Source organism: Rhodococcus opacus, assembly GCF_012396235.1.
GTDB lineage: Bacteria > Actinomycetota > Actinomycetes > Mycobacteriales > Mycobacteriaceae > Rhodococcus_F > Rhodococcus_F opacus.
In genome coordinates, this window is the sequence record NZ_JAAXPA010000028.1 from 1 (window position 1) to 110741 (window position 110741).

Annotated in this window: 109 protein-coding genes, 1 rRNA gene, 2 pseudogenes and 2 riboswitches; of the genes and pseudogenes, 42 read left to right on the plus strand and 70 right to left on the minus strand. The window is 67.0% G+C overall.

Going from position 1 to position 110741, the window contains the following annotated elements; all coding sequences use genetic code 11:
- Both HGB39_RS29050 and HGB39_RS29055 read left to right on the plus strand, forming a co-directional pair.
- Positions 1-236 (plus strand): annotated as a pseudogene (locus tag HGB39_RS29050) (alanine dehydrogenase); the annotation flags it as partial.
- Between the two features lie 57 nt (positions 237-293).
- Positions 294-1175 (plus strand): 5-oxoprolinase subunit C family protein, encoded by an 882-nt coding sequence (locus HGB39_RS29055; protein ID WP_043794105.1) that lies wholly within the window; start codon positions 294-296, stop codon positions 1173-1175.
- 4 nt (positions 1176-1179) lie between these two features.
- Here HGB39_RS29055 and HGB39_RS29060 read toward each other — a convergent pair whose 3' ends face one another.
- The 6 genes from HGB39_RS29060 to carD form a co-directional block, all read right to left on the minus strand.
- Positions 1180-2376 (minus strand): fatty acid desaturase family protein, encoded by a 1197-nt coding sequence (locus HGB39_RS29060; protein WP_005262238.1) that lies wholly within the window; start codon positions 2374-2376, stop codon positions 1180-1182.
- 172 nt (positions 2377-2548) lie between these two features.
- The gene (gene rlmB, locus HGB39_RS29065; protein WP_005262235.1) at positions 2549-3517 is read right to left on the minus strand and encodes a 23S rRNA (guanosine(2251)-2'-O)-methyltransferase RlmB; all 969 of its coding nucleotides are present in this window, start codon (positions 3515-3517) and stop codon (positions 2549-2551) included.
- A gap of 2 nt (positions 3518-3519) precedes the next feature.
- Complete coding sequence (gene cysS, locus HGB39_RS29070) at positions 3520-4914, minus strand: cysteine--tRNA ligase (protein ID WP_005262233.1); 1395 nt, start codon at positions 4912-4914, stop codon at positions 3520-3522.
- A gap of 11 nt (positions 4915-4925) precedes the next feature.
- Positions 4926-5402, minus strand: coding sequence for a 2-C-methyl-D-erythritol 2,4-cyclodiphosphate synthase (gene ispF, locus HGB39_RS29075; protein ID WP_005244898.1), 477 nt, complete (start codon positions 5400-5402; stop codon positions 4926-4928).
- Positions 5402-6082, minus strand: coding sequence for a 2-C-methyl-D-erythritol 4-phosphate cytidylyltransferase (ispD, locus tag HGB39_RS29080; RefSeq protein ID WP_037206070.1), 681 nt, complete (start codon positions 6080-6082; stop codon positions 5402-5404). Before ispD ends, ispF begins: the two co-directional genes overlap by 1 nt.
- A gap of 18 nt (positions 6083-6100) precedes the next feature.
- Entirely contained in the window at positions 6101-6589 is a 489-nt protein-coding gene (gene carD / locus HGB39_RS29085) for an RNA polymerase-binding transcription factor CarD (protein WP_005262216.1), read from the minus strand.
- 263 nt (positions 6590-6852) lie between these two features.
- Between carD and HGB39_RS29090 the strand changes: the two genes are divergently transcribed.
- Together HGB39_RS29090 and radA are read left to right on the plus strand one after the other, a co-directional pair.
- On the plus strand, positions 6853-7485 hold the full coding sequence (locus tag HGB39_RS29090) for a copper chaperone PCu(A)C domain-containing protein (RefSeq protein ID WP_043794101.1): 633 nt from the start codon (positions 6853-6855) through the stop codon (positions 7483-7485).
- 46 nt (positions 7486-7531) lie between these two features.
- Positions 7532-8914: a DNA repair protein RadA gene (radA, locus tag HGB39_RS29095; protein ID WP_054248270.1), complete on the plus strand. Its 1383-nt coding sequence runs from the start codon at positions 7532-7534 to the stop codon at positions 8912-8914.
- A gap of 20 nt (positions 8915-8934) precedes the next feature.
- On the opposite strand, the gene HGB39_RS29100 is transcribed toward radA, so the two are convergent.
- Entirely contained in the window at positions 8935-9498 is a 564-nt protein-coding gene (locus HGB39_RS29100) for a PaaI family thioesterase (RefSeq protein ID WP_037179973.1), read from the minus strand.
- A gap of 85 nt (positions 9499-9583) precedes the next feature.
- Here HGB39_RS29100 and disA point away from each other — a divergent pair, with 85 nt between their 5' ends.
- Entirely contained in the window at positions 9584-10669 is a 1086-nt protein-coding gene (gene disA / locus HGB39_RS29105) for a DNA integrity scanning diadenylate cyclase DisA (protein ID WP_005572507.1), read from the plus strand.
- Positions 10670-10686: 17 nt separating this feature from the next.
- Here the strand turns inward: disA and HGB39_RS29110 are convergent, their stop codons facing one another.
- Complete coding sequence (locus HGB39_RS29110; protein ID WP_005572509.1) at positions 10687-11472, minus strand: HpcH/HpaI aldolase/citrate lyase family protein; 786 nt, start codon at positions 11470-11472, stop codon at positions 10687-10689.
- A 56-nt stretch (positions 11473-11528) separates the two neighbouring features.
- Entirely contained in the window at positions 11529-12248 is a 720-nt protein-coding gene (locus HGB39_RS29115; protein ID WP_005262204.1) for a FadR/GntR family transcriptional regulator, read from the minus strand.
- A 221-nt stretch (positions 12249-12469) separates the two neighbouring features.
- On the opposite strand from HGB39_RS29115, the gene HGB39_RS29120 reads away from it, so the two are divergent.
- From HGB39_RS29120 to HGB39_RS29130, 3 genes are read left to right on the plus strand one after another with little or no spacing between them, the layout of a single operon-like run.
- Positions 12470-13918 carry an aspartate ammonia-lyase gene (locus tag HGB39_RS29120; RefSeq protein ID WP_005572510.1) on the plus strand — a complete coding sequence of 483 codons (1449 nt, stop codon included), beginning with the start codon at positions 12470-12472 and terminating at the stop codon, positions 13916-13918.
- A complete protein-coding gene (locus tag HGB39_RS29125) occupies positions 13915-15360 on the plus strand; it encodes an amino acid permease (RefSeq protein ID WP_005572512.1) in 1446 nt (481 codons plus the stop codon). Before HGB39_RS29120 ends, HGB39_RS29125 begins: the two co-directional genes overlap by 4 nt.
- A gap of 15 nt (positions 15361-15375) precedes the next feature.
- Positions 15376-16338: an asparaginase gene (locus HGB39_RS29130; protein ID WP_005572514.1), complete on the plus strand. Its 963-nt coding sequence runs from the start codon at positions 15376-15378 to the stop codon at positions 16336-16338.
- Here the strand turns inward: HGB39_RS29130 and HGB39_RS29135 are convergent.
- Both HGB39_RS29135 and HGB39_RS29140 read right to left on the minus strand, forming a co-directional pair.
- The gene (locus HGB39_RS29135) at positions 16331-17095 is read right to left on the minus strand and encodes a hypothetical protein (RefSeq protein ID WP_043793243.1); all 765 of its coding nucleotides are present in this window, start codon (positions 17093-17095) and stop codon (positions 16331-16333) included. The two genes, HGB39_RS29130 and HGB39_RS29135, sit on opposite strands and share 8 nt — an antisense overlap.
- Before the next feature lie 59 nt (positions 17096-17154).
- Positions 17155-17781 carry a carbonic anhydrase gene (locus HGB39_RS29140; protein WP_005262194.1) on the minus strand — a complete coding sequence of 209 codons (627 nt, stop codon included), beginning with the start codon at positions 17779-17781 and terminating at the stop codon, positions 17155-17157.
- A 100-nt stretch (positions 17782-17881) separates the two neighbouring features.
- Here HGB39_RS29140 and HGB39_RS29145 point away from each other — a divergent pair, with 100 nt between their 5' ends.
- Entirely contained in the window at positions 17882-18760 is an 879-nt protein-coding gene (locus tag HGB39_RS29145) for an HhH-GPD family protein (RefSeq protein ID WP_005572517.1), read from the plus strand.
- 1 nt (position 18761) lies between these two features.
- On the opposite strand, the gene HGB39_RS29150 is transcribed toward HGB39_RS29145, so the two are convergent.
- The gene (locus HGB39_RS29150) at positions 18762-19757 is read right to left on the minus strand and encodes a methyltransferase (protein WP_037206059.1); all 996 of its coding nucleotides are present in this window, start codon (positions 19755-19757) and stop codon (positions 18762-18764) included.
- 2 nt (positions 19758-19759) lie between these two features.
- Positions 19760-21016 (minus strand): tryptophan 2,3-dioxygenase, encoded by a 1257-nt coding sequence (locus tag HGB39_RS29155; protein ID WP_043793246.1) that lies wholly within the window; start codon positions 21014-21016, stop codon positions 19760-19762.
- A gap of 217 nt (positions 21017-21233) precedes the next feature.
- On the opposite strand from HGB39_RS29155, the gene HGB39_RS29160 reads away from it, so the two are divergent.
- From HGB39_RS29160 to HGB39_RS29185, 6 genes and pseudogenes are all read left to right on the plus strand, one after another.
- Entirely contained in the window at positions 21234-22286 is a 1053-nt protein-coding gene (locus HGB39_RS29160; RefSeq protein ID WP_005572524.1) for a cupin domain-containing protein, read from the plus strand.
- Complete coding sequence (locus HGB39_RS29165; protein ID WP_005572526.1) at positions 22280-25723, plus strand: ATP-binding cassette domain-containing protein; 3444 nt, start codon at positions 22280-22282, stop codon at positions 25721-25723. Before HGB39_RS29160 ends, HGB39_RS29165 begins: the two co-directional genes overlap by 7 nt.
- Complete coding sequence (locus tag HGB39_RS29170) at positions 25689-26615, plus strand: hypothetical protein (RefSeq protein ID WP_005572528.1); 927 nt, start codon at positions 25689-25691, stop codon at positions 26613-26615. Before HGB39_RS29165 ends, HGB39_RS29170 begins: the two co-directional genes overlap by 35 nt.
- Positions 26616-26652: 37 nt before the next feature.
- Positions 26653-27471, plus strand: a complete 819-nt coding sequence (locus HGB39_RS29175; RefSeq protein WP_005262186.1) for an aminotransferase class IV — start codon at positions 26653-26655, stop codon at positions 27469-27471.
- Positions 27472-27596: 125 nt separating this feature from the next.
- On the plus strand, positions 27597-28856 hold the full coding sequence (locus HGB39_RS29180) for an ATP-grasp domain-containing protein (RefSeq protein ID WP_005572530.1): 1260 nt from the start codon (positions 27597-27599) through the stop codon (positions 28854-28856).
- A gap of 97 nt (positions 28857-28953) precedes the next feature.
- Positions 28954-30131, plus strand: a pseudogene (locus tag HGB39_RS29185) (zinc ribbon domain-containing protein); the annotation flags it as partial.
- Here the strand turns inward: HGB39_RS29185 and HGB39_RS29190 are convergent.
- The 3 genes from HGB39_RS29190 to HGB39_RS29200 form a co-directional block, all read right to left on the minus strand.
- Positions 30086-31312, minus strand: coding sequence for an ATP-grasp domain-containing protein (locus HGB39_RS29190; protein ID WP_005573483.1), 1227 nt, complete (start codon positions 31310-31312; stop codon positions 30086-30088). The pseudogene HGB39_RS29185 and the gene HGB39_RS29190 sit on opposite strands and share 46 nt — an antisense overlap.
- Positions 31313-31370: 58 nt before the next feature.
- Complete coding sequence (locus HGB39_RS29195) at positions 31371-32390, minus strand: methyltransferase (protein WP_005262179.1); 1020 nt, start codon at positions 32388-32390, stop codon at positions 31371-31373.
- A 143-nt stretch (positions 32391-32533) separates the two neighbouring features.
- Positions 32534-32791, minus strand: coding sequence for a hypothetical protein (locus HGB39_RS29200; protein WP_120659835.1), 258 nt, complete (start codon positions 32789-32791; stop codon positions 32534-32536).
- 213 nt (positions 32792-33004) lie between these two features.
- On the opposite strand from HGB39_RS29200, the gene HGB39_RS29205 reads away from it, so the two are divergent.
- A complete protein-coding gene (locus HGB39_RS29205) occupies positions 33005-33172 on the plus strand; it encodes a hypothetical protein (protein WP_155755962.1) in 168 nt (55 codons plus the stop codon).
- Position 33173: 1 nt separating this feature from the next.
- Here HGB39_RS29205 and HGB39_RS29210 read toward each other — a convergent pair whose 3' ends face one another.
- Both HGB39_RS29210 and HGB39_RS29215 read right to left on the minus strand, forming a co-directional pair.
- Positions 33174-33632: a helix-turn-helix domain-containing protein gene (locus tag HGB39_RS29210; protein ID WP_005573485.1), complete on the minus strand. Its 459-nt coding sequence runs from the start codon at positions 33630-33632 to the stop codon at positions 33174-33176.
- Between the two features lie 60 nt (positions 33633-33692).
- The gene (locus tag HGB39_RS29215) at positions 33693-34448 is read right to left on the minus strand and encodes an alpha/beta fold hydrolase (RefSeq protein WP_005573486.1); all 756 of its coding nucleotides are present in this window, start codon (positions 34446-34448) and stop codon (positions 33693-33695) included.
- A gap of 32 nt (positions 34449-34480) precedes the next feature.
- Between HGB39_RS29215 and HGB39_RS29220 the strand changes: the two genes are divergently transcribed.
- The 3 genes from HGB39_RS29220 (at position 34481) to HGB39_RS29230 (ending at position 35982) form a co-directional block, all read left to right on the plus strand.
- Positions 34481-34795 (plus strand): antibiotic biosynthesis monooxygenase family protein, encoded by a 315-nt coding sequence (locus tag HGB39_RS29220; protein WP_005573487.1) that lies wholly within the window; start codon positions 34481-34483, stop codon positions 34793-34795.
- A 51-nt stretch (positions 34796-34846) separates the two neighbouring features.
- A riboswitch (cobalamin riboswitch) is annotated at positions 34847-34979 on the plus strand.
- 23 nt (positions 34980-35002) lie between these two features.
- On the plus strand, positions 35003-35197 hold the full coding sequence (locus HGB39_RS29225) for a CbtB domain-containing protein (RefSeq protein WP_005244930.1): 195 nt from the start codon (positions 35003-35005) through the stop codon (positions 35195-35197).
- Positions 35188-35982, plus strand: a complete 795-nt coding sequence (locus HGB39_RS29230) for a CbtA family protein (protein WP_005262174.1) — start codon at positions 35188-35190, stop codon at positions 35980-35982. The genes HGB39_RS29225 and HGB39_RS29230 overlap by 10 nt, the downstream gene beginning before the upstream one ends.
- 16 nt (positions 35983-35998) lie before the next feature.
- Here the strand turns inward: HGB39_RS29230 and HGB39_RS29235 are convergent, their stop codons facing one another.
- On the minus strand, positions 35999-36940 hold the full coding sequence (locus tag HGB39_RS29235) for a DUF5996 family protein (RefSeq protein WP_043793480.1): 942 nt from the start codon (positions 36938-36940) through the stop codon (positions 35999-36001).
- A 142-nt stretch (positions 36941-37082) separates the two neighbouring features.
- Between HGB39_RS29235 and HGB39_RS29240 the strand changes: the two genes are divergently transcribed.
- Complete coding sequence (locus tag HGB39_RS29240; protein WP_005573489.1) at positions 37083-37538, plus strand: hypothetical protein; 456 nt, start codon at positions 37083-37085, stop codon at positions 37536-37538.
- Here HGB39_RS29240 and HGB39_RS29245 read toward each other — a convergent pair.
- Positions 37535-38200 (minus strand): DsbA family oxidoreductase, encoded by a 666-nt coding sequence (locus HGB39_RS29245; protein WP_005573490.1) that lies wholly within the window; start codon positions 38198-38200, stop codon positions 37535-37537. The two genes, HGB39_RS29240 and HGB39_RS29245, sit on opposite strands and share 4 nt — an antisense overlap.
- A 236-nt stretch (positions 38201-38436) precedes the next feature.
- On the opposite strand from HGB39_RS29245, the gene HGB39_RS29250 reads away from it, so the two are divergent.
- The 5 genes from HGB39_RS29250 to HGB39_RS29270 are packed head-to-tail and all read left to right on the plus strand — an operon-like array spanning position 38437 to position 40412.
- Entirely contained in the window at positions 38437-38631 is a 195-nt protein-coding gene (locus HGB39_RS29250; RefSeq protein ID WP_005573491.1) for a CbtB domain-containing protein, read from the plus strand.
- Positions 38632-38654: 23 nt separating this feature from the next.
- A complete protein-coding gene (locus HGB39_RS39670; protein WP_005573492.1) occupies positions 38655-39098 on the plus strand; it encodes an SH3-like domain-containing protein in 444 nt (147 codons plus the stop codon).
- Positions 39095-39394 (plus strand): SH3-like domain-containing protein, encoded by a 300-nt coding sequence (locus HGB39_RS39675; RefSeq protein WP_005262167.1) that lies wholly within the window; start codon positions 39095-39097, stop codon positions 39392-39394. The genes HGB39_RS39670 and HGB39_RS39675 overlap by 4 nt, the downstream gene beginning before the upstream one ends.
- Positions 39391-40080 (plus strand): thiocyanate hydrolase subunit gamma, encoded by a 690-nt coding sequence (gene scnC / locus HGB39_RS29265; RefSeq protein ID WP_005244945.1) that lies wholly within the window; start codon positions 39391-39393, stop codon positions 40078-40080. The genes HGB39_RS39675 and scnC overlap by 4 nt, the downstream gene beginning before the upstream one ends.
- Positions 40077-40412, plus strand: a complete 336-nt coding sequence (locus HGB39_RS29270; RefSeq protein WP_043793481.1) for an SH3-like domain-containing protein — start codon at positions 40077-40079, stop codon at positions 40410-40412. The genes scnC and HGB39_RS29270 overlap by 4 nt, the downstream gene beginning before the upstream one ends.
- Positions 40413-40422: 10 nt before the next feature.
- On the opposite strand, the gene HGB39_RS29275 is transcribed toward HGB39_RS29270, so the two are convergent.
- Positions 40423-40860: an OsmC family protein gene (locus HGB39_RS29275; protein ID WP_005244949.1), complete on the minus strand. Its 438-nt coding sequence runs from the start codon at positions 40858-40860 to the stop codon at positions 40423-40425.
- Between the two features lie 39 nt (positions 40861-40899).
- Complete coding sequence (locus tag HGB39_RS29280) at positions 40900-41850, minus strand: helix-turn-helix transcriptional regulator (protein WP_005573494.1); 951 nt, start codon at positions 41848-41850, stop codon at positions 40900-40902.
- A 61-nt stretch (positions 41851-41911) separates the two neighbouring features.
- On the opposite strand from HGB39_RS29280, the gene HGB39_RS29285 reads away from it, so the two are divergent.
- Positions 41912-42493, plus strand: a complete 582-nt coding sequence (locus tag HGB39_RS29285; RefSeq protein ID WP_064079914.1) for a TIGR03086 family metal-binding protein — start codon at positions 41912-41914, stop codon at positions 42491-42493.
- A gap of 69 nt (positions 42494-42562) precedes the next feature.
- On the opposite strand, the gene HGB39_RS29290 is transcribed toward HGB39_RS29285, so the two are convergent.
- The 18 genes from HGB39_RS29290 to HGB39_RS29375 all read right to left on the minus strand — a co-directional run bounded on the left by HGB39_RS29290 (position 42563) and on the right by HGB39_RS29375 (position 60913).
- Positions 42563-45100, minus strand: a complete 2538-nt coding sequence (locus HGB39_RS29290; RefSeq protein WP_005244954.1) for an ATP-dependent Clp protease ATP-binding subunit — start codon at positions 45098-45100, stop codon at positions 42563-42565.
- Between the two features lie 605 nt (positions 45101-45705).
- Positions 45706-46641 carry an esterase/lipase family protein gene (locus tag HGB39_RS29295; protein WP_043794042.1) on the minus strand — a complete coding sequence of 312 codons (936 nt, stop codon included), beginning with the start codon at positions 46639-46641 and terminating at the stop codon, positions 45706-45708.
- A gap of 100 nt (positions 46642-46741) precedes the next feature.
- Positions 46742-47092, minus strand: a complete 351-nt coding sequence (locus tag HGB39_RS29300) for a histone-like nucleoid-structuring protein Lsr2 (protein ID WP_005262159.1) — start codon at positions 47090-47092, stop codon at positions 46742-46744.
- Positions 47093-47230: 138 nt separating this feature from the next.
- Positions 47231-48742: a lysine--tRNA ligase gene (gene lysS / locus HGB39_RS29305; protein ID WP_005262157.1), complete on the minus strand. Its 1512-nt coding sequence runs from the start codon at positions 48740-48742 to the stop codon at positions 47231-47233.
- Between the two features lie 61 nt (positions 48743-48803).
- Positions 48804-49226, minus strand: a complete 423-nt coding sequence (locus HGB39_RS29310) for a rhodanese-like domain-containing protein (protein ID WP_005244960.1) — start codon at positions 49224-49226, stop codon at positions 48804-48806.
- Complete coding sequence (locus HGB39_RS29315) at positions 49223-49756, minus strand: cupin domain-containing protein (protein ID WP_005574778.1); 534 nt, start codon at positions 49754-49756, stop codon at positions 49223-49225. Before HGB39_RS29315 ends, HGB39_RS29310 begins: the two co-directional genes overlap by 4 nt.
- A gap of 122 nt (positions 49757-49878) precedes the next feature.
- Positions 49879-50694, minus strand: a complete 816-nt coding sequence (locus tag HGB39_RS29320; RefSeq protein WP_005574776.1) for a type III pantothenate kinase — start codon at positions 50692-50694, stop codon at positions 49879-49881.
- 3 nt (positions 50695-50697) lie between these two features.
- Positions 50698-51144, minus strand: a complete 447-nt coding sequence (gene panD, locus HGB39_RS29325; RefSeq protein ID WP_005262154.1) for an aspartate 1-decarboxylase — start codon at positions 51142-51144, stop codon at positions 50698-50700.
- A gap of 18 nt (positions 51145-51162) precedes the next feature.
- Positions 51163-52095: a pantoate--beta-alanine ligase gene (panC, locus tag HGB39_RS29330; RefSeq protein WP_043794050.1), complete on the minus strand. Its 933-nt coding sequence runs from the start codon at positions 52093-52095 to the stop codon at positions 51163-51165.
- Between the two features lie 5 nt (positions 52096-52100).
- On the minus strand, positions 52101-53027 hold the full coding sequence (locus tag HGB39_RS29335) for a Rossmann-like and DUF2520 domain-containing protein (protein WP_037242324.1): 927 nt from the start codon (positions 53025-53027) through the stop codon (positions 52101-52103).
- Between the two features lie 147 nt (positions 53028-53174).
- Positions 53175-54131, minus strand: a complete 957-nt coding sequence (locus HGB39_RS29340) for a DUF6779 domain-containing protein (RefSeq protein ID WP_182623544.1) — start codon at positions 54129-54131, stop codon at positions 53175-53177.
- Between the two features lie 70 nt (positions 54132-54201).
- Complete coding sequence (locus HGB39_RS29345) at positions 54202-54669, minus strand: DUF3180 domain-containing protein (RefSeq protein WP_182624050.1); 468 nt, start codon at positions 54667-54669, stop codon at positions 54202-54204.
- A gap of 20 nt (positions 54670-54689) precedes the next feature.
- A complete protein-coding gene (folK, locus tag HGB39_RS29350) occupies positions 54690-55202 on the minus strand; it encodes a 2-amino-4-hydroxy-6-hydroxymethyldihydropteridine diphosphokinase (protein ID WP_005574769.1) in 513 nt (170 codons plus the stop codon).
- The gene (gene folB / locus HGB39_RS29355) at positions 55199-55561 is read right to left on the minus strand and encodes a dihydroneopterin aldolase (protein WP_005262144.1); all 363 of its coding nucleotides are present in this window, start codon (positions 55559-55561) and stop codon (positions 55199-55201) included. Before folB ends, folK begins: the two co-directional genes overlap by 4 nt.
- On the minus strand, positions 55554-56411 hold the full coding sequence (gene folP, locus HGB39_RS29360; protein WP_005262143.1) for a dihydropteroate synthase: 858 nt from the start codon (positions 56409-56411) through the stop codon (positions 55554-55556). The genes folB and folP overlap by 8 nt, the downstream gene beginning before the upstream one ends.
- On the minus strand, positions 56408-57025 hold the full coding sequence (folE, locus tag HGB39_RS29365; protein WP_025431746.1) for a GTP cyclohydrolase I FolE: 618 nt from the start codon (positions 57023-57025) through the stop codon (positions 56408-56410). Before folE ends, folP begins: the two co-directional genes overlap by 4 nt.
- Before the next feature lie 60 nt (positions 57026-57085).
- Positions 57086-59356, minus strand: a complete 2271-nt coding sequence (gene ftsH, locus HGB39_RS29370) for an ATP-dependent zinc metalloprotease FtsH (protein ID WP_005574768.1) — start codon at positions 59354-59356, stop codon at positions 57086-57088.
- Positions 59357-59566: 210 nt separating this feature from the next.
- On the minus strand, positions 59567-60913 hold the full coding sequence (locus HGB39_RS29375; protein WP_005574765.1) for an amidase: 1347 nt from the start codon (positions 60911-60913) through the stop codon (positions 59567-59569).
- Between the two features lie 164 nt (positions 60914-61077).
- Here HGB39_RS29375 and HGB39_RS29380 point away from each other — a divergent pair, with 164 nt between their 5' ends.
- Positions 61078-63198, plus strand: coding sequence for a serine/threonine-protein kinase (locus tag HGB39_RS29380; protein ID WP_005574764.1), 2121 nt, complete (start codon positions 61078-61080; stop codon positions 63196-63198).
- A 15-nt stretch (positions 63199-63213) separates the two neighbouring features.
- Here the strand turns inward: HGB39_RS29380 and hpt are convergent, their stop codons facing one another.
- The 4 genes from hpt to dacB are packed head-to-tail and all read right to left on the minus strand — an operon-like array spanning position 63214 to position 67204.
- Positions 63214-63768 carry a hypoxanthine phosphoribosyltransferase gene (gene hpt, locus HGB39_RS29385; protein WP_005244976.1) on the minus strand — a complete coding sequence of 185 codons (555 nt, stop codon included), beginning with the start codon at positions 63766-63768 and terminating at the stop codon, positions 63214-63216.
- Between the two features lie 4 nt (positions 63769-63772).
- The gene (gene tilS / locus HGB39_RS29390; protein ID WP_064079915.1) at positions 63773-64753 is read right to left on the minus strand and encodes a tRNA lysidine(34) synthetase TilS; all 981 of its coding nucleotides are present in this window, start codon (positions 64751-64753) and stop codon (positions 63773-63775) included.
- Positions 64754-64772: 19 nt separating this feature from the next.
- On the minus strand, positions 64773-65819 hold the full coding sequence (locus HGB39_RS29395) for an Rv3626c family coenzyme F420 biosynthesis-associated protein (RefSeq protein ID WP_005560664.1): 1047 nt from the start codon (positions 65817-65819) through the stop codon (positions 64773-64775).
- Positions 65819-67204, minus strand: coding sequence for a D-alanyl-D-alanine carboxypeptidase/D-alanyl-D-alanine endopeptidase (dacB, locus tag HGB39_RS29400; protein ID WP_043786905.1), 1386 nt, complete (start codon positions 67202-67204; stop codon positions 65819-65821). Before dacB ends, HGB39_RS29395 begins: the two co-directional genes overlap by 1 nt.
- 131 nt (positions 67205-67335) lie before the next feature.
- On the opposite strand from dacB, the gene HGB39_RS29405 reads away from it, so the two are divergent.
- Positions 67336-67827 (plus strand): inorganic diphosphatase, encoded by a 492-nt coding sequence (locus HGB39_RS29405; protein ID WP_005244982.1) that lies wholly within the window; start codon positions 67336-67338, stop codon positions 67825-67827.
- Positions 67828-67941: 114 nt separating this feature from the next.
- On the opposite strand, the gene HGB39_RS29410 is transcribed toward HGB39_RS29405, so the two are convergent.
- Together HGB39_RS29410 and HGB39_RS29415 are read right to left on the minus strand one after the other, a co-directional pair.
- Complete coding sequence (locus tag HGB39_RS29410) at positions 67942-69600, minus strand: MDR family MFS transporter (RefSeq protein WP_064079916.1); 1659 nt, start codon at positions 69598-69600, stop codon at positions 67942-67944.
- 111 nt (positions 69601-69711) lie between these two features.
- A complete protein-coding gene (locus tag HGB39_RS29415; RefSeq protein WP_005262125.1) occupies positions 69712-70542 on the minus strand; it encodes a crotonase/enoyl-CoA hydratase family protein in 831 nt (276 codons plus the stop codon).
- A gap of 82 nt (positions 70543-70624) precedes the next feature.
- Between HGB39_RS29415 and HGB39_RS29420 the strand changes: the two genes are divergently transcribed.
- Entirely contained in the window at positions 70625-71944 is a 1320-nt protein-coding gene (locus HGB39_RS29420) for a hypothetical protein (protein WP_005570977.1), read from the plus strand.
- A 75-nt stretch (positions 71945-72019) separates the two neighbouring features.
- Complete coding sequence (locus HGB39_RS29425; RefSeq protein ID WP_005570976.1) at positions 72020-73087, plus strand: alpha/beta fold hydrolase; 1068 nt, start codon at positions 72020-72022, stop codon at positions 73085-73087.
- Positions 73088-73089: 2 nt separating this feature from the next.
- Here HGB39_RS29425 and HGB39_RS29430 read toward each other — a convergent pair whose 3' ends face one another.
- Positions 73090-73800, minus strand: coding sequence for a TetR/AcrR family transcriptional regulator (locus tag HGB39_RS29430; protein WP_206032034.1), 711 nt, complete (start codon positions 73798-73800; stop codon positions 73090-73092).
- On the opposite strand from HGB39_RS29430, the gene HGB39_RS29435 reads away from it, so the two are divergent.
- The 3 genes from HGB39_RS29435 (at position 73793) to HGB39_RS29445 (ending at position 76066) form a co-directional block, all read left to right on the plus strand.
- On the plus strand, positions 73793-74884 hold the full coding sequence (locus HGB39_RS29435; RefSeq protein ID WP_005570974.1) for an ABC-2 transporter permease: 1092 nt from the start codon (positions 73793-73795) through the stop codon (positions 74882-74884). The genes HGB39_RS29430 and HGB39_RS29435 overlap by 8 nt on opposite strands.
- 34 nt (positions 74885-74918) lie before the next feature.
- On the plus strand, positions 74919-75392 hold the full coding sequence (locus HGB39_RS29440; RefSeq protein ID WP_005570973.1) for a YbaK/EbsC family protein: 474 nt from the start codon (positions 74919-74921) through the stop codon (positions 75390-75392).
- A gap of 164 nt (positions 75393-75556) precedes the next feature.
- Positions 75557-76066, plus strand: coding sequence for a flavin reductase family protein (locus tag HGB39_RS29445; protein WP_337460066.1), 510 nt, complete (start codon positions 75557-75559; stop codon positions 76064-76066).
- Between the two features lie 5 nt (positions 76067-76071).
- Here the strand turns inward: HGB39_RS29445 and HGB39_RS29450 are convergent, their stop codons facing one another.
- From HGB39_RS29450 to HGB39_RS29460, 4 genes are all read right to left on the minus strand, one after another.
- Positions 76072-76698: an LLM class oxidoreductase gene (locus HGB39_RS29450; protein ID WP_005570970.1), complete on the minus strand. Its 627-nt coding sequence runs from the start codon at positions 76696-76698 to the stop codon at positions 76072-76074.
- Between the two features lie 49 nt (positions 76699-76747).
- The gene (locus HGB39_RS40340; protein WP_368680942.1) at positions 76748-76840 is read right to left on the minus strand and encodes a putative leader peptide; all 93 of its coding nucleotides are present in this window, start codon (positions 76838-76840) and stop codon (positions 76748-76750) included.
- A gap of 4 nt (positions 76841-76844) precedes the next feature.
- The gene (locus tag HGB39_RS29455) at positions 76845-78140 is read right to left on the minus strand and encodes an aminotransferase class V-fold PLP-dependent enzyme (RefSeq protein ID WP_043792216.1); all 1296 of its coding nucleotides are present in this window, start codon (positions 78138-78140) and stop codon (positions 76845-76847) included.
- A gap of 51 nt (positions 78141-78191) precedes the next feature.
- Positions 78192-78306: riboswitch (SAM riboswitch) on the minus strand.
- A gap of 80 nt (positions 78307-78386) precedes the next feature.
- Positions 78387-79634, minus strand: a complete 1248-nt coding sequence (locus tag HGB39_RS29460; protein ID WP_005570966.1) for an MCE family protein — start codon at positions 79632-79634, stop codon at positions 78387-78389.
- 296 nt (positions 79635-79930) lie between these two features.
- Between HGB39_RS29460 and HGB39_RS29465 the strand changes: the two genes are divergently transcribed.
- Genes HGB39_RS29465 through HGB39_RS29480 form a run of 4 tightly spaced genes read left to right on the plus strand, consistent with a single transcriptional unit; the run spans position 79931 to position 84084 of the window.
- Complete coding sequence (locus tag HGB39_RS29465) at positions 79931-81412, plus strand: purine-cytosine permease family protein (protein WP_005570965.1); 1482 nt, start codon at positions 79931-79933, stop codon at positions 81410-81412.
- Between the two features lie 28 nt (positions 81413-81440).
- Positions 81441-82061, plus strand: coding sequence for a TetR/AcrR family transcriptional regulator (locus HGB39_RS29470; RefSeq protein ID WP_005570964.1), 621 nt, complete (start codon positions 81441-81443; stop codon positions 82059-82061).
- Between the two features lie 2 nt (positions 82062-82063).
- Positions 82064-83062: a nitrilase-related carbon-nitrogen hydrolase gene (locus HGB39_RS29475; RefSeq protein WP_005570963.1), complete on the plus strand. Its 999-nt coding sequence runs from the start codon at positions 82064-82066 to the stop codon at positions 83060-83062.
- Entirely contained in the window at positions 83059-84084 is a 1026-nt protein-coding gene (locus tag HGB39_RS29480; RefSeq protein ID WP_005570962.1) for an agmatine deiminase family protein, read from the plus strand. Before HGB39_RS29475 ends, HGB39_RS29480 begins: the two co-directional genes overlap by 4 nt.
- Here HGB39_RS29480 and HGB39_RS29485 read toward each other — a convergent pair.
- A complete protein-coding gene (locus tag HGB39_RS29485) occupies positions 84081-85316 on the minus strand; it encodes an RNA polymerase sigma factor (RefSeq protein WP_005570961.1) in 1236 nt (411 codons plus the stop codon). The two genes, HGB39_RS29480 and HGB39_RS29485, sit on opposite strands and share 4 nt — an antisense overlap.
- Positions 85316-86017, minus strand: coding sequence for a YciI family protein (locus tag HGB39_RS29490; RefSeq protein WP_005570960.1), 702 nt, complete (start codon positions 86015-86017; stop codon positions 85316-85318). The genes HGB39_RS29485 and HGB39_RS29490 overlap by 1 nt, the downstream gene beginning before the upstream one ends.
- 218 nt (positions 86018-86235) lie before the next feature.
- On the opposite strand from HGB39_RS29490, the gene HGB39_RS29495 reads away from it, so the two are divergent.
- The gene (locus tag HGB39_RS29495) at positions 86236-90126 is read left to right on the plus strand and encodes a Pls/PosA family non-ribosomal peptide synthetase (protein WP_005570958.1); all 3891 of its coding nucleotides are present in this window, start codon (positions 86236-86238) and stop codon (positions 90124-90126) included.
- The gene (locus HGB39_RS29500) at positions 90123-91439 is read left to right on the plus strand and encodes a M1 family metallopeptidase (RefSeq protein ID WP_169695416.1); all 1317 of its coding nucleotides are present in this window, start codon (positions 90123-90125) and stop codon (positions 91437-91439) included. Before HGB39_RS29495 ends, HGB39_RS29500 begins: the two co-directional genes overlap by 4 nt.
- 7 nt (positions 91440-91446) lie before the next feature.
- Here HGB39_RS29500 and HGB39_RS29505 read toward each other — a convergent pair whose 3' ends face one another.
- The 10 genes from HGB39_RS29505 to HGB39_RS29550 all read right to left on the minus strand — a co-directional run bounded on the left by HGB39_RS29505 (position 91447) and on the right by HGB39_RS29550 (position 100239).
- Positions 91447-92703 (minus strand): MFS transporter, encoded by a 1257-nt coding sequence (locus tag HGB39_RS29505; protein WP_005570956.1) that lies wholly within the window; start codon positions 92701-92703, stop codon positions 91447-91449.
- Positions 92700-93347, minus strand: a complete 648-nt coding sequence (locus HGB39_RS29510; protein ID WP_005262092.1) for a GntR family transcriptional regulator — start codon at positions 93345-93347, stop codon at positions 92700-92702. The genes HGB39_RS29505 and HGB39_RS29510 overlap by 4 nt, the downstream gene beginning before the upstream one ends.
- Positions 93348-93387: 40 nt before the next feature.
- The gene (locus tag HGB39_RS29515; protein ID WP_005262091.1) at positions 93388-93828 is read right to left on the minus strand and encodes a RidA family protein; all 441 of its coding nucleotides are present in this window, start codon (positions 93826-93828) and stop codon (positions 93388-93390) included.
- Positions 93821-95413 (minus strand): gamma-glutamyltransferase family protein, encoded by a 1593-nt coding sequence (locus tag HGB39_RS29520; protein WP_043792211.1) that lies wholly within the window; start codon positions 95411-95413, stop codon positions 93821-93823. The genes HGB39_RS29515 and HGB39_RS29520 overlap by 8 nt, the downstream gene beginning before the upstream one ends.
- Positions 95410-95772: a Rieske (2Fe-2S) protein gene (locus HGB39_RS29525; protein WP_005262088.1), complete on the minus strand. Its 363-nt coding sequence runs from the start codon at positions 95770-95772 to the stop codon at positions 95410-95412. Before HGB39_RS29525 ends, HGB39_RS29520 begins: the two co-directional genes overlap by 4 nt.
- A gap of 29 nt (positions 95773-95801) precedes the next feature.
- On the minus strand, positions 95802-97244 hold the full coding sequence (locus HGB39_RS29530) for an aldehyde dehydrogenase family protein (protein ID WP_005570951.1): 1443 nt from the start codon (positions 97242-97244) through the stop codon (positions 95802-95804).
- On the minus strand, positions 97241-98479 hold the full coding sequence (locus HGB39_RS29535; protein WP_005570949.1) for an NAD(P)/FAD-dependent oxidoreductase: 1239 nt from the start codon (positions 98477-98479) through the stop codon (positions 97241-97243). The genes HGB39_RS29530 and HGB39_RS29535 overlap by 4 nt, the downstream gene beginning before the upstream one ends.
- A 16-nt stretch (positions 98480-98495) precedes the next feature.
- Positions 98496-98852 (minus strand): Rieske (2Fe-2S) protein, encoded by a 357-nt coding sequence (locus HGB39_RS29540; RefSeq protein ID WP_005245022.1) that lies wholly within the window; start codon positions 98850-98852, stop codon positions 98496-98498.
- 68 nt (positions 98853-98920) lie between these two features.
- A complete protein-coding gene (locus HGB39_RS29545) occupies positions 98921-99640 on the minus strand; it encodes an iron-containing redox enzyme family protein (protein WP_005245024.1) in 720 nt (239 codons plus the stop codon).
- Between the two features lie 152 nt (positions 99641-99792).
- Positions 99793-100239, minus strand: coding sequence for a GlcG/HbpS family heme-binding protein (locus HGB39_RS29550; RefSeq protein WP_005262083.1), 447 nt, complete (start codon positions 100237-100239; stop codon positions 99793-99795).
- A gap of 180 nt (positions 100240-100419) precedes the next feature.
- On the opposite strand from HGB39_RS29550, the gene HGB39_RS29555 reads away from it, so the two are divergent.
- Positions 100420-102111: a PucR family transcriptional regulator gene (locus HGB39_RS29555; RefSeq protein WP_005573675.1), complete on the plus strand. Its 1692-nt coding sequence runs from the start codon at positions 100420-100422 to the stop codon at positions 102109-102111.
- 3 nt (positions 102112-102114) lie between these two features.
- Here the strand turns inward: HGB39_RS29555 and HGB39_RS29560 are convergent, their stop codons facing one another.
- Positions 102115-103497: an MFS transporter gene (locus tag HGB39_RS29560; RefSeq protein WP_064079917.1), complete on the minus strand. Its 1383-nt coding sequence runs from the start codon at positions 103495-103497 to the stop codon at positions 102115-102117.
- A 315-nt stretch (positions 103498-103812) separates the two neighbouring features.
- Between HGB39_RS29560 and HGB39_RS29565 the strand changes: the two genes are divergently transcribed.
- A complete protein-coding gene (locus tag HGB39_RS29565) occupies positions 103813-105384 on the plus strand; it encodes a hypothetical protein (RefSeq protein WP_005569250.1) in 1572 nt (523 codons plus the stop codon).
- A 39-nt stretch (positions 105385-105423) separates the two neighbouring features.
- On the opposite strand, the gene HGB39_RS29570 is transcribed toward HGB39_RS29565, so the two are convergent.
- Positions 105424-106284, minus strand: coding sequence for a LysR family transcriptional regulator (locus tag HGB39_RS29570; RefSeq protein WP_005569252.1), 861 nt, complete (start codon positions 106282-106284; stop codon positions 105424-105426).
- An 83-nt stretch (positions 106285-106367) separates the two neighbouring features.
- On the opposite strand from HGB39_RS29570, the gene HGB39_RS29575 reads away from it, so the two are divergent.
- Positions 106368-107372 carry a bile acid:sodium symporter family protein gene (locus tag HGB39_RS29575; protein WP_005569253.1) on the plus strand — a complete coding sequence of 335 codons (1005 nt, stop codon included), beginning with the start codon at positions 106368-106370 and terminating at the stop codon, positions 107370-107372.
- A gap of 7 nt (positions 107373-107379) precedes the next feature.
- Here HGB39_RS29575 and ehuA read toward each other — a convergent pair whose 3' ends face one another.
- From ehuA to rrf, 5 genes are all read right to left on the minus strand, one after another.
- Positions 107380-108141, minus strand: a complete 762-nt coding sequence (gene ehuA, locus HGB39_RS29580; RefSeq protein ID WP_005569254.1) for an ectoine/hydroxyectoine ABC transporter ATP-binding protein EhuA — start codon at positions 108139-108141, stop codon at positions 107380-107382.
- Positions 108142-108160: 19 nt separating this feature from the next.
- The gene (gene ehuD / locus HGB39_RS29585; protein ID WP_005262076.1) at positions 108161-108805 is read right to left on the minus strand and encodes an ectoine/hydroxyectoine ABC transporter permease subunit EhuD; all 645 of its coding nucleotides are present in this window, start codon (positions 108803-108805) and stop codon (positions 108161-108163) included.
- Positions 108802-109533, minus strand: coding sequence for an ectoine/hydroxyectoine ABC transporter permease subunit EhuC (ehuC, locus tag HGB39_RS29590; protein WP_005569255.1), 732 nt, complete (start codon positions 109531-109533; stop codon positions 108802-108804). The genes ehuD and ehuC overlap by 4 nt, the downstream gene beginning before the upstream one ends.
- A gap of 22 nt (positions 109534-109555) precedes the next feature.
- Positions 109556-110440 (minus strand): ectoine/hydroxyectoine ABC transporter substrate-binding protein EhuB, encoded by an 885-nt coding sequence (ehuB, locus tag HGB39_RS29595; RefSeq protein ID WP_037206073.1) that lies wholly within the window; start codon positions 110438-110440, stop codon positions 109556-109558.
- A 226-nt stretch (positions 110441-110666) separates the two neighbouring features.
- A 5S ribosomal RNA gene (gene rrf / locus HGB39_RS40540) occupies positions 110667-110741 on the minus strand; the annotation flags it as partial.

The following is a 110741-nucleotide window of genomic DNA, read 5'->3' on the forward strand; positions in this document are numbered from 1 at the left end:
ACCAGGTCCACGACTCCGTCTTCTACTGCGTCGCCAACATGCCCGGCGCCGTCCCCCGCACCTCCACCTACGCCCTCACCAACGCCACCCTCCCCTACGTCGCCGCCCTCGCCGACAAGGGCTGGAAGGAAGCCACCGCGACCGTCCCCGGACTCGCCGCAGGACTGTCCACCCACGACGGACAGCTGCTGTCCACCGAAGTCGCTGCCGCGCACGGCTACACCGCAGTCTCCTGAGCGACTGATCCGACGAGAGCGTATCCAGCAGACCTGCGAATGCGGGACAATCGAACGATGGCTTGGCTCGAGGTCGTGCGCACCGGACCCTTCACCACCGTGCAGGATCGGGGCCGACCCGGTTACGCGTCGATTGGGGTCGGCGAGTCGGGTGCCGCCGACCGAGACGCACACGACAGCGCAAACAGGTTGGTGGGCAACCATTCCGGCGCAGCCACGCTGGAGGTCACACTGGGCGGGCTCGCGGTACGTGCGGCCGGGACCGTCTCTGTCGCCGTCACGGGCGCCCGGAACCCCGTCACCGTCAATTCCGAACCCCGGCCCACCTACACGATGCTGCACCTGAACACCGGCGACCTGCTGGAGATCGCGTTCACATCGGAAGGACTCCGCAGCTATGTCGCGGTGCGCGGAGGTTTCGACGTGCCCGCGGTGATGGGGAGCCGGTCCACCGACACTCTGTCGGGGATCGGCCCCGATCCCGTCGCCGAGGGTGATCGGCTGCTGGTCGGTGCGGATGCCGGCGACTGGCCTGCGGACGAGATCATCCCCCCACCGGCCGCCCCCGAGGATCCGCTGATGATGCGCGTCCGGCTCGGACCGCGGGACGACTGGTTCACCCCCGCGTCCGTCGAAGCCCTTCTCCGCGAGACGTGGACGGTCAGCTCCGACACCAATCGTGTGGGGGCGCGACTCGCGGGTCCGGGACCGTTGCACCGCGCGGTGACGGAGGAGATGCCGAGCGAGGCCATGGTGGCGGGGGCGCTGCAGGTGCCGCCCAACGGTCAGCCCATCCTGTTCCTGGCCGATCATCCGGTGACCGGCGGCTATCCGGTGATCGCCGTGGTCGCCGAGGCCGATTTGCCGGTGGCTGCGCAGTTGCGGCCCGGGCACCGAGTCCGCTTCCACCGGATGGTGGCGCCGACCATTCCGCGGTGACGCCCTACCTCGCTGCCAGCGCTGTTCGGAGCCCGCGAAGCCGTCCGGTCACGGGATCGGCCCCGACCGCCGCCCGCCCACGGAACTTCACTTCCGAGGCCGTCTCCGGCGCGTCGTCCGACGTCGCCCGGAGGAATCGGTTGGGCAGCGCCAGTTTGTGAATGGTGCGCAGCGTCAGAAGGTATTGCCGCGCAAGCGAACCGGTGGTGTACGGCAGGTCGTACTTCTCGCACAGGCCGCGCACCGCGGTCGAGATCTCGGCGTACCGATTGCTGGGAATGTCAGGGAAGAGATGGTGCTCGATCTGATAGCACAGGTTGCCGCTCATGAAGGCCATGACGGCGCCGGCCCGGAAGTTCGCGGTGCCGAGCATCTGGCGGAGATACCACTCGGCCCGGCTTTCGTCCTCGAGTTCCGCAAGCGTGAACTTTTCGGCTCCGTCGGGGAAGTGCCCGCAGAAGATCACGACGTACGACCACACGTTCCGCAGCAGGTTGGCAACGAGATTCGCCTTCAACGTTCGTCGCCACCGCCGCCCGCTGAGAACGGGGAACAACACGTAGTCCTTGCCCATCTGCCGCGCGATCTTGCCGAGCAGATCTCGCACCGGTGGACGCAGACGCCGGCTCGCTTTGTCTTCGGCACTCGGCGGAAGCAGATCGTGGAGCGCGATGCCCCATTCGAACGACGCCGCGAGCAGAAGATTCTGAATCGGCTGTAGCAGGTGGATCGGACGCCATTCCTGATCACGAGTGACGCGCATGACGCCGAACCCGACGTCATCGTCCATCCCGAGCACGTTGGTGTACTTGTGGTGACGGAAGTTGTGCGCATACTTCCACTGCGACGACGGACCCACCTGATCCCACTCCCAGGTGCTCGAGTGGATCTCGGGATCGTTCATCCAGTCCCACTGCCCGTGCGAGACGTTGTGGCCGATCTCCATGTTCTCGACGCTCTTGGCCACACCCAGTGCCGTCGTCCCGAGGACCACGCCCGTGGACGACCGGCTGCCGTGGATCATCAGTCGGGCGAGTCCGTCGAGCACGCGCTGGAACGCGATGGTGCGGCGGATGTACGTCGCGTCCTTCGCCCCGAGGGACTCCGCGACGTCGCGGCGTAGTGCGTCGAGTTCGAATCCGAGCGCCTCGACGTCCTGCTGGGTGAGGTGCGCGTATTCCTTGATATCGGTGATTGCCATGACCGGCCTCCAACCTCGCGGTCACTGATGACCTCAGTGAACGCCGCTGGTAGCAGCCTGTCAACACTGTAGGTCTACGGTAGGTGTCGACAGTGTTGAAGCGGCACCCTCAGCCCGCTACCGACCGTGCGGGCTTGCCCGACGACGACCTGCTGTTCGCGGGTCGGGGAGCCTAGCCGCGGCGACGACGGGCGATGTCGGCGAGCACGACACCCGCGGCGACGGACGCGTTGAGCGATTCGACGGGGCCCGCCATCGGAATGCTGAGGATGGCGTCGCAGTTCTCGCGGACCAGGCGCGACAGTCCCTTGCCCTCCGAGCCGACCACGACCACCACGGGGCCGCTGCCGTCGAACTCGTCGAGGGTGGTATCGCCACCCGCATCGAGACCAACCACCTGGACGCCCTTGGACGCCCAATCCTTCAGTGTGCGAGTGAGATTGGTGGCGCGGGCGATCGGCAGGCGGGCTGCCGCGCCGGCGCTCGTCCGCCACGCGACCGCGGTGACCGACGCACTGCGGCGCTCCGGGATCACCACACCGTGACCACCGAACGCGGCCACCGAACGCACGACGGCACCGAGGTTGCGGGGATCGGTGATGTTGTCGAGGGCCACGAGCAGCGGCGCCTCCTGATGCTTGCGGGCTTCCGCGATCAGGTCGTCGGGGTGCGCGTAACGGTACGGGGGCACCTGCAACGCGATGCCCTGGTGCATGCCGTTGGCGCTGAGCCGGTCGAGATCGGTCCGGGGAACCTCGAGGATGGAGATGCCCGCGTCGGCAGCCCGCTGAACGGATTCCTTCAGGCGATCGTCGCTCTCGGTCCCGACCGCGACGTACAGCGCGGTCGCGGGGACGCCGGCGCGCAGGCACTCGACGACGGGGTTGCGGCCCAGCACGTTCTCGGGGCCGTCGAGCACCTTGCGTCCGGCGGTCTGACGACCGCGGCCGGGCTGCTTGTCGGCTTCCCTGGCCGCGCGGGCGGCGCGCTTGGCGGCGGGGTGCTTGGTGCGGGATTCCGCGGGCGGGGTGGCGCCGCGGCCTTCCAGTCCCTTGCGGCGCTGGCCACCGGAACCGGCGACCTGCCCCTTCTTGGTACCGGCCTTGCGGATGGCTCCGCGCCTACTCGAATTTCCAGCCATTACTACTGTCCTGCCTTGAGAGACCACTCGGGCCCGTTGGGGGTATCGGTGACCTCGATGCCCGCCCGGATGAGACGGTCACGCACCTCGTCGGCCACAGCCCAGTTCTTCTCGGCGCGGGCACTCTGCCTGCGCTCGAGTTCGGCCCGGACCAGAACGTCCAGGGCATCGGTTGCCGCGGACGCATCCGCGGTCTCCTGAGTCCAGTGCTCGTCCAGCGGGTCGACGCCGAGGATTCCGAGCATGGCCCGGACCTGCGACGCGATCTCGCGCGCACCCTCGAGATCTCCGCCGTCGAGGGCGATGTTGCCCTCGCGGACCTTGCCGTGCACCTCGGCGAGCGCGGCGGGGACGGCGAGGTCGTCGTCGAGCGCGCGAGCGAATGCCTCCGTCCACCGACCGACCGGCACCTCACCGGCACGCTCCTGCGTGCGCATGACGAACGACTCGATCCGGCGGAACGCCGCGGCCCCCTCGTCGAGCGCGGTGTCGGAGTACTCGAGCATCGACCGGTAGTGGGCACTGCCCAGATAGTAGCGAAGCTCTTGCGGCCGAACCTTTTTCAACACGTTCGGCACCGAGAGAACGTTGCCGAGCGACTTCGACATCTTCTCGCCACCCATGGTGACCCAGCCGTTGTGCAGCCAGTACTGCGCGAAGTCGTCGCCGGAGCACTTGGCCTGCGCGATCTCGTTCTCGTGGTGCGGGAACACCAGGTCGAGGCCACCGCAGTGGATGTCGAACGCCGCCCCGAGATAGAACTCGGCCATCGCCGAGCACTCGAGGTGCCAGCCAGGCCGGCCCCGGCCCCACGGCGTCGGCCACGACGGCTCGCCCGGCTTCTCCGCCTTCCACAGCGTGAAGTCGCGGGGATCACGCTTGCATTCGCCGGCGCTCTCGCCCTGGTGCACGTCGTCGAGCTTGTGCCCGGACAGGCTGCCGTACCGGGGGTAGCTGCGGACGTCGAAGTAGACGTCCCCGCCCGCGGCGTACGCGTGGCCGTTGTCGATGAGGCGCTGCATCATCTCGACCATCTGCGTGATGTGACCGGTGGCTCGCGGCTCGACGGACGGCGGCAGCACACCCAGCTGCTGATAGGCCCACGTGAAGGACCGCTCGAACGTGGCGGCCCACTCCCACCACGGCCTGCCCGCCTCCGCGGCCTTGTTCAGGATCTTGTCTTCGATGTCCGTGACGTTGCGGACGAACGCCACGTCGTAGTCGTGGGCGAGCAGCCAGCGTCGCAGCACGTCGAATGCGACGCCGCTGCGTACGTGGCCGATATGGGGGTCGCCCTGCACCGTGGCGCCACACAGGTACACCGATGCGTGTCCAGGGGCCAGCGGAACGAAGTCACGCATGGCCCGCGTCTCGGTGTCGAATAGGCGCAGGGTCACGACCAGCGATCCTACCTGGCGCTTCGATCGGGAATGACCAACGCGGTGGCCATGGCGGCGATCCCCTCGCCGCGCCCGGTGAGGCCGAGCCCGTCCGTGGTGGTCGCGGACACCGAAACCGGCGCGCCCAAAATGTCGCTGAGCACCTTCTGCGCCTCGTTTCGGCGCGGGCCGATCTTCGGCCGGTTCCCGATTACCTGGACCGCGGCGTTGGCGACACCGAAGTCGTCTTCTTCGAGGAGGCGGCGTACCTCGGCGAGCATCGCGGCACCGCTCACCCCGGACCATTCGGGCCTGCCGGTTCCGAAGACGGAGCCGAGATCGCCGAGTCCGGCGGCGGAGAGGAGGGCGTCGCAGAGTGCGTGAACGGCCACGTCGCCGTCGGAATGGCCCGCGCAGCCGTTCTCGTCCTCGAAGAGCAGGCCGGCCATCCAGCACGGCCGTCCCTGCTCGATCGGGTGGACGTCCGTCCCGATTCCGACTCGCACTAGTGCGCTCCCTCTTCCACCAGCGCGCGGGCCAGCACGAGGTCCAGCGGCGTGGTGATCTTGAATGCTGTGGGTTCTCCGACGATGCTGCGGACCCGTTCCCCGAGGCGCTCCACCAGTCCGGCGTCGTCCGTGGCGATGCCGTCGGCGGCGTCGTAGGCGCGCCGGAGCAGTTCCGCGGTGAAACCCTGCGGCGTCTGCACGGCCCGCAGTTCGGACCGCTCGGGGGTGCCGGTGACCGCACCGAGAACGTCTACGGTCTTGATGGTGTCCGCCACCGGGAGGACTGGGATGACGGCGCTGCGGCCGCAGCGCAGCTCCGCGACCACCCGCGCGATGAGCGACGGTGGTGTGAGCGCTCGGGCGGCGTCGTGCACTAGCACGTATTCGGCGTCGTCCGCGACGGCGAGTCCGGCGCGAACCGAATCGGTCCGCTCGCTTCCGCCGGCCACGACGGTGACTTCACCGGGGAGGAGGGTTCGCGTCGACTCGACGAGCTCCTCCGGAACGATCACGACGACGCGGTCGACAGCCCCCGACTGCAGGAGCCCGTCGACCGCGCGTGTAAGCATGGTCGTCCCACCCAGATCAACGAATGCCTTGGGCTTGTTCTCGCCCAAACGCACTCCCTGACCTGCGGCGGGAACCAGTGCGACTACAGGACCTTTTCCCTCGGCCACTGTGGGTATCGCGACTGTCTAGGACGCGGCCGCGAGGACCTCGTCGAGGATGGTCTCGGCCTTGTCGCTGTCGGTGCCTTCGGCCAGTGCGAGTTCGCCGACAAGAATCTGCCGCGCCTTCGCGAGCATGCGCTTCTCTCCTGCGGACAGGCCGCGATCCTGCTCGCGACGCCACAGGTCCCGAACGACCTCGGCGACCTTGTTGACGTCACCTGACGCGAGCTTTTCGAGATTCGCCTTGTAACGGCGCGACCAGTTGGTGGGTTCTTCGGTGTGCGGTGCCCGCAGTACCTGGAAGACCTTGTCGAGACCTTCCTGGCCGACGACGTCGCGTACGCCCACGTACTCTGCGTTGTCTGCGGGAACCCGTACGGTGAGATCGCCCTGAGCAACCTTGAGAACGAGATATTCCTTCTGCTCACCCTTGATGGTGCGGGTTTCAATAGCTTCGATCAGCGCCGCACCGTGATGGGGGTATACGACGGTGTCTCCGACCTTAAAAATCATCTGTCCCGTGCCCCTTTCGATCATTCGAGTTTAACACGTGTCCGGAACCTGGTCTCATCAACGGTGCAGGTCAGGGGCATCATGGCCTGACCGTAGGGGTTGACAGGGTCCCCGATACGTGCATTCCGGACACCCCGATCGGGCGGTTCTCCAGCGCCGAAACCGCACGCAGACAACCATTGTGAGTACCCAGCGAGCAGGCCACGCGGACGAACTACTACTCTGCCTAGTTGAAGTGCGAACCTGACACCGGAGGACAACTCGTGACTGCTCTCGACAAGTCGACTCGCCGAGTCGCTACCGCCGTCGCTCTCGCTGCCGGCGCAGCACTCGTGCTGTCCGCCTGCAGCGCGGGCCAGATCACTCAGACGTCGAGTCAGGTCGCCGCGGTCAACGGCAACAGCGCGGACGTCGGGTCGATCGCCCTGCGCAACGTGCACGTGGTCTACCCCAACTCCGCCGAGTACAGCCTCGAGCCGGGCGGCACCGCCGTCCTCGCGTTCACCGCGATCAACAACAACGAGGACACCCCGGACAAGCTGACCCGGATCAGCACCGACTTCGCGCAGTCCGTCACCCTCGGCGACAAGGCGGGCGGCCTCGAGATCGCGCCGCAGACCGCGCTCGTCGCCGGACTTCCGGGCGAGGAAGCCGCTGAGGGCGCGGAGGCCGCGGGCCAGAAGGACGCCAGTGCCGACGCACCGGCCGACGTCGTCCTCGTCACCCTGGACGGCCTGAAGGAAGGCGTCCGCCCGGGCCTCACCTTCCCCGTCACGTTCGCGTTCGAGAAGGCCGGCGACGTCACCGTGTCCGTTCCCGTCGACGCGGGCCACGAGACCGAGCGCCACGTCTCCGACACGTCCCCCGGAGCCGAAGCCGAGGGCGGCGGACACTAGCAGCCGGACCGGGTCCGCTGTCGGACCCGATACCTAGGCTGGCCCGGTGGCCAAACTCAAAACCAGCTTCCGCTGCTCGTCGTGCCAGTGCACCGTTCCCAAATGGGTCGGCCGGTGCCCCGAGTGCGGTAGCTGGGGATCGATGGACGAGGCCCCGATCGTTGCGTCCGTCGCCAGCCGCCCCGGCGCCTCGCTCGCAAAAGCCGGGGCCGGAGCGGTACTTCCGTCCACCCCGGCCACTCCGATCACGCGGATCGACAGCACCTCCACCCGTGCCAAGCCCACGGGCATCGACGAACTGGACCGTGTCCTCGGCGGCGGGGTGGTGCCCGGTTCCGTCGTTCTCCTCGCCGGCGAACCCGGCGTCGGCAAGTCGACCCTGCTCCTCGAGGTGGTCCACCAGTGGGCCCGCCGCGGCCCGGACGACCGCTCCCTCTACGTCACCGGTGAGGAATCCGCCGGACAGGTGCGGCTGCGGGCCGACCGCACGGGTGCCGTCCACGAGCGGGTCTATCTCGCCGCCGAATCCGACCTCGCGACCATCCTCGGCCACGTGGAGCAGGTGCGTCCCACCCTGCTGATCGTCGACTCCGTGCAGACCATGCTGGCCGCGGACGTCGACGGCGTGGTCGGCGGAGTCACCCAGGTGAAGGCCGTCACCAGCGCCCTCACCTCCCTCGCGAAGGCCAGCGGTGTGCCGGTGCTCCTCATCGGCCACGTCACCAAGGACGGTGCGGTCGCCGGACCGCGGTCGCTCGAGCATCTCGTCGACGTGGTGCTGCACTTCGAGGGCGACAAACACTCCACGCTGCGGATGGTGCGCGGCGTCAAGAACCGTTTCGGCGCCGCCGACGAGGTCGGTTGCTTCGAACTGCGGGAAGACGGCATCGCCGGCATCAGCGACCCGTCCGGACTGTTCCTCCATCACCGTGCCGAGGCCGTTCCCGGAACCGCCGTCACCGTCATGATGGACGGCAAACGGCCCCTCCTCGGTGAGGTGCAGGCCCTCGTGGCCGCCACGTCCATGCCCGCACCCCGGCGTGCCGTGAGCGGACTCGACAGCGCCCGCGTGGCCATGGTGCTGGCCGTGCTCGACCGCCGGTGCGGGGTGCCGATCGCGAAGAACGACGTCTACGCGGCCACCGTCGGCGGAATGCGGATGACCGAGCCCTCCGCCGATCTCGCGTTGGCGCTCGCCGTCGCGTCCGCCGTGAAGGACAAGCCCGTTCCCGACGGACTGGTGATCCTCGGCGAAGTGGGACTGGCCGGCGAGGTTCGCCGGGTACCCGGCGTCGGGCGCAGGCTCGCCGAGGCCAACCGCCTCGGATTCACCCGCGCGATCGTTCCCCTCGACTCCGGGGCGGCCCCGAAGGGCATGAAGGTCACCGAGGTCGGAAACCTGGGGGCAGCCATCGCGTCACTGCGGTGACGCTCGGATCGCGGTGACGCTCAGATCGACGACGTGCCGAACGGGCGCTCCGGCACACCGTCGACGAAGTCCTTGGTCTTCTCGAAGTGCTCGGCCGTCACGGTGAGGAACAGCCCCCGCGACGTCGCCACGACCACGTCGGGATCGGCCGTCGGCCCCTCGACGATGCGCGCCTCGGCGCTCGCGTACACCTTGCGGCGGATCGACCCGTCGATGCGCGCGTGGAATTCGAGGACGGAACCCAGCGGGATGGGCTTGGCGAAGTCGATCTCCAGATGACCCGTCACCACCGGTCCGTCGACGATCGATCGGCACACCATGCCCAGCGCCTCATCGAACGCGGTCGAGAGGATGCCGCCGTGGATCACTCCCGGACCGCCCTGGTAGCGAGGAGCCACCTCGAGCCGGCCCCACACGTCGAGCCCTTCCCCGGCCGTGAAGCTCATCGACATCCCGGCAGGCGACTGGTCGCCGCACCCGAAGCACCGTGACCAGTGCTGCGGCACGGGCTGACCTGCAGCGGGGAAGCTGCCGACCGGTGCGGGCAGGGTCAGGTCGTCGGGCAAAGTCCAGGTACTACTCATGGATAGGTAATCTAAACGCGGGTCCGGACGTGTTTCCGCGGCGGGCCCCGACAAGTGACGTCTACCTCAGCGGGAGTATTGCGCGATGAACGATGCCGAGTCGTCGTCTGCGCTGCGCGAAACGATAGCCCGGCTGGCTCCCGGAACGGCACTCCGCGACGGCCTGGAGCGCATTCTGCGCGGACGCACGGGCGCCCTGATCGTCCTCGGCTACGACGAGCAGATGGAAGAGATCTGCGACGGCGGCTTCGAGCTCGACGTGGAGTTCGCGCCGACCCGCCTGCGTGAGCTGTCGAAGATGGACGGCGCCGTGGTTCTGTCCACCGACGGGTCCCGCATCGTGCGCGCCAACGTCCAGCTGGTCCCCGACCACAAGATCCCGACCGTCGAGTCCGGCACGCGTCACCGCGCCGCCGAGCGGACGGCCATGCAGACCGGGTACCCCGTGGTGTCGGTCAGCCAGTCGATGAGCATCGTCAGCGTGTACGTCGGCGGCATCCGGCACGTCATCGACGGGTCCGCCACGATCCTGTCGCGTGCCAATCAGGCGGTGGCCACCCTCGAGCGGTACAAGGCGCGGCTCGACGAGGTGACCCGCCAGCTGTCGGTGGTCGAGATCGAGGATTTCGTCACGCTCCGCGACGCCCTGACCGTGGTGCAGCGACTGGAGATGGTGCGGCGCGTGTCCGTCGAGATCGAGCAGGACGTGCTCGAGCTCGGCACGGACGGACGTCAGCTCGCACTGCAACTCGAGGAACTCGTCGGCGACAACGACGTGGCGAGGGAACTCATCGTGCGCGACTATCTGGCCGGCACCGGCCCGGCGCCCGCGGAGGACGTCGAGAAGTCGCTCGCCGCGCTCGACAGGATCACGGACGCAGACCTCCTCGACCTCACGACGTTGGCCCGGGCATTCGGGTACCCGGGCACCATCGAAGCGCTCGAGGCGCCGATGAGTCCTCGCGGCTACCGCGTCCTCACCCGCGTTCCCCGACTGCAGTTCAACCAGATTCACCGGCTCGTCGGCTCGTTCGGGACGCTGCAGTCACTGCTGGCCGCGACGGCCGCCGATCTGCAGTCGGTGGAGGGGATCGGCGGGCTGTGGGCCCGGCACATCCGCGAGGGCCTGTCCCGGCTCGCCGAGACATCGATCTCGGGCCCGTACGACTAGATCTCCGGTCCGGACGACTAGTAGGACAGCCGCAGCGCGTCCAGGCGGGTGCGGATGGTCAGTGCACGCGCGAGTTGCGGGCGGTCGCTGCCACTCCGGACACCCGAACCGTCGACGCCGAGACGGTCGATCACCTCGGCCGCCCAGGCCGCGTCCGCGGCGGAGGGGCTCAGCTCGCGGTTGACGTCGCCCGTGTGCGCGGCCTTCATGCACAGTTTTCCGGACATTCCCATCGACCGCGTGACGCCCAGATCCGCGATCCGGGTGCGCTGGTCGTCGACCAGAGTCGGTCCGTCGACGGGTGCCGCGATACCGGCGGCGCCGCTCGCGACGACTAGGCGTCCCCGGGCGTAGGCAAGCGCGTCCGGCTCTGCGCTCGCGCCGGTGTCCCGCCGGAAATCGCCACTGCCGAACGCCAATCGCAGTGTTGCCGGCTCGCAGGCGATCTCGAACGCGAACTCGATTCCCCGCGCGGACTCGACGAGGGCGAGCACCGGAACCGCACCGCCGAGCCGGGCAGCGGTGTCCCGGACCTGTTGCCCCGATTCACTTTTCGCCAGCATGACACCCTGCAACCCGGGGAGGCCGCGGAGCGCGTCCACGTCGGCCCACCAGTCTTCGGTGGTCGCGGCGTTGATCCGGACCCAGGCGGCGCCGCCACCGGACAGCCACGCGGCGACCGACCGCCGGGCATCGGAGCGTTCCGCGGTGACCACACCGTCCTCCAGATCGAGGATGACGGCGTCGGCGCCGCTGCGTTCGGCGAGGTCGAAATCCTCGGTCCGCGAGGCAGATACCAGCAACCATGACCTCGCGTGCCGAGCGTCGAGGGGAGTCGTTGTGAGAATGGTTCTCGTCCTTACTGTCGGTGGTCCGGGCCGGCTTCTCCGACCACGGTTTCCAGTGCGATCCGGACGGCATCCAGGTGTTCGGCCATGGCGCGGGCGGCCTTGTCGTAACTCTTGGAGGCGATGCCCTCCACGATCCGGTCGTGCTCGTCGTTCGACTTCTGCTGCCGCCCCGCAACGAGATTCAGCGTCTCGGACTGCCGGGTGAGGGCCTCGCGAATATCGACGATCACGGATTCGAACACGCGGTTGCGGCTCGTCCTGGCGATGAACGCGTGGAACTGCGCATCCAGGGACACCCACACGAGGGGATCGTCCTCGTCCCGCATCTGGTCCACGAGGCCGCGCAGGGCGGCCAGGTCTTCGGCGGTGTGCCGCTGCGCCGCCCATCCGGCGGCGGGAATCTCCACGTGCGGACGCGCCTCCACGAGCTCGTTGGCCGCGTAGTTCCCGAAGTCGAGGTCGCGAGCGATCGAATCGCTGACGACGAACGTTCCGAGGCCCGACTTCGTCTCCGTGAGCCCGAGCGCATGGCAGGACCGCAGGGCCTCCCGGATCACCGACCGGCTGACCCCGTGCCGCGCGGCGAGGGACGCTTCGGAGGGAAGTCGTTCGCCGACCGTCAGCTCACCCGACGTGATCGCGGCACGAAGGTCCGCGAGGACCGCCTCCGCGGCGCTGACCCGCGCCGTGACCGGGCGCCTGGCTGCCCAGCTGTCTGACAGGTTCATGTGGATATTCTGCTCACGCACCGGCGACAACGTCAATACGAGGCACTGCCGGGGGTTGACGCCTGCGAGTGAGCGCGGTAACAATTGCACCTGTCTGACAGCCTGGCAGGTGGATAGCCGGGTGGCTCGACCGAGAAATCTACCCTCTTCGAGCAGCAGACTCCATCCGCCGCATCCGTGCAGAGCAACGGCTCGCGCGAATCCCCGTGAGGAATGATCAAGTGCTCGAAACGCGAACAGAACACGATCTGCTCGGCGACCGCCAAGTGCCCGCGGATTCCTACTGGGGAATCCACACGCTGCGGGCCGTGGAGAACTTCCCCATTACCGGCCGGCCGATCTCCACCAACCCGTATCTGATTCGCGGGCTCGCCTACGTCAAATGGGCCGCGGCAACCGCCAACGAGAAACTCGGGATCCTCGATCACCGCCGGGCCGACGCTATCGGGCAGGCGTGCCGGGAGATCGTCGACGGCCGCTGGCACGAGCAGTTCGTCGTCGATGTCATCCAGGGCGGCGCCGGGACGTCGACCAACATGAACGCCAACGAGGTGATCGCCAACCGGGCACTCGAGATCCTCGGACACGGGCGCGGGGAGTACGCGGAGCTCCACCCCAACGAGCACGTGAACCTCAGCCAGTCGACCAACGACGTCTACCCCAGCGCGGTCAACATCGCGACGATCTTCGCGATCGACGACCTGCTGGACGCGATGCGCGTCCTGCAGGAGGCCTTCGCGACGAAGGCGGTCGAGTTCGCCGACACCGTGAAGATGGGGCGCACCCAACTCCAGGACGCGGTACCGATGACGCTCGGCCAGGAATTCGCCACGTACTCCGTGATGATCGACGAGGACCGCACCCGCCTCGACGAGGCCGCTCTCCTCGTCCACGAGATCAATCTCGGCGCCACCGCGATCGGCACGGGCCTGAACGCACCCGCCGGCTACGCCGAGGCAGCGTGCGACACGCTGCGGGAACTCACCGGATTCCCCCTCGTCCTGGCCACGGACCTGGTCGAGGCAACACAGGACGTCGGTCAGTTCGTCCACCTCTCGGGCGTGCTCAAGCGGATCGCGGTCAAGTTGTCGAAGGTGTGCAACGACCTCCGCCTGCTGTCGTCGGGACCGCGCGCGGGCCTGAACGAGATCAATCTCCCACCGGTACAAGCTGGTTCGTCGATCATGCCCGGCAAGGTCAATCCGGTGATCCCGGAAGTCCTCAACCAGGTGGCCTACGAGGTCATCGGCAACGACGTCACCATCACGATGGCCGCCGAATCCGGCCAGCTCCAGCTCAATGCGTTCGAACCGATCATCGTGCACTCCCTGTCCGAGGGGATGCGCCACCTCGGCGCCGCCTGCCGGATCCTGGCCGACCGCTGCGTACTCGGCATCACGGCCAACACCGATCTGCTGCGTGCCCGGGTCGAGGACTCCATCGGACTCGTCACCGCGCTCAACCCGTACATCGGTTACACCGCCTCGACCCGGATCGCGCAGGAAGCGCTGGTCTCCGGCCGCCGGGTCGCCGACCTCGTGATCGAGGCCGGTCTGCTCGACCGTGAAGAACTCGACCGCCTCCTCAGCCCCGAGCATCTCGCCAACTTGAGAGCGTCCGGTTCGCCACGGCAGACACCCGTCGCCGCTGCCGCGGAGGTGGTCTCGTGACGATCGAGAAGGACGACACCTCCGGCGTCGACATCTTCGTCGAGGAAGACCTCGGCTACCGGAAAGCGCTCGGCCCCAGACAGATCCAGATGATTGCGATCGGCGGAGCGATCGGCACCGGCCTGTTCATGGGCGCGGGCGGACGCCTCCACCAAGCAGGCCCCGCACTCGTCCTCGTCTACGCTCTCTGCGGGTTCTTCGCCTTCCTGATCCTGCGGGCCCTGGGCGAACTCGTGATGCACCGACCCACCTCCGGGTCGTTCGTGTCGTACTCGCGGGAATTCTTCGGCGAGAAGATGGCCTTCGCCGCGGGCTGGCTGTACTGGATGAACTGGGCGATGACCGCCGTCGTCGACGTCACCGCAGTCGCGCTGTACATGAACTTCTTCAAGAAGTACTGGGCACCGCTCGGGAACGTCGACCAATGGGTCTTCGCCCTCGCCGCGGTCGTACTGGTCCTCGGCCTGAATCTCGTCTCCGTCAAGGTGTTCGGTGAACTGGAGTTCTGGTTCGCCCTCATCAAGGTCGTCGCCCTCGCCGCGTTCCTCGGCTTCGGCATCTACTTCGTGCTGTTCGGAACGCCGATCGAAGGACATTCGTCGGGCTTCAGCATGATCACCGACAACGGCGGACTCTTCCCCAACGGAATCCTGCCCGCCGTCGTGGTGATCCAGGGCGTCGTCTTCGCCTACGCCTCGATCGAACTCGTGGGAACCACTGCGGGCGAGACGAAGAACCCACAGAAGGTCATCCCCAAGGCGATCAACACTGTCATCATCCGGATCCTCGTCTTCTACGTCGGATCCGTCCTGCTGCTGTCGCTGCTGCTCCCCTACACCGAGTACCACGCCGGCGAGAGCCCGTTCGTCACGTTCTTCGGCTCCATCAATGTGCAGGGCGCCGACGCGATCATGAACCTCGTGGTGCTCACGGCCGCGCTGTCCTCACTCAACGCGGGCCTGTACTCCACCGGCCGAATACTGCACTCGATGGCCATGGCCGGATCGGCGCCCTCGTTCGCCGCCCGGATGAACAAGGCAGGAGTGCCCTACGGCGGCATCGCCCTCACCGGATTCGTCATCCTGCTCGGCGTCGGACTCAACGCCGTCGTTCCCGCGCAAGCGTTCGAGATCGTCCTGAACCTCGCTGCGCTCGGGATCATCAGCGCCTGGGCCGTGATCGTGCTGTGCCAGCTGAAACTGTGGAAATTCGCCAAGGAAGGGAAACTCGCCCGGCCCGGTTTCCGGATGTTCGGCGCCCCCTACACCGGGCTCCTGACCCTGGTCTTCCTCGCGTGCGTCGTCATATTGATGGCGTTCGATCACCCCGTGGGAACCTGGACCGTCGGGTCCATCGCGATCATCGCCCCGCTGTTGGTGATCGGCTGGTTCGCCGCGCGGAACCGCATCCGCACCCTGGCCTCGGACCGCCCGACCGTTTAGCGAGAAAGGACAACAGTGCCGAAAGTCGCCGTCGTCACCACCGGAGGCACCATCGCCAGCAGGCGGGACGGGCAGGGTGTCAGCAGACCGGTGGTCGCAGGCCCGGATCTACTGGGCAGTGCGTGGACCGGGACGGAACTCCGTGTCGTCGACGTGATGTCGAAGGACAGTTCGAGCATGACGTTCGCCGATATGGACCGGGTCCGCGACGCCGTCACCGCGGAACTGCGCGATCCCGATCTCGACGCGGTGGTCGTGCTCCACGGAACCGACACCATGGAGGAGACCGCGTACCTGGTCGACCTCCACCACGCCGACCCGCGGCCGGTGGTGTTCACGGGTGCGCAGCGCACGTTCGACCACCCGGAATCCGATGCCCAGGCCAATCTGGCCGACGCGGTCGCCGCGGGATCGGACCCCGCTCTGCGCGGAGCGGGTGTCCTCATCGCGTTCGGAGGCGCCCTGCACCGGGCGGCAGGAACGCGGAAGGTCGACACGACGTCGCTCGCCGCGTTCCGATCCGTCCACCCCGCCGGTGTCACCCCGCGGCGAAGTCTCGATCCGCTGCCGTGGCATCCGATCTCCGGAACCCGCGTCGACATCGTCGCCGCCTATCCGGGGGCCGACCGCGTCCAGATCGACGCGTGCCGGGCCGCCGGGGCCCAGGGACTGGTGCTCGACGGGCTCGGATCCGGGAACGCGAACCCGGCGATCGTCGAGTCGGTCCGGGACTGCGCGACCGCCGGGATCCCGGTCGTGGTCACCACCCGGGTGCCGCAGGGCCCCACCTCCGCCACGTACGGCGGTGGGGGCGGCGGGCACGACCTCGTTTCGGCGGGTGCACTGTTCTCCACCGACCTCAGAGCAGGTCAGGCCCGCATCCTCCTCGCGGCGCTGCTCGCCGACCCCGAGCACACCGACCTCGACAAGGAATTCGATCGGCGCTCGCGCCTCGACCCCGCACCGAGGATCAGCTGAGGTTGAACGGCTCCGGCGCGCTGCGGAGCTGACCGAGCTGGCCGACCACGGTGTACGCACCGGGCCCCACCGGATCACGCTGGGGTTCCGGTTGCGTCAGGCAGTCGGGGGCGGACGTCTTGGCCGACCACTTCACGGTGAACTGAGCCTGCTCGCCGGGCGCGAGGGTGCGGACGTCGGCCGCGGACTGCGGGAAGCAGTCGATGTTGGACCACAGCCGCACGGCACCGTCGATCGTGTAGACGAGCACCTGCTGGAGGCTGCTGCCCAGATCACGTTCGCACGGTGTGGTGCCGATGTTGGTGACGACCGTCGTGAAGCTCGGCTCCTCACCCGCCAGGTACGTCGGCTTGTCGGCGGCCACCTTGATGGCCAGCGACTGGTCCGGGCACTGTCCCGCGGCGACCGGCTGGCCGCTGGGAGCCGCGCTGCTCGAGGTACCGCTGCTCGACGCCCCGGACGAACCGGACGCGCCCGAGGAGGCCTCGCCGCCGGCGGCAGCGGCGCCACCGCCGCCGCCACCGGAACCGCCCGAACTGCCGCTGGACGTGGACGAACCCGAGGCTGTCGGGGAAATCGACACAGGAGTGGTCAACGAGGAACTCGCTGCCGCCGGATCCGTCTCGGAGTCACCGCCACCACGTAGCGAGTTGATCAACCACACCACGAGCAGCAACACGACGATGGCGCCGCCGATCGCCAGCGCCCTGCGGCGCCAGTAAATCTCGGGGGGCAACGGTCCATTCGGTTCCAGCACGACGTCAACGGTAGTTCGGCGTCGCGCGGCAGCGGCTCAGCGGGTGCGGCGTGTCGCGGTCAGTCCGTGAGCTCACCGATGTCCCCGACGGCGCCCTGCAGGTGAGTCCGGCCGTCGGACAGCTTGTACGTGACACCCGCGATGGCGCACGCGCCGCTCTCCACCTTCTCCGCGATGATGCGCGACCGCTGCATGAGCAGCGCCCCGGTCTCCACCACGTGGCGGCCCTCGAGTTCGTCGACGGTAGTGAGGCCCTCGCGGCGTCCCATGAGGATCGACGGCGCGACACGTTCCACGATGCTGCGGATGAATCCGGGCGGCACGTTGCCGTCGTCGAGAGCGTCGAGCGTCGCCTTGACGGCACCGCAGCTGTCGTGTCCGAGCACGACGATGAGCGGCACGTTCAACACGCCGACGGCGTACTCGATGGACCCGAGCACGGCGTCGTCGATCACGTGACCGGCGGTGCGGACGACGAACATGTCGCCCAGACCCTGGTCGAAGATGATCTCGGCGGCGACGCGGGAGTCTCCGCATCCGAACAGGACGGCCGTGGGGTGCTGGCCGCCGACGAGCTTCGCGCGATCGGCGATGCCCTGGCTGGGATGGAGCGAGGTACCGCTCACGAATCTGTCGTTACCCTGACGCAGGGCTTTCCACGCGGACACGGGGTTGGAATTAGGCATGGGACCATTGTGCACCGGGCGTGTCGCACCGTCGCGACGGGAATGTGACAACCGCGGAAAATCCGTTTCCCCCGTGAACGAAGGGACTTGTGAGGACGAAGTGGCCGTTGACTCCTCCGCGCTGATCAACTGGTACGACGTACAGGCCCGGGATCTGCCGTGGCGCCGCGACGGCGTCACCGCCTGGCACATCCTGATGAGCGAGATCATGCTGCAGCAGACGCCCGTCGTCCGGGTGGCCCCGATCTGGGAGGAATGGGTGCAGCGCTGGCCCGTCCCCTCCCGCATGGCCGCGTCGAGTCAGGCCGACGTACTGCGCGCGTGGGGCAAGCTCGGCTACCCGCGCCGCGCGCTGCGACTCCACGAGTGCGCCGCAGTACTGGCCGCCGAGCACGGCGACGTGGTTCCGAGCGACGTCGACACCCTCCTCGGCCTGCCCGGCATCGGTGCCTACACCGCGCGGGCCGTCGCCTGCTTCGCCTACGGACAGCGCGTCCCCGTCGTCGACACGAACGTCCGGCGGGTGGTCGCCAGGGCCGTGCACGGACGCGCCGAGCCGGGAAATCCCTCGACCACGCGTGACCTCGCCGACGTGTCCGCGCTGCTCCCCCGCACCCGGGCGCGGGCCGCCACGTTCTCCGCGGCCATCATGGAACTGGGGGCCACCGTGTGCACCGCCCGCTCCCCCGAATGCGCTGACTGCCCGCTGCCCAGCTGCGCCTGGGTGGATGCCGGACGTCCCGCGCACACCGGTGAGCGCCGGAAGGTCCAGAAGTTCGCCGGCACCGACCGTCAGGTGCGCGGCAAGCTTATGGCCGTACTCCGTGAAAGCTCCGCCCCGGTCGAACGCGTGCGGCTCGACCAGGTGTGGCCTGGCGATCCGGGCCAACGCGACCGCGCCCTCCACTCCCTGCTGATCGACGGCCTCGTCGAACAGACCGACGACGGACTCTTCGCCCTCGCGGGCGAGGGCAGCTAGCTCACACCGGAACCGCTTCGATGACGGATGACCGGGGACCTTGCGTGATCGAATCCAGCGTGAATCCGTGGTCGGTCAACAGTCGGCGCCATTCGGTGATCGTGCGCTCGCGACCTCCCAGGAGAACCAGCATGTGGAGATCCAGCAGAGCCATGGGGTGGGTTGTCGCCGATTCCGGCAGGACCTGCTCGACAATCATCAATCGTCCACCTGGCGGGATCGCTTGCCGGCAACTGCTGAGGATCTTGCCGGCGGACGCGTCATCCCAGTCGTGGAGAATCTGAGACAGCACGTACACGTCACCATTGCCTGGGACGTCGTCGAAGAAGCTTCCGCCCACGACTGTCGTTCGTTCACCGATGCCCGCCGAACCAAACGTCGACGGCGCTTCCGCGACCACATGAGGCAGATCGAACAAAATTCCGCGTAGATGCGCGTGCCGATCGAGCAACCGGGTGATCAGCGCGCCGGTCCCGCCACCGACGTCGACGACCGTTCCCACGTCAGACCAGTCGTGGTCGAGCAAAGGCAGCAAACGCAACTCGACCAGCCCTGCTTGGCCCCGTGCGAACTCATCGGCTGCCGACGGATTCTCGGACAACCATTCGAAGTACGGCTTTCCGAACGCCGCTGAAAACGATTCCTTCCCCGTCCGGATCGAATGCGCTGCGTGCCCCCACACGAGGTAGGCCTCGTTCGACATCAAGCCGACCAAGTGACGAAGCGAGCCCGGAGCGTCTGCCCGCAGAAGCTCACCGGCCTCCGTCAACGCAAATCGCCCTCCACCGACTTCCGCAAACAAGCCTTCCGCGACGAGGACCCGCAGGAATCGACCGAGTGCGTCGGCGTCGGCGCCCACGCTCGCCGCGAGATCGCCGAGCAAGCACGCACCGTCCGCCAATCGGTCGGGCACACCCAGTTCGCAGACAGCTGAAATAGATTGGGACACGATGTATCCCATGATCTGTTTTCTCACTCGGTGGTTGACATCGCTCATGTTCACGCCACCTCGGACAGCCGCGGGAAGAGTGACATCATCGCAGCATTCTTCAAATACGACGCGCCTGCCGTACCGCCGGTGCCAGGTACCGTTCCGATGACTTTCAGGGTGATGCCCCAGTGGCCGCGCTTCATCGCAACCCACGCACGGTCCAGGCGCCGCATCGCCTCCTCGAGAACGTGTGCATCCGGATGCGTCTTCCGCATCGAGAGATACACGTCCTGCAACGTAGTGTCCCCGACATCGATCTTCCCACTATGCTCGAAGTCACGGGGATCGAGTGGAGCGCAGGCGAACTCGACTTCACGAAACGCGCGCGACTGCACCGCGCTCCGCCCATGGGTGAAGCCGCGAATAATCGAGAAGGCGTCAACCGGCATCGTCGTGAGAACCCGGAAGAGCGCAGGCACCGCTTCGAGGCGGATCGATGCCCGGTCGAGGCGACTCTTTGCCGCTGCGGCCAGACCGTGGCGCAGGTCACGGATCGCCATCGAAATCGCTGTCGCGACTTGCCGATACAGACCTTCGAAGATCTGGATGCAGCGGATGAACATCTGCTCGTCGTGCAGGCGCGTCGTCGGCAACAACGTCAGCCGAACTGCACTTCCGATCTCTTCGGGGACGCCGTTCAGCGCCGGCGCGGCGTGTGAAGCAAACGAACTGTAGTCGGCGCCCGGCTGAGCCAGCGCCGCAAGACCGGCCGCAGCGACGGAAGGATCGAGCGAGAAATCGGGTGCGAGCCTGTCGAGTTGGGTCACGACCCGTGTCACTGCACGCGTCCGGACCACCTGGGGGGCGTGTGCCGACCTCCCGAGTGCTCGCGCCTCCAGCAACGCGAGGTCCATGGCCGCGGCAGCAACGAATGCGTCCACGCGCTGCGCGTCATCGGACCGGACGACCTGGTCGAAATAGTCGAGCCCGACATATGACAGATAGTCGCCATCCTGAGCATCGAACGTCATCGGTAGCCAGGCACCGAGAACATGATGCGCACGGTTGTTGTTATGGAAGTTTTGCAGCATGGCGACCAGGTGGGGCCGGACCCCGTTACGCCCGACCGTCTGATAATGGGCCGCGACAGCCGCATGGGGAAACTCCGCGTGTCCCGCCTCCCATTGTCGGAGCGCATTCTCGATATTGCGTCCAGACAATTCATCGGTCGTCGCTTCAGCAGCCTGAAGGCACGTGCCTCCGACGCCGATCACGCCGGAACGAACAAATTTCTGCTCGGCTTCGAGCAGTGTTTCGGAAATCAATGCGAAACTCGCCTCTCATCCGTACTGCGGTGTTCAGCTATCTTCGACGACGCGCGGCGAATGCGGATAGACACCCTAGGGAGACTTCTCGACACCCTTTCCGCTGGGGGGGTGACGTTTTCAACCCTGGGGTGCCTGTTCCGCCCGTAGGCACGTGCCCAGGATTGGGAGCGATACAGAACTCGAGGCAGGTCGATCCCACAGAAGGAAGAAATCTATGCACATAATCGCCAGAAGCGCACTCGAGACGATCAACGAAGCCGTTGTCGGCGCGAGCGCCCACAACCTGGGTGTCGTCAAGATATTCAGCCAACACCCTCAGTTGGCGCAATTCATTCCTGCTTCCAGCAATTTGGCGATCAGCTGGGTCAGGTTGGAGTGCGGTGAGGTGCTGGCGGTGCACAAGCACCCGGAGCCCAGTCTGATCCTGATCTGCGAGGGTTCCGGACGAACGATGGGCGGTGCGGAGCAGGAGGTCGCTGCCGGAGACATGATCCTCGTCCCCGGCGACTCCTGGCACGGCTTCGAAGGAACCCGGGACGGTTTCTGGGCGCTCTCGATCCAGTTCAACGGCAAGGCACTCTACGAGGACGCCGAGAAGCCCAACGCGGTGTTTGCAGGCGAGGTACCGAATCGGGCGGCTGTGCTCCTGGCGGACAACGAGAAGTACCTGCAGCAATTTGGTACCAGCAGCCTGTTGCAGCTGATCGATGCCCCCTCGTTCGACGACCCCCACGTTCGGGAACGGCTGCTCGACTGCCAGCAGACCTGGTCGGACGTGTTTCAGGACCTGCTGCACCTGCGTGTCGCGATGACTACCGATACGGCGCACAAGCAGGTGGCGCTCGACCATCTGGTCGAGGAACTGGGCCATAACGACAACCTGCGCAACCAACGGGGATCAGCGCACGCGCCGGTCACCGATGAGACGTTCGTATCGACAATGGAGTGGTTCAGGCATCAAATGCTGTACCGGAGCGACATGGTGCGCACTCTGCTGATGCATGTGGTGCTTGAAGGTAGTGGCGAAATCTGGCACCGGGAAGCGGCGCGAGCGTTTCCGGCAATTCCGCACTTCCAAGAACACGGAGAAGACGACGGCCAGCACGTGAGTATGGGGATCGATCTGCTCGATCGCGCAACGCCGGCCGAGATTCGAGAACTCCGCGAAGCACTCGCCGAGGGATGGAAGATGATCACGCAATTGTGCGACAGAATCGCGTCGCTCGCCCTGGCCGACACGGCGGTCCCCACGTACTCCACATGCTGAGCGTCCTCAGGAAAGTCGTCTGGTTCGAGGTTCCCAAACCCCGAACTCGACTCGACCCTGTGCCCAACGCCTCGCACCTTGCCAGATGGCAGCGGTGGTGTGACGCGGCGCAGCGGGACAGCGTGAACGCGCTCCGAGGCGAGCGACTGAGCAGATCCGTCTTCGGCGGACTTCGTCGTGACATCATGCTCGGGCTCGTGGCCATCGCGGTCAATGCAGGATGCGCCTTTGGTGCTGCGATCACGCTGAAATCGCTGATCCAGCACCTCGTCACCGGCGATCCAGCACTCACGACGAACCTCACGCTTGGTATCACCTGCATCGTGCTGACCTACTTGGCGTGGCTTGCATTGAATCACACCTTCATGCAAGCCGACGTGGTAGGCATCGGAGCCCGGACATACATCGAACAAAGGCTGCTGCACAAGAAACGCAGCATTGCCCCTTCCGACCAACCGGCCGACCTGGTCACGCTCCTGGACCGGGAGGCAGCACGCGTCGAAAATGCTTGGTCGGGACTCATTTTCATCATTCTGGCACTCGCAACTATCACCTTTACCTCCGCGTACTTCTTCGTGGCGTTGGGACTGAGCGCTCTGGCGGCACTGTCGGTGATTCTCGTCAGTTCCGCGGTGATCTACTGGAACGCCAAACAATTGAATGCCGCGCACGCTGCACTGTCGGTGACGGCGGCAGATCGCATCGAAGTCGGCCTGTTTTCGCTGAACAATCGCCTGCTCGCGTGGCTCAAGAACTGGAACGACGAACTATTTCGGCGCTATGCCGAGAAGCGAGATGGCGAGGAGCGCGCGCTCCTGAAAGCGGCGCGTCTCATCGCGCGGATCAACCTCATATCGACACTCACTCCGATCGTTGCCATGCTTGCCGCGGTGTTTACCCAGCTGGCCCACGTTGGTTACGTCGATCCAGCAGGCCTGTTGTCCACAATGGCGCTGGTCGGAGGCTTGAAATCCGTCGCCAACAATATCCCCTTCATTGTTCAGAGTCTGTCCCAGGGCATTGTCGGGCACTCCAACGTTGCGAAGTATCTATCCAGTCCGCACTCGCTGGACACCGATGCGACCGCAACGCGCCTACCGGCAACAACGGCGAAGCACATCGCCGTCGTCGGCGCCGCAGGCAGTGGCAAGACATCCGTTCTGAAAATCGGTGCACGCCACAGCAGCCAGGTGAACAGCAAAACGTTCTTCGTACCGGATGAACCGTGGATATTCCCTGGCGGGCTCTACGAGAATTTGTGTCTCTATCGAAGCGAATTTACCGACGACGAGGCCCGTCGAGCCTTGACACTGTCCCGACTTCCCGGAACCTTCTACGGCGATTACCTCTCGAGCAAGTCACGCGACCGGACCGGGGGCTGGAACGTGTCCCGCGGGCAGGGGAAGCGGCTGGAACTGGCACGGGCAATATTGGCCGAACCGAAGTTCGTTTACCTGGATCAGCCCACAGCAGGGCTGGACGACGACCTGGCGAATGGGCTGTTGGCCTCCCTTCTGCGCGGGCCGTGGCACGACACCACGGTCATATATGCAACGGACAAGCCCGATGAAAAAGATGCTGCAGACGAGATATGGGTAATGGCCGGAGGCGAAGTCGTGGAGGTGATGCGAAACCTCACACCACGTGCGGCGAATCCTGCTCGAGAACGCAAAAGGCATCTCGCTCGAGAGGATCGGTCGGTCGCTCGCTGTCCCCAGGGCCTGGACCGAGCGGAATTCTCGACTTCGTCACGCCGCAGTCTGATGAGCCTGGGCGTCGCGAAGGTCGCGGTTGTCGCATGCGTCCTGTTTGCGTGCCGCGACGTTCTGACGATTGTCGGTGACTACACGGCTGCCAGCGGCATTTCGACCACGAATGCGCGGACAGCAGCGACAACCCTCATCGCCGCACTGTCCGCCGGGGCCCTCCTGTCGATTTTCACCTCCCTGTTCATAGTCAAACGCAGCATCGTGGCGGCATCCCGAAAATGTCGGAATTACTTCTCGACCGTCATGAGTCCAAAGCCCTCCAGGCCGGCCTTCGACGAGGTCGATCAGGACTATCAGAGCAAACTGACTTGGGATCAACGACGTATCGACGAACTTCTGCCAGAAGTACTTCTGAATACGCTGGGTGCGGTTACATTGCTGCTCACGACCGCCGCGTTCGTATTGAGCAAGAACATTTTCGTCCTGCTGCCCCTTGTCGGGATGTGCTTCGCCTACTGGCACAGTTCGAAGCGGTCGGGAAGGCGACTGCAGGACTTCAACGATAGAGAGATCGGTACGACGTCGACCGTGTTGGAGCGGGTCGAGGCCATTACCTGGAGCTCAGCGAGATTCGACTTGGCACGCGACAACTCGGCCCTCGTCAATTGGCTGAACAAGAGTTTGATGAATCGCGCCTTCGCTTCGATGGACAATGCGGGCGCACGCCGCTGGTTCAACTACAAGCTCGATTTGATGGGTGTGCTCTTCCTGTCGATCGTCGTCGGTTCAACCGTGCTTGTCCAGGCCGGCGGCGGACCCGGCCTCAGCGGTGTTCTCGCGCTCAGTCTCTCGTACAGCCTCATCGCTGTTTTCGCCCGAGTGGGCCGTTGTCTGGTGGACCTCAGACAGGTTCTCGACAGCGCGGATCGTCTCCTCACGCCTCCGACCGGCCCGGCGCCGCGCTGGACCGGCTCAGCAGTTGAAGACGCAGCGCTCGTATCCTTTTCGGAGGTAACGTACGTCGCGCCGCAGACCGGGGCGGTGCTGCTGGAAGAGCTTTCCGAGTCCTTTGCCAGCCGAGACGTCGTGGTCATCATGGGCCCGAGCGGGGTGGGTAAGTCGACATTTGCGAAGCTGGTTGTGGGCAGTCTGCAGCCGACAACAGGCGTCCTCTCGACATTGGGCCGGACGACGGGATACGTCTCGAATTCCCACGCCGAAGACATCCTCCTCCTGACGTCGAGTCCGATCTTCAAGCCAGGCAGATTGATCGAACACTTCAACAGCCCGTTACCGCTCGAATTGGCTCGCGTCGTCGACTATCTCGACGTGGCAGACGTCGTCGGGCGACTACCGTCCGGATTCGACGAGCCCGTCCCTGCCACGGGTCAGTTGAATCTGAGCAAGACGGAACTGCAGCGGCTGGCGCTCCTCGACCTGTTGATCAATCGCCCGGCGGTCGCAATTCTCGACGAAGCGACTTCCGAGTTGAGTACAACAGCAGAGCTCTCGATATTGCAGGCCGTGATCTCTGCCTTGCCGGACACGCTCTTCTTCATCATCACGCACAATCCCGGGCTGACCGAACTTGCCAACCGAGTCTTCCACTTCAACGGCGAGCGACGCCTCCTCGAGAATTCTGGCCAGTCGCACACGACAGCCGATCGGAACTGGAATGGAAAGGAGGAAGACCATGGAATGGCTGCCCCAACGCGATGCGTTCTGTAACAGTCACAACGTTCCACGGCCACAACTTCCGCTGAGGAACATCGCGCACTGGAACGCGGTACTCCAGGGCAGCGTGAGCAGCAATGACGCCCTGCATCACGAGCGAGCGTACGTCGCACCCGGATACTTCTACATGCCCGTGTGCGACGAGCCCGACGATCGGACATTGGCGGAGTTGTCGAGCCTGGCGTCAACCGCCGACTGGTTGTTGGTCCCTTCCCTTCGCAGATCCGATCGCCGTCGGCGCGCCGACGTCATTGCAGTTCCATTCATGAAGGCGGCATTCTTCCGGTCTTCGCGAAGTGTGGACCTCGCCTTGCGAACCGCGGTAGGACCCAGCCAATACAAATCAATCGTCAGGCTCACGAGGAAGGCCGAAGCGGCGTGCACAACCGAGATACACCGTCTCTCGGACGTGGCAGAAGACAATCGGGTCCTGCGCGATTTCGCCTGCCTTCAGGCCTTGAATGTGGCCAAGTACGGACACGCCAAGAACCTCTATACGAGCGATGTGCTGCGTATGCTGGCACGCTCGTCCGAAGGTGAGAAATATTTCGTGAAGCTGGACTACGACAAGTATTCGAATACTCCGTTGGCCGGATCACTGAGCTACGCCGACGATCACCGTGGCGTGTTTACGAAACTCGTTCGGGGACTGGACCACGACCGAATTCCGCGTGGGTTGAATCTGTATATCGCCGACTACTACCAAATGTATCATTTCGCGGATCGGCTGGGTTTCGCGGACGTCTGCCTCGGCCGAGGCGCCATCGACGCGAAGGTCCGGGTGGGCGCAATTCACATTGTCAACCTGGACAACTGGCTGATTCCGGTCAACACACAGCGTACACAGGCGATGCAGGACTACGCGAGATCGCGACATGGAGACTGAGATGATCAGCGAAATAGCCTGGGCAGATGGAAGATGCGTGCGATTCGACGAGGTGATCCTGTCACCTGCCACCCATGGGTTGTCGTATGCCACGTCGGTGTTCGACGGTATCCGCACGTACGGCGGCAGCATCTTCAAATGCGACGACCACATAGCGAGGTTGCGGCGGTCCGCCGAGTTGTTCGGGCACACCGTGCACTATTCGAATGCGGACTTGGCCGACGCTTGCCACGAATTGGTGAGGGCCAACGATCTGGCCGATGCGTACATCAAGTGCTTGGTCTTCTATGACGACACCGATGTGAGTTTCAAGGCGCAGGGCTCTTCCAGCAAGGTGGTCCTGTTTGCCCTGCCCTTTCCTTCGAATTCGGCCGCGGAGCAATATCGGCTGTCGACGGCAACGTGGCGGCGTGCACCCGCCTCCTGTCACCCGTATCAGGCGAAGACGTCGTCTACCTACGCGTTGAGCTACTTGAGCCACCGCGGGCGGGCCGACGGCTACGATGACGTGCTCTTCCTCTCGACAGCCGACGCTGTGTGCGAGTCGAGCGGCTCGAACGTGTTCTTCGTCAAGGGGAACGCATTGTTCACGCCGACTGCCGAATTGGCCCTCGACGGGATTACCCGAAGGGTGATAATCGATGAGCTGTGTCCGCGACTGAAGCTCTCGGTAACGGAACGCGACATCGCCTACGGCGAGATCGGATCGTTCGACGCCGCATTTCTGTGCGGGACTGCGATCGAAATCATGGAGGTTTCCGGCATCGACGAGATCCGGTATGCGAAGTCCGCAGTGGTCGATGCGATTGCAACCGAGTATCGACACTTGACCAACGGCCGGTCCGCGATCCGATGACAAACAAGCAAGGTGGGTAAACCTTCCCCCCAGGGTTCCTAGCTTCACGGCCGTCGGACCGGGATAGTACTGGAAGGTGAAAGTCCATTTCGCCGAACGATATTCCATCCAGCGGGGTCTTCTGAATGAAACTGCTCATTCTCCATCGCGTTCCGTATTCCTTCATCGAATACCATCGTGTAATCGATCATGGAATTCACGATGTCGTCTACGTGGGCTCGAGCGCGCAACTTGCGACCGTGCCGCCCGACCTTCCTTGCACGAGGGTTGAACGCCCGGGTCGAGCAGGTCTGGCCGAGGAAGTTCGCACCCTGTTCTCCCCCGACGATGCCTTCGACCGAGTCATCAGCGTCTCCCAATACGAGATGATGGAGGCAGCGCAGATAAGACGGAGCCTCGGAATAGAAGGAGTATCACCGGAGCAGGTCCACATCGTGAACGACAAGATAGCGATGAAAGCCGCAGTCGCAGGATGCGGACTTCGCGTGCCCAGATTTGTTCGCTGCGATGAGGCGCTCACCGCTTCGTCCGCCGATGTCACTCCGTGGGCTGGGAAGACGGTGCTCAAACCACTCGATGGAACCGCCAGCAAGGATGTTGTCGTCTTCGCCACCTACGCTGACGCCGGCAGTGCGATCCTCAACCACCCTACGGGTCTGGAGGACTGGGATCCGGAACGCTTCCAGCTCGAAGAATATGTGGAGGGGCCGATCTTCCACTTCGATGGCGTGATGCTTGCCGGTGCGCCGGTGGCGATCATCGCCAGCAGATATCTGGGCACTTGCCTCGAGTTTGCCCAGGGAGTTCCGCAGGGATCGATTCAAGTCGACGACGACGGTGGGCGTTGCAAGGTAGCGGTCGAGTACCTTCGGGCCGTGGGTATCGACAATGGCCCATTCCATCTCGAAATGATCGAGGCCGCAGATGGAATGGTTTTCCTGGAGGTCGGCGCCCGCCCTGGCGGCGGACATATCAAGGAGACATTCCGGCTTGCCACAGGCATCGACTTGGTCGCGGCCGGTTTGGCCTGCAACCTCGATTGGTCACCTCTCGAAATCAATCCACTGAAACGGTGGTTCGAAAGTACGGCGAGCAGTACGGTCTACGGGGATTTCATGTTCCCGGGTCACCTGCTTCCGTCGCGGTACTGCGCGATATCGGGTGGAGAACGGTTTCAGGCCCACCCAGACGTTGTTCGATGGAAGGAGCTGGATGCGGGCGCTTCTCTTCCGGAGACCGTGAGCTATTTCGATTTCGAATTGCCCGTCAGCGGTATCGTCGCCGGCCGGTCGAGCTCTGAAGTGACCTCACTCATTCGCGAAATCCTGACGACCGTGCAAGTCGTACCGATTGAGCAACCCACGCAATGCCCCACACCTGGCTGACCGGACAGAACGTAAATCTGCTCGGTAAATACGTGGGTTGTCGGTCATTGGGGTGCGCAAGGTCGCCGCCGGAAGGCCGGTTGCCTTCTCTGCGTATCGGTTGGTGTTGACGGTTAAGCTGCCGACCTGCTCGGCCCCGGCGGGGGCGGGCGCAGTGGCGGCGGGTCCGGCTGACCGCCGCCATCCCCGCACACCTGCACGGCCGGGCGATCACCGACTGGCATCTGCCGACCCTCGTCCTCGACCGCCGGGGTCTGTTGTTGCGGTGCGCCGCGACCGAACTCGTCCCCGCCGCCGATCTGATGGCCAGCACGGTCGCGGTCGGGGTCGACTGGTCCCCGTCCACACTCGGCGCCGCCGCCATCACCGCTGACGGCCCGGCCGGGTTGTCGTCGGATTACCGGGGCTGGACGTACGACGACCGCGGCCTCGGAATCACACTGGCCCGCCTACAGACCGAAGGCCAGATGCTGCACCGCAAGGCGGCCCGGTTGACGCGGCTGGCCGTCGCCGAACCCGAGGTCCGCGCCCAACTCGAGGGGAAGATCGCCGTCCTCAACGTGCATCGGACTGCGGTGGGCGTCAAACGGGGCAAGATCAACCGGGAACTGGGATTCCACTTCGCCCGCCAGGTCACCGACTACGCCGCCACCGCGGGTGCGCAGGTGATCGCGGTCGAGGACCTCACCACCCTCGAGACCCGCGGACACGGACGAGTCAACAACAACCGGGCCCGCGCAGTCCGCCCGCCGTAATGCGACCGCCGCCCTCACGCACACCGCCGCGGGTGTGGGTGTCGCGGTGGTCACGGTGCCCGCCCGCGGATCCTCGGCACAGTGTCCGGGGTGCGACGAACCGCTCACCCGCCCCGGCGGCTGTCACACCGCATGGTGTCCCCGCTGCCTGGTCGGCGGCAACCGCGACCAGATTGCCGGGGTGAACCTGGCCACACGCGCGCTGCTCGGTAAGAACAAAGTGACCCGGCGGCGGGGGCAGCTGCCCGCGGTCCGGGTCGCCGAGCACGCGCCGGTCCGAAAGTTCCGGGACAAGACCAGTCCGACACCGCGTCGGCCGCGGCATCGCCGGGTTCGCCGCAGCCTCCGCACCGTCACACCGCGGGCGGGGGTGACTCCGAAACAGCATGTTCCTGCACCCGAAGCGTCGGTGTGGGACACGGTCCAACCCACACCACCACACGGTGATGCGGGTAGCCGTGACACACGTACATCTCAACCATCAGCCACACCAGTGGCAGATAGTACGAGATCTACGTAGACGCTCGTCTCCACCCGAATCCGAGCCTGCGCCTCAGCCAACCGGCGCTCGGCGTCCACGAGATCAGTGCCGACCGCGACTATGACACCTTGACGATCCGCAGAGGACCGGAGCGGACCGAGGTGTTGCCCTGGTTCGAGAGAACACTGCAACCGGATGACCCCCTCGGCCTGACGCGCGGCTTCGATGCCCTGCACGCGTTCGATCACCACATTCTCGTAACCAAAGAATGCGACGCAGCCTGCACCGCGCCCGGGTGCTCGCGATTGCGGCGGCAGCCCGGCAAGATGACAGATCGACTCCCGGACCAGATCGCGACCCATCGCACGGTGCACCAGCTCCCAAATGAAATCGCCTCCAGGACGGGTATTGCCCTCGATGATCCGTGGCCCGGCCGAACCGATACGCACTTCGGTATGGGCCGGCCCAAAGGAATGACCGATCGAACTGAGGAAATCGGTGACGAGACCGCGGAGCTCGGCAAGGGCCGATGCCGCGAGCACGGCCGGCATCAGATGACCGGTTTCGATATACCGTGGCGGGCCGGTGGTGGTTTTTGCGGTCACCGCGATGATGTCGTGCCGGCCATCCGTGGTGAAGGATTCGACGCTGTATTCGGGGCCGTCGATGAACTCTTCGACGAGGGTCGGCCCGGGGTACTCGCCGCGAGAGCAGGCGAATGCGGATTCGACCTGGTCAAGGCTGGAGACGCGAAGAACACCGGAGCTGCCGGCGCCTTCAGCCGGCTTGACGATGATCGGGCCGCCCACTGACTGAAGAAAGCTCCGTACCTCGGAGGCCGAATCGCAGCTTCGGGTCAGCACAGCTCCGAGATCACGGCCGGCCAGGTGCTCGCGCATGGCGATCTTGTCGCGGGTCAACCGGACGGCTTTCCGCGCATTGCCCTTGATGCCCAATGCCTCTTTGATCACGGCGGCCGGCATGAGGCCATGCTCGGTGAATGACACGACGGCATCGACGGGTTTAACCTCGTGCAGCTCCTGCGCCATGCTGAGCGCCTCTGCCTGGTTGCGGTAGTCGAATACGCACAGCCGGTGGGCGCGTCTGGCCTGCCGCGCGGTGACCGATTCGGAATTCTGAAACACAGACAGCTCGACCGGTAGATCTTCGATCATTCGGAAAGTCTCGTCATGTCCGCCGACGATCAAAATGTGAGCCATGCCGACCCACCTCCTCGAGGTCCGCTGATTCCCGGAGGTCGCGCTCGTCCGGCCGGTCTCACTTCCGGCCCTCGATTGCGCTGAAGCCGCAGGGCAGGAGCGTACTGCCGGTGAGTTCGAGGCCTGCGCGCTCGTATAGGCGCGCGTAGTCCTGAATCGTTCGCTCCCGGCCGCCCGTCATGACCAGCATGGCGACGTCCACCACATTTCCCCAGACGTATCCGCCATCCTCGCTGATCACCCGCTCCAGGACCAGGATCCTGCCGCCGGGCGCGAGTGCGTTCGCGCAATTGATGAGGACGCGTACCGAGTCGTCGTCGTTCATCGTGTGGAGAACGCTCTTGAGCAGGTGGACGTCGCCCCCGCCAGGCACCTCTGTGAAACCGTCGCCGGGCACAATGCCACACCGCTCATCGACGCCATATTCCCGCAAGGTGTGACCGGCCCTGGCCAGCGAGAACTCCAGGTCGTAAATCGTGCCCCGCAGATGATCGTATTTGCGCAACAGCTGGGCGGTCACGATGCCGTAGCCACCGCCGACATCGACGACGTGCCGATTGTCCGTAAAATCGATCGCTTCCGCGGTCTCGAGACCGGCGCGGATCGAGATCTCGTGCCAGCCCAGATGGAAGCGCTGGGCGGAGTCGGGGTGCTCGGCCAGGTAGTCGAAGAGGGATTTGCCGAAGAACTGGCCGAATCCTGTCTGTCCCGTACGTGCGCATTGGAGCAGCTCGCTCCAGGCCAGGTACGTTTCTGCGCCGGCAAAGAGCTCCACCTCGCTTGCGATCGATTCCGGATTATCCCTGCGCAAGAATTCGGCTCGCGGCGTGAGTGCGCATCTGTCATGCTCGTCCACGGAGAAGATCCCCGCGCTCATGAGTAGGCGGAGGATCCGCTTCAGCGCATCGGGATCAGTGCCGCTTCGTTGGGCGAGGTCGGCAAGCGCCATTGGGCCCCCCGCCAGCAGATCGGCGAGCTCCAGCTCGACGGCTACGAACAAGCAGCTGGATATGTTGTAGCCATGAACCATTTCTTTGACACAGAGACGGTCGGGCTTGTCACGGAAGTCGAAATACATGTGCGCCTTCGAAAGGTCGTGGAGTACAGCAATACGTGGAACTCCCGGACTCCCGGGCGTTCAACCAGCGTGAGGTTTCAGCGCGTCGCGCGATAGATACCCAGGGGCTGGCAACCATCCACCCCCGCCCGCACCACGTAGGTTCAGGTGGTAATCGCAGGGTCCGATTCCGACCCCAGATTTCGCACCAGCCAACGCCCGTCGACGAGATGCATGAGGACCGGGCACACGTACCGGGGATCGTTCGGCTGCCACAGACCGCCCTCCAGCGCCGAGGCGTCGAGTACGTAGAGCGCCTCGACCCCCGGGGCGACCATCCTGGTGGCTGAACCGATTCCCCACGTCGCCGGATCTGGCAGCATCGCCCCGAACGACCGCACATGCACGCGCTCGAAATGCACCCACAGCGGATGATCCGGCGGCCCGGCAAGGGCCGCCTCAACCGCCTCACCATCCCACCGTCAACAGTCATCTGATAGTGGTTGCACACACCCACTTCTGCGCCAGTACCGCCCGGAAGTCGGGATCCACGTTCGGCCATATCGACCGGTTGAGTTCGCCCCGTCCACACACACCGGCATCAGGAATGCCCACGCCGCATTCACCAGATCTGTATGCCCGAGAAACCGCACCAGTTCGGCCGGATCCACCGCACGAAGCTGCCGGTACGTCTGCCGCACCTCGAGCGGCAACGAGTCGATCTGCTCGTCGGTCAGCTGAAGAAGCCGGACGCACGCGTCGAGAACTACCCGACAGGCAGCCACCGGTTGCCCTGCCCCTAGATCAACGGGTCGAGACGAAGCCGTCAGCGGCGTCGCCGGGGTCTGGGGTTTCCTCGTGCGCCATCTCCTCGAACACTTGACCGCGTCGCGCGCGCTCGTGTTGTCGAAAGGCCCGCACGTCCGCCAACTCCACCCGCCGGTGCCTGCCCGGCGACGAGTACGGAATCTTCCCGGCCTCCAGCAACCGCACCAACGTCGGCCGGGAAATGCCCAGCAGTTCCGCGGCCTCCTGCGTCGTCAACACCGTCCGATGCGGCTCCACCGTCACCGCCTGCCCCCGATCCAGAGTCGTGACCGCGTCGACGAGCAGCCTCCGGACACTGTCCGGCAACGGCGCCGAACCCTCCGGAGTCGAGATCGTCACATCATCCTGACCAGCGATAACATACTTCAACGCGGTGAGAAGGTCCCGATCGTCGGCGCCCGGCGGCAACACCGTGTGGTTCATCAGAGCGGCCATACCTCAACCATAAAGCGAAAAAAACGAACACAATCTCCTGCGCAGAGGACGAGGTAGCTCTCAGCCCAGCCCGTCGAGGAATGCCTCGACCACTTTCCGGTACTGCTCCGGTTGGTCGTCGTGGACGAGGTGCCCGGCCCGCTCGATGCGGACGTACTCGGCGCCGGGATGCCGCTCCGCCATGGTCCGCATCTGACCGTCGGGGGTGATCGTGAACTCCCCCTCGATCAGCAGGGCCGGAATCGTGATCGACGCCCACTGGTCCCAGAAGTGCCTGCCGCCCCACTCCTCGGAGATGTCGCGGAACGTGTCGACGTCCCCGTGCAGGTACCAGCCGTCGGCGCGCTTCTCGAAAGAATCCAGGAAGTACTGTCCGGCAACCGGACCGAAGAACTCGAACAGGTCTTCCCGGGTCGCGAACGGCTGCGGCCAGTTCGAGATCATCGCCGCCCAGTCCGCGGCGGTCCGGCCCCGGAAGTCGGGGGCCATGTCTTCGAGCACGAGCGCCGACACCTTCTCGGGGTGTTCGGCCGCCAGGCACCACGCGTGCAGGGCGCCCATCGAATGACCGATCACCACCCACGGCTCGGCGAAAGGCGCGAGTACGGCGGCCAGATCTTCCACGAACGCTTCCGTCGTCAACCGCGACGGTGCGGGCCTGCCGTGACCTGCGGCGTCGAACGTGAAGACGTGGCCGTGCTCGCGCAACCACGGCACGTGCCGACCCCAGGTCCGCGCGCTGCCCATCAGCCCGTGCAACAGCAGAATCGGCTGCCCCGTCCCACCCTCGTCGTGCAACGCACTCTCACCTGCCACCCCTCCGACGCTAGCGGAGTAATCTCGCCCGCATGGCAGTGGTGAAGATCAACGCAATCGAAATCCCCGAGGGCGCAGGCCCCGAACTCGAGAAGCGCTTCGCAGCGCGCGCGCACGCCGTGGAGAACTCCCCCGGCTTCCTCGGATTCCAGCTTCTGCGCCCCGTCAAGGGCGAGAACCGCTACTTCGTCGTCACCCAGTGGGAGAGCGAAGAGGCATTCGCGGCGTGGCGCGACGGTCCGGCCCGGGAAGCACACGCGGGTGAGCAGAAGAAGCCGGTGGCGTCCGGAGCTTCGCTGCTCGAGTTCGAGGTCGTTCTCGACGTCGCGGCAGCGACCAAGGGCTGAGAGACGGGGCCGAGCGGGAGGATTGACACGACGGCCCGCCGGGTGCAAAAGTTCGCAGGACAAAGCGATGGTTCGGCAGGAATCCGGTGCAATCCCGGAGCGGTCGCGCCACTGTAAATCGGAGTAGTCCTTCACGGGAGCCACCTCGACAGCCAGATACTGCGGCCATCGCCTGGACCTAGGGGACGCGAAATCCCAGGAGGAACTATGGCACTCGCCTACGCACCCGGCTCGTCGGTCGACACGACCCGTCTCGCCGTCATCTCTTTCGCGATCGTTCTGTTCGCGATGCTCGCTCTCTACCTCGTTGGCTTCGACCAGGGCGCGATTTCGCGCAGTGGCATGTACATGCATGAACTGATGCACGACGGCCGCCACCTCCTGGGTCTGCCATGCCACTGACCGATTCCTTCGCGAAACTCCTCATCCGCGGCCTGCTGGCCGGCCTGATCGCAGGCATCCTGGCCGGTGGCGTCGCGTTCGTCCTCGGTGAGTCGCACATCGATGCGGCCATCGCGATCGAAGAGTCGAACAGCGCCGCCGAAGCCGAAGTCCACTCGCACGATGCCACTCAGGCGGCCGAGCCGGCCGGGCACTCGCACGACGAGGAAGAGGCACTGGTCAGCCGTGACGGACAGCGCTTCGGGCTGTTCCTCGCCACGTCCCTCGCGGGCCTGGCTCTGGGAGCGATCTTCGCCGTCGTCGCGAATTACGCACGTCGAGTGACGACGCTGTCGGGACCATTGCTCGGTCTGACATTGGCCACATTGGGCTGGTTGGCAATCGAGGCTGTGCCGTTCTTCAAGTACCCCGCCAACCCACCGGCTGTCGGAGACCCCGAAACGATCACTCAGCGCACCTGGCTGTGGCTCGCCGCAGTCGTGCTGGGTCTGCTCGCGGTGGTGGCCTCCGTCTTCGCGGCGAAGGCCGTCGCAGCGCAGGAATTCCTGTCGCTGCGAATCGCGGCGCCGGTTCTCGCCTTCCTCGTGGTGGTGACCATCGGCTACCTCGTGCTGCCCACCGTCAATGAAGTGGGCGACGACTTCCCCGCAGAGCTGCTGTGGCAGTTCCGCCTGTCGTCACTCGCGACGCAGGCCACGTTGTGGCTGGTTCTCGGACTGGCATTCGCGTTCCTCACGGAGCGTGCCACCCGGGCCACGACGCCCGCGTCGGCGAACGTCGCCTGACCCACCTGTCAGGGCGTCAGCGGGACTCGTCCCATCGGGCCGGGTCCGCCTCCAGGGCGGCCCGGTCCCAGCCACCCCGCTCGGCCGCCGCGTCGTACGTGCTGTGCAGGAACTTCAGCAGTGCGGCATCGGGATCGTCTGCGGTTCGGACGGTCTCGTACGGCAGCAGGAACTGTCCGTTCTCCTTGCTGTAGAAGGCTCCGTCGGGCCCGACCGGGTAGTCGGCGAAACCGTCCGGTTCCGGGTAGGCGTACGCGTAGAACGCGCCTTCGACGCCACCACCGGGCCAGAAACCGCAGCTGCTCAGCTCGTGCGAGTAGCCCTCGACCATCACCCAGTCTCCGCAGTTCGGTGCTCCCCCAGGATGAGTCGGTGCGGTTCGCCCGGAGAACCGGGTGCAGGCCAGGTCGAGCGCACCCCAGAAGAAGTGCACGGGACTGACCTTCCCGATGAAATGGGAACGGAACTCGTGCAGGACGCGGTCCGCCTGCACGAGCTGCCGCCAGAACTGGTGCACCGACTCACCGTCGTACGAACAGTGCTGGTTGTCCTCCGCGAACGGGACGGCGGGGTCCACCTCGTTGGGCCGGGCCAGAATCGTCGTCGCCACACCCAGTTCGGCCAGCGTGGCCATCGTCTCCGCATAGAAATCGGCCACCGACTTCGGTTCGAGGGCAACCGTCCCGGTGCCGCCCGTACTCGTGCGGATCACCAGTCGATGGTCGGCGAAGTCGAATTCGATGTCGAAGCAGTCGGTGCCGTACGGGACTGTCGACGTCGTGAGACCGCGGGGGCTCACGTACAGCGGAACCTGCCACCAGTGGTTGATCAACGGTGCGTGGGCCAAGCGGATCTTCCCGACTATCTGCGTCCACATGTGCAGGGTGTCCCGCGTCGACGTCCAGTCGTCCACCTTCAACGCCGGCCATGCATCTCCGGGTCGTGTCTGCTCGCGCAAAGTGCCTCCCTGCCGACGACGTGCCTTTCAATGTGCCCCTCGTCCGGGGTGATGGCAAGCACGTCGCATCGATACCCGGGTAGGGGTGAACTCCACTCCGTGGGGTGATGTGCCGCGACGTCGCCGATACCAGCATGGGGACATGACCACTCGTACTGCACCCTCGGTCCCGCAGACGGTCGAGCGCGCGTACTGGCTGCTCGGACTCGCCCTGTTCGCCGGCGTGGTCGAGGCCATCGCGCACACATCGACGGCATTGGAGGGCCCGGACGCCGACGTCGGCAGCCTCGCCGGACAACTCGCGGTCCGCGTCGTCGTCTACGGCGCGGTGCTGTTCGTCATGACCCGTTTCCGCAGTGGCGGGGCGTGGGCGCGGAACACTCTCGCGATCGGTCTCGGCGTCTTCGGCGTCGCTTCGCTCGTGATGGAGCCGCTCGCCTGGCTGTCCGCCGGCAACGACCCGATGTCCGCCGTCGCGGGTCTGACGCTCGACGCCGCGGTGATCGCGACCGCCCGGCTCACCCATCTCGTGGCGGTGATCGCGGCGGTGGCACTCATGTTCCGGCCCGACGCCAACCGGTACTTCACGCGCCGCTAGTTCACCGGCGCCGCGCCCGCCTGCGTCAGAAGCTGCAGGAACACGTCCTTCGGCTGCGCGCCGGACACGGCGACGCGGCGGTTGGCGACGAAGAACGGCACCGCCGACACCTGCAGTCGACGGGCGGTCTCGAGGTCGGCGCGGACCGCGTCCGCACCGGCATCGGATTCGAGTTCGGCGCGGACGGTGTCGGCGTCGAGCCCGGCCCGCGACGCGATCTCGACGAGCACCTCGCGATCGTCGATCACGGCTCCCGCACCGAAGTGGGCGCGGAACAGTTCCTCTACCACGGCATCTCGCTCGTCGCCCGCCAGGTGGATCAACCGGTGGGCGTCGAAGGTGTTGGCGGCGATCACGGTGTCGAAGTCGAGACTCAGCCCCTCGCCGGCCGCCGTGCGCGCAACGTGTCCGAACATCTGACGGACCTGCTCGGCAGGCATGCCCTTGCTCTCCACCAGGGCGTCGAGTTCGCTGCGCCGCTCCCCCACCGGCGTCTCCGGCGACAGCTGATACGACCGCCACACCACGTTCACCCGGTCGCGCCCCTCGAACTCCGCGAGGGCCGACAGGAAACGGTGCTTGCCGATGTAGCACCAGGGGCAGGCGACGTCGGACCAGATCTCGATCTCGATGTCGCCGTCGGTGTTCTGCTGTGTCGTCACAGTTCAGTGGAACGAATCGCCGGTGCATTCTGTTCCGCCGGGTTCGACACGGTGTTTGTCTTGGTTCGCCGCGCTGCATTTCCGCACGCCGGATTCGACCGAACGGTACGGTGATGGAATCGACACGGCGAGAGTAACGTCGTATCGATCGTGCCGCTGAGCAAGGGGCGCTCGTCGCGATGCCCGGACAATCGACGGCCGACAGTTGCGGAACCCGAACTCCTCCAGGAGTAGCCATGGTTTACGTCTCCTCACCGAGCAAGTCCGTCGAGTCACTCGGAATCGTGCTGATCGCCGTCGGAGTCGTCCTGCTCGCCCTGCTCACCCTCTACCTGGTCGGATTCGACCAGGGTTCGATCTCCCGAAGTGGCATGTACCTGCACGAATTGATGCACGACGGCCGCCATCTCCTGGGAGTTCCCTGTCACTAGTTCCACCACCACCGGAGCACGCGATGAACTCTCCAGCAGATTTCGAAGCACAGGCGAACAGGGTCGCGGAGTACGGCCCGATCCATCACGCAGAGATGGATTCGCCGTATTACCTGTCCAATTCCGCGTTCGACGCGTTGCGACACGTTCTCCACGACGTCGGCGGCCAGGCCGCCCTTCCCGTCAAGTACGAGGAGAAGGTCGAAGAGGACTGGGAGATGAGTACGTACGTGACGTGCGAATGCCTCGGATGGCGCGGTGTGTGGAACTCCGAGGAGCGCCGCCGCGCCGAGAACGACCTGGGCGCAACGCTGTACTTCGGGTTGCCGTACTACGCGCGGTGGATCACGGTGGCCGCCAAGACGCTCATCAACAAGGGCCTGATCACGCCCGACGAACTCTCCGCCAAGATCGACGAGGTCCGGGCCCGGTCGGGTGGCGGGAACGCGACCGGAGGCCGGTCATGACGAAGTTCGAGATCGGCGACCGGGTCACCGTCAAGGACGCGACCTCGATGTTCCACACCCGAACCCAGGCATTCATCCGCGGGCGCACCGGAGTCGTCGTCGAGCACCGCCCGGAGTGGGTGATTCCCGAGGACGAGGCGTGGGGTCGCGTGGAAGACGGCCGGACCGAGCCGTTCTACGTCGTCCGCTTCCGGCAGACCGACCTCTGGCCCCGCTACACCGGATTCGAGATCGACACGTTGGAAACCGAGTGCTCCGAGCGGTGGCTCGAGCCGGCAGGAGAGGCGGACACATGACGCATTCGCACGACGATCACGCCCCGATCCAGGCCTCGGAGGAGGTCAGCGAGTTCGAGATCCTGGAGACCGCCATTCGGGAACTGTCCATCGAACACGGACTGTTCTCCCGGGAGGATCACCGCCGCTTCTCCGAATGGGCCGAATCGGTAGGGCCCTCGGGTGGTTCGAAATTGGTCGCGAAAGCGTGGGTCGACCCGGAATTCAAGAAGCGGCTGCTGGCCGACGGCACCGAAACCTGCAAAGAAGTGGGGATCGACTGGCGCGACCCGACCGGATCGGGCACGCCGAGCGACTACACGTACTTCTACGTGCTGGAGAACACCCCGAAGGTCCACAACGTCATCGTCTGCACGTTGTGTTCGTGCTATCCGCGGCCCGTTCTCGGTATGTCTCCGGACTGGTACCGCACCCCCAACTATCGCCGCCGGTTGGTGCGCTGGCCCCGCGAGGTAATCGCGGAGTTCGGCTTGCACTTCCCGTCGGATGTCGAAGTGCGCGTGCATGATTCGAACCAGAAATCACGGTTCATGGTGATGCCGATGCGCCCCGAGGGAACCGAGGGGTGGAGCGAGGAACAACTGGCGTCGATCGTCACCCGCGACACCATGATCGGTGTTGCCGTCCCACAGGTCGATTGGACTGCGACCACACCACCCTCGGACAACGGAGGAACCGCGCGATGATGACGGACAAGGCATACGACGTCATCCTGAACACGCTGACGCCGGAGACGACCCGCGACGACGTGACGCTGCCGGACCTCGACCGCAAGCCCGACCCGTGGGAATCGAGCATGCAGGCCACCGCGGAATGCCTGTCCTGGCGTGGCGCCTGGGACAATCTCGACAGGCGCCACACCGAGGACCAGCTGGGCGAAACCGTCTACCGCGACTTCCCCGTCCGCTCCCGGTCCGTCGTCGCCACCGCTCACGCGTTGATGGACAAGGGCGTCATCAGCCCAGACGAACTCCAGGCGAAGATGGAGGAAGTGCGGGCACGGTTCAACCGTCGGTAGCCGGCCGCACTCAGGACTCGAGTGCCGCGTCCAGCGTGATCTCGACTCCGGTGAGCGCCTTGCTCACGGGGCACGACTCCTTGGCGGCCTGAGCGGCCTTCGCGAAGCCGTCGGCGTCGAGACCGTCCACCTCGCCGCGGACCGTCAGCTTGATGCCGGTGAGCTTGAAACCCGGGTTGTCCGGTCCGAGTGAGACATCCGCCTTCACCTCGAGGCTCTGCGGGGTGCCGCCTGCCTCTGCGATGAGTGCGGACAGCTGCATCGCGTAGCAGGAGGAATGCGCCGCGGCGATCAGCTCCTCCGGGCTGGTGGTTCCCCCCGCCTCTTCGGCCGCCCGCTTGGGGAACGAGACGTCGAACGTCGCGACACCGGAACTGGTGAGTTCCACCTGGCCGCTTCCCTGTTCGAGCGATCCGTTCCAAGCGGTCCGTGCGGTACGTGTCGGCATGCCACATCCTCTCGTGGTTCTTCGGTTTACGTGTCGAACCTACTCGTACCGGGCGGCCATCCGCAGCGCGCGGGAACGCAGGGCGGCCCGCAGAGCGTCCGGTGCCAGCACTTCCGCGTCCTCACCGAACGCCCACAGAACCCCGCGTGCGTGGGAGTCGTCGCCGAACACCACTTCCAGGCGCACCCGGTCGCCGTCGACCGACTGCTCGGATCGGACGGCATAGGCACGCTCCACCAGGTCGTCGCGACGCTCACGGTGCACGAGAACATCGGCGACCACCGGTGTCCCGCGCGCCCGGAACGCCGAACGGCGACGCTCCCAGATCGCGGCGAGGTCGATGTCGGCCGATCTCTGCGCCGGCTCGTCGAGTTCACGGACGTCCTCGATCCGCTCGAGCCGGTACGTCCGGTCGCGGCCGGCGTCCGTCGCCACCAGATACCACCGTCCCGCCGCATGGATGAGGCCCTGCGGGTCGATGACGCGCCACACCACATCGTTGCCCCGCGACGGGTAGAGGATGCTCAGCCGCCGGCCCACGAACACCGCCTGCTGGATCAGCCCGAGGTGATCGTCGACCGGTTCCGGATCGGACAGCCACGTTCCCTGGGTGACGAACACCCGCTCCGCCACCTTCGTCGCCGCGGCCCGGTGCGCGTCCGGCATCGCCGCCACCACCTTGCGCATCGCCGACGCGAACGCCGGCGCCATGCCCAGTGATTCCGACATCACCGCCGAGCCGGCCGCCAGCAGGGCCTTGGCCTCGTCGACAGTCAGGCCTGTGAGGTCGGTGGTGAATCCCGGCAGCAACCCGAAGCCGCCGTCACGGCCGCGTTCGGCGTACACAGGTATCCCCGCCGTCGACAATGCGTCGATGTCCCGCAGCACGGTGCGCGGGGACACCTCGAGTTCGCGGGCCAGCGCCGACGCCGACATTCGCCCGCGGTTGCGGAGCAGGAGGACGAGCGAGAGCAGGCGGTCGGCGCGCATGGGAAAAGTCTGTCAGAAATACATGACAGAAGATGTCATGTTTTGCGGCGATAGTTGCCTCATGACGAACACGACAGATCCCCGGCCCCTGTACCTCGAAGCCCTCACCTGGACGACCGGCCTCATCGAGAAAGTCCGCGAGGACCAGCTGACGGCATCCACTCCGTGCGCCGACTTCGACGTCCGCACCCTGCTCGGCCACCTGGTCGCCACCGTGGAGCGTGCGCGCGTGATCGGTGAGGGCGGTGACCCGAGCACCGTTCCGCTCGTCGTCACCGACTACCCCGGCGACGGCTACGCGGACGCCTACCGGTCCGCCACGGACCGCGTGTGGTCCGTCTGGACCGACGACAGCCGGCTCGACGCGACGGTGACGGCGCCGTGGGGCACGGTCCCCGGCCGTGCCGCCATCTGGGGCTACATCAACGAGACCCTCGTGCACGGATGGGACCTGGCCGTCGCCACCAGCCAACCCTCCGAAACCCGCCCGGAGCTCGCCGAGGCCATGCTCGCCGTCGCACGGCACGCGATCCCGGCGGATACGCGCGGCGGGCACGTGCCGTTCGCGGACGTGGTCGAGCCGCACCCCACCGCCGGTCCCACCGAGCGCCTCGCCAACTGGTCGGGACGCAAGAGCATCTGACCCCGCACACACGAACGGGCCGCCGGTGGAAACCACCGGCGGCCCGTTGTCGTTCGACTACTGCCTTGTCTACTCCGAGTCTGCTGCGCCCGACTTGGCCAGGTCGACCGGAACCTCGTCGGGGACCGTGACCGGCTTCGTCTCGCCGCGGAACGTGAACTTCGCGTCCTCGCCCGCGCCTTCGCCGTCCCAGTTCTCGACGTCGACGTACACGATCTGACCGGGGCCGACCTCGCCGAAGAGAATCTTCTCCGACAGCTGGTCCTCGATCTCGCGCTGGATGGTGCGACGCAGCGGCCGCGCACCCAGGACCGGATCGAAGCCACGCTTGGCCAGCAGCGACTTGGCCTTGTCGGTGACCTCCATCGTCATGTCCTTGTTCTTCAAGGCCACCTCGACGCGTGCCACCATCAGGTCCACCATCTGAACGATCTGCTCGGTGGTGAGCTGGTGGAACACGACGATGTCGTCGATGCGGTTGAGGAACTCGGGACGGAAGTGCTTCTTCAGCTCGTCGTGGACCTTGAGCTTCATCCGCTCGTAGTTCGACTCGTCGCCCTTACCGGACGTGAAGCCGAGACCCACAGCCTTGGAGATGTCCGAGGTACCGAGGTTCGAGGTGAAGATGAGCACCGTGTTCTTGAAGTCCACGGTCCGGCCCTGACCGTCGGTGAGACGGCCGTCTTCGAGCACCTGCAGGAGCGTGTTGTAGATCTCCTGGTGTGCCTTCTCGATCTCATCGAACAGCACCACGCTGAACGGCTTGCGGCGCACCTTCTCGGTGAGCTGGCCGCCCTCTTCGTAGCCGACGTAGCCGGGAGGGGCACCGAACAGCCGCGACGCCGTGAAGCGGTCGTGGAACTCACCCATGTCGATCTGGATGAGAGCGTCGTCCTCACCGAACAGGAAGTTGGCGAGCGACTTGGCCAGCTCGGTCTTACCGACACCGGACGGGCCGGCGAAGATGAACGAACCGGACGGACGCTTCGGGTCCTTCAGGCCGGCACGGGTACGACGGATCGCCTTGGCGACAGCCTTGACCGCGTCTTCCTGACCGATGATCCGCTTGTGCAGCTCCTCCTCCATGCGGAGCAGACGCGTGGTCTCCTCCTCGGTGAGCTTGAACACGGGGATGCCGGTCCAGTTACCCAGGACCTCGGCGATCTGCTCGTCGTCGACCTCGGCGATGACGTCCAGGTCACCGGAACGCCACTGCTTCTCCCGCTCCGCACGCTGAGCGACGAGGGTCTTCTCCTTGTCGCGCAGGTTCGCGGCCTTCTCGAAGTCCTGCGCGTCGATCGCGGACTCCTTCTCGCGGCGGGCGTCGGCGATCTTGTCGTCGAACTCGCGGAGGTCCGGCGGTGCGGTCATCCGGCGGATGCGCATCCGGGCTCCGGCCTCGTCGATGAGGTCGATGGCCTTGTCCGGCAGGAAGCGGTCGTTGATGTAGCGATCGGCCAGGGTGGCCGCGGCGACGAGTGCACCGTCCGTGATGGACACGCGGTGGTGCGCCTCGTAACGGTCGCGAAGGCCCTTGAGGATCTCGATGGTGTGTTCCACCGTCGGCTCGCCGACCTGCACCGGCTGGAAGCGGCGCTCGAGTGCGGCGTCCTTCTCGATGTACTTGCGGTACTCGTCGAGGGTGGTGGCACCGATGGTCTGCAGCTCACCGCGGGCGAGCTTCGGCTTGAGGATCGAGGCCGCGTCGATGGCGCCCTCGGCCGCGCCTGCACCCACGAGGGTGTGCAGCTCGTCGATGAACAGGATGATGTCGCCGCGGGTGTTGATCTCCTTGAGGACCTTCTTCAGGCGCTCTTCGAAGTCACCGCGGTAACGGCTGCCGGCCACGAGCGACCCGAGGTCGAGCGTGTACAGCTGCTTGTCCTTGAGCGTCTCGGGGACCTCGCCGTTGACGATGGCCTGAGCGAGACCCTCGACGACGGCGGTCTTACCGACACCGGGCTCGCCGATCAGCACCGGGTTGTTCTTGGTACGGCGCGACAGCACCTGCATGACGCGCTCGATTTCCTTCGAGCGGCCGATAACGGGGTCGAGCTTGCCTTCGAGGGCGGCCTGGGTGAGGTTGCGACCGAACTGGTCGAGCACCAGCGACGTGGACGGGGTGCCCGCCTCGCCGCGAGTGCCGCCGGCCTCGGCCGGCTCCTTGCCCTGGTAGCCGGAGAGCAGCTGGATCACCTGCTGACGCACCCGATTGAGGTCGGCACCGAGCTTGACCAGCACCTGCGCTGCGACGCCTTCACCCTCGCGGATGAGGCCGAGCAGGATGTGCTCCGTACCGATGTAGTTGTGTCCGAGCTGCAGTGCCTCGCGCAGGCTGAGCTCCAGGACTTTTTTGGCACGCGGGGTGAAGGGGATGTGGCCGGACGGGGCCTGCTGGCCCTGGCCGATGATCTCCTCGACCTGGCTGCGCACTCCTTCGAGGGAGATGCCCAACGACTCCAGCGACTTGGCAGCGACACCTTCGCCCTCGTGAATGAGGCCGAGCAGGATGTGCTCCGTACCGATGTAGTTGTGGTTGAGCATCCTGGCTTCTTCTTGAGCCAGGACAACAACGCGCCGTGCGCGATCGGTGAACCTCTCGAACATCGCTCTCCCTCACACTTTCCGACGTGCAGTCACGAGACCGGGTGTCTCGTCCCTGTTCGCCGCGTTTCGCTCCGGCACTACAAGCAGATCGCCAGCGCCTGCTCCGAGGGCCGAAGCCCCGAACCGACGAAGGTTCCACGACCCCAGCTATTACTCTAGTTGGCTGCCGATCGACCTGCTGCCCCTCCACCCCATTAGATGGACGAGCAGGCCTGCTTACCCGTATTTAACGCCCCAGCTCCGGCAATCGTTTCCCGTTCGCTGTACGCCTGGAGCGAACAGGCTCCGCGATGCCGATGTGGACCACCATTTCGTAGCCGCCGGGACTGGCTCGAATGGACACTTCTTTCCAGTTGTTCACCATCCAGACGTACCTGGACGGGACCCTGCGGGTACGTCGTGACCGTGGTGTCGCAGAAATGCGACAACCTCTTGCCCGCGAAGTTCGCGACCCGTTCCCCGAAGGAAGCGAGACCTGCGTGTCCGGACAGGGTATGTCGATGAGCTGTGAGTTCGCCACCCATACCTTTCCGCCGGCGTCGGCCGCCGTTACCCAGCGGGTTGCTCAAGACTCCCCCGGTAACCGGCTACGAGGCGAGAAAGGGCTACCCCGCGACGGGGGCGACGAAACGGCACGGCACGTCGCGCGGGTGGGCGGGATCGAGCGCGTTGAGCACGAATCCGGCGGCCCGTGCCGAACCGGCGACGGCGACGTGGTCGGAGTAGTCCTGCTCGCAATCGTCCTGGACGACGATGTTCGTGGTGTTCGGACCCGGCTCGATGCCGCTCGTGTACGGGACGACCAGTTCGTCGTAGCGGGTGGCGATATTCGTGTACTCGATGCCGGGAACGTAGACCCCGTCCGCCCGCATGCGGTCGATGAACGCGGACCCCTGGAACATCTCGGGGCAGGCCCCACAGACGGGGAAACCTGCCGCCACCTCGTCGTCGATGCCGAGCGCCCGCATGGACCGCCCGACGCTGATCTGATCGTTGCCGTACGTTCCGTGCCACGGCGGTGCCAGTGACACGATCTTCGAGACCTTGTCTGCGCCGCCGAAGAACTTCACGTAGTTGTTCGCCTGCAGGGTGCCCTGGGAATGTCCGACGAGATCGACTTTCGAGGCCCCCGTGCTCGACAGCACCTGATCGACGAACGTGGCGATCTGAGCGGTGCCGGTGTCGATGGGAGTCATCCCGCCGATCGCATCGAGCGGCCACGGCAGTTCGGGGAAGTTGCCGTAGGTGAGGGAATACACGCAGTAGCCCTCGTTGGCGAGAAGCGGCGCGTATACCGCCCAGTTGGTCTGGCGTGCGCCTCCCGTCCCGTGGACGAGGACCACCGGTTCGGGATGCGCGTCACTCGGCACGCAGGACCAGTCGTTCGAACCCGGGGCCGAACCGCCCGGATTTCCCAATTCGAGGGGCACTCCGGCGAGGAAGGAATCCGGCACCGGATAGGTAGGCGCTGCGGACGCCACCCCGGACCACATCACGAACGCCAGGAACAGAATCACTGAAACGGTCACGCAGCGCCGCACAGCTACCCCCCGAACTTCCCGATTAACGGATCAGTGCGGGACGGTAACAGTCCAGGTCACGTCGCGGAGCGAATCAGCGAATTCGGTCCCCAGCTAACTTTCAGTTCGCCTTGTTGTAGGCGTCGATAATTTCCGCGGAGATACGCCCGCGCGCAGAAACCTTTTTGTTGTTCTTGCGCGCCCATTCCCGGATAGCGGCGCTCTGTTCCCGATCGACCGAAACTCGGGACTTGGTGGCGGCCGGAGCCGCCACGGTCTTGCCGCGCTTGCGCGAGCTCACCTTGCGCGCGTGGGAAACCCACACGTCGAGCTGCTCGCGCAATTTCGCCGCATTCTCCGAGGAAAGGTCGATCTCGTACTGAACACCGTCGAGTCCGAACTCGACCGTCTCGTCGGCAGACGCCTCTTGATCGACATCGTCGATCAGGGTGACAGTGACCTTCTTAGCCATGGGATGAAATTCCTCTCGAATGAAGCGACGTCTCATCGTCAACGTGAGCTACGACCCGGAGATAACCATACCCCTGTTCTTCCGATTCGGAATACGAGGAATGGATCGAATTTATCCGCGCGAATTCACCCTGGTGAATCAGCGAGTGGAAGGACGAACAATGGGAAAGAGGATTGTTTCGCGGATTCCCAATCCCGTCAAAGCCATGAGCAGACGGTCGATTCCCATTCCGGTACCGGTAGTCGGCGGCATTCCCTGCTCCATTGCGGCGAGGAATTCTTCGTCGAGGGCCATCGCCTCGTCGTCGCCGGCCGACGCGAGACGCGCCTGATCGACGAACCGCTCACGCTGGATGACCGGATCGACCAATTCCGAATAGCCCGTGGCCAACTCGAACCCGCGGATGTAGAGGTCCCACTTCTCGGTCACCCCGGCCTTGCTGCGGTGGTCACGAGTCAGCGGCGACGTCTCGACCGGGAAATCACGGACGAACGTCGGCTCGAACAACTGGTCGCCGCACTGGTGCTCCCACAGTTCCTCGACGAGCTTTCCGTGCCCGTACCCCTTGTCCTTGGGGACCTCCAGGCCTACCTTCTCGGCGAGCGCCAGTAATTCCTCGACGGTGCTATACGGAGTGACCTCGACACCGATCGCCTGCGACAGCGACGGGTACATCTCGAGGGTCTTCCATTCACCACTGAAGTCGTATTCGGTGCCGTCGGCGAGAGTGACGACCTGCGAACCGAAAGCGGCCTGCGCCACTTCCTGGACGAGTTCGCGGATCATGACGGCGGAATCGTCGTACGTGCCGTACGCCTCGTACGTCTCGAGCATCGCGAATTCCGGCGAGTGCGTCGAGTCGACACCCTCGTTGCGGAAATTCCGGTTGATCTCGAAGACCTTCTCGATACCGCCGACGACGCACCGCTTCAGGAACAGTTCGGGCGCGATACGGAGGTAGAGATCGATATCGAGGGCATTGGAACGCGTGATGAAGGGACGGGCCGCCGCGCCACCCGCCACCGTCTGCAGCATCGGCGTCTCGACCTCGAGGAACCCGCGACGCTCGAGCGCGTTCCGGAGCTCACGGACGACAGCCACCCGCTTACGCGCATTCTCCCGCGCCTCGGAGCGCACGATCAGATCGGCGTAGCGCTGCCGGACCCGCGACTCCTCGTTCATCTCCTTGTGCGCAACCGGCAGCGGCCGGAGCGACTTGGACGCGATCTGCCACGAATCGGCCATGACGCTCAGCTCACCGCGACGCGAACTGATCACCTCACCGTGCACGAACACGAAGTCACCGAGGTCGACATCGGCCTTCCACGAGGCCAGAGCGTCCTCCCCGACCGCGGCGAGACTGATCATCGCCTGCAGCTGGGTTCCGTCGCCTTCCTGCAGCGTCGCGAAGCACAACTTGCCCGTGTTGCGCACGAAGATCACCCGGCCGACGACGCCGACCTGGTCACCGGTGGCCGTGTCGGGCTCGAGTTCCGGGTACTTGGCCCGGATCTCCGCCAGCGAGTGGGTGCGCGCCACCGACACCGGGTACGCCTCGCGTCCCTCCGCGAGGATGCGCTCACGCTTCTCCTGGCGGATCCGAAGCTGCTCGGGGGTGTCGTCGACTGGCTGGGCTGCTACTTCACTCACGGGTCACCAGCCTAATCGACGCCCGCGCGTGCCCCTATTCAGAGGTCAGTGAGTTCAGAGGTCAGTGAGCCGAGACGGTGGCCAGCTCCCGCACGCAGTGCTGCGTGGCGATGAGGGAGCCCAGCAGTCCCGCCGCCTTGATCGCCTTGTACCCGCCGACGAGATCGGTCGCCTTGTGCAGACCCAGCTGCTGCAGCGCCGCCGCGGCGAGACTCGACGTGTAGCCCTCGGAGCAGACGATGATCCACTCGACGTCGTGGTCCACTGCCAGCGCCAGGTGCGCCGAGCTGGTGGGATCGCAACGCCACTCGAGAACGTTGCGTTCGATCGCGAGCGCACCGGGAAGCGTTCCCTCGATCGCTCGCTGCGCCTGCGGGCGGATGTCCACCACGATCGCGCCGCGCGCCACGGCCTCGGGCAGCTCGAATGCGTACATGCGGTCGATCTGGGTGCGGGCCTCTTCGAGCATCTGGTCGATGTTCACTTCGAACCACCCTCGGGGAGATCGGTGAGCTCGGTCCGGGTACGGCGCAGCGTGCCGTGGTCGGTGACCTCGTAATAGGACATGGCCGACAGCGGCGGCGAGTAGGCGTGCACGCTCAGCGTCGGCGTCACCACCTCCGCCCCCGGTGCGTCCGGCGCCCGCACGACGTCGTGAACCCAGCCGAGCGGGAACGAGGCCTGATCGCCTGCCTCGAGAGTGCGGTGACGCAGACGGTCACCCGCCCAACGGAACTCGGACAACGCGCCGCTGAGAACGGTGAGCGCGCCGAAAGAGCCTGCGTGGTCGTGCAATTCGGTGTTCAGGTCGGGAACCCAGCTGATCAGCCAGACGTCGACGTCGTCGTCCGAGTAGAGCCGGGTCGACCAGCGCTCGTGGGTGGGCCAGCTCTGCGGGAGCAGGACGTCGTGGCGGCCGTCGAGGACCTCGGAAGCACCCTGGTCGGTGATGCGCAGCAGGTCAGCCGGGCGAAGACGGGTGGGTACAGATGCAGAAGAATACGTTGCGAGCACGAGAGAGACTCCCAGAAGTGTGAATTGGTCAAGGCAGCGTTCAGCCTCGACAACACTCCTGAGCACTCGTGCAGAGATTCACGGGGACCATTCTGACATAACTTCCGCGAAGAGGGAACCCATCACTCGAGCGGGCTGCGACGCGCCCCCCGGCGAGCCTGATTCCGCTCGTAGACCAGGCGCAGCCCTTCGAGCGTGAGATCCGGTTCGTGCTCGTCGACGGTTTCCGTCTCGGGCATGATCAGCGGCGCGCGGTCACCGGTCGCGATCACCACCACGTCGGAACCGGAGAAGGCGGGCAGTTCCTTGCGCACGCGGCGGACCAGCCCGTCGACGAGCCCGGCGAAACCGAACACCGCACCCGACTGCATGCACTCGACGGTATTCTTGCCGACGACGGAGCGGGGCCGCACCAGTTCGACCTTGCGCAGAGCCGCCGACTGCGACGCGAGTGCGTCCGAGGAGATCTCGAGGCCCGGCGCGATGGCGCCGCCGAGGAACTCGCCCTTGGCGGACACGACGTCGACGCACGTGGACGTCCCGAAGTCGACCACGATGCACGGTGCGTCGTAGAGGTGATGCGCCGCAAGACTGTTCACGATCCGGTCGGCGCCCACCTCCTTGGGGTTGTCGACGAGCAGCGGAACACCGGTTCGCACCCCGGGTTCCACCAGCACGTGCGGAACGTGCCCCCAGTACCGCGTCAGCATCACGCGGATCTCCCGCAGCACCGACGGCACCGTCGACAGCGCGGATACACCGGTGATCTGATCGGTGTGCGCGCCGAGGAGCCCCCGGAAGATCAGGGCCAGCTCGTCGGCCGTCATCCTCGCGTCGGTGCGCATCCGCCAGTCCTGCACCAACTTCGAGTTTTCACCGGTACCGGTGAACAGACCGAGAACGATGTTCGTGTTCCGGACGTCGACGGTGAGGAGCATGGGTTACACCAAACTGGATTCGCGCTCGGCGTCGAGCGTCGACAGCATGCGCGGGGTGATGAGACCGGAGCCCTCCGGCGCGTGCGCCGGGTCGGCACCGAGCTCGATCGGCGAGTTGGCGGCGTCGACGAACACGACGCGCGGCTCGTAGTCGCGCACCTCCTGCTCGTTCATGACGCCGTAGGCGATGAGGATGACGAGGTCGCCGGGCTTGACCAGATGCGCTGCCGCACCGTTGATCCCGATGACGCCACTTCCCCGCTCGCCGGCGATCACATAGGTTTCGAGCCGCGCGCCGTTGTCGATGTCGACGATGCACACCTGCTCGCCCTCGAGGAGGTCGGCGGCGTCCATCAGATCCTGGTCGACCGTCACCGAGCCCACGTAGTGCAGGTCGGCGTGTGTGACGGTGGCGCGGTGGATCTTCGACTTCATCATGGTGCGAAACATGTTCCGGTCCTTACTCTTCTAGCGGGAAAGAAGTTCTGTGGCCGCGCCCGACGGTGGTTCGGCGTCGCGTTCGAGGAAACCGGTGCCGACGGCGACACCGACGTTGTCGATCAATCGGGTGGTTCCGAGCTTGGCGGCGACGAGCAGCCGGCCGTCGCCTCGTTCGGGGGCGGGGCCGAGATCGACGCCCCGCACTTCGAGGTAGTCGACCTCCACCTCCGGGACGGAGGCCAGCACCTCGCGCGCGGTGGCCAGGATCGCCTCGGCGCCACCGGCCGCGGCGTGGGCGCCGGCGATGAGCGCCGCGGACAGTGCCGTCGCCGCGGTGCGCTGCGCCTCGTCGAGGTAGCGGTTGCGCGAGGACAGTGCCAGCCCGTCGTGTTCACGCACCGTGGGCACGCCGAAGATCCGGACGTCGAAGTTCAGGTCGGTCACCATCTGCCGGATCAGCGTCAGCTGCTGGTAGTCCTTCTCGCCGAAATACGCGACGTTCGGCGCCGCGATCTGCAGCAGCTTGGCGACGACGGTGAGCATGCCCGCGAAGTGCGTCGGCCGGGACGCGCCCTCCAGCTCGGCACCCAGCGGTCCGGGATGGATCGTGGTCCGCGGTCCTGTCGGGTACATGGTGGCTGCGGTGGGCACGAACGCCAGCTCGACTCCGGCCTCGCGCAGCAGTTCGAGATCGGCGTCGAGGGTGCGCGGGTAGGCGTCGAGGTCTTCACCGGCACCGAACTGCAACGGGTTGACGAAGATCGAGACGATCACCACCGCACCGGTGAGCTTGGCCTGCCGCACCAGTTCCAGGTGACCCGTGTGGAGGGCTCCCATCGTCGGCACGAGCGCGACCTGGCGGCCGACACCGCGGAGCGCCTTCGAGACCCGGGTCAGCACGTTCGGGTCGTGGTGCACGGTCAGTTCGCCGCGCTTGTATCCGCCCTGCAGATCGCTCACGGAACTCACCTCCGGTCTTCCAGGATTTCCAGCAGTTCAGGTGTCGCGCCGGCGCGTTGCGCCGACCTCAGAGACAGGGCACGGTAGCCGGCCGCGATCCGCGGATCGACCTCTTCGAGTACCCGCAGATGCGTGGCAACCGCTTCCGAATCGCCCCGCGCGACCGGCCCGGTCAGTGCCGACGGCCCGCGCCGCAGGGCGTTGTCGAGCGCCGCGGAGAGCAGCGGCTGGAGGACTCGTTCGGCCAGGCCGTTCGGATCGTCGCCGATCAGCTCCTGGCCGAGCAGTTCCTGGCCTTCGAGGGCGACGCGCAGCGCGGCCACGGCGTCGACGACGAGCGTCACCAGGTGGTTGCTGCCGTGCGCGAGGGCGGCGTGGTATAGCGGTCGCATGTCCTCGCGGACCCGGACGGGCTCGCCGCCGATCTCGAGGACCAGCGACTGTGCGATCGCGTAACCGATGTCGTCGGCGGCAGTGATGCCGAAACAGGCGGACGCGAGACGGACGGTGTCCTCGTCGTGCCCGGTGAACGTCATTGCGGGGTGAATCGCGAGCGGAACGACGCCCTGCTCGGTGAGGGGGTCGAGGATCCCGATGCCGTTCGCGCCGGAGGTGTGCGCCACGATCGCGCGACTCGGCACCGCACGGGTGGAGGCCAACCCCGCGATCAGTGACGGCAGTTCGGCGTCGGGGACGGCGAGAATGAGCAGCTCGGAGCGGGCCGCGACCTCGGCCACCGGCAGAATCTCGGTCTCGGGGAGCCGGGTCCGTGCCCGGTGACGTGAAGCGTCGGAGACAGCCGAGCAGGCGACGACGACGTGACCCGCCCGCTCCAACGCGGCACCGATTGCTGTACCGACCCGGCCGGCGGAGACGATTCCTACCGTCAACCTCGCAGGCGCAGGGCCATTAGTGATCCCGAAAGAGGTCACCTTCGTCCTCTCGTTCGTTCCAGTCCCGCTCGGCGGGTACCAGACGTTCCAGGGTGAGGATAGCCCGGCTCGAACGCACCCCGCCATGCGCCGGCAGAGTGATATATGCCTCACACGATGCGGGTTGATCCTCGGGCGCGTCCGGCCTTACTCGGCCCGGCGACGCCGGCCACCGGTGCTCTGGCCGGTCCCGGATGCCGACTGCATGTTGGCCATGATCTCGGCGACGGACAGCCCGTTCGAGTGCGCACCCGACGGTTCGTCGTCCTCGGGCGCCCGACGGCGGCCCTGCCGCGCTTCGGGCTCTGCCTCAGCCTCTGCCTCTGCCTCTGAGTCGGGCTCGGGGACCGATTCGGGCTCGACCGGGGCGACAGGCTCCGGCTCGGGTGCCGGCCGGGTCTCGGCAACCGGCTCGGGCTCCGGTTCCGGTTCGACCTCGATCTCGGGTTCGGTCTGCCCGGCGTAGGCGGGTTCCACGATGGACGTCTCGGCGGTGACCGGATCGTCGTCCGGATTCGCGAAGTGGTGAGAAGACTGGGCGGAACCGCTCTGATGCCCGGCCCCGGCGGCATGCCCTGCTCCCGGGATGTACAGGCCCGACGCAGCCGGCTGATAGCTGCTGTACGACCCGCCTGCGAGTTCCTGCACACGCGTCGAATCCGCCCGCAGCGCAATCCGTTCGGTCGGCATCGCGCCGTCGAACAGGGCCTCGAGATTCTTGCGGAGCGACGCGAGTTCGGCACGCAGCGCGGCGAGTTCTTCGGCGTCGGCGCGCACGTCGCTGCGCACCCGCTTCTCGACGGTGAGCTCGTATTCGCGCCGTGCCGAGATCTCCCGCTCGAGCTGCAACTCATAGACGGTCTGCAGGTCGTTGACCTTCGCCTTGTCGAGCGCCGACTCGCGCCGGTACTTCGTCATGGCGATGGCACCGACCGTGGCAGCCCACAGCGCGGCGACCAGGCCCACTCGCAGGAGTTGGACGCTGTCGCTGAAGATCAGGAAGAGGGACGCGATCACCGCGAGGGCGAGCAACCCCGCAACGATCATCTGGCTCGCGCTGCGCTTGTTGCGGCGCGCAGACTTGAGGCGACCAGGATTCGTCATGGTGCCAGGGTACTTGGCCGCGAAGGGTGCACCGCGCATTCCGTCGGACCTGCGGCGATCCTCCATGTCCTCAATGCGCCGGCTCGTCCGAGGGGTCGTCGGGGGTGCGGCAGCAGTGTTCCAGCCACAGTGCCGCGCCGACGAGGGCCAGTGCGGCGACGAGGCCCACCCACGCGCCGGGAGTGTCCGAGCCCGCGGCCCGGAGCACCGAACGCTGCGGAAGCAGGTACAGCAGGAAGCCGCCCCACACCCCGGCCGTCGCGGCACCGACGAGCGCGGACGCCTTGGCTAGCGCCGCCACCCGGGCGGCGGTGATCGGGTGCAGCTGACGCGGTCCGTCGCCCACCTGATGGTTGCTGACCCGGGATCGCACCATGAACGCGAGCACGACCTCGATCAGCGCGACCGGATACAGCGACGCCCCGGCGTACACGGGAATCGGCGGAAACGAACCGTAGAACACACGGACCAGAATCCAGGTGGCGGCGACGGCGAGAGCGGCCAGGAACAGCAGATCCCAGATCCGGGTGGGTTTCATCGTGCCCGTCGGTTCCGGCTTCATCGCGACCGCCGGTCCAGAACGAGCTGCGTCCGGTGCACACCGGCGCGTTCCTCGTCGCCCAGCAGTGGCAGCAGCGCGTCCACCCGGGTCGTAGTCCCGTCGACCGGCAGCACGGCGTCGGGTTCGACGTCCAGCCACGGAATCAGCACGAAGGCACGCTCGTGCGCTCTCGGGTGCGGCAACGTCAGTTCCGGGTCGTCGCTGCGGACGTCGTCGCACGTGACGACGTCGACGTCGAGCGTGCGCGGGCCCCACCGTTCGATCCGCACCCGGTCGGCGGCAACCTCCAGTTCCTGCCCGCGCCGCAGCCAGCCGTAACCGTCGAGTGCGGGATCGTCGACGACGAGGACCGCGTTGAGGAAGTCCTGCTGCTCGACACCGCCCCACGGCGCCGTCGAATACACCGGAGAGACCGCCACGACCGCGTCGCCCAGACCGTCGAGAACGGACTGCAGATGGGCGAGGCTGTCGCCGACGTTCGACCCGATCGACAACACCGCGCGACTCATGGCCGCGACCTGTGCGCGACCACCGCGACGTCCGCGAAGGTCAGCGGGATCGGCGCGGACGGCTTGTGCAACACCACCTCGGTGCGCCGGACACGAGGGTCGGTCATCACCCCGTCCGCGATCTCCGCGGCGACGGTCTCGATGAGGTCCCGTGAGGGTCCCGCGACGATCGCGGCCGCGCGCTCGGCCAGTCCGCCGTAGTCGAGGGTGTCGTCGAGGTCGTCCGATGCGGCGGCGGGGGCGAGGTCCATCCAGACGGTGATGTCGACGTAGAAGTCCTGACCGTCCCGCTTCTCGTGTTCGAAGACGCCGTGATTGCCACGAACCTTCAAGCCGCGCAACTCGATTCGATCACTCACGTCCGGCTGCACCCTTTGCCCAGGCCTCGGCGACCGCGATGGCGTCGAGGGAACCCTGCGCGTCGTGCACGCGCACTCCCCACGCTCCGTGGGTGGCGGCGAGCGCCGAGACGACGGCGGTCGCGATCTCCCGGCCGGCGGGCGGGCGCGGTTCCCCGTCCGCATCCGCCAGCAGCGAACCCAGGAACCGCTTGCGGGACGCGCCGATCAGGACGGGGAATCCCAGCGCGTTGAACTCGGGCAGCGCCTTCAGCAGAGCCCAGTTGTGGTCGGCGTTCTTCGCGAATCCGAGACCCGGATCCAGCACCAGGGAACCCGGATCCACCCCGGCCTTCACGGCCAGGTCGACCTGGGTCATCAGTTCGTCCCGGACCTCACGGACCACGTCCTCGTAGTGGTCGGCGGTGCCGCGGTGCACGTAGTCGGCAGCCGAACGCCAGTGCATCAGGATCCACGGCACTCCGGCGTCCGCGACGACCGAGGCCATCGCCGCATCCGCACGGCCACCGGCGACGTCGTTGATGATCGACGCACCCGCCTCGATCGCGACCTCCGCGACCGACGCCCGCATCGTGTCCACGCTGACGCAGATGCCCTCGCCCACCAGGTCCGCGATCACAGGTGCGACGCGACCGGCTTCGACGTCGGGATCGACCCGCGCCGCGCCCGGCCGGGTGGACTCGCCGCCGACGTCGACGATGTCGACGCCGAGACGCTTCAGTTCCAGACCGCGCGCGAGCGCCGCGTCACGATCGAGGAAACGTCCGCCGTCGGAAAAGGAATCGGTGGTGACGTTCAGGACGCCCATCACCACGGTTCGGCCTGGCGCGGGCAACTCGATCACGGTCACTTCCGCAGAATAAGGTCCAGAGCCTCGGAACGTGAGGCCGCGCTGGACTGGAGCAGACCACGCACCGCGGAGGTGGTGGTACTCGCACCAGGCTTGCGGATCCCCCGCATCGCCATGCACAGGTGCTCGGCCTCGATGACCACGATCGCACCGCGCGGGTCCAGCTTGCGCATGACAGCGTCGGCGATCTGGCTGGTCAGACGCTCCTGCACCTGCGGACGCTTGGCGTACAGGTCGACCACGCGCGCCAGCTTCGACAGGCCGGTCACCTTGCCCGTCTTACCGGGGATGTACCCGACGTGGGCGACCCCGTGGAACGACACGAGATGGTGCTCACACGTGGAGTACAGCGGAATGTCGCGAACGAGCACCAGCTCCTGGTGCCCCTCGTCGAACGTCGTGTTCAGCACGGTGTCCGGGTCGGTGTAGAGGCCCGCGAAGACCTCGCGGTACGACCGCGCCACGCGGGCGGGCGTATCCCGGAGTCCGGGACGGTCCGGGTTTTCACCGATCGCGATCAGCAGTTCGCGCACCGCAGCTTCGGCACGCGGCTGATCGAACACCCGGCCTGTCTCGAGCGCCACGGGCTCACTACCGAGATGATTCACCGACAACCGAAACTCCTCCAGTACCGGGACCGATCGTCCCGAAGCAACAGCCTAGTGTCGGGCGGATCAGTTCGATCCGTCCGGTCCTTTCCAGGCCCTCGTCTGCGCGTCGTCGTCGCCGGTGCCACGCTGCTCGTGCGGTGGGTTCCACTGGTTCCCCGGACCCTGGTTTCCGGAGTACTGGCCCTCCGGATTCTGGTTGCCCGGATCGCGAGGCGGCCAGCCCGGAGCCGACCAACCCGCGGGGGCGCCGTAGTCCGGACGCGGCTGCGTCATCCCACCCTGCGGCCTGGCCGGTGCCGGCTGCGAGTAGCCGTTGGCGGGTGCCGGCTGCGGGTACTGCTGCTGCGGCGGAGCCTGCTGCGACTGCTGCTGGGCGAACACCGGCTCGGGCTGCTGGGGCCACGGCTCGCCGCGCTCGACCGCGAGTTCCCGCGGCGTCTTGACCGGCGGCTTGTCGGACGGGGTCCGGTGGCCGAAGTCGTTGAACGCGGTGATGCGCGGGCGCTTCTCGACGCTGTGGAAGATCTTCTCGAGATCCTTGCGGGTGAGCGTCTCGCGTTCGAGCAGCTCGGTGGCCAGGATGTCCAGCACGTCGCGGTATTCGTTGAGGATCGCCCACGCCTCGGTGTGCGCGGCCTCGATGAGGTTGCGGACCTCTTCGTCGATCTCGCGTGCGACCTCATGGGAGTAGTCGGACTGCTGACCCATCGACCGGCCCAGGAACGGGTCTCCGCCCTCCTGGCCGTACCGCACCGCACCCAGCTTCGCGCTCATGCCGTACTCGGTGACCATCGACCGCGCGATCTTCGTCGCCATGTCGATGTCGGAGGACGCACCGGTGGTCGGCTCGTGGAACACGAGTTCCTCGGCCGCGCGGCCACCCATCGCCATGACGAGGCGGGCGATCATCTCGGACCGTGTCATCAGGCCCTTGTCGTCCTCGGGCACCGTCATCGCGTGACCGCCGGTGCGGCCGCGGGCGAGGATGGTGACCTTGTAGACGGGCTCGATGTCGGGCATCGCCCACGCGGCGAGCGTGTGCCCACCCTCGTGGTACGCGGTGATCTTCTTCTCGTGCTCGCTGATGATGCGGCTCTTGCGGCGCGGGCCGCCGACGACACGGTCGACGGATTCCTCGAGCGCAGCCTCCGTGATGACGGTGCCGTTCTCGCGGGCGGTGAGCAGCGCGGCCTCGTTGATGACGTTGGCCAGATCGGCACCCGACATTCCGACGGTGCGCTTGGCCAGGCCTTCGAGGTCGGCGTGCTGGTCGATCGGCTTGCCCTGCGAGTGAACCTTCAGGATGGCGCGACGGCCGGCGAGATCCGGGGCGCCGACGGGGATCTGCCGGTCGAAGCGGCCCGGACGCAGCAACGCCGGGTCCAGGATATCGGGGCGGTTGGTGGCGGCGATGAGGATGACGCCGGTGCGGTCACCGAAACCGTCCATCTCGACCAGCAACTGGTTGAGGGTCTGCTCGCGCTCGTCGTGTCCGCCACCGAGGCCCGCGCCACGCTGGCGTCCGACGGCGTCGATCTCGTCGACGAAGATGATGCAGGGGCTGTTCTGCTTGGCCTGGTCGAACATGTCGCGCACACGGGACGCACCCACACCGACGAACATCTCGACGAAGTCCGAACCGGAGATCGTAAAGAACGGGACACCGGCCTCGCCTGCCACCGCGCGGGCGAGGAGGGTCTTACCGGTTCCGGGCGGCCCGTAGAGCAGCACACCGCGCGGGATCTTCGCTCCCAGCGACTGGTAGCGCATCGGGTTCTGCAGGAAGTCCTTGATCTCGTACAGCTCTTCGACGGCCTCGTCCGCACCCGCGACGTCGGCGAACGTGGTCTTCGGCATGTCCTTGTTGAGCTGCTTGGCCTTCGACTTGCCGAAGCCCATGACGCCGCCGCGACCACCGCCCTGCATGCGGCTCATCACGAAGAAGAAGATGCCGAGCAGGATCACCATCGGCAGGACGAACAACAGGATCGACGTGAGCCAGCTCTCCTGCGTGACCGTGGTGTTGTAGCTCTGCAGGCCCTTGTCGGAGATCTCGTTGAAGATCTGCTCGGACGCCGACGCCGGATACTTCGCGAGGATCTCGGTCTTGCCGTCGGTCGCGTCGTTGCCGTCCTTCAGCCACAGGCGGACCTGCTGCTCCCGGTCGTCGATCTGCGCCTTGTCGACGTTGTTCGCGTCGAGCTGCGCGATCGCCACGGAGGTGTCGACACCCTTGAATCCGCGCGTGTCGTTGCCGAAGTAGCTGAAGGCGTAGATCACCAGCAGGATGCCGGCAACTATCGCCAGGTTTCGAAACACAGTCTTACGGTTCATACAGGTCGGCCGAGATGGCCGGTCCTTTCGAGAGTGCGGGTCTTCCGGGTGCGCCTTCCGGCTGCCAACCGGACAAACCAGGTTACCGCGAAGGCACCCCGGCGACTCCAGGTAGCAGCCAACCGCCGTTGGGAGCGGTCTCTTTCTTTCAACGCATGCGATTGCCCATCGGTTCCCTCGGACTCGATCCGGGTCCGAATGTGCGGGAGTTCACCGCGCGGGCGCGACCCTCGGCCAGCCGCCGCCCACCCGCTCGATGTGAGCGGCCAGGGCCAGGATCCTGGCCTCTCCTCCGGGCGGTGCCGCGATCTGCACGGCCAGCGGTGTGCCCGAGTGTGAGTGCGTGCCGACGGGCACACTCGCCGCGGGCCACCCGACGAGATTCCACAGCGCACTGAACGGGGCGTACCGCACGTTGGCCACGATGTTCGACAGCCACGACCGCTCGCTCCACGTCGTCGCCGCGAGCGGCGGCTGCGCGAGAGCGGGTGTGATCACCACGTCGTAGTTCTCGAAGAATGCGCGCAGCGACTCTTCGAGCCTGCCCACCTGCTCGGGGCGGACGAACCGGCCCAGCGCGCGGCCCACCGCGACGTGCCTGCGGGTCCGCGGCTGCAGTAGCCGCAGATCGAGCCCCTTCGCGTCGGCGGCCGTTCCCGCGGTCCAGCGGGCGAGAACGGGAAGCAGGTTGACCGGGTACGGCAACGTCGCAGGCTCGACGTCATGGCCCGAGCCGGTCAGTTCCCTGCCCGCGCGCACGGCCGCATCCCGCCACTGCGGATCGACCGTGGCCAGGAATGTCGGCGACCCTGCCGCCACCGCGATCCGCAGTGGTTCCGACGCGCCGATCCGCGCGAGTTCGGGCCGGTCGGCGAGGACGGACAGCATGAGAGCGGCGTCGTCGACGGTCGTGGCGATGGGCCCGTTCTCGGCCATCCCGAACCACGAGGTGGCGCCGAGTTCGGACGGCACCACTCCCCTGCCCGGTTTGATACCGAACACTCCGCAGTTCGCGGAGGGGATGCGGATCGACCCCAGACCGTCGGTCCCGTGGGCCAGGGGCACCATCCCCGCGGCCACGGCGGCGGCCGCTCCCCCGGACGAACCCCCGCAGGTCCGCGACGGATTCCACGGATTGCGGGTGATGTGGCCGGGCGCGTCGGTGGTTCCCCACACCGCCAGCTCGGGGAGGGTGGTCAGGCCGACGACCACCGCTCCCGCCGCCCGCAGTCGCGCGACGACCGGGTGATCGGAAACCTTCGGTTCGGCACTGGTCGCACCCGATCCCTCGCGCATCGGCAGTCCGGCCACGGAAATGACGTCCTTGATCGCGACGGGCACTCCTGCCAGCGGAAGCGTGGACAGATCCGGCCGGCGAGAGAGGGCGAGGGCGTCGGCTCGGGCCTGTTCGGCGAGGACCGTGACGAACGCCTGAATCTTCGGTTCACGCTCGTCGATGGCCGCGAGCGCGGCCTCGACATGCTCCATCGGGCTCGAGACGCCCGAGCGAACCTGCTCGGCGACGACGACGGCTGAGGTGAACGGGGAGTCCCCCATCACCCGAGTATATGGTGCAGGGAAGCAGTCGTTTCGAGTATTCGCGCTGGATACAGTAGGTCTGCGGGGTTACCATTCGCTTGTCCCTGGATGGGACTCTTCACACCGCTCCAGACAACCTCGATGTGCCCAGAGAACCCGCCCAGTAGAACCCTCGATGTGCAATGACCAGAGGAAACGGGTCGGGCAGAGACGGATCGGCCGCTGGATCGGACTCTGCCGAACGGACCGTCGGAGTCACGAACTCCGAACACGAGAGCAGCGAAGCGACGGTCGCGGCCGGACCGTCGACGGTGGTTGCTGAGCAAACCATGTCCGCACGGACCATGACCGCCGAGCAGACCGCCGCCGCCGAACACACCGCGGCGGCCGAGCAAACCGCACCCGCCGAGCAAACCGCGGCCGCCGAACAGACCGCGGCCGCCGGTCCGACCGTGACCGCCCGCCAGCCGGACACGCTCATCACCACGCCGCCGGGCAATGCGGCGCTCGACGATGTCGAGGTCGGACAGCAGGTCGACGACTTCGATCTGCTGATGGGCCTGGGCAGCGGCGCGTTCGGCCGCGTGTTCCTGGCACGGCAGCGGTCGATGCAGCGACTCGTCGCGGTGAAGATCTCGCACGACAAGGGGAACGAGCCGCAGACCCTCGCCCAGCTCGACCACAACTACATCGTGCGCGTGTTCGACCAGCGGTTGCTCGAGGACCGCGAACTGCGCCTTCTCTACATGCAGTACCTGCCGGGCGGCACCCTGCTGCGGGTTCTGCGCCGCGTACGCGTCACCCCGGAACAGGACCGGACGGGCAGCCTGCTGCTGGATGTGGTCGACGAGGAGATGCGGGAGAAGGGCGAGATCAGGCCCACCGACTCGAGTGTGCGGGACGAAATCGCATCGCTGACCTGGCCGGAGACGATCGCGTGGCTGGGGCGGCGACTGGCGGACGCCCTCGACTACGCCGGCAAGCGCGGCGTCCTGCACCGCGACATCAAGCCCGCCAACATCCTGCTGACGGCCGAGGGGGTGCCGAAGCTCGCCGATTTCAACATCAGTTTCAGCGACACCGTCACTGGCGCGTCACCGCTCGCCTACTTCGGCGGATCCCTGGCCTACATGTCCCCCGAGCAACTCGAGGCGTGTCACCGCGGTATGCCCGGGACGGCGGCGGACCTCGACACCCGCAGCGACATCTTCGCGCTCGGCGTGATGTTGTGGGAGCTGATGTGCGGGCGGCGTCCGTTCGAGGACGAGGACGTGTCGAGCGAGTCGCTCGTCGCACTCGAAGCGATGCTGGACCGCCGCAGTCGCGACATCGACCCGGAGTTCCTCGACCAGTTGCCCTACGACTGCCCGCCGTCGCTGCGACGGGTACTCCTGACGTGTCTGGCACCGAAGCCGGAGGACCGGTGGTCGTCCGGTGCCGAACTGGCCCAGCAATTCGACCTGTGCCTGAATCCCCGGGCCCGCGACCTCGTCGATCCGCCGCCGAACAGTTGGCGCATGCGGCTGCGCCGCTTCGCGCTCCCGATTCTGGTGATCGGTATCGCGGTGCCGAACGCTCTCGCCGGCGCCTACAACTACCACCACAACAAGATGCTGATCATCAGCAATCTGACGCCGGAGGCCCAGCACTCGTTCGAATCGATCCAATTGGTGATCAATTCGATTGCGTTCCCGCTGGGCGCGATCATGCTGCTCTACTGGTGCCGATATCCGCTGCTCGTTCCGCGTGGTCTGCGCAAGGGGAAAACGTACGACCGCCAGACACTGGCCCGGGCCCGCACCGACACACTGCTGCTCGGCGACCGCGTCGTGCTGGTGGTGTTCGGGTTGTGGGTCATCGCGGGCATCGCCTATCCGATTTCCCTGCAACTCGCGGCGGGGAACGTTCCGCCGGGCGCGTACGTGCACTTCATCGCATCACTGATCGTGTGCGGTGCCGTGTCGGTGGCGTACCCGTTCTTCGTGGTCGCGTTCTTCGCGGTGCGCTGTATCTACCCGACCCTGCTGCCGCAGGACATCGCCAGCAGCGCCGACGCGCACAAACTGCGGGGCCTCGACCGCCGGAGCACGCTGTATCTCGCGGTGGCCGCTTCGGTTCCGCTGGCCGGTGTGGCCGGGGTGACGTTCCTGTCGCCCGACGAGATCACGCTCGTGATCATCGCGGTCCGCATCCTGTGCGTCGGCGGCATCTTCGCGTTCGTCGGCGTGTACTGGCTGTTCCGGCAACTGGAGCAGGACCTACGGGCGCTGGAGCTCGCCGTGTCGCACGAACCCGTCCGCTGACGAGCAGCGCGGAGATCAGCCGCCGTAGACGGAAGGCTCGAGGGTCCCGATGTACGGCAGGTCGCGGTACCGCTCGGCGTAGTCGAGGCCGTACCCGACGACGAATTCGTTGGGGATGTCGAAGCCCACGTTCGCGACGTTGACGTCGACCTTGATGGCGTCGGGCTTGCGCAGCAGCGTGACGACCTCGAGGGACGCCGGGTTGCGGCTCGACAGGTTGCGCATCAGCCAGGACAGCGTCAGACCGGAGTCGATGATGTCCTCGACGATCAGCACGTGCCGGCCGGCGATGTCCTTGTCGAGGTCCTTGAGGATGCGCACGACGCCGGAGGACGACGTCGACGACCCGTAGGAGCTGACGGCCATGAACTCCATCTGGGTGGGGATGGGGAGGGCCCGCGCGAAGTCGGTCATGAAGAAGATGGCGCCCTTGAGGACACCCACCAGGAGCAGATCCCCTTCCGGGGCGCCCTCCGGGTAGCGCTTGGCGATCTCCTCGGCCAGTTCGACGGTACGTCGACGAATCTCGTCCTCGGAGATCAGTACCGATGCGATGTCGCCTTCGTACACGCGATCAAACCCTTCGTCGGTCGTCCAATCCGACGTTCAGCCTGCCACGTCGTCGGCGGACCACCAACCTCGCGTCCGGTGTTCCGCCCCCGATCGCCACCTGTCCCTGTCCCCGCCACCGTGCGACGAGGTCGTCCACGGCCCGCAGTTGCGTGTCTCCGAGACCGCGCGCACCGGCCGCGAGTAGCCAGCTGCGCAGCACCCGCCTGCGGACGGGTGGCGCCGACAGAACGAGCACGGCCGCGTCGATTTCGCCGTTCACCACGACTTTCGCCTCGGCGTCGGCGGCCATCGCGTCGAGGACCGCCCCTTCCTCACGCAGGTGTTCCCCGGTGCGGGCGAGGGCCCCGGCGACGCCGCCGCCCAGGACGTCCTCGAGCAGCGGCAGCACCTCGGTGCGCAGCCGCACCCGCACGAAGTCGGGTGAGGCGTTGTGCGGATCCTCGTGCGGGCTGAGTCCCAATTCCGCGCAGGCCTGCCGGGTCACAGCGCGTTTCACGTCCAGCAGCGGTCGCCCCCACGGGCTGTCGTACGCGCTCATCCCCCAGATGGATCGACCCCCCGAACCGCGCGACAACCCCAGCAACACCGTTTCGGCCTGGTCGTCGAGGGTGTGTCCCAACAGCACCGGGCGGGTTCCGCGCGCCGCGTCGAGGGCGCGGTAACGGGCCTGCCGGGCCGCCGCCTCGAGCCCGCCCGACCCGGTCACATCGACGGGAAGCACCTCGGCGGACGCGCAGCCGAGCGCTCGGGCACGGGCCGCGGCCTCGTCGGCCACGTCGGCCGATCCCGGCTGCAGCCGATGGTCGACGACGAGGGCGCACACCGAACGCGCCTCCGCGGCGGCCGCCGCGGTCAGCGCCAGTGAGTCGGCACCACCCGACAACCCGACCGCGATCTCGCCGTCCGGGGCGTGCGCCGCGATCCAGCGCCGCACGGCGTGACGAACCTCGAGGATCGCCGGCTCCTCGGGAAGCAGCGTCACCGGCTCAGCCCTTCTCGAATCAGCCCAGTACCCGGGACACCCAGGCGTCCGGCGCGTCGATCTCCGCGAGCCGGGGCAACGTGTCGGGGCCGGTCCACACGACGTTGAACCGGTCCATCCCGACCTTGTCCACGACGGCGTCGACGAACGCCTTGCCGCGCACGTATTGCGCCATCTTGGCGTCCATCCCGAGCAGCGCCCGGATGAGACGCTGCACCGGGTTGCTCTTGCGGCGGCGCCGCTGATCGAACGCGGCCCGGATGGCGGCCACCGACGGCACGACCGCGGGTCCGACGGCGTCCATCACGTGGTCCGCATGTCCCTCGAGGAGGGTGCCGAGCACCAGCAGACGGTCGAGTGCCTCGCGTTGCGGCTCCGCCTGGGTGGCGCGCAGCAGTCCGACGATGCCGCCCGGTGCGCCCGACTCGTCCGGCTCTGGGCGCCCGCGGTCGCGCAGCGCGGAGGACAACCGGCCGACCATGTCGGTGACGGACTCGTCCTCGGCGGATCCGAGGGTCTCCACCGACTCCTGCATGTAGCCGGTGAGCCACGGTGACGACGAGAACTGCACCCGGTGCGTCACCTCGTGGAGGCACACCCAGAGCCGGAAGTCGCTGGGCCGCACCCGCAACGTGCGCTCGACGGACACCACGTTGGGCGCCACCAGCAGCAGGGTTCCGTTGTCGCCGGTGAACGGGTCGTACTGGCCGAGGATCGCCGAAGACAGGTACGCGAGCATCGCCCCGGCCTGAAGGCCCGCCGGCTTGCCGAGCAGCATGCCGGGAGCGGCGTCGCCGCCGGTGAGTTGCGACATCGAATGCGCGGCGGCGTGGATCCACCCGGCCCGGTCGAGGATCTGGGCGGTCGGCACCGGAAGTCCGTCGGCGAGGCCGGTGACTTCCCGGACGGGCAGTTCCGCGCGCATCGACGCGTCGGCCAGTTCCGCGACCACGGTTTCGGCCGTGTACCGCGACGTCACCGGTCCGCTGCGCGCGAGCTTCACCCCCGTCCTGGCTGCGAGCTTCCAGTCGACGGCACCACTGAAGGCGTTTCCTTCGGCGGCCATCACTGGCACCCGCACGTGCGGAGCGCAGCGGCAAGTGCGTCGAGTGCGGGACGGCTGACCTCCGGCGGGCGGTCGTTGGACATCAGCGCGAACGTGAGCACCCGCCCGTTCTGGTCCACCACGTAGCCGGCGAGCGCGCTGGCCGTGGACAGGGTGCCGGTCTTCGCCCGCACCCACCCGGCGCCCGTGCGGTTCCCCGACGCGTAGCGGTCGGACAGGCTGCCCGTGGCGCCGGCCACCGGCAGGTAGTCGAGCATCGGCCGCAGGGCGGGATTGCCCTCGCCCGCGGCCGCCGTGAGGACCTGGTCGAGTGTGTGCGGCGCGATGCGGTCGTCGACGGACAACCCGCTCGCGTCGTGCAGGGTGAATCCCGACAGATCGAATCCGGCCGCGGTCAGCGTCTGGCCGATGGTCGCGACGGCGCCCTTGAACGATGCTTCCGCACCGGCATTCATGGCAACCTCCCGCCCGATCGCTTCGGCAAGCACATTGTCCGAGTGTTCCATCATCTGCCGCAACCGGTCGCGCAGCGGCGCGGACTGCACACTCGCCACGGTAGCCGCACCGGGCGCCGCGACCCCCGACGTGACCGCCGACGGGGCGACGCCGAGCGCACCGGCGAGCGTCCGTCCGGCGTCGAGCGCGGGTGTCGAACTGCGCGGCGACTCGTCCACGAGCGGGTCGGCCCGTCCGCCGTCGATCATGATCGGTTCGGTGGGGGTGATGAATCCGGCGCCGACGTCCGTCGGGAACCATCCCTGCGCCATGGTGTCGCCCGAGTAGATGCTGGTGTCGACCACGATGCTCGTCACCTGGATGCCCGCGTTCCGGACCTGATCGACCAGTTGCGAGATGTGCGCCGCACCCGGGTAGTAGCCGTTCTCCCCGACCGGCTTCGCGGTGAGAGTGGGATCACCACCGGCCACGAGGACGATCTCGCCGGGAGTCGCGCCGTGCACCACCTTCGTCGTCACCCGACGGTCGGGCGGTAGCGCCAGCAGCGCGGATCCCGCGGTGAGGACCTTGGTGGTCGACGCCGGGGTCATCGGGGTCTGCGGGTTGACGCTCCACAGGACCTGACCGGTGACCGCGTCGGCGACCGTTCCGCTGAACGTGCCGAGGTCGGGGTTGGCGGCGGCCGGACCGACCGCGGCGGCGATCCCCTGCGCCGTCGGCATCGGCGCGTCGTCCGGCACTGGCGTGACCTGCGGGGCCGCCGTGATCGGTGCCGGTTCGGGCGCGATCGTCAGTTCACCGCGGCCCGCCGACGCGTTGTGCGCGGTCACCGCGACCACCAGAACAGCCGCCATCGCGAGCACCACGACGACGACCGACGCGAACAGAATTCGCATGTTCCGACGGTGGCGTCCCGCCAACGAGCCCATCTTCTTCTTTCCCTGGCCCGGCAACGCGCCTCCGTCTTCACTGTGATTCGTGGGTGGTCAGACAACCAACCTTATCCTCGACCCGATATCCTCTCCCCGAATCATCATCGACACGACAGCGAGGAATCGGCGTGGAGTTCGACGTCACCATCGAGATCCCCAAGGGTCAGCGAAACAAGTACGAGGTCGACCACGTGACCGGTCGCGTGAAGCTGGACCGCTACCTCTACACCGCGTTCGGCTACCCGGCCGACTACGGCTTCATCGAGAACACCCTCGGCGAGGACGGCGATCCGCTGGACGCGCTGGTCCTGCTCCCCGAGTCCGTGTTCCCCGGCGTCATCGTCGAGGCACGTCCCGTCGGCATGTTCAAGATGGTCGACGAGGCCGGCGGCGACGACAAGGTGCTGTGTGTGCCGGCCGGCGACCCGCGGTGGGACCACATCCAGGACATCGGCGACGTCCCGCAGTTCGAGCTGGACGCCATCAAGCACTTCTTCGTCCACTACAAGGACCTCGAGCCAGGCAAGCACGTCGAGGCAGCCGACTGGGTCGGGCTCGCCGAGGCGAAGGCCGAGGTCGAGGCTTCGCTCAAGCGTCTGAAGGACAACGGCGGGCACTGAGCTGGCGGCGAATCGTCTGGCACTGAGCCGGCGGCGAATCGTCTGGCACTGAACCTCTCGACGTTCACGGTAGCGGCGTCCATCCCCCGCGGGGGTGGGCGCCGTTGTCGTCTCTCACTCCTCCGTTTCTCCCCGCGCTGCGGCCTGGAGTCCGGACTCGCTGCGGAGCGGTACTTCCTTCCACAGCACGGTGAGGACGAAGGCGACGACGGCGAGCATCGACACGCTGAGGAAGACGGATCCGATGGCGTCCGCGAATCCTTCCCGGAAGGGCAGGGCCAGCACGTCGTCGAGTTTCCCGATCACCGAACTGTCCGTGAGGACTCCGCTGACGCCGGCGTGGTCGGGGGTGAGCATTCCCTGGCCCATGGCGGCCTCCGCGGGGTCGTTGCTCTGGGCGGCCGCCACGACGGCTCGACGGAAGTCGGATGTGCCTGCGGCGGCCGTCACCCGCTCGCCGATGGCCGGGGTGAGGCGGGAGAAGAGGATCGACAGGAAGATCGCGACGCCGGCGGTGCCGCCGATCTGCCGGAAGAACGTGGCCGCTCCGGTCGACACCCCCATGTCCTGTGGGGGCAGCGCGTTCTGAATGGCGAGGGTGAGGGGCTGCATCAGGTTTCCGAGACCGAGTCCGAGGATCAGCATGAACACCATGACGACGGGCATCGGGGTGTCGGCGGCCAGCGTGTGCAGCAGGAACGCGCCGACCGCGATCAGGGCGGTGCCCAGGATCGGGAAGTACCGGTACCGTCCGGTCCGCGAGATCATCTGACCGCTGACCACCGAGCCGGCCATGAGTCCGAGGACCATCGGCAGGATCTGGAACCCGGCGAGGGTGGGGCTCGAGCCCTTCACCACCTGCAGGTACTGGGGTAGCAGGGTGATGCCGCCGAACATGACGGCGCCCACGACGAGGCTGATCACGACGCCGAGCGCGAAGGTGCTGTTGCGGAAGAAGCGCATCGGGATGAGTGCGTCATCCTTCATCGCCAGTTCCACCGCCACGAAGGCGAGCACGCCGATGACGCCGATCACGTAACACGCCAACGACTTCGAACTTCCCCATCCCCAGCTGTGCCCCTGTTCGGCGACGACGAGCAACGGCACCACGCCGACCGCGAGGGCGATCGCACCCCACCAGTCGATCCGCCGGCTTCCGCTCGGTCGTCGCGGCAGGTGCAGCACCCGGGACACGACCGTGAGCGCGACGAGTCCCACCGGCACGTTGACGAGGAAAACCCAACGCCAGCCGTCGATTCCGAGGAGCTGGTCCTGTCCGGCGAACACTCCGCCGAGGACCGGCCCGAGGACGCTGGACGTGCCGAACACGGCCAGGAAGTAGCCCTGGTACCTGGCCCGTTCACGCGGGGAGACGATGTCGCCGATGATGGTGAGCGCCAACGAGAACAGACCGCCGGCGCCGAGTCCCTGGACCGCACGGAAGGCCGCGAGCATGTACATCGACGTCGAGAACGTGCACAGGACCGAGCCGATCACGAACACCGTGATCGCGAACATGAAGAACGGCTTGCGGCCGTAGATGTCGGACAGTTTGCCGTAGAGCGGCGTCGCCAGGGTGGCGGTGACGAGGTATGCGGTGGTTGCCCACGCCTGCAGCGAGTATCCGTCGAGGTCGTCGGCGATGGTGCGGATCGCCGTCGCCACGATCGTCTGGTCGAGCGCGGCGAGGAACATGCCGAGCATCAACCCGCTGAGTACAGCCAGGATCTGCCGGTGGGTATAAGCCACCGGCGTTTCGACCGAATTCGACACTGTTTCCTCGCTGCGCTGTCGTTTACTTGTAGTCGGCAAGTATGCGAGCGCAGCGAGGTTTCGGGCAACTGATGGACTGAGCTTTACCTGCGGATAAGGCTCTGCGACCGGCTATTCGCCCGTGAATTCAGGGGCGCGCTTCTCGAAGACGGCAGTGATCGCCTCGGTCAGGTCCTGCGACGGCAGGAACGCGGCGTTCCATGCGGCGACGTAGCGCAGGCTGTCGTCGACGGCGGCCGCGCGGGAGTGGTCGAGGACGTCCTTGATGCCATGGACGACGAGCGGCGGGTTCGCCGCGATCTCGGCCGCGGTGTCGTGCGCGGCGACGAGGACGGCGTCGGCGTCCGCGAAGACGCCATTGACGAGACCGATCTTCTCGGCGCGCCCGGAGTCGATGTCCTTGCCGGTGAGCGCGAGTTCCCGCAGATGACCGTCGCCGATGATGGCGGGCAGTCTGGCGAAGCTGCCCATGTCGGCGACGATCGCGACCTTGACCTCACGGATGCTGAACTTCGCGTCGGTGCTGGCGTACCGGATGTCGCACGCGGAGATCAGGTCGACGCCACCGCCGATGCACCAGCCCTGGATGGCCGCGACCACCGGTTTGCGGCAGTCGGCGACCGCGTTGATGCCGGACTGCATCCGCTTGATCATGTCGTGGAACGCGGTACGCGGGCCGGCCTGCGCCTTGTCGGCGAGGACGGAACCGAAGCTGCCGCTCATGGCGGGCAGGTCGAGACCGAAGGAGAAGTTCTTGCCGGAGCCGGCGATCACCACGGCCCGCACGTCCGGATCGGTGTCGAGTTCACCGAAGATCTCGGGGAGCTCGCTCCAGAAATCCGGGCCCATCGCGTTGCCCTTTCCGGGTCCGATGAGCGTCACCTGCGCGACGTGATCCTTGCGCTCGACGGTGAACGCATTCCAGGTCTTCTGTTCGGTCATTACTCAAGAGTAACCACCGCTCTTCGACGTCACGCGAAATACCCTGGAGGTCTCTGCACCGTCTTGTGAACGGACGGCCGCCATGACGCACCGGACGATCCCGGCCGGCGACGCCGTAGTCGTCGGCGCCGGAATGGGGGGACTGCTTGCCGCGGCGGCTCTCGCCGGAACGTTCCGGAGCGTCGTCGTCCTCGACCGCGACATCCTGCCCGACACGGCGACCGCGCGCAGGTGCGTGCCGCAGGCCCGGCACGTGCACGCCCTTCTCGCCGGCGGGCAGGCCGCGATGGAGGACCTCCTCCCGGGGTTCGCGTCCGAGCTCCTGGCCCTCGGCGCCACCGCGGGCGACGCGCTGGGCGACATCCGGTGGATCGTCGACGGACACCGGATGGCCCGCGAGATCAGTGGGGTCCCCGGCATTCTCGCGAGCAGACCGCTCGTCGAGTGGCAGATGCGCAGGCGGGTCGAGGCGCTGCCGAATGTGCGAATACTGGACCGTTCCGACGTCACGGGTCTCACCGTCGACGGCGGGCGGGTGACCGGCGTGACCGTGCAGCACCGCGGCGGCGTCCCACCGGAGGTCGTCGGGACCGATCTCGTCGTGGACTCGTCCGGCCGCAGTTCGCAGACTGTCGCCCGGCTCGGCGAGCTGGGTTTCGCGCCGCCGGCCGAGTCGCAGCTGGCCGTGGACGTCAGCTACGCGACGAGGCACTTCCGGCTCGACCCGCCGCATCTGGACGGGGATTCCGGCATCGGGATGGCGCCGGGACCGTCCAGTCCGCGCAGCGGATTCATGGGCGTGCAGGAGAACGGCACCTGGATCGTCACTCTCGCCGGGTACGGGGACGATGTGCCGCCGCTGGATCCGGACGGCTTCCTCGACTTCGTGAAGTCGTTCCCCGCCCCGGACATGTACGAGGCACTGCGCACGGCCGAGCCGGTGGACGACGGGGTGCGTTACCGGATCCCGACGACCGTCCGGCGGCACTATTCCGCGGACGATCTGCCGTCGAATTATCTGCCGTTCGCGGACGCCATCTGCTCGTTCAACCCGATCTACGGCCAGGGCATGAGCGTCGCCGCGGTGGAGGCGACGATCCTGCGGGACTGCCTGCGGTCGGGGCGCGCGCATCTCGCTCACCGGTTCCTCCGCGGGGCGAACCGGTGTATCGATGCCGCGTGGACGCTCACCGTCGACAACGACCTCCGGATCCCGGCCGTACCCGGTCGGCGGTCGGCGCGGGTGCGGTTGGTCAATGCGTACACGTCCCGGCTCGATCGGGCGGCGTCCGTCGACCCGGCCGTGGGGTCCGCGTTCCTCCGGGTGACGCATCTTCTCGACCGTCCGGGGACGCTGCTCCGGCCGGCGACGGTGTTGCGGGTTCTGCTTGCGTCCCGCTGACGGACGACCGCGAGATTACCTGTATGTTGACGTCACAGATACCTGGAGGATCTGCGCCGCCACGAGAGGAAATCCGTGCTCGACATCGCCTGGAACCCGACGCTGAACACGCTGACCCGCAACGCCTGGCGACTGTCCTTCGGCGGCGGAATCGCACCGGTCCAGCGAACCCCGTCGACGCGCATCCACGAGGCGCCCCATCAGGACCTGTACCGGTTCGACAGCACCGAGACCGACGGCGGCCGACCCGTCCTCCTCGTGCCCCCGCTCGCGGCGCCCGCACACTGCTTCGACCTCCGGCCGGGCCAGAGCCTGGCCGCGCACCTCGTCGGTTCGGGCAAGGCGGCGTATCTCGTCGACTACGGCACGATGGGCTACTCCGACCGCGGCCTGGGGTTCGAGGACTGGATCGACGACTTCATCCCGGCGGCGGTCGACCGCGTGTCCCGACTCCACGACGGTGCACCCGTCGACCTGATCGGCTGGAGCCTCGGGGGAACGATGTCGCTGCTCACGGCCGCGGGCCGGAACTATCTGCCGATCGGTTCGGTGACGGCGATCGGCACGCCGATCGACTACGAGTCGGTGACCATGATCGCGCCGCTGCGGATGGTCGGCCGGTTCACCGGCGACCGCCCCCTCACCACCGCGACGCGGGCGATGGGCGGACTGCCCGCGCCGCTGGTCCAGGCGAGCTACCGTTTCACGGCACTTCAGCGCGAGCTCACCAAGCCGTGGTTCATCGCCAGGAACCTGCACGACACCGAGACCCTGGCACGCATGGAGTCCATCGACCGGTTCATGGCCGACATGCCGGGTTATCCCGCGCGGTTCTTCCGCCAGGTCTGCACCGAGCTGATCCTCGGGAACGCGCTCGCCGCGGGGAGTTTCCAGACCCGGAACGGCGCGATCGCGCTGGCCGATCTCGCGGTGCCGGTTCTCGCGATCGGTGGCACCGAGGACGTCATCGCGCCGATCCCTTCGGTCCGGGCGGCGACGGACGTGCTCACCGGTTCTCCGTCGGTGCGGTTCGAGTCCGCGCCGGGCAGCCACCTCGGGCTCGTCGCGGGCCCGAAGGCCAAGGACTCCACGTGGGCCCACATCGACGGCTTCCTCGACGGGGTCGTCGCGCAGACCGCCTGAGATCAGGTCAGTCCGGCCCTGGCGACGGCGCCCGCGAACAGCGCGGTGACCGCGGCGCCCATCGTCGACTGATCCACTTCCTCGGGGTCGACGGAGTGTTCGAGCACGAGGCCGGAGATGAGGGCCATCAGCGAGATGGCCGTGGTGCGGACGTCGAACGTGTCGTCGACCCCCCACTCCCGCGCGCGCTCGCCGATCAATTCGACGAGCCTTCCCCGCAATTGCCGCCGCTCCCGCAGGTAGGCCTGGGCGATCTGCGGGTCGCGTGCGGCGAGCACACCGAATTCGAGCACCAGCAGTGACCAGCCCGGTTCGCGCACCATCCACGACGCGACGGCCTCGCCCCCTTTGCCCGCGGCGTCCGAGGGGTTCATGCCGGCGATCTCGGCGAGGACCCGTCCCGCCAGTTCGAGTGAGCGCGCCGCGAAGAGCTCGGCGAACAGGTCCTGCTTCGACTCGAAGTTCGAATAGACCGCCCCCTTGGTGAACCCCGCCCGGCGGGCCACCTCGGCGAGCCGGGCCGCGCTGAAGCCCCGTTCCGCGAATTCCTCCGCCGCCGCGTCGAGGAGGCGCTGACGCACGACATCACGACCGGGACGCGTCGTGGGCGCCCATTCGGTGTGACGACTGTCCCGTTGACGATCTTCAGTCACGATACCTAGGGTATTCAATACCCACGGTATTGACAAGGATCGAGGACGTCCGATGACCATGACCGACAGCGAATCCCCCACCCCGGCTCCCGTGCACCACGACAGTCCGGTGTCGAAGTACGGCGCGCCCAAGGTGATGGTCGCGCTGGTCTTCGGCGTTCTGCTCCTCCAACTCGGCTTCATCCTCAGCTACGTGGCCGCGTTCCATCAGCCCACGCCCCGCGACATCGAGATCGGTGTCGTCGCAGCGGAGGGACTGCCCGCAGGCACGGACGAGCAGGTCGCCGACCGGCTCGACGCGATCGACGGCAGGCCGCTGCGCGCCCGTGTCGTCTCGGACACCGCGGAAGCCCGGCGGCTCCTCCACGACCGCGAGATCCAGGGCGCGTTCGTCATGAATCCCGTCGGCCCCGACACCCTGATCACCGCGAGCGCAGGCGGCAGCTCCATCTCCAGCGCGCTCGAATCGGTCTTCACCCAGGTGGAGAACAGTCAGGGTCGCCAGTTCACGCTCCGCGACGAAATTCCGGTCGGCGTGCACGACAACCGCGGACTCTCCGGCTTCTATCTGGCGGTCGGCTGGGTGGTCGGCGGCTACCTGCTCGCGGCGGCGATCGGCCTGTTCATCGGCGCCCCGCGAACCCTGCGTCAGGCGTCCGCTCACACGGCTGTCCTGTTCGGGTACGCCGTGCTGTCCGGCGCCCTCGGCGCCCTGATCGCCACTCACGTGCTCGGCACGTTCGCAGGACACTGGTTCCCGCTGTGGCTACTCGGAACAGGCGTCGTCTTCGGCACCGCCGTGTTCACGCTGGGGTTGCGCGCCTCGGTCGGCATCCTCGCCGTCCCCCTCGCGATCGCCGTCTTCGTCATTCTGGGCAATCCCAGCGCCGGCGGGGCGTTCGGTTCGAACGTCATCCCCGCCTTCTACGCGGCCATCGGACGCTGGATCACCCCGGGCGCCGGCACCGAGGGAATTCGCAGCATCGTGTACTTCGACGACGTGGGGCTGGGACAGCCCGCGCTCGCCCTCGCGCTCTACTCGGCGGTCGGGCTCGGACTGCTGTTCGGGTTCACCGCCCGGCGCCTCCGGAAGCCGGAATCGACTACGCCCCGTTCCGATGTCGTGTCGGACGACGCTTCTTGATGTCGTACCGGGGGAATGGACCTACTCTTGGTTCATGCCGACGCCCCTGCACCCCCACGCCGCGCATGTCGCCGAGACTCTGATCGCGCGAGGGCACCATGGGGTGATCGTGACCCAGCCCGACTCCACCCACTCCGCGGCCGAGGCGGCGGAGTCTCTGGGGGTCGATATCGGGGCCATCACCAAGTCGCTGGTGTTCCTCCTGGACGACGACCCGATCCTGCTCCTCGTGTCGGGGGCGCACGAGGTGGATCTGACGAACACGGGCAAACGACTGCAGGGAAATCTGACCCGGGCGCCCCTCGACATGGTTCGGATCGCCACCGGCCAGCCGATCGGGGGTATCGCGCCGCTCGGACATCCCACGAACCTTCCGACGTACGTCGACAACGCCCTGTCGGAGTACGCGGAACTGTGGGCGGCCGCCGGGCACCCGGACACGGTCTTCCGCACGTCGTTCTCGGAGTTGGTGCGGATCACCGCGGGTCTGGCGATCGACGTCGACTGAATCCCAGGCTGTTCACGCCCCTATAGTTGACGTCAGATCTCGTGAACGAGAATGACACAGTGCCCGCACGGGCCGACCCGGAGAATGATTTGTCCGACAGAGCCGAGAACGCCGAAACCGTCGATGGTTCGGACCTCCCCCGCGACCATCGACTCGCCCCCGGAATCTGCGCCGAGGATTACCGCGCAGCACTGCGTCGACACCCGGCGGGCGTCACCATCGTGACCCTCGATTCGGGGTCCGGCCCGGTCGGCTTCACGGCGTCCTCGTTCTCCTCGGTCTCACTGGACCCGCCGTTGGTGTCGTTCAACATCGCGAACACCTCCTCCAGCATCGATGCACTTCATTCCGCGGATTCGCTGGTGATCCACCTGCTCGGGGAACACCAGCAGCACCTGGCTCAGCGCTTCTCCCGAAGCGCCGACCAGCGGTTCGCCGACGAGTCGCTCTGGGCGCGACTCGACACCGGCGAACCGGTCCTCCACGGAACTCCCAGCTGGTTGCGGGTCATCGTGGACCAGCTGATTCCCGTCGGCGATCACACGCTCGTCATCGGCCTCGTCACCCGCGTCCATGCCGAGGCAGACGACGATTCCGCCTCGGCTCCCCTGCTGTACCACGAGGGCCGGTACTACCGGCCCACTCCGCTCGGTTCAGCGAACAACGGCAACTGATCTGGTCAGGATGCCAGTACCCGCTCGCGGAGGGGGAGGTCGAAACGACGCAGTGCTTCGTCGACGGCGGCGGCGGAGGTGACGAGACCTCGCTCCTCCAGCCACGGGAGCGTGCCGTCGACGAGCTGCTCCAGAACCCTGGGCAGCGACAGCGGCAGCACGGTCACACCGTCGGCGACGCCGGCCGCCTGGATGTCGGCGATGAGCCCGGCGAGGCCGACCGGAGTTCCGATGTACTGCAACGACACCGGAGCACGCGGTGCATCCAGTGCGCTGTCGAGGAGGGCCAGCTCCTTGCGCGCGGCGCGGGCCTCTCCGGCAATGAGCACCTCGAGGTCCACCAGGACGGTGACGCTGTCGGGGTCGCGACCGTCGGCGACGAGTTCGGCGCGGATCCGCGCGCGTTCCTGCTGCGCCTCACGCAGATCGGACGCCCGGATCCGGACGACGTTCGGCGGGAACGACGTGAGGTCGAGCTGATCCGTCGAGTCTGCGGTCAGGTCCACCCAGTAGTCCGCGCCGTTGATCGGCCGGGTGCCCGGGGCACCCTCGGCCGCCGGGTGATGGCCGGAACCGGTCAGTTCGACGGCGACGCGAAGGGGACGGGATACGAAGGCATTGTCTCGAGACATAGGGGTTCCTCGGGAATGACGTGTGAATGAAACGGAGCTGGAAGAACGGTCAGCTCGAACACATACCCGAGGCGGTTCGGCACAGATCGACATGCCGACGGCACCAGTGAGCAATCATTGTGCTCCCAGCCTGCGATGCCATGTGGTCATACTAGCGCGTCTCGCGAAAAACGCGTCTCCGGCACCGGATTCCACTGGCCGCTCTCCTTGGCGTAGGTCCAGCTCCTGCGCCCCGCCACCAGCGTGCGCACCGCGTCGACCAGCCGATCCACGTCCCCGGAGCAGCTTCCGAGACCCACACTCACTCGCACGGCGCCGTCGGGCCGGCCGAGGCGTCCCAGCAGCGGATGGGCGCAGAACCGCCCGTCGCGAACTCCGATTCCGTGTTCGGCGGAGAGGTAGGCGGCGATCTCTCCGGGTTCGAACCCGTCGATCGTGAACGTCACGATCCCCACGGTGTCGGGGGCGTCCGACCACAGCCGCAGGAACTCCAGGCCGTCGACGGAGCCGAGGCCGTCGAGGAGGCGGCGGGTGAGCGCCGCCTCGTGTTCGGCCACCGTGCCGAAGTCCAGCTCGGACAGCGCATCGCACGCGGCGGCGAGCGCCGCCGCGCCGAGCACGTTGGGGGTTCCCGCCTCGTGCCGGGCAGGGGCGGGCGCCCACTGGGTGGATTCGACGGTCACGTTCCGGACCGCGCCGCCGCCTGCGAGGTAGGGCTCGGCGGCGTCGAGCCAGTCCCGGCGGCCGACCAGCACGCCGGCGCCGAAGGGTGCATACAGCTTGTGCCCGGAGAAGGCGAGGTAGTCGACGCCCCACTCCTCGACGTCGATGCGGCGGTGCGGCGCGAGCTGAGCGGCGTCGACGAGAATCCGTGCGCCGCAACGATGCGCCACCTCGGCGAGGGCTGCGATCGGCAGCACCTCGCCCGTCACGTTGGACGCTCCCGTCACCGCGAGCAGGGCGGTGGGCTTGGAGCACAGTTCGGCGACGAGCAGGCGGACGGTCTCGTCCAGCGTGTCCGCCGCCTGCACGACGCGAGAGTTCTTCCACGGCAGCAGGTTCGCGTGGTGCTCGATGTCGAGGACCACGGTGCTGCCGGGGACGCAGCCGGCGAGCAGATTCAGCGAGTCGGTCGTGTTCCGGGTGAAGACCACCACCTGGTCCTCGCCCGCTCCGACGAACCGGGCCACCGAGTCGCGGGCCTTCTCGTAGCACTCGGTCGACACCCGCGACGCGTAGCCGGCGCCGCGATGCACGCTGGAGTACGTCGGAAGCAGCGCCCCGATTCGATCGGTCACCTGCGCCAACGCCGGCGCACTGGCGGCGTAGTCGAAGTTGACGTACGCGCAGTCGCCACCTTGAACGAGCGGAACCCGCAGGTCGGAGCCCGAAACCTGGGCCAGGGGGGCAACACACACGTCAGCGGTCAATACAGCAGTCATCACGACATCCCTCGTAGTCAGGGACTCGTCGCAGGGTCGGTGCCCTCTCGGAGTCCGCGCTTGCCGGATCCGGTATGGACCTCAGCCTGGTCGTCACCCGGAGCACCCCGCCGCGGTGGAGGGTTGCCGACCAGCAAGCCGGGGCTTGACGCTGGTACTCGTGACCTGTTTCGAAGATTGCAGGATCGACGCGCAGTTGTCAACCCGAAATCCGGGAGCGTCCGGGATCCGGGGTGAGAACTCGCGTCAGTTGGGGGTCACCCCGAGGAGCGGGGCGAGCTGATTGGCAATCGGGTTGAGGTCCAACTTGTTCGGATCCTTCTTGGGGGTGGAGTCCCACGGCTGTACGGTGGCGGGGTCTCCGAACACGATCCGGTTCGCGCTCCGGACACCGGTGAGACTGCCCTGCGGAGCTTCGCAGGATGCGGCGGTGTTCTGCGGGAAGTCCTGCTGCGTGTCGTCGAAGTTCGGGTCGTTCCGCTTCATCTCCTGGAGGATCGCCTGGGTACCCTCGTAGCCGACGGTGCACGACGGCGGATTGTTGGTCTCTGCCACCAGGCCCAGGTGAACGGTTCCGTCGTCGGGCGCAATGGTCGAAGACGCGGCCGCCACGCCGGGCAAATACACGAACAGCGTCTGCAGGGCGGTGGCCTGCACCGAGATCGCCTTCGCCGTGGCGGACAGGTTGGCGAGGTTCGTCGTGGCACCCGGCCCGGCCTCCGAGACGAGTTGCCCTAGTCGATCGCTCGCCGGATTTCCGTTGTCGATCAGCCGCCGGACGTCCGGGTCGCTGCTGCGCAGCCGATCCGCGAGCGAGTCCAGGTCGGCGCTGAAATCCTTGATCGCCGACGACTGTTCGGACTGCGTTCCCAAGACGGTGCGGCCGTCGCGCACCAAAGCCACTGTCCGATCGAGCGATTCGGCGCCCGACGCCGACAGCCCGGACAACGAATCCGCGAGCGACCGAAGGTCTTCGCCCTTGCCGTCGAACGCCGCCCCGAGTTCCGTCACGACGGTGTGGAGCGCGTCGATCGGCACGGATTCCGTCAATCCCTGTGTGCTGGCGAGCAATTCTTCGACGGGAACCGGCGTCGACGTGTCGGCGGCGGCGATACGGGATCCGTCCGTCAGGTACGGCCCGCGATCGGTGGCGGGCTGAAGGTCGACGTACTGCTCGCCGATCGCCGACCTGTTGGCCACGACGGCTTTCGCGGAGGCGGGAATGCCGGGCGCGCTCGTGTCGATCCTCAGTTCGACGACGACGCTGTCCGCGGTCAGGGACATGCCCCCGACGCGGCCGACCGGCACGCCGCGGTACGTGACTTCCGCATTGGTGAAGATGCCGCCCGACGTCTCCAATTCGAGGTGCACGGTGTATTCGCCGAACCCGAGGAGATTGCCCAGGCGCACGTAGTTGGCACCCACGTAGACGAGGCCCATGAGGGCCACGAGAACGAAGCCGATCAGCTGCCACCGGACGAGCGGCGACCTCACCGTCCACCCTCGATGTCGCGTCGCCCGAACGCCGTCCCCGCTGCGGCGAGCCGGCACCGGTTCGCGAAACGACTGGTGATGGCGGCGGCAGACACAGGCACTCCGATGACAGAGGGATACATGAGACAAGCGGTCACATATATATCTAATCCGGTCGGCTTAGCAGCGCAAACTCCGAGCCACCCTCGGTGGCGCACGTCACTTGCCTGGCTTGACTGAATTTTCAGTTTGGAATATCTTCGGTACCCACCAGGACGTGATGACAGTCACCTCCGCCCCGGAATGTGAGGTCCGCAGTGTCCACGAATCTCGACCCGACGACGCCCCTCGGCGACACCGCCCCCTCCCCGCCGGAGGACCGCTTCGGACACGTCGAGACGATCGGCGTGGAATACATCCCCGAATCGGAACGCGATTCGCGACCGCTCAACATGCTCGCCGTGTTCTTCGGCGGCAACCTGGCGTTCTCGGTGATCGTGTTCGGCTGGCTCCCCATCACGTTCGGACTCGGGTTCGGCAGCGCGATCGCGGCCAGCGCGGTCGGCATCGGGCTCGGCACGCTCCTCATCGCCCCCTTGTCGCTCCTGGGCCCGCGCACCGGCACGAACAACACCGTGTCGAGTGGTGCGCACTTCGGGGTGAGCGGACGGATGATCGGCTCGGGGCTCACATTGCTCTTCGCCCTCGCGTACGCCGCGATCGCGGTCTGGACCTCGGGTGACGCGCTGATCGCCGCCGCCCACCGCCTACTCGGTACACCGGTCGACAACGGCATGCTCGCCCTCGGCTACGGCATCATCGCCGCCGAGATCGTGGCCGTCGCCCTGTTCGGCCACGGCACGGTGGTCGCGCTCCAGAAATTCGTGCTGCCCGTCGTCGCCGCGCTGCTCCTGCTCGGTGTGTTCGCGTTCGGTGGTCGCTTCGTCGGCGGGGCGGGCAGCGGCGACTATCTCCTCGGCGGATTCTGGCCCACCTGGATTCTGGCCGTGGTCCTTGCGGTCGGCGGGCCGCTGTCGTATGCCCCGACGCTCGGCGACTACAGCAGGCGGATCTCCCGGGTGCGGTTCGGCGACCGTTCGATCGTCGCGGCCACCATGGCAGGCATCTTCTTCGGGCTGTTCCTGACCGCGGCTTTCGGCTCGTTCACCGCGTCGACCTTCACCACGCTGAGCGACTCCTACGTTGCCGACCTGGTGGCGGAGGCGCCCGGTTGGTACGTGCTGCCGATCGTCCTCATCGCCCTCGCGGGAGGACTCGGGCAGGGCGTCCTCAACGTCTACGCCAGCGGCCTCGATCTGGAAGCGCTCATCCCCCGGTTGCGCCGAGTCCACACCACGCTGATCACGTCGGCGCTCGCCGTTGCCCTGCTCTACATCGGCGTGTTCGTCGTCGACGCCGTCGATTCGATCACCGCGATGACCCTGGTGCTCAACGGTTTCGCCGCGCCGTGGGTGGCGATCAACGTCGCCGGCTTCCTCGTTGCGAGGCAAGGGCAGTACGACGCGGTCGACCTCCAGGTCTTCAACCTGGGCCGCAAGGGCGGGCGCTACTGGTTCACCGGCGGCTGGAATCTGCGCGCCGTCATCCCGTGGGCGGCCGGATCCGTGTTCGGCGTCCTCGCCGTCGACACGTCGCTGTACTCCGGGCCCCTTGCCGACATCGCGCACGGTGTCGATGTCAGTCTTGTCGGATCGTCGGCCATCGCCGTGGCCGGCTACCTCGTCGCGCTGCGACTGTGGCCCGAACACGTGGCCCCGGTCGAGGCGCCGACGTCCTAGGACGACACGAACCGAAGGAGATTCACCGATGAGCGAGCGACGCGATGCGATTCTGAAGGCCAGCGCCACGGCCATTGCCCAACGAGGTATCCGCGGGCTTCGCGTCAACGATGTCGCGGAGGTCGCGGGCGTGTCGCCGGGACTGCTGTACTACCACTTCAAGGATCGCATCGGCCTCCTCGAGGCCGCCCTGAACCACATCAACGACCGTGCCCGCGCCTACCGCAGCGAGGGTGAGGGATCCGGCGACTCCGCTCGCGACCGGCTCACCCGCTCCCTCCTCGGCGAGATCCAGGACCGCCCCGAGGTCGTGGAGAACTCGTTGGCCTGGAACGAGTTACGCGCCTCCGCCGTGTACGAGGAGGCGCTGCGGGAGCCGCTCGCACGGACCACCGCGGCGTGGGTGTCGGAGATCGCCGACGCGATCACGCAGGCGCAGGTCACCGGCGAGATCTCCCGCTCGCTCGACCCCCAGGCCACCGCGGTCACGATGACCGCCCTCGTCGAGGGCCTGTCCGGGCGGTGGCTCTGCAAGGAGATCTCCACCGAGGACGCCCGCTCCCATCTGCTCGGCGCGATCGACGTCGTGATGTCCGAGCCCACCCCCCACACACCCGACACTCCCGTCACATCCAGACCGAAGGAATAACGATGACCATTCGCACGATCACCGCACTGCCCGCACCGTCCTCACCGGCGCGCTTCACCGAATCCGCCCGCACGCCGCTGCGGGTCGGGCTGGTGCAGCACCGCTGGCGTCCCGATGCGGACGCACTGCGCACCGAATTGACCGACGCGATCGGTGAGGCCGCCGCACTCGGCGCCGAGGTGGTGTTCCTGCCGGAACTCACGTTGTCGAAGTACCCCGCCGACACCCGCGCGACCGGGACCCCCGGCCGCGACGCCGAGAACCTCACGACCGGACCCACGTACAGTTTCGCGGCCGCCGCCGCTGCCCGGCACGGCGTCTGCGTCCACGCTTCCCTCTACGAACGAGCCGACGGCCCGGACGGTCTCGGTTTCAACACCGCCATCCTCGTCGCCCCGTCCGGCGAATTGCTCTCCCGCACCCGCAAGCTCCACATCCCCGTCAGCGCCGGCTACTACGAGGACACTTACTTCCGCGGCGGTCCCGCCGACGACGCCTACCCCGTCTACCGCCCGGCCGAACTGGGCGGTGCCGCACTCGGTTTGCCGACGTGCTGGGACGAGTGGTTCCCCGAAGTCGCGCGGATGTATTCGCTCGCCGGCGCCGAGATCCTCGTCTACCCCACGGCGATCGGGTCGGAGCCGAGCGCCCCGTCCTTCGACACCCAGCCGATCTGGCAGCACGTGATCGTCGGAAACGGCATCACCAATGGCACATTCATGGTGGTCCCGAACCGCTGCGGCAACGAGGGCGGCATCGACTTCTACGGTTCCTCGTTCATCTCCGACCCGTACGGCCGCGTGCTCGTGTCGGCTCCCCGCGACGAGGAGGCGGTCCTGGTGGCCGATCTCGACCTCGATCAGCGGAAGGACTGGCTCGATCTCTTCCCGTTCCTGACCACCCGCAGGCCGGACACCTACACCCGGCTGACGGATCCCGTGGACCACGAGCACCCCTACGGACTTCCGACGACGGTATCGGCCTCGGAGACCCGGTCATGACCTGGCGGATGCCGAGCGAGACCGAACCGCAGGAACGGGTGTGGATGGCGTTCCCGCCCCTCGGGGCCTCGATGACCGCGACCGCGGACGACGCGCACGAGGCGCGAACCGCGTGGACGGCAGTCGCCCACACGATCGCCGAATTCGAACCGGTCACCATGGTCGTCGATCCGGCGGATCGGGACGTCGCCCGGCAGTACCTGTCCGCGGACATCGATGTGGTCGAGGCTCCCCTCGACGACGCCTGGATGCGCGACATCGGACCCACGTTCGTCCTCGACGAGGACGACCGACTCGGTGCCGTCGACTGGACGTTCAACGGCTGGGGACAACAGGAGTGGGCGACCTGGGATCGCGACCGGTCGATCGGCGCGGCCGTCACCCGGTGGTCCGGTGCGCGGCCGGTCCCGTCGACGATGGTCAACGAGGGCGGCGGGATCCAGGTCGACGGTCGCGGAACCGTGCTCGTCACCGAGACCGTGCAACTGGACCCGCTGCGCAACCCCGGCCTGGACGCGGCGGGAGTCGAGGCGGAACTCGCGCGCACGATCGGCGCCGAACACGTCGTCTGGCTCCCCCGCGGCCTCACGCGAGATTCCGAGAAGTTCGGCACCAAGGGGCACGTCGACATCGTCGCGGCGCTGCCCGCACCCGGGGTGGCCCTCGTGCACTCCCAGCGCGACCGATCCCACCCCGACCACGAAGTGTCCGCCGAGATCCTGAAAGTTCTGTCCGACAGCCGTGACCGTTCCGGTGCGCCGTGGCGGATCGTCGAGGTACCGGCCCCGACGGTCCTGCGTGACGAGGAGGGCTGGGTCGACTACAGCTACATCAATCATCTCGTCGTCACCGGCGGCGTCATCGCGTGTGGCTTCGACGACCCTCACGATGCCCTCGCCCGCGACATCCTGTCGAGCGTCTACCCCGGTCGCCGCGTCGTCACGGTCGATGCCCGGCAGATCTTCGCGCGGGGCGGCGGCATCCACTGCATCACCCAGCACCAGCCTCGCGGGCGGATCTAGCGGGCACTGTTCTCGCGGTCCACTTCCGCGAGCCGCCTCGCCAGGAATCGCCGGGTCGGTTCGTTCGCCGCCAGGCCGATCGCGGCGCGGTACTCCGCATTCGCCTCCGCGGGCCTGCCCGCTCGGCGCAGCAGGTCGGCGCGGGTCGCGTGCACGGTGTGTGTCCGCGCCAGCCTCGGCTCCCCGGCGAGCGCGTCCAACTCTGCTAGGCCGGCGTCGGGGCCGTCGCGGAAGCTCACTGCGACAGCACGATTGAGACGAACGGCGGGCGAGTCACCGTACGTGCCGAGTTCGTCGTATCCCGCGACGACGGCGTTCCAATCGGTGGCCGCCCAGTTCGGCGCCGTCGCGTGGGCGGCCGCGATCGTGGCCTGCGCGCCGTACGGACCGCCTCCCCTGCGCCGTGCGGCCCGCAGGCACACGACGCCTTCCGCGATCTTCGCCCGGTCCCAGCGCCGACGGTCCTGCTCCTCGAGTGAGACGAGATCACCCGCGTCGTCCGTTCGCCGTGCTCGCCTGCTGTCGTGAAACAACATGAGCGCCATCAGTGCCCAGGCCTCACCCTCGTCCGGCATCAGCTCGCACAGCAACCGGCCGAGCCGCAGCGCCTCCTCGCAGAGTTCGTCGCGGATCGCGGTGTCGCCGGACGTCGCCGAATAGCCCTCGGTGAACACCAGATAGATGCAGGCGAGTACCTGCGGGGTGCGCTCGGGCAGCAGATGGTCGGGCGGGACCCGGAAGGGGATACCGGCCGTCCGGATCTTCGACTTCGCGCGGCTGAGCCGTTGGGACACGGTCGGTTCCGGGGCGAGGAACAACCGGGCGATCTCCGCGGGCCTCAGCCCGGCCACCAGGCGGAGAGTCAACGCGACCTGCGACTCCGGGGACAGCGCGGGATGGCAGCAGGTGAACATGAGCCGCAACTGGTCGTCACGCACCGGCCACACCTCTTCCTCGTCCGGAGGGGGAACGAGCCGCGCCGCATCGTGCTCCTTGTCGCCGCGCAACGATTCCCGGCGCAACCGGTCCAGTGCCCGGTTGCGGGCGACGGTCGTGATCCAGGCTCCCGGGTTCTCGGGCAGTCCCGCCTCCGGCCAGCTGCGGATCGCCTCGGCGAACGCCTCCTGCACCGCGTCTTCGGCGAGGGACAGGTCGCCGACCATCCGTGCCACGGTCGCCAGCGCCCGACCGGACTCCTTCCGGAAGACGCGGCTCAGCGTGTCGCCGTCCATTACTCGGCGTAGGCGACGATCTGCCGGAGTTCGACGCAGCCCTTCGGCGTCACCGGGATCTTCGCCGACAACGCGATCGCACTCTCCCGGTCGTCGGCTGCGAGCACGTACAGGCCGTTCGCGACCTCGGCTGTCTCGGCGAAGGGGCCGTCGGTGAGAAGGAGTTCCCCGTCGCGAACGCGGATCGTCGTCGCGGAGTCCGGCGGATAGAGGGCCCCGCCGCCACGCACCGCGGACCCGGCGAGCCGACCGAACTTCTCGTGCTCGGCCATTCCCTCGTCCCACTGGGGTGTGCCCGGCGCCACCGCCGCCGCCACCGGTTCGCGGAGCAGCGCCATCCAGCAGCCTGTCTGATCGGTCACGGGCATCCACTCGAACATCGGCCACAACTCGATGATCGCCTCGGGGATGTGCCGCGCCAGATTCAGCACCTCGTCCAGGTCCGGCCCCTCGAGGACGTAGAAACCACCGATCACCTCCGCGGTCTCCGCGAACGGACCGTCCGTGATCAGCGCACGGCCGCCCTCGTTCCGGATGGTGGCCGCCTCCGCGCTCGGATACAGGGCACCACCTCCGACGATCGCGGAGCCCGCTCTCTCCGTGAACGCCTGGTGGCGCGCAACGGCCACCGCGAACTCCGGACTATCCGGTGCCCATTCGGTGGCGTTCTTCTCGTCCGCCAGCAATGCCAGGTAGTACATGAGGTGATCCTTCCTCGAAAAGAAGGAACTCGGGTGCTCCTTCTGACCAGACGACGAAGAAGAGGGACGAACTTCGACACGTGCGGCGAGAGAACCGGCAACTGCGGGTGAAGAATGGACGACGAAGCCCTACGAACCACCAACTGTTCACCATCTGGCCACTTGATCGTGAGATAACGAGCCGTACGCATCACCACCCTCAGAGAAGGAATTCTGGATTGTCTCTCCAGTCGCCGACGGATTCGGACCTGTCGCTCCGTATACCCCGGGAATTCCTCCGCCGTGAATTCGCACCGGCGCCGCGCACTCTCGTCGACATCCTGTTCGCGACGGCCGAGGCGAACCCCGAAGCCCCGGCGATCGACGACGGCTCGACGTCGCTCACCTACCAGGAACTGCTCGAGGAGATCCGGCAGACCGCGGAGGTCCTGGCCGAATCAGGAGTCGGGGCCGGCGATCGCGTCGGAATCCGAATGCCATCCGGATCCTGCTCGCTCTACGTCGCGATCCTCGCGACGCTCGCCGTCGGCGCCGCCTACGTGCCGGTCGACGCGGACGACCCCGAGGAACGCGCCGAACTCGTGTTCGGCGAGGCGCAGGTCCGGTGCGTGATGACCGGCACCGGGATCACCGCGGGTACCGCCCCCGACAGGGCCGAGTCGCCGAGCGCCCGTCCGCCGACCGTCGACGACGACGCCTGGATCATCTTCACCTCCGGTTCCACCGGCACCCCCAAGGGTGTCGCGGTGAACCATCGCAATGCGGCGGCGTTCGTGGATGCCGAAGCCCGGATGTTCCTTCAGGAAGACCCGATCCGGCCCGGCGATCGGGTGCTGGCCGGACTGTCGGTCGCGTTCGACGCGTCCTGCGAGGAGATGTGGCTCGCGTGGCGTCACGGCGCCTGCCTCGTTCCCGCGCCCCGGTCCCTGGTGCGCAGCGGCATGGACCTCGGCCCGTGGCTCGTCGCGCGCGATGTCAGCATCGTCTCGACGGTGCCGACCCTCGCGTCGCTGTGGCCCGCCGAGGCCCTCGAGGCCGTGCGCCTGCTGATCTTCGGCGGCGAGGCCTGCCCACCCGAACTGGCGGAGCGTCTCGCCGTCGACGGACGCGAGGTATGGAACACGTACGGGCCCACCGAGGCGACCGTCGTGGCGTGCGGCGCCCTGATGGACGGCAAGAGTCCGGTCAGTATCGGCCTCCCGCTCGACGGCTGGGACCTCGCGGTGGTCGACGCAACCGGTGAACCCGTCCCCGAGGGCGACGTGGGCGAACTGGTCATCGGCGGTGTCGGTCTGGCCCGGTACCTCGACCCGCAGAAGGACGCCGAGAAGTACGCACCGATGCCGACACTCGGCTGGGATCGCGCGTATCGCAGTGGCGACCTCGTCCGCCTCGACCGCCGCGGACTCCTGTTCCAGGGTCGCGCGGACGATCAGGTGAAGCTGGGCGGCAGGCGGATCGAACTGGGCGAGGTCGACAACGCCCTGCAGAACCTTCCCGGGGTCGGCGGCGCCGCCGCGGCCGTGCGCAGGACCGGAGCCGGTCACCAGATCCTCGTCGGCTACCTGGCCAGCACCAACCCCGACTTCGACCTCAAGGCGGCGCACACCGCGCTCACCGAGCAACTGCCGGCGGCGCTGGTCCCCCGGTTGGTCCTGGTCGACGAACTGCCCACCCGCACGTCCGGCAAGGTCGACCGGAACGCCCTGCCCTGGCCCCCGCCAGGTATCGACGACGCCGCGGAGAAACTGGGTCTCGAAGGCACGCAGGCCTGGGTCGCGGGGCTGTGGACGGCGATTCTCGGCGCCGAGATCACGGGCCCCGACGACGACTTCTTCGAGCTCGGTGGCGGATCGCTCTCCGCGGCCCAGCTGGTCACGGCACTGCGCGAACGGTTCCCCGAAGTGACGGTCGCGCAACTCTACGACCATCCGCGGCTCGGTTCGCTCGCGGAATACCTCGACGAGCTGGCGCCGATCGACGCCGCCGAACCTCGCACCGTCACCCCGACTCCGCGTCGGAGCCAGCTCGCGCAGATCGCGGCCACGGTTCCGCTCACCACGCTCACGGGCCTGCAGTGGGTCACGTGGCTGGCCATCGCGAACAATGTCTTCTCGTGGTTCACGACGGTGTCGTGGGCGCCCACGGTGTCGTGGTGGTGGATTCTGCTCGCGTTCTTCGCGTTCATCAGCCCGGTCGGCCGGATGGCGATCTCGGTGATCGGCTCACGGATCCTGCTGCGCGGACTCGAGCCCGGAACGTATCCCCGAGGCGGCAGCGAACACCTGCGACTGTGGGTGGCGCTACGCCTGACCGAGGCCAGCGGCGCCGCGAACCTGTCTGGCGCGCCGTGGATGCTCTACTACGCGCGGGCGCTCGGCGCCACGGTCGGCAAGGGTGTCGACCTGCACACGCTCCCGCCGGTCACCGGCATGCTCGAACTCGGCGACGGTTGCTCCATCGAACCCGAGGTCGACCTGTCCGGGCACTGGGTGGACGGCGACGTCGTCCACATCGGCTCCATCAAGATCGGTCCGGGTGCGTCGGTGGGCGCCCGCTCCACGCTGATTCCCGGCGCCACCATCGGGCGAAACGCCGAAGTCGAGGCCGGTTCCGCCGTGTTCGGACGCGTCAAGGCGAATCAGCACTGGGCCGGTTCACCGGCGGTCAAGGTCGGCAAGGCCGTCCACCCGTGGCCCGAGGAGACCCCTCGCCGCGCGGCCTACTGGGTTCCCGCGTTCGGCGTGACGTCGATGCTCATCGCCGGACTGCCGATCTTCGCCCTCGTCGCCGGCATCGTGGTCATCGGGTGGTGGATCCGCGACGCCGGCACGATCGGGTCCGCGGTACTCCAGTCGCTGGTGATCCTTCCCGTCGCGACGCTCGTCAGCCTCGCCGTATTCGCCCTCCTCACGGTCGTGTCCGTCCGGCTGCTGTCCATTGGGCTGCGTGAGGGCTACCACCCGGTCCGCAGTCGCATCGGCTGGCAGGTGTGGGCCACCGAACGACTCATGGACTCCGCCCGCACGTTCCTGTTCCCGCTGTATGCGAGCCTCCTGACGCCGGGATGGCTGCGGTTGCTCGGCGCCCGGATCGGCAAGAACGTCGAAGCGTCGACCGTCCTCATGCTTCCGAAGTTCACCACCGTGGCGGATGGCGCATTCCTCGCCGACGACACGATGATCGCGAGTTACGAACTCGGCGGCGGCTGGATGCACATCGAACACGCGAAGGTCGGCAAGCGCGCCTTCCTCGGCAACTCCGGGATGACCGGTCCGGGTCGGCGCGTGCCCAAGAACGGTCTCGTCGCTGTGCTCTCGGCCACGCCGTCGAAGGCGAAATCCGGTTCCTCCTGGCTGGGCAGTCCCCCGGTCCGTCTCCGCAGGGCGCCCGGCGACACCGACGCCTCCCGCACGTTCCGTCCCCCGGTCCGGCTCAAGATCGCCCGCGCGGTCGTGGAGACGTGCCGCCTCATCCCGGTGACGGTGACGTTCGGAATCGGCCTCGGTGTGCTGTTCGCGCTGCAGGTGATGGCTCACCACATCGGCTTCTGGCTCGCAGCACTGGCCAGCGGTGTCGTCCTCCTCGTCGCGGGCGCGGTCGCCGGGCTGATCTCCGTGATCGCGAAGTGGCTGGTGGTGGGTCGGATCGGGAAGATCGAACACCCGCTGTGGAGTTCGTTCGTGTGGCGGAACGAGGTGTCAGACGCCTTCGTGGAGACCGTCGCCGCACCCTGGTTCGCCCGTGCCGCCACGGGCACCGCCGTCCTCAACGTCTGGTTGCGGGGTCTCGGAGCCACCATCGGCAAGGGTGTGTGGTGTGAAACCTATTGGCTCCCCGAGGCGGATCTCGTGACGCTGGGCGACGGCGCGACTGTGGAACGGGGGTGTGTCGTGCAGACTCACCTGTTCCATGATCGGATCATGTCCATGGACACCGTCATCCTCGGAGCCGGCGCCACCCTCGGCCCGCACTGTGTCGCGTTGCCCGCCGCCCGGATCGGCGAAGGCGCCACGGTCGGCCCGGCCTCACTCGTCATGCGCGGCGACACCGTGCCGCCGTCCACGCGGTGGCAGGGAAACCCGATCGCCCCCTGGGCGGCCACGTGAAGTCCGACAAGGGGATCGACGAGCCGGTCGACCCGTACCTCCCCCAGAACGGAAACCGCGGATACCGGGTGTCCCGGTACGAACTCGACCTCACCTACAAGGTTCACAGCAACCGGCTGGCAGGCAAGGCCACGATCACCGCGGTCACCACGGAGGCCCGCTCCCGGTTCGCCCTGGATCTGGCGTCCAACCTGCACGTCACGAAGGTCGCGGCCAACGGTTCCCGCAACACGAAGTGGTTGCACCGGAACGGCAAGCTGATCGTCACGCCCGCGCAGGCGATCCCCGCGGGCGGCGCCCTCGTGCTCACCGTCCAATACGGGGGTTCGCCGAAACCGATCCGCAGTGTGTGGGGTGAGGTCGGCTGGGAGGAGCTGTCCGAGGGCGCACTCGTCGCCAGTCAGCCCAACGGGGCGGCGTCCTGGTTCCCGTGCGACGACCACCCGAGTTCGAAGGCGAGTTACCGCATCGCGATCACGACCGATTCGCCGTATTTCACGGTGGCCAACGGTGCGCTGGTCAGCAAGCAGACCCGGGCCAGCCAGACGACGTGGGTGTACGAGCAGACCGAGCCGATGGCGAGCTACCTGGCCACCATCCAGATCGGACCGTACGAACGCCGGAGCCTCGGTTCCGGCGGTGTGCCCATGTTCGCCGTCCATCCGCCGCGGCTGCGTCCGACGTTCGACGTGGACTTCGGCCGGCAGCCTCAGATGATGGACGTGTTCTCCCGGTTGTTCGGCCCCTACCCGTTCGCCGACTACACGGTGGTCGTGACGGACGACGAGTTGGAGATCCCGCTCGAGGCGCAGGGACTGTCGATTTTCGGCGCCAACCATTGCACCGGCCGGCGCTGGTCCGAACGTCTGGTGGCGCACGAACTGGCCCATCAGTGGTTCGGCAACAGCCTGACGCTCGGCCAGTGGCGGGACATCTGGCTGCACGAAGGCTTCGCCTGTTACGCGGAGTGGATCTGGTCGGAGAATTCCGGTGGACATTCCGCGCACCAGCTCGCCCTGCAGGCGCATCAGGGCCTGGCCCGCAAACCACAGGATCTGGTGATCGCCGATCCGGGACCGCAGCTGATGTTCGACGACCGCGTCTACAAGCGCGGCGCTCTCACACTCCACGCCTTGCGACGCCGGCTCGGCGACGACAAGTTCTTCGGGTTGCTGCGGCAGTGGACGCTGGCCCATCGCCACTCCACCGTCACGAGCGAGCAGTTCACCGACCTGGCCACCCACTACACCGACGAGCCGCTGCGCCGGCTGTGGGATTCCTGGCTCGGCGAGAAGACCCTGCCGCCGATGTGAGCTGCGCTCACTCCGGGTGCGGCAGGTGCGCGCGCCACTTCGTGAGGGCGAGCGCGAGACAGCCCGCGGCCGCGACCGCGCCGAAGACGAACATTCTCGGGTACGTCACCGCCGGGAACGTCTCGGACAGGTAGGCCATCACGGCGGGCGTCCCGAATCCCAGGTACGTGAGCGAGTAGAAGACGGCGGTCAAGCCGGCCAGGTCGTCCGGTCCCGCGATCCGCTGAATCTCCTGCAGTCCCGACACCATGGCCATGCCGTATCCGCAGCCGAGCACGACGGCGGCGGCGAGCGCGAGCGGAACGGTCAGCGCCGACGCGGCGATGGCGGCGACGCCCATTCCGGCGAGGACGACGACGAGTGACACCACGACGGCACGCGCGTTGCGGGGGGTGTCGATCTTGCGGCCGAGTGCCTGGATCGCGAATCCCGCCCCGAGGCCGACCATGCACATGAGCGCCGAGAACGCGAGCGGCAGCCCACCGGTGTTCCCGGACATCAGCGACGGCAGCACCGCGTAGGCGGCGGCCGCCGTACCGAACACCCACGGGGCGAGCGGTGCGATCACGAACAGGAATCGCTTGTGGGCGGCGGACGGGATCGCGAGGTCGCGGGCGAGCGAGACACGTTCGGAGACCGGCTGGGCCGCCCGGGTCTCCGGGGCCCGCCACAGGGCGACGGCAGCGGCGACGGCGATCGCGCTGTGCACGACGTAGGACAGGACACTCGGCAGTGGCGCCCACTGCGCGAGGACGCCGGCGACGCCCGCGCCGAGGCCGAATCCGCCGGTCAGGCTCATCGCTGCCCGTCGCGCACCGGCACCGTCCGTGGCCGCGGGATCCCACGGCGCGGAGGACAGTTCCTTCACCCAGCTGCCGCCGACGGCCATGCCGAGGCCGAGCGCGACCCCGCACAGGACGCGGCCGACGATGATCATCGCCGCGGAATCGGCGCCGAGGGCCAGGAGCGTGGAACCGGCGATCGTCAGGAACGGTGCCGGGAGCAGGATCGGCCGCCGTCCCAGCCGGTCGGAGAGTGGCCCGCCGAGGAGCAGGGCGGGCACGATCCCGACAACGTAGGCGAACAGGAACAGATCGACCGTGACCGGCGAGAAGCCGTGATCGGCGCGGTACATGCCGAGCAGCGGCGTGAATTCGTTGCCGCCCCACGCGACCGCGAACATGGTCGCGGCCACCAGCAGCCACGCGCGCGGCGACGCGAGGGCCTCGGGCACCTCCATCGGGGATTCGCGGACGACGGTCATCGCGCAACTCCTCTCGGGTTGAGGGCGTGGACCTGGCGCATGTGGACGAGCACCGCGGCGTCGAACCCGGCGGCGTCACCCGCCTCGACGAGTTCGGTCAGCTGCTCGTGGTCGGCGATGATCCTGGGCAGCTGTCCCGGGTCACGGGTGATCGAGTGTGCCGTCATGCGGCGCTGACGCTCGCGGATGCTGGAGTAGAACGTCGCGAGCAGCGGATTCTCGCCCGCCTCGACGATCATCCGATGGAAGTCGGCGTCGGCGGCGCTGAAGGCGGCGACGTCGCCGCGCTCGGCGATCTCCCGCTGCTCCACGAGGTTCTCGCGCAGGCGGGCGACGAGGAGTTCGCGGGCGTGGGGCTGGTCGGCCAGCACCCGGACGCTGTGCGTCTCGACGAGCTGGCGGGCGTCGACCACGTGTTCCGCCTCGCCGTCCGCGACGGGCACGATGAGCGCGCCCCGCTTCGGGTACAGCCGCATCCAGCCCTCGGACTCGAGCCGGAGAAAGGCTTCGCGCACCGGGGTACGGCTGAGCCCCATGCGTCCGGCGATCTCGCCCTCGCTGATCAGCTCACCGCCGGGCAGACCGCCCGACAGGATGAGCTCCTTGACCTCGCGATAGGCCTGCTCCGCGGCGGAATACAACATAGACACAAGATGTATTTATACTCCGGAGCCGGGTGCGGGTCTATGCGCGGACAGCCACTGTGAGCTCTATCTCCACGGGGGCGCCGGACGGCAGGGCGTACACGCCGATCGCGCTGCGCACCGGCAGCGCGTCGAGTCCCAGGCATTCGACCAGCACGTCGGACGCGCCGTCGGCCACCGCGGACAGTTCGCGGAAGTCCGGGGTACACGCGACGAAGACGCTCATGCGCAGACACCGGGAGATGGCCGCCGTTCCGCCGACAGCCGCGGCGACGGCGGCGATCGCGTTTCTCGCCGCGACCCCGGCCGCCTCCCGGGCCCGCGGGATGTCCAGGTCCCGTCCGACGATGCCGGTAACCGTCAGCACCCCGTCGCGGCGTGGCGTCATGCCGGCGCTGTACGCGATCCCGTCGTGCACGACGGCGGGAATGTAGCGGCCCTGTGGTCGTGGGGCGGCGGCGAGGGATTCCTGCTCAGACACCAAGTGCTATTCCTTCCTGGCGGGGGTCGGCGGCGCCGGACAGCAGGCCGCGCGCTGCGTCGAGGGTGATGATCTGCGCGCTTCCACCGGCGGCCCACGGACCCTGCAGTGCGACGTCGTGACCCAGGCGCTCCAACTCGGTGCGCACCTCCTCCGGAATGCGGGACTCGCAGCGCAGTTCCGCCGGGCGACCGACCACATCGGCGTCACTGCCGGGGAAGACGGTGAAGCGGGGTGCCGCGACGGCCTCCGCGGGGTCGAGCCCGTGATCGAGCAGGTGCGAGATCAGTTGCATGTTCCATTGCACCTGCCCGTCCCCGCCCGGGGTGTTTCCGACGTGCAGGAGATTCCCGGACGTATCGGTGATCACCCACGCGTTGAGGGTGTGCAGCGGTTTACGCCGCGGCGCCGCGGCGTTGGGATGCCCCGGGATCAGATAGGCGCCGCGGCCGTATCGGTTGTTCAGCACCACTCCGGTGCCGGGGACGGTCATCTTGGCGCCGAACGTGAAGGCGAGCGAGTGGATGAAGCTGACGGCGCGTCCGTCGCAGTCCACCGCGACGGTCGAGGTGGTGTCTCCGGCGCTGACGCTGAAGGCGCCCGACGACGCCCGACGGCCGTCCAGCCGGTCCCTCGCCGCTCCGATCGCGGCCGGCTCGAGCACGTCCTTCCACCCGTCGTTGCCGGCACCGCACGTCGCGAACCGATCCTCGAAGGCCAGACGGGCCGCTCTCGCCATGCGATCGACGGCCGGAGCGGTGAGCCACGGGGAGAAGCCGACGACGCCGTCGTTCAGCGCCGCCTGCTGGAGCACCATCCATCCGGGGGTGGGCAGGGGTGTTTGGTGAACGACAGCACCGGCGTAGTTTCCGCTGATCGCGGCCTCCGGTCGCACGTCGGCGCCTGCCGCCCACTCGTCCCCGCCGAACGGCGCCCCACCGGCGCGGAGTGCCTCGACAGCCTGCCGCGCGAACGAACCGGTGTAGAAACCGTGCACGTCGCGCGCGAGCGCACGAATGGACCGGGCGAGGTCGCGTTGCGGCAGCAGCTCCCCGACCTGCGGCAACCGTCCGCCGGGGAGATACACCGCACGCAGTCCGGGGTCGGCGGCAATCGCGGTGTGCGCTTCTCGAACGTCGTCCCGAGTCTTGGCCGAGCAGGGAAGCCCCTTCTCCGCTGCGCGCACCGCCGGTGCCCAGAGGTCCGTCAGCGAGCGCGTGGCGCCACCCGCGTGCAACGCGCCGAGGGCGGCCGGCGCCCCGGGAACCGCCACCGCCAGTGCCCCGTCGAGGGGAATCGACCGCAGCCCCCGTTCGGTGTAGAAGTCCACGTCACCGCCGTCGGGCCCGAAGCCGCTGCCCCCGACCGTCCATACCGATCCGTCCGGTTCGCGGACGACGGCGAACGCGTCACCGCCGATCCCGCATTGCCCCGGCAACGTCAGCCAGGTCATCGCGGCCATGGCCAGCGTCGCGTCGATGGCGTTGCCTCCGTCGGCTAGTACGCGGGCACCTACGGTGCTCGCCGCGGGATGACTGGACGAGACCATGCCGTCGGCGGAGAGGGTGGACGGTCGAGGGTTCACTTCATGCACCCCCGCGCGGCCCGCCGGCGCGGGATGGAACTGGTGTCGTCGGGGTCGATGCCGACGAAGATCTCGCCGTCACGTTCCTCGACCGGGTAGGTCTTGATCGCCACCGTCGCCGGTGGGCACACGGGTTCCCCGGTCTCCAGATCGAATACGCTTCCGTGGCAGGAGCATCCGATGCCGTCGTCGACGAGTTTCCCGGACGAGAGCAGGCAGTCCAGGTGCGTGCAGTAGTTGGAGGTTGCGTAGGCCTTCCCGTTCAGGCGGGCCACGGCGAATTCGTGGTCGCCGGCGAAGAAGCGGCGCACGATGCCTTCGGAAACCTGTCCGGAGCGCGCAACGCGAGTGAATTCCATGGTCTTCTCCCTCTGTCGACAGGTAGGTCTCAGACCGAAGGGCTGAGGTAGACGGTCTTTTCGGCTTGATAGAACTGCATCATCGACTCGCCCGCCTGTTCCTTGTGGGTTTGCGTGCTCGACGCCTTGTAACCACCGAACGGCGCGTTCATGCTCATGCCGGTGGTGGGCTGATTGATCTTCACCAGACCCGATTCGGAACGGCCCGCGAACGCGAGTGCCTTGGTCACGTCGTTGGTGACGATTCCCGCGCTGAGCCCGAATTCGGTGTCGTTCGCGAGTGCGACCGCCTCGTCGAAGCCGGAGGCCCGCAGGAAGACCAGCAGTGGCCCGAACACTTCTTCCGTGACCACCCGCATGTCGGGGCTGCCACCGGCGAACACGGTCGGGACGGCGAAATAACCGTTCCCACTGTCGAGACTTACTCCGCCACAGATCAGTTCGGCGCCTTCGTCGCGGCCGATCTGCACGTACTCGAGGAACTTCGAGAGCTGTCCCGCGCTCGCGAGAGCCCCCATGCCCACACCCGGGTCTGCGCCCGGGCCGACGGTGATCCCTTCGGCGAGTTCCACCACGCGGTCCAGCAACCGGTCGTGGATCGCGTCCACCGCGATCACCCGGCTGGTGCCCGTGCACGCCTGCCCGGACAAGCCGAAGGCGCCCTTGACGATCAGTGCGGCCGCCTTGTCCACGTCGGCGTCGCCCAGGACCACCACAGGGTTCTTGCCGCCCATCTCGAGCTGACTGCGGCGAGACGGACCCACTGCCGCATGGATCGCACGGCCCACGTGAGTGGATCCCGTGAACGTCACGGCATCGACGCGTTCGTCCGCCGCGACCGCGGCACCGGCACGACCGGAACCCTGGACCAGGGCGAGGGCACCGGCCGGAAGTCCCCCGGCCAGCAGCGCCTCGACCAGTCGCTGTCCCATCAGCGGCGTGAGTTCGGACGGTTTGAACACCACGACGTTTCCTGCGGCCAGCGCCGGTCCGAGTTTGCGCGACGGAATGTTGAGCGGGAAGTTCCAGGGGGTGATCGCCCCGACGATTCCGACGGGTTCGCGCAGGGTGATGACGAGTCCCTCACCCGGGGTGGGGTATGTACTGCCGGTGGTGCGGAGCGCTTCACCGGCGTAGAAGCGCAGGTTCATCGGTGTGCGGCCGACTTCCATGGTCGCCTCGGCCAGGGTCTTGCCCTCCTCGCGGACGAGTTCGTCGACGAGTTCGCCTGCCCGCGCCTCGAGGTGTGCGGCCGCGGCCTCCAGGATCGCCGCGCGGCGTTCCGGGGGCGTCGCGGCCCACTGCGGCGCCACCTTGGCCAGCGCGCTGACGGCGGCATCCACGTCCGCCTCGGTCGAATCCGGGAACACGCCGATCACGTCGTCGTGATCCGCGGGATTGCGCCGCTCGAACGTCGCTCCGGAAGACGACGGGACCCACTGCCCGTCAATGAGATTGAGTCCCTCGATCATGACACCGTCACCAATTCCTCGTCGTCGTCCATCAGGTCGAACAGGTCGACGTCCTGATCCGCCAACCGGCCCGGCGCGATCGACCGGCCGATCAGTTCTCTGGCGGCGCTGATCTCGTCGCCGCGGTCGAGTGCGAAGGCGCCGCGCACGACCCCGCTGTCCAGATAGAAGGCGGTGAACTCGCCGTCGTCGGCGCTGCCGCGGAAGACCAGGTCGGTGTAGCGGGCGGTGCCGGTGAACTGGATGTTCTTGCCGAACTGGTCGGACCAGAACCAGTGCGCGGGGTCCACCACCCCGACGCGTCCGAGCATGAGGTTCGCGGTCGCCGCCCCCTGCTTGCTCGCGTTGTCGAAGTGTTCGACGCGAACGTGCCTGCCTGCCGCGTCGGAGAATCGCGCTGCCACGTCGCCGGCGGCGTAGACGTGTGGAATCGATGTCCGCCCCTGTGCATCCACGAGGATCCCGCCGTCGACGGCCAGTCCGGAGGCCTGCGCGACCTCGACGTTGGGGACGATACCGATGCCCACCACCACGACGTCGGCCTGAAGCACCTCGCCGCCCTGGAGGGCGATGAGCACGCCGTCCGGCCGGGTCGTCACGGTGTCGACCCGCACGCCGGCGCGGACGGTGACTCCGTTCTCCCGCTGCAATCGCGTGCAGACGTCGCCCATCTCGGCTCCGAGGATTCGAGCGAGTGGCACCGCGTCCGCCTCGAGAACGGTCACCTCGGCTCCCAGAGCCTGTGCAGTGGCGGCAATTTCGAGTCCGACGAAGCCTCCGCCGATCAGGACCAGGCCGATGCGGGGACGAAGGTGGGCGGCGAGCCGTTCGGCGTCGTCGATCGTCCTCAGGTAGTGCACCCGTTCGGACGCAGGCCCGTTCACCGGCATCGTGCGCGGTCTGCCGCCGGTCGCGACGAGCACGGCATCGGCCGCGATGCTCCGCCCGTCGGACAGGTCGACCGATCCGCCGCTCGGGTCGATCCGGGTCACCGTCGTGCCGGTGAGGAGTTCGACGTTCTGTTTCTCTCGCCACGCGTCGGGAAGCAGCATCAACGACTCGCGATCCTCCTGCCCGGCAAGGAATTCCTTGGACAGTGGTGGGCGCTGATACGGCGCGTGCGGCTCGTCGCCGACGAGGAGGATCCTGCCGTCGAACCCTCGGCGCCGCAGGGTGCGCGCCGCGACGGCAGCGGTCTGACCGGCGCCGATGGTGACGATGGTGTTCAACGTCATGGGGTCACTCGCTCTCTCAGTCGACTTCGGCGGGCGAAGTCGCGGTCTCGGCGTAATCGGGGCTGCGGGTGAGATCCACGTAGACGACGTCGTCCTCGACCTTCACCGCGTAGGTCGGCTGGCACAGGTCCTGGTCTTCCTCGTAGCCGGTGTCGAGGTCGAACGCCCACTGGTGGCCCGGGCAGATGACCCGCCCGTGCAGCAGGGTGCCTTTCGCCAGTGACCGATCCTGATGGATGCACAGATCACGAAAGGCGTAGATCCGGTCGTCGGCCTGGAACAGGGCGACCGCGGTGTCCCCGACCTCGACGCGAAGCTTCCGGCGACGGCCGAGCTCACGCACGGTGACCAGCCGGGTCCAGTTCGTCTCCATCGTTCTCTCCTGTCGGGCGAGTTGCCTGCGTCCGGAGGGGCCCGATGTGGGCCCCTCCCTTCGCACGGTCAGGCGGTCGCGAGCTCGAGGTCGGTCGCCACGTACGTGTCGTAGAGTCCCTTCGTGTACGAGAAGCGCATCTCGGCTCCCCACTGCACGAGTTGCAGGCAACGCTGCTGCAGTTGCGGGGTATCCGCGTGGTCGAGCACGATCTGGTATCCACGCTCACCGTGCACGACGTCCGACGTGATGTGCAGGTCGAAGAATTCGATCTCGTCCTCGGTGAACCCATACACCTCACGCAGAGGGATGATCTGCTTCTTGTAGATGCTCGGTACCTGCGACTCGAGTCCGACGACGAGCGCGGCGGTGGCCACGACGAAGTGCTCACGCTGCGAGACCGCGTAGCACCAGGACTGCAGACCACGGGTGATCGCGTTCATGTTCGACGGATCCTCGACACGTTCCTTCGTGGTGCCGCACGCCTCGGCGAACTTGATGAGGAGGTCGGTGTGCCGGATGTCGGCCAGTTCCTCCTCGTACATGTTCTGGAGGGTGAAATCCTTTGCATTGGTGAAGGTGTCGGGGGTGTTCGAGTAGATGTTGGCGAGGTAGTCGGCGAAGGGGCCGACGTAGTGGTAGTGGTTCTCCGCCCACCGCGCGAAATGGTGCTTCTCGAGCTTGCCCTCGGCCCACGCCTTGCTGAACGAGGCGTTCTTCGCCTCGCGGCCCTTGATGGCGTTCTCCAGAGCTGCGCGGAAATCGTCCCTGCCTAGAAGTTCGGTCATGATGTGCCTCGTCTTCCTCGAGTATGAGAATGGTTGGGGATGCTCCGACTGGAGTGAATTCGACGTTATCGACTCGCGGCCTGCCCGACCACGGTCGAAGTGACTGCGTTGGAAGGGTTTCGATGTGCACGTTGTCGGCGCATCGTGGGTATTCAGCTGGGTACTGCGGCGAGGGCTTCGAACTCGGCCAGCATCGCCGCTCCGACTGCCTTGTCCTGCTTGCCGTTTCCGCCGCTGATGCCTATGCCGCCGACGATCTGGCCGTCGAAGACGAGGGGAAATCCACCGACGAACACCGCGAACTTGCCCGGCAGCATCTGGCTGATGCCGAATGCCTCGTTCCCGGGCAATGCCGGACCGTCGGGAGCCTCGTTGAACAGGTGCGTTGCCCGTTCGTGGCCGGCAGCGGTGAACGCTTTGGCGATCGCGATGTCCACGCCGGTGAGGCGCGCTCCCGGCAGTCGGTGCAGGGCGAGCACGTTGCCGCCGTCGTCGCAGACGCACAGGGTCTGCTTGACGCCGATTTCCTCGGCCTTCGCGCGTCCCGCGGCGAGCAGTGGGAGTGCGTCGTCGAGGGTGATTCGGTGAACCTGATGCATTGTCTTCTCCGTTGCGTATTCGGGAGGAAGTGATGCACCGATTTCTATCACCGGCATCACCGGCGGAACCATGGTCAAAATATCCGGCAATCTCGGCGAAATCAGGGCATAGTGCATAGGCAGTGCAGGCGCGCGCTCCGCCATACTGCACTTTTCGATGCCACCCGAGGAGGGTCCGTAGTGGACGACACCACGACACCGAACGCGGAGGACGAACGACTGTCGTTACGCGGCCTCCTGGAAGAGCCCCTGCTCGCGTCGGCCCGGCTGCTGTCCGGCACGGACGCCCCGAGCGGCCCGGTGACGTGGTGCCTGCCGTGGGGTGAGGTGATGAGCCGGCCCGATTCCCTCGCCGAGGTCGCTGTGTACACCCGGCCGGAAACCCTGTCCGCGCACGGACGTGAACTCGAATCGCTGGTGGCACGGGGAGCCGGGGTCCTTCTCGTCGACGGGTCGGCGCCCGCGGGCACGGTCTGGCCGACCGGACTCACGGTCGTGGAGCTGGGATTTCCCGTCGGTTTCACCGCACTCAACCGGCTTCTCGCCGAGCGCGCACTCACCCAGGAAGCGCACGTGATGCGCTATGCCCTCACCGTGCACCAGTCGCTCGCAGGGTTGCTGCACCGCGGAGCGGGCCTGCCGATGCTGATCCGCGAGGTGGCGACGCTGACCTCGGACGTCGCCGTCGCCCTGGACGTCCGGGGGCGGCTCCTCGCCCACGCGGGCCTCCCGGACACCGAGGACACGGGCACCGTCGCCCTGCTGGAGGCTCTCGCGGACGCCCTGCCGCGGCTCGAGGAATCACCACCGGCACGAATGCACAACGTTCACGTGCTCCGCCTGGAGCATCCGGACGGACTGTTCACGCCCACGACGGCAGTCGCCGGGGCCATGCAGCTGGCCGGCCGCTACGAGGGCTGGATCGTGGTCGTCGTGCCCGGGGCGAACCCCCGCAGGCACGACATCGCACAGCACCGGGTGGTCGTCGAACAGGCCGGGACGATCATCGGCACCGAGATGCTCCGGCAGCGGAGCGTGGACGAGGCCGAGGAGCGGGCCCGCGGCGACTTCGTCCAGGCTCTGGTGCACGGCAACTTCGCCAACGACCACGACCTGCGCACCCGGGCCGCGCTGCACGAGATCGATCTGGACCTGCACTACATCGTGTTCGTCGCGCCCGGCCTCGTCGACCGGGCGTCGGGACGGCCCGGCGCGAGCATGGTCCGGCTGGCACGGTACGCCGCCGGCGTCCTCCCACGTCCGGGCGTACGTTCCCACGTCACCGTCATCGGCGACGTGCTCGTGGTGATCCGCTCGTTGACTTCCGTCGACACACCCGGCGTCGAATCCGAGATCAGCGAGTACGCGCACGCCATGTCGCTCGATCTCGAAACCCGTTTGGGTCAGCGGATCCCGGTGGCCCACGGACGTCCCGCGGCGGGCGCCCGCGATATCGGGGAAAGCTACCGCGAAGCCCGCATCACTCTGGGCATCGCCCAGCGGCTCGGGCTGTCCGGTTCGGTGGCGTACAACGACCTGCGCGGGTTCAGTGTGCTCGCCCGCGCGACCGACACCGACGAGAGCCGACGGCTCATCCGTGACGTTCTCGGCCCCCTCCGGGCGTCGAGTTCGCAGGCCGACACCGAGGAGTTGCTGTTCGCCTACCTCGAGGAGGGCGGCAACATCAACGCGGCCGCGCGGCGTCTCCGGATCCACCGGAACACGATGATCGCCAAGCTCGATCGCACGTCACGGCTCATCGGCATGGACATCCGGGAACCCGAGAACCAGTTCACGCTGTGGCTGGCTCTCCGTCTCGATCTGCTCTCCCAGGTGCAGGACACCGTCAACCACGAGATCGTGACCCGCTAGCCCTCAGACGGCCCCCGGGTTCTCGCCTGCGAACGTCCCGGCCAGTCCGGCGAGCACGACGAGTGCCGCCACGGCGAACAGCAGTCCGTACGGATCGGCCGCCAGGTGCGCGGCCACGCCCACCCAGGCGGCGCCCACCGCCGAGCCACCGAAGCGGATGAGGTTGAACAGTCCCAGACCGGTTCCGACGGCCCCCGCGGGCGATCGGGTCGAACCGGCCGCGGCGGGCGTCTGGACCATGCCGATCCCCACTCCGGCGACGACGAGCACGGCGCCGACGGCGATCGGGTTCCGGACATCGGCGGACAACGTGATCGCCAGTGCGACTTGACTACTGATCAACACCACCAGGCCGGACCGCATCACCACCCGGGCCCCGATCCTGTCGACGAGACGCCCGACGACCGGCGCCACGCACGTCATGACGACCGGCAGCACGAAGAGCATCAGCCCCGCCTGTGTGGTGGAACTGCCCGAGCCCGTCAGGTAGAGCGGAAGCGCAAGCAACAGCGCGCCCAGCGCGAACATCTGGGTGAAGGCGGCGAGAGCGCTACGCAGGAACCGCGATTCGATCACCAGATCGATGGGCACGAACGGGTTCGCCGCCCGCCGGCAATGGACCACGAACCCCGCCGTGACGACGGCTCCGCCGCCGATCGTCGCGATGCCGACCCAGACGGGAACCTGCTCCATCGAGACGGTCGTGAGGCCGAGGATCAGCAGGACCGCTCCGAGCGTGACTGTGAACGCCCCGATCACGTCGAGCCGCATCTTCTTGCCGGGGTAGCGCGGGATGTAGCGGAGGGTTGCGGCGAACCCGATCAGCGCGAGCGGCACCAGTGGCACGAACGCCCACCGCCAGCCCCACCAGTCGCTGACAATTCCGCCCATCGACGGACCGACGGCCTGACCGATCCCGTTCACCGCCGCCCAGGAGCCGACGGCGCGCGCCCGCCGCGCGGGCCCGAACAGCCACGCGATCAGGCCCATGACCGCAGGCGCGAACGCGGCCGCGGCGATCCCGCCGAGCGACCGCCAGATCACGAGCACGGGCAGGGAGGGCGCGAGCGCCGCGCCGAGCGAACAGACCGCGGTACCCAGCAGTGCGGCGCAGTACACGCGTCGGCGACCGAACCGGTCCCCGATCCACCCGGCCAGCGGCATTGTCGCCGCGAAGGTGAGGAGGAATCCGACGACGACGAAGATGCCGCTGCCGAGGCCGGCATCGAAGTCCGTGAGGATCGCGTTCAACGGGACGTTGACGATGTTGTTGCTGACCGTGCCGACGAACGTTCCGGCGAGCAGCGCCGCCAGCGCGGGCGACGTGCCGGGTCCGCGTTCGTCCCCCGCGGTTGCACTCTGAGCCTGACCGACCGCCGTGTTCATAGAGTCCACTTTCATCCGAGAATTCGCGTTCCGGCGTTGCCAGTTCTCGCCGGAAACCCTTGCCGCACTCCGCCCACCCAAATTTGGTTAGGCAAACCTAATTATGAACACGGGATTCCGTGAAATGGCCTCTGCCGAGCATTCCTTTACTTGCGCGTGACAACAAGCAATCCCGGCGAAAAATGCCGGGCACAATGCACAAATACGCTGGTTATCGATGTGCACTCTGGACGTTGACCCTGGAAAACGCCCCGCGCAGTATCACTGCACTGTGACTAGTGCCACTAGTCTGTACCTATTTCGAAGGGGCGCACCGTGGATGTAAGTCTCACCGCCGCACATTGGGTGTATCTCGGAGGAATCATCGTCATCCTCGGGACGATGCTCATGCGGAAGAACATCGTCGTCCCCGCCGTCATCGGCACGTTCCTGACCGCCTTCGTGTTCTCCGACAGCCTCGTCACCGGTCTCGCGTCGATTTTCAACGCGAGCCTCGTCGCCGCCCGCGAGCTGTTCAACATCTTCCTGATCATCTCGTTGGTGACGGCGATGCTCGGCGCCCTCCGGCAGATGGGAGCCGACCGGTTGATGGTCGCCCCGTTCCGGCGCGTCATGCGCGGCGGCACCAGCAGCTTCATCGTCCTGGCCGTCGTCACCTACACGATCTCGCTGTTCTTCTGGCCCACCCCCGCGGTTCCGTTGATCGGAGCCGTCCTCATCCCCGTCGCCATCCGCGCCGGCCTTCCCCCGATGGCGGTCGGCATGGCGATCGCGATCTGCGGGCAGGGCATGGCGCTGTCGTCCGACTACATCATCAAGGTGGCGCCGGGTCTGTCGGCGAAGTCGGCGGGAGTCGATCCGGACGTCGTCGCGGACCGCGCCCTGGTGATGTCCCTGATCGTCGGTCTCACCGCGCTCCTCATCGCCTACTTCACGCAGCGCAGGCACATGCGCCGCCCCGCACCGGAACTGCTCACCGACTGGGAGTCACGCGCGGAGAGCGACTTCGGCAAGCCAGGCGGCGACGCCCCCGAGGGCGGTGCGACCCCCACCGGCGGCGCGATCGATCGCGCACCGGCCGAAGCGGCGACGAGTGCCGCTCTCCCGACGACGACGGCCGTCCTCGCCGAACCCGTCACGGCTTCCGCCCGGCAGGTCATCGACGACACGTTCAAGAGCATCCGTGCCGCAAAGACTTTCGCAGTACTCGTGCCCACCGCGTACCTGGCATTCATCGTCTACCTCATGGTCGGCAAGTTCACCGATCTGGTGCCCGACCTCAAGGGCGGCGACGCGGCGGCGATGGTCGGCGGCATCGCCGCGCTCATCCTGTTCGCCGCGGCCGCGACCAACGACAAGAAGGGATTCCTCGAGACGACGTCCGAGCATCTGATCGACGGCCTGGTCTTCGCGTTCAAGGCCATGGGCATCGTGATCCCGATCGCCGGATTCTTCTTCATCGGCAACGGTGACTTCTCCGCCGCCATTCTGGGACTTCCCGCGGACGCGACCGGTCCGACGCTGCTCTTCGACCTGGTGAACGCCGCGCAGTCCCACCTGCCGCAGAACGTGTTCGTCACGTCGTTCGGCATTCTCGCCATCGGAATGATCGCGGGCCTCGAGGGCTCCGGATTCACCGGGCTGCCGCTCACCGGTTCGCTCGCGGGCGCGCTCGGGCCCGCTGTCGGGATGGACCCCGCAACCCTGGCGGCGATCGGTCAGATGGGGAACATCTGGTCCGGCGGCGGAACGCTCGTCGCCTGGTCGTCGTTGATCGCGGTGGCCGGCTTCGCCCGTGTGCCCGTCCTCGAACTCGCCCGGAAGTGTTTCGTGCCCGTGGTGTCCGGCCTGGTGCTGTCCACCGCACTGTCCGTGCTCATCTTCTGACGGCTCGACGGCCTCGGTGGGGCGGTTACCCCGCCGAGGTCACGCGCGCAGTCGATCCGCATTCTCGAGGATGGCGGCACGCAGCGCCTGCTCCGGTTCGCTGAGAACACTCCGGCGGGCCTCCAGCACGAATTCGACGTCGACGTCGGGCCCCCATTCGTCGCGCGAGCGCATCCGCACCGGCGCCAGCCCCGCCGGCGGCAGCGTCTCGGCATGGAACACGACGCCGAGACCCGCAAGACAGGCAGCCCGCAACCCGTTCAAACTGTCCGTCACACAGGCCACCCGCGCGCCGCGCCCGGATTTCTCCAGGACGTCGAGCGCCGCTTCCCTCGTGATCGACGGCGGCGGATACGTCACCAGCGGCACCGGCCCCGCTGCATCCGGAACGAAGTCGGGTGCCGCGAAGAACGCCAGCCGGTCGGTCCACACCAGTTCGCCGTGCCGGTCTCCTCTGCGACGCTTCCCGAAGACCAGGTCCAGCCGGCCTTCGTGCAGTTGCCGGAACAACACTTCGCTCAAGGCCACCGTGAGTTCGAGATCCACCAGCGGATGGCTGCGACGGAACTCGCCCAGAATCCGAGGAAGCTCGTGCAGAACCAGATCTTCGGACGCCCCGAACCGGACGCGTCCTCGCAGACCGGATTGCGTGAAGTAGCGCTCGGCGTCCGAGTGCCGCTCGAGTATCGACGTCGCGAAACCCACCATCACCGTGCCGTCCGCGGTCAGCTCGACCGAATGCGTGTCCCGCAGAAACAGGCGGCGCCCGGCTGCCAGCTCCAGCTTTCCGACGTGCTGGCTGACCGTCGACTGCCGCAGGTTCAGTCGCCGGGCCGCGGCGGTGAAACTCCGGGTGCGCGCGACCGCGAGAAAGCTCCGCAGATGAACCGGATCGAACATCACCCATTGTTATCACGGTTCGGCATTACAGTAAACGCGACTATCGCCTTTCGAAATATCCGCGTGTTCCATACGGTCGAACCATGCTGACGAAGATCCCGCTGCTCAGAAGACTCGATCCGTTCATTCTCGGCATCCTGATCACCGTCGGGATCGCCAGCCTGATCCCCGCGGACGGCACGGCCCTGACCGCGTTCACCTGGGCCACGAAGGTGGCCGTCGGAATTCTGTTCTTCCTCTACGGCGCCCGACTCTCCACGCAGGAGGCGCTGCACGGCCTGCGTCACTGGCGTCTGCACGTCACCATCCTCGCGGCGACGTTCGTGATCTTCCCGCTACTCGGAATCGCTGCGCGCGTGCTGGTCCCGACGATCCTGACCCAACCGCTGTACCTGGGCCTCCTCTACGTCTGCCTGCTGCCGTCAACCGTCCAGTCGTCGATCGCCTTCGTGTCGATCGCCCGAGGCAACGTGCCCGGCGCCATCGTCAGCGCCTCGTTCTCCAACATCCTCGGCATCTTCGTCACCCCGCTCCTCGTGGCATTGCTGATGACGAGTGAGGGGGCAGGCTTCGACGCGTCCTCCGCGACCGGCATCCTCGTCATGCTCCTGCTCCCGTTCATCGCCGGCCAGGCAGTGCGGCGGTGGATCGGCCCCTGGGTGAAGAAGCACGGCGCACCGCTCAAGCTCGTCGACCGGGGTTCGATCCTGCTGGTCGTCTACGTCGCATTCAGTGAGGGAATGAACGAGGGAATCTGGGGCACGTTGTCCGTCGGCCGACTCCTGGCTCTGCTCGCGGTGTGCGCGGTGCTGCTCGCGATCGTCCTGTCCGTCACCTGGTTCGGGTCGAAGCGACTCGGTTTCGACCGGGCCGATCAGATCACGATCACGTTCTGCGGGTCGAAGAAGAGCCTCGCCACCGGTCTTCCGATGGCCACCGTCCTCTTCGCGAGCCAGCCGATCGGCCTGATCGTGCTGCCGCTCATGCTGTTCCACCAACTGCAGTTGCTGGTGTGCGCGTGGATGGCGGGCCGGCTGGCCCGACGCGCCGCAGCCGAGGAGACGGAACTCGCGACCAGTTCGAGCTAGCCGGGAATCAGTCGGCCAGCACGGCCTTCAGGAAGGTCTTGGTGCGCTCGTTCTTGGGCGCGGTGAAGATCGTCGCCGGGTCGCCTTCCTCCACGATCCGTCCGGCGTCGAACATCATCACCCGGTTCGACACGTCCCGCGCGAACTGCATCTCGTGCGTGACGATCAGCATGGTGATGTCGGTGGTGCGCGCGACGTTCCTCAGCACGTCGAGGACGTCCGCCACCAATTCCGGATCCAGTGCCGACGTGACCTCGTCGAGCAGCAGAATGTCGGGGTCCATGGCCAGTGCCCTCGCGATCGCGACCCGCTGCTGCTGGCCACCGGACAGTTGCGTCGGATGCGCGGTCTCCTTGTCCGAGAGCCCGACCGTCTCCAGCAACTCGCGAGCCCGCTGCACGGCCACGGCCTTGTCGAGTCCGAGAACGTGGATCGGTGCTTCGGTGATGTTCTCGATCACGTTCATGTTGGGGAACAGGTTGAACTGCTGGAAGACCATGCCGATCCGGCGTCGGATCCGGCGCACGTACTTCTCCGACGCCGGCACGAGTTTGCTTCCCTTCTCCTCGTGCGTCAACGGTGTCCCGTCCACCCAGATGACGCCGTCGTTCACCTTCTCGAGGGTCATGAGCAGCCGCAGGATCGTCGTCTTCCCCGATCCGCTCGGACCGATCAGGGTCACCCGGTCGCCGCGCGCGACCTGGAAATCCAGGTGGTCGAGCACGACGTGGTCGCCGAACTGCTTCACGACGTCGTCGAATCGGATCATCGGGGTTGCTGCGCTCGCGTCATCGGGCAAGACGTCTCTCCAATCGCCGTATGAGCAGGGACGTCGGGTAGCTGGCGACGAGAAAGATCACACCCGCCAGGGTCAACGGTTCGAGGTACTGGAAATGCCGGGCGCCGAACTGCTGCGCGGCCGTCACCATCTCCACCACGGTGATGGCGAACAGGAACGGGGTGTCCTTGAACATCGACACCGCGTAGTTGCCCAGCGCGGGGACGACGCGACGGATGGCCTGCGGCAGGATGATCGCCCGCCACGTCCGAGTGGGCGCGATGGACAGCGCCCGCGCGGCCTCCCACTGGCCGACGGGCACCGCTTCGATACCCGCCCGGTACACCTCGGCCATATACGTCGAATAGTGGATTCCGAGTACGACGACACCGATCTGCAGCGGCGACAGTCCCGTGAACGTGTAGTACACGAACAGCAGTTGCACGACGAGCGGCGTCAGCCGGATGAATTCACTGATCGCGCGGACCGGGACACTCACCCATCGCGGCGCGGCCTGCCGGATCAATGCGATGACGAGACCGAGAACGACAGAGATCAGGAATCCGAGAACGGTGGCGATGAGGGTGATCTTGAAACCCTCGAGCAGCACGGGCAGAGCCTCGAACGCTCGGTCCCAACTCCACTGGACGCTCATTGCTTCGCGGCCTCCAGTCCCCGTGGATCGGTGGGCGCGAGGCTGAAGATCTCCCGTAGGGACGGTCCCGTGCCGAGGCGATTCTTCGCCCGCACCTCCAGCGCGTTCATCACCAGTGTCAGCACGTAGCCGATGACGAAGTAGATGACGAGTCCGACGCCGAACGCGAAGAGCGTATTTCCGGTCGTCTGACGGAGTTGGTCGATCTCGAAGGTCAAGTCCTGCAGAAGGATATAGCTCGCGAGCGCCGTGCCCTTGAGGAGTTGGATCAGGAGATTGGTCAACGGAGGAATCATCTCCGCCCAGGCCTGTGGGAAGACCACCCGGCGCAGCCGCTGCCAGTGACTGAAGTCCAGCGCCGTCGCCGCCTCCCATTGCGATTGCGGCACCGAGTTGATCGCGCCGCGCACCACCTCGGCTCCGTAGGCGCCGTAATTCAGCCCGAGCGCGAGGATCCCGCAAAGCACCGGGTCGATGAGATAACCGAACAGCGGAACCACGTAGAACAACCAGAAGAGCTGCACCAACAACGAAGTGCCCCGGAAGAATTCGATGAAGGCGCGAGCCGATCCCCTGATCACGATGTTGTGCGCACGCGCAGCCAGTCCGAGCGCGAGCGCGAGGACGAACGCGAGGAGGGCGCCTCCCGCAGTCAGTTGGAGCGTGACGACGATGCCTTCCTGGATGCTCGGCCACGCATCCAGGAAGGCATCGATATTCTCGTTCACAGGCAGCAGACCTCTACGACGATCAGCCTGCCCCGCCGCAGAGTTTGGCGGTGGTCAGGTTCGGATCGGGCAGTTCCTCCGCGGTGAATCCGAACGGTCCGACGATGGACAGGTACTTGTCCTTGTCGGAGGTGATCTTGGCCAGCTCGGCGTTGTAGGCGTCGCGCAACTCGGTGTCCTCCTTACGGAAGACCGTGCCGCCGGCACCGACCTGGGGGACCCCGTCGATCTCGGCGACGAAGGAGCTGGTCACGTCGACCGGGGCCTGCGGGTTGTTTTTCGCCAGCCAGTTCAGCGAGATCCCGGTGAGCGCAAAGACATCGGCTCGCCCGTTGGCGACGGCGTCCATTCCATCCTGCGGCGACGCCACCTGCATTGCATCGATTCCGAGCTGCTGCGCATAGTCCGATTCGATCGCCCCGGTCATCGCGGCCATCCGCACCCCGCTCTGCTGCACCGACTGCATGTCGGTGAGGTTCGCGGGATTGCCCTTGGGCACCATCAGCGCGGTGGTGTAGTTGAACTCGGGCTCGCTGAACGCCGCCTGCTCGCACCGCTGCGGCAGGATCGACATACCCGCGCTGACGACGTCGAACCGGCGGGCCTGCAGTCCGGGTATGAGCGCTCCGAAGTCGGTGCTCACGCCCTCGACGTTGTCGATGCCCAGGTTCTTGAAGATTTCGCGGTGCAGGGCCACGGTGGCGCCGGTCAGCTGGCCGTCCTGCTCGAAGCTGTACGGCGCCTCGCCGGCGAAGCCGACGGTGACCGTTCCGCTGTCCTGCAGTTGCTGGAGGAGCGATCCGCCGCTGGTCGTGTCGGTCTTCGTGCACCCCGCCAGGGAGCCGGCAGCCACCATCATGCCTGCGAAGGCGACAGCCGCTCTGACCGCCGGACGTTGTTTCGACATCGTGCTCGTCACCACAGATTCCCTTCGTCACCTCGGGTGATCCGGGAGGACGCGCACCGCACGGCACGACCCCAACGGATCTGCCCGGGCCACGTTACGCAGGCGAAGGACCTACCATAGGGGAACCGGGGGGACGTTACCGCAGCGTTATCAAATGGCGGTCGGCGAATGTCTCCGGGAATGCCGAAAGCCCCCCAACATGGTTGGGGGGCTTTCGGTAACGGATGTTCGGCGGTGTCCTACTCTCCCACACCCTGTCGGGTGCAGTACCATCGGCGCTGGAGGGCTTAGCTTCCGGGTT

Excerpts from the sequence above, each read along its gene's own strand:
- HGB39_RS29055 (WP_043794105.1), top strand. The coding sequence starts at position 294 with ATGGCTTGGCTCGAGGTCGTGCGCACCGGACCCTTCACCACCGTGCAG.
- HGB39_RS29060 (WP_005262238.1), bottom strand. The coding sequence starts at position 2,376 with ATGGCAATCACCGATATCAAGGAATACGCGCACCTCACCCAGCAGGAC.
- rlmB (WP_005262235.1), bottom strand. The coding sequence starts at position 3,517 with ATGGCTGGAAATTCGAGTAGGCGCGGAGCCATCCGCAAGGCCGGTACC.
- carD (WP_005262216.1), bottom strand. The coding sequence starts at position 6,589 with ATGATTTTTAAGGTCGGAGACACCGTCGTATACCCCCATCACGGTGCG.
- HGB39_RS29100 (WP_037179973.1), bottom strand. The coding sequence starts at position 9,498 with ATGAGTAGTACCTGGACTTTGCCCGACGACCTGACCCTGCCCGCACCG.
- disA (WP_005572507.1), top strand. The coding sequence starts at position 9,584 with ATGAACGATGCCGAGTCGTCGTCTGCGCTGCGCGAAACGATAGCCCGG.
- HGB39_RS29115 (WP_005262204.1), bottom strand. The coding sequence starts at position 12,248 with ATGAACCTGTCAGACAGCTGGGCAGCCAGGCGCCCGGTCACGGCGCGG.
- HGB39_RS29140 (WP_005262194.1), bottom strand. The coding sequence starts at position 17,781 with ATGCCTAATTCCAACCCCGTGTCCGCGTGGAAAGCCCTGCGTCAGGGT.
- HGB39_RS29150 (WP_037206059.1), bottom strand. The coding sequence starts at position 19,757 with ATGAGCGATGTCAACCACCGAGTGAGAAAACAGATCATGGGATACATC.
- HGB39_RS29160 (WP_005572524.1), top strand. The coding sequence starts at position 21,234 with ATGCACATAATCGCCAGAAGCGCACTCGAGACGATCAACGAAGCCGTT.
- HGB39_RS29165 (WP_005572526.1), top strand. The coding sequence starts at position 22,280 with ATGCTGAGCGTCCTCAGGAAAGTCGTCTGGTTCGAGGTTCCCAAACCC.
- HGB39_RS29170 (WP_005572528.1), top strand. The coding sequence starts at position 25,689 with ATGGAATGGCTGCCCCAACGCGATGCGTTCTGTAACAGTCACAACGTT.
- HGB39_RS29180 (WP_005572530.1), top strand. The coding sequence starts at position 27,597 with ATGAAACTGCTCATTCTCCATCGCGTTCCGTATTCCTTCATCGAATAC.
- HGB39_RS29190 (WP_005573483.1), bottom strand. The coding sequence starts at position 31,312 with ATGGCTCACATTTTGATCGTCGGCGGACATGACGAGACTTTCCGAATG.
- HGB39_RS29195 (WP_005262179.1), bottom strand. The coding sequence starts at position 32,390 with ATGTATTTCGACTTCCGTGACAAGCCCGACCGTCTCTGTGTCAAAGAA.
- HGB39_RS29205 (WP_155755962.1), top strand. The coding sequence starts at position 33,005 with ATGCCCGAGAAACCGCACCAGTTCGGCCGGATCCACCGCACGAAGCTG.
- HGB39_RS29210 (WP_005573485.1), bottom strand. The coding sequence starts at position 33,632 with ATGGCCGCTCTGATGAACCACACGGTGTTGCCGCCGGGCGCCGACGAT.
- HGB39_RS29220 (WP_005573487.1), top strand. The coding sequence starts at position 34,481 with ATGGCAGTGGTGAAGATCAACGCAATCGAAATCCCCGAGGGCGCAGGC.
- HGB39_RS29225 (WP_005244930.1), top strand. The coding sequence starts at position 35,003 with ATGGCACTCGCCTACGCACCCGGCTCGTCGGTCGACACGACCCGTCTC.
- HGB39_RS29230 (WP_005262174.1), top strand. The coding sequence starts at position 35,188 with ATGCCACTGACCGATTCCTTCGCGAAACTCCTCATCCGCGGCCTGCTG.
- HGB39_RS29240 (WP_005573489.1), top strand. The coding sequence starts at position 37,083 with ATGACCACTCGTACTGCACCCTCGGTCCCGCAGACGGTCGAGCGCGCG.
- HGB39_RS29250 (WP_005573491.1), top strand. The coding sequence starts at position 38,437 with ATGGTTTACGTCTCCTCACCGAGCAAGTCCGTCGAGTCACTCGGAATC.
- HGB39_RS39670 (WP_005573492.1), top strand. The coding sequence starts at position 38,655 with ATGAACTCTCCAGCAGATTTCGAAGCACAGGCGAACAGGGTCGCGGAG.
- HGB39_RS39675 (WP_005262167.1), top strand. The coding sequence starts at position 39,095 with ATGACGAAGTTCGAGATCGGCGACCGGGTCACCGTCAAGGACGCGACC.
- scnC (WP_005244945.1), top strand. The coding sequence starts at position 39,391 with ATGACGCATTCGCACGACGATCACGCCCCGATCCAGGCCTCGGAGGAG.
- HGB39_RS29270 (WP_043793481.1), top strand. The coding sequence starts at position 40,077 with ATGATGACGGACAAGGCATACGACGTCATCCTGAACACGCTGACGCCG.
- HGB39_RS29275 (WP_005244949.1), bottom strand. The coding sequence starts at position 40,860 with ATGCCGACACGTACCGCACGGACCGCTTGGAACGGATCGCTCGAACAG.
- HGB39_RS29280 (WP_005573494.1), bottom strand. The coding sequence starts at position 41,850 with ATGCGCGCCGACCGCCTGCTCTCGCTCGTCCTCCTGCTCCGCAACCGC.
- HGB39_RS29285 (WP_064079914.1), top strand. The coding sequence starts at position 41,912 with ATGACGAACACGACAGATCCCCGGCCCCTGTACCTCGAAGCCCTCACC.
- HGB39_RS29290 (WP_005244954.1), bottom strand. The coding sequence starts at position 45,100 with ATGTTCGAGAGGTTCACCGATCGCGCACGGCGCGTTGTTGTCCTGGCT.
- HGB39_RS29300 (WP_005262159.1), bottom strand. The coding sequence starts at position 47,092 with ATGGCTAAGAAGGTCACTGTCACCCTGATCGACGATGTCGATCAAGAG.
- HGB39_RS29320 (WP_005574776.1), bottom strand. The coding sequence starts at position 50,694 with ATGCTCCTCACCGTCGACGTCCGGAACACGAACATCGTTCTCGGTCTG.
- panD (WP_005262154.1), bottom strand. The coding sequence starts at position 51,144 with ATGTTTCGCACCATGATGAAGTCGAAGATCCACCGCGCCACCGTCACA.
- HGB39_RS29340 (WP_182623544.1), bottom strand. The coding sequence starts at position 54,131 with ATGACGAATCCTGGTCGCCTCAAGTCTGCGCGCCGCAACAAGCGCAGC.
- HGB39_RS29345 (WP_182624050.1), bottom strand. The coding sequence starts at position 54,669 with ATGAAACCCACCCGGATCTGGGATCTGCTGTTCCTGGCCGCTCTCGCC.
- folK (WP_005574769.1), bottom strand. The coding sequence starts at position 55,202 with ATGAGTCGCGCGGTGTTGTCGATCGGGTCGAACGTCGGCGACAGCCTC.
- ftsH (WP_005574768.1), bottom strand. The coding sequence starts at position 59,356 with ATGAACCGTAAGACTGTGTTTCGAAACCTGGCGATAGTTGCCGGCATC.
- HGB39_RS29375 (WP_005574765.1), bottom strand. The coding sequence starts at position 60,913 with ATGGGGGACTCCCCGTTCACCTCAGCCGTCGTCGTCGCCGAGCAGGTT.
- HGB39_RS29380 (WP_005574764.1), top strand. The coding sequence starts at position 61,078 with ATGACCAGAGGAAACGGGTCGGGCAGAGACGGATCGGCCGCTGGATCG.
- HGB39_RS29395 (WP_005560664.1), bottom strand. The coding sequence starts at position 65,819 with ATGGCCGCCGAAGGAAACGCCTTCAGTGGTGCCGTCGACTGGAAGCTC.
- dacB (WP_043786905.1), bottom strand. The coding sequence starts at position 67,204 with ATGGGCTCGTTGGCGGGACGCCACCGTCGGAACATGCGAATTCTGTTC.
- HGB39_RS29415 (WP_005262125.1), bottom strand. The coding sequence starts at position 70,542 with ATGACCGAACAGAAGACCTGGAATGCGTTCACCGTCGAGCGCAAGGAT.
- HGB39_RS29420 (WP_005570977.1), top strand. The coding sequence starts at position 70,625 with ATGACGCACCGGACGATCCCGGCCGGCGACGCCGTAGTCGTCGGCGCC.
- HGB39_RS29435 (WP_005570974.1), top strand. The coding sequence starts at position 73,793 with ATGACCATGACCGACAGCGAATCCCCCACCCCGGCTCCCGTGCACCAC.
- HGB39_RS29430 (WP_206032034.1), bottom strand. The coding sequence starts at position 73,800 with ATGGTCATCGGACGTCCTCGATCCTTGTCAATACCGTGGGTATTGAAT.
- HGB39_RS29440 (WP_005570973.1), top strand. The coding sequence starts at position 74,919 with ATGCCGACGCCCCTGCACCCCCACGCCGCGCATGTCGCCGAGACTCTG.
- HGB39_RS29450 (WP_005570970.1), bottom strand. The coding sequence starts at position 76,698 with ATGTCTCGAGACAATGCCTTCGTATCCCGTCCCCTTCGCGTCGCCGTC.
- HGB39_RS40340 (WP_368680942.1), bottom strand. The coding sequence starts at position 76,840 with ATGGCATCGCAGGCTGGGAGCACAATGATTGCTCACTGGTGCCGTCGG.
- HGB39_RS29455 (WP_043792216.1), bottom strand. The coding sequence starts at position 78,140 with ATGACTGCTGTATTGACCGCTGACGTGTGTGTTGCCCCCCTGGCCCAG.
- HGB39_RS29470 (WP_005570964.1), top strand. The coding sequence starts at position 81,441 with ATGAGCGAGCGACGCGATGCGATTCTGAAGGCCAGCGCCACGGCCATT.
- HGB39_RS29475 (WP_005570963.1), top strand. The coding sequence starts at position 82,064 with ATGACCATTCGCACGATCACCGCACTGCCCGCACCGTCCTCACCGGCG.
- HGB39_RS29480 (WP_005570962.1), top strand. The coding sequence starts at position 83,059 with ATGACCTGGCGGATGCCGAGCGAGACCGAACCGCAGGAACGGGTGTGG.
- HGB39_RS29485 (WP_005570961.1), bottom strand. The coding sequence starts at position 85,316 with ATGGACGGCGACACGCTGAGCCGCGTCTTCCGGAAGGAGTCCGGTCGG.
- HGB39_RS29490 (WP_005570960.1), bottom strand. The coding sequence starts at position 86,017 with ATGTACTACCTGGCATTGCTGGCGGACGAGAAGAACGCCACCGAATGG.
- HGB39_RS29505 (WP_005570956.1), bottom strand. The coding sequence starts at position 92,703 with ATGACCGTCGTCCGCGAATCCCCGATGGAGGTGCCCGAGGCCCTCGCG.
- HGB39_RS29510 (WP_005262092.1), bottom strand. The coding sequence starts at position 93,347 with ATGTTGTATTCCGCCGCGGAGCAGGCCTATCGCGAGGTCAAGGAGCTC.
- HGB39_RS29525 (WP_005262088.1), bottom strand. The coding sequence starts at position 95,772 with ATGGAATTCACTCGCGTTGCGCGCTCCGGACAGGTTTCCGAAGGCATC.
- HGB39_RS29530 (WP_005570951.1), bottom strand. The coding sequence starts at position 97,244 with ATGATCGAGGGACTCAATCTCATTGACGGGCAGTGGGTCCCGTCGTCT.
- HGB39_RS29535 (WP_005570949.1), bottom strand. The coding sequence starts at position 98,479 with ATGACGTTGAACACCATCGTCACCATCGGCGCCGGTCAGACCGCTGCC.
- HGB39_RS29540 (WP_005245022.1), bottom strand. The coding sequence starts at position 98,852 with ATGGAGACGAACTGGACCCGGCTGGTCACCGTGCGTGAGCTCGGCCGT.
- HGB39_RS29545 (WP_005245024.1), bottom strand. The coding sequence starts at position 99,640 with ATGACCGAACTTCTAGGCAGGGACGATTTCCGCGCAGCTCTGGAGAAC.
- HGB39_RS29550 (WP_005262083.1), bottom strand. The coding sequence starts at position 100,239 with ATGCATCAGGTTCACCGAATCACCCTCGACGACGCACTCCCACTGCTC.
- HGB39_RS29560 (WP_064079917.1), bottom strand. The coding sequence starts at position 103,497 with ATGAACACGGCGGTCGGTCAGGCTCAGAGTGCAACCGCGGGGGACGAA.
- HGB39_RS29570 (WP_005569252.1), bottom strand. The coding sequence starts at position 106,284 with ATGTTCGATCCGGTTCATCTGCGGAGCTTTCTCGCGGTCGCGCGCACC.
- HGB39_RS29575 (WP_005569253.1), top strand. The coding sequence starts at position 106,368 with ATGCTGACGAAGATCCCGCTGCTCAGAAGACTCGATCCGTTCATTCTC.
- ehuA (WP_005569254.1), bottom strand. The coding sequence starts at position 108,141 with ATGATCCGATTCGACGACGTCGTGAAGCAGTTCGGCGACCACGTCGTG.
- ehuD (WP_005262076.1), bottom strand. The coding sequence starts at position 108,805 with ATGAGCGTCCAGTGGAGTTGGGACCGAGCGTTCGAGGCTCTGCCCGTG.
- ehuB (WP_037206073.1), bottom strand. The coding sequence starts at position 110,440 with ATGTCGAAACAACGTCCGGCGGTCAGAGCGGCTGTCGCCTTCGCAGGC.